The sequence below is a fragment of the Ulvibacter sp. 2305UL32-6 genome, from assembly GCF_058148545.1.
Window position 1 is genome coordinate 288,357 of record NZ_JBYVKA010000002.1, and the last position, 115,343, is coordinate 403,699.

Annotated in this window: 111 protein-coding genes and 1 pseudogene (2 of these 112 cut by a window edge); 58 read left to right on the plus strand and 54 right to left on the minus strand. The window is 38.1% G+C overall.

What is annotated here, in order from left to right; all coding sequences use genetic code 11:
• On the plus strand, positions 1–541 hold the 3' portion of the coding sequence (locus tag ACY2RU_RS07095; RefSeq protein WP_490137738.1) for a DUF5694 domain-containing protein. Its footprint begins 416 nt before the window's first position; 541 of the gene's 957 nt are visible here — the last part of the coding sequence; the start codon falls outside the window, past its left edge; it ends in the stop codon at positions 539–541.
• Between the two features lie 13 nt (positions 542–554).
• Here the strand turns inward: ACY2RU_RS07095 and hisIE are convergent, their stop codons facing one another.
• Genes hisIE through hisG form a run of 8 tightly spaced genes read right to left on the minus strand, consistent with a single transcriptional unit; the run spans position 555 to position 7,553 of the window.
• Positions 555–1,154, minus strand: coding sequence for a bifunctional phosphoribosyl-AMP cyclohydrolase/phosphoribosyl-ATP diphosphatase HisIE (gene hisIE / locus ACY2RU_RS07100; protein ID WP_490137739.1), 600 nt, complete (start codon positions 1,152–1,154; stop codon positions 555–557).
• A gap of 10 nt (positions 1,155–1,164) precedes the next feature.
• Positions 1,165–1,920 (minus strand): imidazole glycerol phosphate synthase subunit HisF, encoded by a 756-nt coding sequence (gene hisF / locus ACY2RU_RS07105; protein WP_490137740.1) that lies wholly within the window; start codon positions 1,918–1,920, stop codon positions 1,165–1,167.
• Positions 1,910–2,638 (minus strand): 1-(5-phosphoribosyl)-5-[(5-phosphoribosylamino)methylideneamino]imidazole-4-carboxamide isomerase, encoded by a 729-nt coding sequence (hisA, locus tag ACY2RU_RS07110; protein WP_490137741.1) that lies wholly within the window; start codon positions 2,636–2,638, stop codon positions 1,910–1,912. Before hisA ends, hisF begins: the two co-directional genes overlap by 11 nt.
• A gap of 1 nt (position 2,639) precedes the next feature.
• Complete coding sequence (gene hisH / locus ACY2RU_RS07115) at positions 2,640–3,221, minus strand: imidazole glycerol phosphate synthase subunit HisH (RefSeq protein WP_490137742.1); 582 nt, start codon at positions 3,219–3,221, stop codon at positions 2,640–2,642.
• Positions 3,221–4,354, minus strand: coding sequence for a bifunctional histidinol-phosphatase/imidazoleglycerol-phosphate dehydratase HisB (hisB, locus tag ACY2RU_RS07120; RefSeq protein ID WP_490137743.1), 1,134 nt, complete (start codon positions 4,352–4,354; stop codon positions 3,221–3,223). The genes hisH and hisB overlap by 1 nt, the downstream gene beginning before the upstream one ends.
• Positions 4,351–5,406 (minus strand): histidinol-phosphate transaminase, encoded by a 1,056-nt coding sequence (hisC, locus tag ACY2RU_RS07125; protein WP_490137744.1) that lies wholly within the window; start codon positions 5,404–5,406, stop codon positions 4,351–4,353. The genes hisB and hisC overlap by 4 nt, the downstream gene beginning before the upstream one ends.
• Complete coding sequence (gene hisD / locus ACY2RU_RS07130; RefSeq protein ID WP_490137745.1) at positions 5,387–6,688, minus strand: histidinol dehydrogenase; 1,302 nt, start codon at positions 6,686–6,688, stop codon at positions 5,387–5,389. The genes hisC and hisD overlap by 20 nt, the downstream gene beginning before the upstream one ends.
• 7 nt (positions 6,689–6,695) lie before the next feature.
• Entirely contained in the window at positions 6,696–7,553 is an 858-nt protein-coding gene (hisG, locus tag ACY2RU_RS07135; protein ID WP_490137746.1) for an ATP phosphoribosyltransferase, read from the minus strand.
• 282 nt (positions 7,554–7,835) lie between these two features.
• Between hisG and ACY2RU_RS07140 the strand changes: the two genes are divergently transcribed.
• The 3 genes from ACY2RU_RS07140 to ACY2RU_RS07150 are packed head-to-tail and all read left to right on the plus strand — an operon-like array spanning position 7,836 to position 11,191.
• The gene (locus tag ACY2RU_RS07140; protein WP_490137747.1) at positions 7,836–8,828 is read left to right on the plus strand and encodes an OmpA family protein; all 993 of its coding nucleotides are present in this window, start codon (positions 7,836–7,838) and stop codon (positions 8,826–8,828) included.
• Positions 8,829–8,830: 2 nt separating this feature from the next.
• Complete coding sequence (locus tag ACY2RU_RS07145; RefSeq protein WP_490137748.1) at positions 8,831–9,409, plus strand: helix-hairpin-helix domain-containing protein; 579 nt, start codon at positions 8,831–8,833, stop codon at positions 9,407–9,409.
• 15 nt (positions 9,410–9,424) lie between these two features.
• On the plus strand, positions 9,425–11,191 hold the full coding sequence (locus ACY2RU_RS07150; RefSeq protein WP_490137749.1) for a sodium:solute symporter family protein: 1,767 nt from the start codon (positions 9,425–9,427) through the stop codon (positions 11,189–11,191).
• A 75-nt stretch (positions 11,192–11,266) separates the two neighbouring features.
• Here ACY2RU_RS07150 and ACY2RU_RS07155 read toward each other — a convergent pair whose 3' ends face one another.
• The 11 genes from ACY2RU_RS07155 to ACY2RU_RS07205 form a co-directional block, all read right to left on the minus strand.
• Positions 11,267–12,082, minus strand: coding sequence for a prohibitin family protein (locus ACY2RU_RS07155; RefSeq protein WP_490137750.1), 816 nt, complete (start codon positions 12,080–12,082; stop codon positions 11,267–11,269).
• Between the two features lie 23 nt (positions 12,083–12,105).
• On the minus strand, positions 12,106–14,139 hold the full coding sequence (locus ACY2RU_RS07160) for a VWA domain-containing protein (protein ID WP_490137751.1): 2,034 nt from the start codon (positions 14,137–14,139) through the stop codon (positions 12,106–12,108).
• 79 nt (positions 14,140–14,218) lie between these two features.
• Positions 14,219–14,965: a 3-oxoacyl-[acyl-carrier-protein] reductase gene (gene fabG, locus ACY2RU_RS07165; protein WP_490137752.1), complete on the minus strand. Its 747-nt coding sequence runs from the start codon at positions 14,963–14,965 to the stop codon at positions 14,219–14,221.
• 85 nt (positions 14,966–15,050) lie between these two features.
• Entirely contained in the window at positions 15,051–15,923 is an 873-nt protein-coding gene (sucD, locus tag ACY2RU_RS07170; RefSeq protein ID WP_490137753.1) for a succinate--CoA ligase subunit alpha, read from the minus strand.
• Positions 15,924–16,015: 92 nt separating this feature from the next.
• Positions 16,016–16,423 carry a nuclear transport factor 2 family protein gene (locus ACY2RU_RS07175; protein WP_490137754.1) on the minus strand — a complete coding sequence of 136 codons (408 nt, stop codon included), beginning with the start codon at positions 16,421–16,423 and terminating at the stop codon, positions 16,016–16,018.
• 5 nt (positions 16,424–16,428) lie between these two features.
• Complete coding sequence (locus ACY2RU_RS07180; RefSeq protein WP_490137755.1) at positions 16,429–17,364, minus strand: UDP-3-O-(3-hydroxymyristoyl)glucosamine N-acyltransferase; 936 nt, start codon at positions 17,362–17,364, stop codon at positions 16,429–16,431.
• A 9-nt stretch (positions 17,365–17,373) separates the two neighbouring features.
• On the minus strand, positions 17,374–17,940 hold the full coding sequence (efp, locus tag ACY2RU_RS07185; protein WP_490137756.1) for an elongation factor P: 567 nt from the start codon (positions 17,938–17,940) through the stop codon (positions 17,374–17,376).
• A 39-nt stretch (positions 17,941–17,979) separates the two neighbouring features.
• Positions 17,980–18,765 (minus strand): acyl-ACP--UDP-N-acetylglucosamine O-acyltransferase, encoded by a 786-nt coding sequence (gene lpxA, locus ACY2RU_RS07190; protein WP_490137757.1) that lies wholly within the window; start codon positions 18,763–18,765, stop codon positions 17,980–17,982.
• On the minus strand, positions 18,766–20,172 hold the full coding sequence (locus ACY2RU_RS07195) for a bifunctional UDP-3-O-[3-hydroxymyristoyl] N-acetylglucosamine deacetylase/3-hydroxyacyl-ACP dehydratase (RefSeq protein WP_490137758.1): 1,407 nt from the start codon (positions 20,170–20,172) through the stop codon (positions 18,766–18,768).
• Positions 20,165–21,190: a UDP-3-O-(3-hydroxymyristoyl)glucosamine N-acyltransferase gene (lpxD, locus tag ACY2RU_RS07200; protein WP_490137759.1), complete on the minus strand. Its 1,026-nt coding sequence runs from the start codon at positions 21,188–21,190 to the stop codon at positions 20,165–20,167. The genes ACY2RU_RS07195 and lpxD overlap by 8 nt, the downstream gene beginning before the upstream one ends.
• Before the next feature lie 116 nt (positions 21,191–21,306).
• The gene (locus ACY2RU_RS07205) at positions 21,307–22,536 is read right to left on the minus strand and encodes an HD domain-containing protein (protein ID WP_490137760.1); all 1,230 of its coding nucleotides are present in this window, start codon (positions 22,534–22,536) and stop codon (positions 21,307–21,309) included.
• A gap of 113 nt (positions 22,537–22,649) precedes the next feature.
• Here ACY2RU_RS07205 and porX point away from each other — a divergent pair, with 113 nt between their 5' ends.
• The 5 genes from porX (at position 22,650) to ACY2RU_RS07230 (ending at position 27,135) form a co-directional block, all read left to right on the plus strand.
• The gene (porX, locus tag ACY2RU_RS07210) at positions 22,650–24,203 is read left to right on the plus strand and encodes a T9SS response regulator signal transducer PorX (protein WP_490137761.1); all 1,554 of its coding nucleotides are present in this window, start codon (positions 22,650–22,652) and stop codon (positions 24,201–24,203) included.
• A gap of 93 nt (positions 24,204–24,296) precedes the next feature.
• Positions 24,297–24,710 carry a tRNA (adenosine(37)-N6)-threonylcarbamoyltransferase complex ATPase subunit type 1 TsaE gene (gene tsaE / locus ACY2RU_RS07215; RefSeq protein ID WP_490137762.1) on the plus strand — a complete coding sequence of 138 codons (414 nt, stop codon included), beginning with the start codon at positions 24,297–24,299 and terminating at the stop codon, positions 24,708–24,710.
• A 261-nt stretch (positions 24,711–24,971) separates the two neighbouring features.
• A complete protein-coding gene (locus ACY2RU_RS07220) occupies positions 24,972–25,499 on the plus strand; it encodes a hypothetical protein (protein ID WP_490137763.1) in 528 nt (175 codons plus the stop codon).
• Positions 25,500–25,560: 61 nt separating this feature from the next.
• Complete coding sequence (locus tag ACY2RU_RS07225) at positions 25,561–26,760, plus strand: alanine dehydrogenase (protein ID WP_490137764.1); 1,200 nt, start codon at positions 25,561–25,563, stop codon at positions 26,758–26,760.
• Positions 26,761–27,135 (plus strand): hypothetical protein, encoded by a 375-nt coding sequence (locus ACY2RU_RS07230; RefSeq protein ID WP_490137765.1) that lies wholly within the window; start codon positions 26,761–26,763, stop codon positions 27,133–27,135.
• On the opposite strand, the gene ACY2RU_RS07235 is transcribed toward ACY2RU_RS07230, so the two are convergent.
• A complete protein-coding gene (locus tag ACY2RU_RS07235) occupies positions 27,128–28,873 on the minus strand; it encodes an AraC family transcriptional regulator (RefSeq protein ID WP_490137766.1) in 1,746 nt (581 codons plus the stop codon). The genes ACY2RU_RS07230 and ACY2RU_RS07235 overlap by 8 nt on opposite strands.
• Before the next feature lie 404 nt (positions 28,874–29,277).
• On the opposite strand from ACY2RU_RS07235, the gene ACY2RU_RS07240 reads away from it, so the two are divergent.
• Positions 29,278–31,434, plus strand: coding sequence for a DUF2135 domain-containing protein (locus ACY2RU_RS07240; RefSeq protein ID WP_490137767.1), 2,157 nt, complete (start codon positions 29,278–29,280; stop codon positions 31,432–31,434).
• A 1-nt stretch (position 31,435) separates the two neighbouring features.
• On the opposite strand, the gene ACY2RU_RS07245 is transcribed toward ACY2RU_RS07240, so the two are convergent.
• Entirely contained in the window at positions 31,436–32,608 is a 1,173-nt protein-coding gene (locus ACY2RU_RS07245; protein WP_490137768.1) for a proline dehydrogenase family protein, read from the minus strand.
• Positions 32,609–32,676: 68 nt separating this feature from the next.
• Between ACY2RU_RS07245 and aroB the strand changes: the two genes are divergently transcribed.
• Positions 32,677–33,747, plus strand: coding sequence for a 3-dehydroquinate synthase (aroB, locus tag ACY2RU_RS07250; protein WP_490137769.1), 1,071 nt, complete (start codon positions 32,677–32,679; stop codon positions 33,745–33,747).
• A 66-nt stretch (positions 33,748–33,813) separates the two neighbouring features.
• Positions 33,814–34,107, plus strand: coding sequence for a hypothetical protein (locus ACY2RU_RS07255; RefSeq protein WP_490137770.1), 294 nt, complete (start codon positions 33,814–33,816; stop codon positions 34,105–34,107).
• 44 nt (positions 34,108–34,151) lie between these two features.
• Here ACY2RU_RS07255 and ACY2RU_RS07260 read toward each other — a convergent pair whose 3' ends face one another.
• The 4 genes from ACY2RU_RS07260 to ACY2RU_RS07275 all read right to left on the minus strand — a co-directional run bounded on the left by ACY2RU_RS07260 (position 34,152) and on the right by ACY2RU_RS07275 (position 37,183).
• Complete coding sequence (locus ACY2RU_RS07260; protein WP_490137771.1) at positions 34,152–34,700, minus strand: type 1 glutamine amidotransferase domain-containing protein; 549 nt, start codon at positions 34,698–34,700, stop codon at positions 34,152–34,154.
• Between the two features lie 191 nt (positions 34,701–34,891).
• A complete protein-coding gene (locus tag ACY2RU_RS07265; protein WP_490137772.1) occupies positions 34,892–35,395 on the minus strand; it encodes a DinB family protein in 504 nt (167 codons plus the stop codon).
• A 71-nt stretch (positions 35,396–35,466) separates the two neighbouring features.
• Positions 35,467–35,949: an Lrp/AsnC family transcriptional regulator gene (locus ACY2RU_RS07270; protein WP_490137773.1), complete on the minus strand. Its 483-nt coding sequence runs from the start codon at positions 35,947–35,949 to the stop codon at positions 35,467–35,469.
• A 52-nt stretch (positions 35,950–36,001) separates the two neighbouring features.
• On the minus strand, positions 36,002–37,183 hold the full coding sequence (locus ACY2RU_RS07275; protein WP_490137774.1) for a M14 family zinc carboxypeptidase: 1,182 nt from the start codon (positions 37,181–37,183) through the stop codon (positions 36,002–36,004).
• Between the two features lie 292 nt (positions 37,184–37,475).
• Here ACY2RU_RS07275 and ACY2RU_RS07280 point away from each other — a divergent pair, with 292 nt between their 5' ends.
• The 6 genes from ACY2RU_RS07280 to ACY2RU_RS07305 are packed head-to-tail and all read left to right on the plus strand — an operon-like array spanning position 37,476 to position 40,845.
• Positions 37,476–37,883, plus strand: a complete 408-nt coding sequence (locus ACY2RU_RS07280) for a helix-turn-helix domain-containing protein (RefSeq protein WP_490137775.1) — start codon at positions 37,476–37,478, stop codon at positions 37,881–37,883.
• Positions 37,884–37,924: 41 nt separating this feature from the next.
• On the plus strand, positions 37,925–38,305 hold the full coding sequence (locus ACY2RU_RS07285) for a DNA topoisomerase IV (protein WP_490137776.1): 381 nt from the start codon (positions 37,925–37,927) through the stop codon (positions 38,303–38,305).
• Positions 38,306–38,340: 35 nt separating this feature from the next.
• Positions 38,341–39,180: a TerC family protein gene (locus ACY2RU_RS07290; protein WP_490137777.1), complete on the plus strand. Its 840-nt coding sequence runs from the start codon at positions 38,341–38,343 to the stop codon at positions 39,178–39,180.
• 13 nt (positions 39,181–39,193) lie between these two features.
• Positions 39,194–39,529, plus strand: coding sequence for a hypothetical protein (locus ACY2RU_RS07295; RefSeq protein WP_490137778.1), 336 nt, complete (start codon positions 39,194–39,196; stop codon positions 39,527–39,529).
• Between the two features lie 12 nt (positions 39,530–39,541).
• Positions 39,542–40,003, plus strand: coding sequence for a tRNA (cytidine(34)-2'-O)-methyltransferase (locus tag ACY2RU_RS07300; RefSeq protein WP_490137779.1), 462 nt, complete (start codon positions 39,542–39,544; stop codon positions 40,001–40,003).
• On the plus strand, positions 40,000–40,845 hold the full coding sequence (locus ACY2RU_RS07305; RefSeq protein WP_490137780.1) for a VF530 family DNA-binding protein: 846 nt from the start codon (positions 40,000–40,002) through the stop codon (positions 40,843–40,845). The genes ACY2RU_RS07300 and ACY2RU_RS07305 overlap by 4 nt, the downstream gene beginning before the upstream one ends.
• 40 nt (positions 40,846–40,885) lie before the next feature.
• Here ACY2RU_RS07305 and mscL read toward each other — a convergent pair.
• The 6 genes and pseudogenes from mscL to ACY2RU_RS07335 all read right to left on the minus strand — a co-directional run bounded on the left by mscL (position 40,886) and on the right by ACY2RU_RS07335 (position 48,140).
• Positions 40,886–41,316: pseudogene (gene mscL / locus ACY2RU_RS07310) on the minus strand (large-conductance mechanosensitive channel protein MscL).
• 42 nt (positions 41,317–41,358) lie between these two features.
• Positions 41,359–41,769 carry a hypothetical protein gene (locus tag ACY2RU_RS07315; protein WP_490137781.1) on the minus strand — a complete coding sequence of 137 codons (411 nt, stop codon included), beginning with the start codon at positions 41,767–41,769 and terminating at the stop codon, positions 41,359–41,361.
• A 59-nt stretch (positions 41,770–41,828) separates the two neighbouring features.
• Complete coding sequence (locus tag ACY2RU_RS07320) at positions 41,829–42,269, minus strand: hypothetical protein (protein WP_490137782.1); 441 nt, start codon at positions 42,267–42,269, stop codon at positions 41,829–41,831.
• Positions 42,270–42,278: 9 nt separating this feature from the next.
• Complete coding sequence (locus ACY2RU_RS07325) at positions 42,279–43,490, minus strand: tRNA modification GTPase (RefSeq protein WP_490137783.1); 1,212 nt, start codon at positions 43,488–43,490, stop codon at positions 42,279–42,281.
• 15 nt (positions 43,491–43,505) lie between these two features.
• Complete coding sequence (locus tag ACY2RU_RS07330) at positions 43,506–46,214, minus strand: DNA gyrase/topoisomerase IV subunit A (protein WP_490137784.1); 2,709 nt, start codon at positions 46,212–46,214, stop codon at positions 43,506–43,508.
• Between the two features lie 75 nt (positions 46,215–46,289).
• Complete coding sequence (locus ACY2RU_RS07335) at positions 46,290–48,140, minus strand: DNA topoisomerase IV subunit B (protein ID WP_490137785.1); 1,851 nt, start codon at positions 48,138–48,140, stop codon at positions 46,290–46,292.
• 242 nt (positions 48,141–48,382) lie between these two features.
• On the opposite strand from ACY2RU_RS07335, the gene ACY2RU_RS07340 reads away from it, so the two are divergent.
• Positions 48,383–49,204, plus strand: coding sequence for a phosphatase PAP2 family protein (locus ACY2RU_RS07340; RefSeq protein ID WP_490137786.1), 822 nt, complete (start codon positions 48,383–48,385; stop codon positions 49,202–49,204).
• A gap of 40 nt (positions 49,205–49,244) precedes the next feature.
• Positions 49,245–49,592: a hypothetical protein gene (locus ACY2RU_RS07345; protein WP_490137787.1), complete on the plus strand. Its 348-nt coding sequence runs from the start codon at positions 49,245–49,247 to the stop codon at positions 49,590–49,592.
• A gap of 6 nt (positions 49,593–49,598) precedes the next feature.
• Here the strand turns inward: ACY2RU_RS07345 and ychF are convergent, their stop codons facing one another.
• A complete protein-coding gene (gene ychF / locus ACY2RU_RS07350) occupies positions 49,599–50,693 on the minus strand; it encodes a redox-regulated ATPase YchF (protein ID WP_490137788.1) in 1,095 nt (364 codons plus the stop codon).
• A gap of 192 nt (positions 50,694–50,885) precedes the next feature.
• Here ychF and ACY2RU_RS07355 point away from each other — a divergent pair, with 192 nt between their 5' ends.
• Positions 50,886–51,362 carry a hypothetical protein gene (locus ACY2RU_RS07355; RefSeq protein WP_490137789.1) on the plus strand — a complete coding sequence of 159 codons (477 nt, stop codon included), beginning with the start codon at positions 50,886–50,888 and terminating at the stop codon, positions 51,360–51,362.
• A gap of 51 nt (positions 51,363–51,413) precedes the next feature.
• Here ACY2RU_RS07355 and ACY2RU_RS07360 read toward each other — a convergent pair whose 3' ends face one another.
• Complete coding sequence (locus tag ACY2RU_RS07360; RefSeq protein ID WP_490137790.1) at positions 51,414–52,211, minus strand: alpha/beta hydrolase; 798 nt, start codon at positions 52,209–52,211, stop codon at positions 51,414–51,416.
• 1 nt (position 52,212) lies between these two features.
• On the minus strand, positions 52,213–53,073 hold the full coding sequence (locus ACY2RU_RS07365; RefSeq protein WP_490137791.1) for an alpha/beta hydrolase: 861 nt from the start codon (positions 53,071–53,073) through the stop codon (positions 52,213–52,215).
• A gap of 207 nt (positions 53,074–53,280) precedes the next feature.
• Between ACY2RU_RS07365 and ACY2RU_RS07370 the strand changes: the two genes are divergently transcribed.
• Positions 53,281–53,841 carry a hypothetical protein gene (locus tag ACY2RU_RS07370; protein ID WP_490137792.1) on the plus strand — a complete coding sequence of 187 codons (561 nt, stop codon included), beginning with the start codon at positions 53,281–53,283 and terminating at the stop codon, positions 53,839–53,841.
• A 102-nt stretch (positions 53,842–53,943) separates the two neighbouring features.
• Here ACY2RU_RS07370 and ACY2RU_RS07375 read toward each other — a convergent pair whose 3' ends face one another.
• Positions 53,944–54,294, minus strand: a complete 351-nt coding sequence (locus ACY2RU_RS07375) for a 4Fe-4S dicluster domain-containing protein (protein WP_490137793.1) — start codon at positions 54,292–54,294, stop codon at positions 53,944–53,946.
• 63 nt (positions 54,295–54,357) lie between these two features.
• Between ACY2RU_RS07375 and ACY2RU_RS07380 the strand changes: the two genes are divergently transcribed.
• The 8 genes from ACY2RU_RS07380 (at position 54,358) to ACY2RU_RS07415 (ending at position 61,885) form a co-directional block, all read left to right on the plus strand.
• Entirely contained in the window at positions 54,358–55,419 is a 1,062-nt protein-coding gene (locus ACY2RU_RS07380; RefSeq protein WP_490137794.1) for an acyl-CoA reductase, read from the plus strand.
• Positions 55,420–55,557: 138 nt separating this feature from the next.
• Positions 55,558–56,625, plus strand: a complete 1,068-nt coding sequence (serC, locus tag ACY2RU_RS07385) for a 3-phosphoserine/phosphohydroxythreonine transaminase (protein ID WP_490137795.1) — start codon at positions 55,558–55,560, stop codon at positions 56,623–56,625.
• A 64-nt stretch (positions 56,626–56,689) separates the two neighbouring features.
• Positions 56,690–57,640 (plus strand): D-2-hydroxyacid dehydrogenase, encoded by a 951-nt coding sequence (locus ACY2RU_RS07390; protein ID WP_490137796.1) that lies wholly within the window; start codon positions 56,690–56,692, stop codon positions 57,638–57,640.
• Between the two features lie 134 nt (positions 57,641–57,774).
• Positions 57,775–58,425 (plus strand): DUF937 domain-containing protein, encoded by a 651-nt coding sequence (locus ACY2RU_RS07395; RefSeq protein ID WP_490137797.1) that lies wholly within the window; start codon positions 57,775–57,777, stop codon positions 58,423–58,425.
• A 122-nt stretch (positions 58,426–58,547) separates the two neighbouring features.
• The gene (locus ACY2RU_RS07400; RefSeq protein WP_490137798.1) at positions 58,548–58,955 is read left to right on the plus strand and encodes a DUF6146 family protein; all 408 of its coding nucleotides are present in this window, start codon (positions 58,548–58,550) and stop codon (positions 58,953–58,955) included.
• On the plus strand, positions 58,952–59,260 hold the full coding sequence (locus ACY2RU_RS07405) for a DUF6787 family protein (protein ID WP_490137799.1): 309 nt from the start codon (positions 58,952–58,954) through the stop codon (positions 59,258–59,260). Before ACY2RU_RS07400 ends, ACY2RU_RS07405 begins: the two co-directional genes overlap by 4 nt.
• Before the next feature lie 9 nt (positions 59,261–59,269).
• Complete coding sequence (locus ACY2RU_RS07410; RefSeq protein WP_490137800.1) at positions 59,270–59,596, plus strand: hypothetical protein; 327 nt, start codon at positions 59,270–59,272, stop codon at positions 59,594–59,596.
• A 48-nt stretch (positions 59,597–59,644) separates the two neighbouring features.
• Positions 59,645–61,885, plus strand: a complete 2,241-nt coding sequence (locus tag ACY2RU_RS07415) for a TonB-dependent receptor (protein WP_490137801.1) — start codon at positions 59,645–59,647, stop codon at positions 61,883–61,885.
• Between the two features lie 25 nt (positions 61,886–61,910).
• Here ACY2RU_RS07415 and ACY2RU_RS07420 read toward each other — a convergent pair whose 3' ends face one another.
• Positions 61,911–62,219 (minus strand): hypothetical protein, encoded by a 309-nt coding sequence (locus ACY2RU_RS07420; RefSeq protein WP_490137802.1) that lies wholly within the window; start codon positions 62,217–62,219, stop codon positions 61,911–61,913.
• A gap of 118 nt (positions 62,220–62,337) precedes the next feature.
• Positions 62,338–62,937 (minus strand): GTP cyclohydrolase I FolE, encoded by a 600-nt coding sequence (folE, locus tag ACY2RU_RS07425; RefSeq protein ID WP_490137803.1) that lies wholly within the window; start codon positions 62,935–62,937, stop codon positions 62,338–62,340.
• A 210-nt stretch (positions 62,938–63,147) separates the two neighbouring features.
• Between folE and ACY2RU_RS07430 the strand changes: the two genes are divergently transcribed.
• The 10 genes from ACY2RU_RS07430 to ACY2RU_RS07475 all read left to right on the plus strand — a co-directional run bounded on the left by ACY2RU_RS07430 (position 63,148) and on the right by ACY2RU_RS07475 (position 74,198).
• Positions 63,148–65,565, plus strand: coding sequence for a DUF5916 domain-containing protein (locus tag ACY2RU_RS07430; protein ID WP_490137804.1), 2,418 nt, complete (start codon positions 63,148–63,150; stop codon positions 65,563–65,565).
• A gap of 30 nt (positions 65,566–65,595) precedes the next feature.
• A complete protein-coding gene (locus tag ACY2RU_RS07435) occupies positions 65,596–66,249 on the plus strand; it encodes an ABC transporter ATP-binding protein (protein WP_490137805.1) in 654 nt (217 codons plus the stop codon).
• Positions 66,250–66,251: 2 nt separating this feature from the next.
• On the plus strand, positions 66,252–67,016 hold the full coding sequence (locus ACY2RU_RS07440; protein WP_490137806.1) for a TIGR02757 family protein: 765 nt from the start codon (positions 66,252–66,254) through the stop codon (positions 67,014–67,016).
• 112 nt (positions 67,017–67,128) lie between these two features.
• A complete protein-coding gene (locus ACY2RU_RS07445; protein ID WP_490137807.1) occupies positions 67,129–68,349 on the plus strand; it encodes a sensor histidine kinase in 1,221 nt (406 codons plus the stop codon).
• A gap of 24 nt (positions 68,350–68,373) precedes the next feature.
• On the plus strand, positions 68,374–69,570 hold the full coding sequence (locus ACY2RU_RS07450) for a sensor histidine kinase (protein ID WP_490137808.1): 1,197 nt from the start codon (positions 68,374–68,376) through the stop codon (positions 69,568–69,570).
• A gap of 45 nt (positions 69,571–69,615) precedes the next feature.
• A complete protein-coding gene (locus ACY2RU_RS07455) occupies positions 69,616–71,538 on the plus strand; it encodes a BatA domain-containing protein (protein ID WP_490137809.1) in 1,923 nt (640 codons plus the stop codon).
• A complete protein-coding gene (locus ACY2RU_RS07460; RefSeq protein ID WP_490137810.1) occupies positions 71,535–72,788 on the plus strand; it encodes a dihydroorotase in 1,254 nt (417 codons plus the stop codon). The genes ACY2RU_RS07455 and ACY2RU_RS07460 overlap by 4 nt, the downstream gene beginning before the upstream one ends.
• Entirely contained in the window at positions 72,788–73,108 is a 321-nt protein-coding gene (locus ACY2RU_RS07465) for a hypothetical protein (protein ID WP_490137811.1), read from the plus strand. Before ACY2RU_RS07460 ends, ACY2RU_RS07465 begins: the two co-directional genes overlap by 1 nt.
• Positions 73,109–73,148: 40 nt before the next feature.
• Positions 73,149–73,475, plus strand: a complete 327-nt coding sequence (locus ACY2RU_RS07470) for a hypothetical protein (protein ID WP_490137812.1) — start codon at positions 73,149–73,151, stop codon at positions 73,473–73,475.
• A gap of 63 nt (positions 73,476–73,538) precedes the next feature.
• A complete protein-coding gene (locus ACY2RU_RS07475; protein WP_490137813.1) occupies positions 73,539–74,198 on the plus strand; it encodes an alpha/beta hydrolase in 660 nt (219 codons plus the stop codon).
• On the opposite strand, the gene ACY2RU_RS07480 is transcribed toward ACY2RU_RS07475, so the two are convergent.
• Positions 74,195–74,692, minus strand: a complete 498-nt coding sequence (locus ACY2RU_RS07480; protein WP_490137814.1) for a hypothetical protein — start codon at positions 74,690–74,692, stop codon at positions 74,195–74,197. The genes ACY2RU_RS07475 and ACY2RU_RS07480 overlap by 4 nt on opposite strands.
• An 18-nt stretch (positions 74,693–74,710) precedes the next feature.
• Positions 74,711–75,487 (minus strand): MBL fold metallo-hydrolase, encoded by a 777-nt coding sequence (locus ACY2RU_RS07485; protein ID WP_490137815.1) that lies wholly within the window; start codon positions 75,485–75,487, stop codon positions 74,711–74,713.
• 83 nt (positions 75,488–75,570) lie between these two features.
• On the opposite strand from ACY2RU_RS07485, the gene ACY2RU_RS07490 reads away from it, so the two are divergent.
• A complete protein-coding gene (locus ACY2RU_RS07490; protein ID WP_490137816.1) occupies positions 75,571–77,001 on the plus strand; it encodes a TonB-dependent receptor in 1,431 nt (476 codons plus the stop codon).
• A gap of 75 nt (positions 77,002–77,076) precedes the next feature.
• Here ACY2RU_RS07490 and bcp read toward each other — a convergent pair whose 3' ends face one another.
• A complete protein-coding gene (gene bcp, locus ACY2RU_RS07495; protein WP_490137817.1) occupies positions 77,077–77,532 on the minus strand; it encodes a thioredoxin-dependent thiol peroxidase in 456 nt (151 codons plus the stop codon).
• A gap of 192 nt (positions 77,533–77,724) precedes the next feature.
• Between bcp and ACY2RU_RS07500 the strand changes: the two genes are divergently transcribed.
• Positions 77,725–78,384, plus strand: coding sequence for an endonuclease III domain-containing protein (locus tag ACY2RU_RS07500; protein WP_490137818.1), 660 nt, complete (start codon positions 77,725–77,727; stop codon positions 78,382–78,384).
• 74 nt (positions 78,385–78,458) lie between these two features.
• Here ACY2RU_RS07500 and ACY2RU_RS07505 read toward each other — a convergent pair whose 3' ends face one another.
• A complete protein-coding gene (locus ACY2RU_RS07505; protein ID WP_490137819.1) occupies positions 78,459–78,608 on the minus strand; it encodes a hypothetical protein in 150 nt (49 codons plus the stop codon).
• A gap of 69 nt (positions 78,609–78,677) precedes the next feature.
• Positions 78,678–79,262, minus strand: a complete 585-nt coding sequence (locus tag ACY2RU_RS07510) for an RNA polymerase sigma factor (protein WP_490137820.1) — start codon at positions 79,260–79,262, stop codon at positions 78,678–78,680.
• Between the two features lie 255 nt (positions 79,263–79,517).
• On the opposite strand from ACY2RU_RS07510, the gene uvrA reads away from it, so the two are divergent.
• The 4 genes from uvrA to ACY2RU_RS07530 all read left to right on the plus strand — a co-directional run bounded on the left by uvrA (position 79,518) and on the right by ACY2RU_RS07530 (position 85,946).
• Positions 79,518–82,295 carry an excinuclease ABC subunit UvrA gene (gene uvrA / locus ACY2RU_RS07515; protein ID WP_490137821.1) on the plus strand — a complete coding sequence of 926 codons (2,778 nt, stop codon included), beginning with the start codon at positions 79,518–79,520 and terminating at the stop codon, positions 82,293–82,295.
• Positions 82,296–82,743: 448 nt separating this feature from the next.
• Positions 82,744–83,592, plus strand: a complete 849-nt coding sequence (locus ACY2RU_RS07520; protein WP_490137822.1) for a T9SS type A sorting domain-containing protein — start codon at positions 82,744–82,746, stop codon at positions 83,590–83,592.
• Positions 83,593–83,738: 146 nt separating this feature from the next.
• The gene (locus ACY2RU_RS07525) at positions 83,739–84,350 is read left to right on the plus strand and encodes a hypothetical protein (RefSeq protein ID WP_490137823.1); all 612 of its coding nucleotides are present in this window, start codon (positions 83,739–83,741) and stop codon (positions 84,348–84,350) included.
• Between the two features lie 288 nt (positions 84,351–84,638).
• On the plus strand, positions 84,639–85,946 hold the full coding sequence (locus ACY2RU_RS07530) for a hypothetical protein (protein WP_490137824.1): 1,308 nt from the start codon (positions 84,639–84,641) through the stop codon (positions 85,944–85,946).
• 98 nt (positions 85,947–86,044) lie between these two features.
• Here the strand turns inward: ACY2RU_RS07530 and ACY2RU_RS07535 are convergent, their stop codons facing one another.
• From ACY2RU_RS07535 to ACY2RU_RS07545, 3 genes are all read right to left on the minus strand, one after another.
• The gene (locus ACY2RU_RS07535) at positions 86,045–87,334 is read right to left on the minus strand and encodes a glycosyltransferase family 4 protein (protein ID WP_490137825.1); all 1,290 of its coding nucleotides are present in this window, start codon (positions 87,332–87,334) and stop codon (positions 86,045–86,047) included.
• Positions 87,334–89,778, minus strand: coding sequence for a YfhO family protein (locus ACY2RU_RS07540; RefSeq protein WP_490137826.1), 2,445 nt, complete (start codon positions 89,776–89,778; stop codon positions 87,334–87,336). Before ACY2RU_RS07540 ends, ACY2RU_RS07535 begins: the two co-directional genes overlap by 1 nt.
• A 99-nt stretch (positions 89,779–89,877) precedes the next feature.
• Positions 89,878–90,141 carry a DUF4834 family protein gene (locus tag ACY2RU_RS07545; RefSeq protein ID WP_490137827.1) on the minus strand — a complete coding sequence of 88 codons (264 nt, stop codon included), beginning with the start codon at positions 90,139–90,141 and terminating at the stop codon, positions 89,878–89,880.
• Between the two features lie 106 nt (positions 90,142–90,247).
• On the opposite strand from ACY2RU_RS07545, the gene ACY2RU_RS07550 reads away from it, so the two are divergent.
• The gene (locus ACY2RU_RS07550) at positions 90,248–91,273 is read left to right on the plus strand and encodes a transporter (protein WP_490137828.1); all 1,026 of its coding nucleotides are present in this window, start codon (positions 90,248–90,250) and stop codon (positions 91,271–91,273) included.
• A 10-nt stretch (positions 91,274–91,283) separates the two neighbouring features.
• Positions 91,284–92,402, plus strand: coding sequence for a GTP cyclohydrolase (locus tag ACY2RU_RS07555; RefSeq protein WP_490137829.1), 1,119 nt, complete (start codon positions 91,284–91,286; stop codon positions 92,400–92,402).
• Between the two features lie 87 nt (positions 92,403–92,489).
• On the opposite strand, the gene capB is transcribed toward ACY2RU_RS07555, so the two are convergent.
• The 3 genes from capB to ACY2RU_RS07570 form a co-directional block, all read right to left on the minus strand.
• Positions 92,490–93,749, minus strand: a complete 1,260-nt coding sequence (gene capB / locus ACY2RU_RS07560; RefSeq protein WP_490137830.1) for a cysteate-C-fatty acyltransferase — start codon at positions 93,747–93,749, stop codon at positions 92,490–92,492.
• Positions 93,750–93,882: 133 nt separating this feature from the next.
• Entirely contained in the window at positions 93,883–94,920 is a 1,038-nt protein-coding gene (capA, locus tag ACY2RU_RS07565; protein WP_490137831.1) for a cysteate synthase, read from the minus strand.
• A 77-nt stretch (positions 94,921–94,997) separates the two neighbouring features.
• Entirely contained in the window at positions 94,998–97,133 is a 2,136-nt protein-coding gene (locus ACY2RU_RS07570) for a S9 family peptidase (RefSeq protein ID WP_490137832.1), read from the minus strand.
• Between the two features lie 65 nt (positions 97,134–97,198).
• Here ACY2RU_RS07570 and ACY2RU_RS07575 point away from each other — a divergent pair, with 65 nt between their 5' ends.
• The gene (locus ACY2RU_RS07575) at positions 97,199–97,525 is read left to right on the plus strand and encodes a YbaB/EbfC family nucleoid-associated protein (protein ID WP_490137833.1); all 327 of its coding nucleotides are present in this window, start codon (positions 97,199–97,201) and stop codon (positions 97,523–97,525) included.
• Position 97,526: 1 nt separating this feature from the next.
• On the opposite strand, the gene ACY2RU_RS07580 is transcribed toward ACY2RU_RS07575, so the two are convergent.
• Entirely contained in the window at positions 97,527–98,024 is a 498-nt protein-coding gene (locus tag ACY2RU_RS07580; protein WP_490137834.1) for a thioredoxin family protein, read from the minus strand.
• 117 nt (positions 98,025–98,141) lie between these two features.
• A complete protein-coding gene (locus ACY2RU_RS07585) occupies positions 98,142–99,827 on the minus strand; it encodes an OmpA family protein (protein ID WP_490137835.1) in 1,686 nt (561 codons plus the stop codon).
• Between the two features lie 226 nt (positions 99,828–100,053).
• Here ACY2RU_RS07585 and ACY2RU_RS07590 point away from each other — a divergent pair, with 226 nt between their 5' ends.
• Entirely contained in the window at positions 100,054–100,374 is a 321-nt protein-coding gene (locus ACY2RU_RS07590) for a YegP family protein (RefSeq protein ID WP_490137836.1), read from the plus strand.
• A 47-nt stretch (positions 100,375–100,421) separates the two neighbouring features.
• On the opposite strand, the gene ACY2RU_RS07595 is transcribed toward ACY2RU_RS07590, so the two are convergent.
• The gene (locus tag ACY2RU_RS07595) at positions 100,422–101,453 is read right to left on the minus strand and encodes a threonine aldolase family protein (RefSeq protein WP_490137837.1); all 1,032 of its coding nucleotides are present in this window, start codon (positions 101,451–101,453) and stop codon (positions 100,422–100,424) included.
• Positions 101,454–101,609: 156 nt separating this feature from the next.
• Positions 101,610–104,084: a zinc-dependent metalloprotease gene (locus ACY2RU_RS07600; RefSeq protein ID WP_490137838.1), complete on the minus strand. Its 2,475-nt coding sequence runs from the start codon at positions 104,082–104,084 to the stop codon at positions 101,610–101,612.
• 160 nt (positions 104,085–104,244) lie between these two features.
• On the opposite strand from ACY2RU_RS07600, the gene prfB reads away from it, so the two are divergent.
• The 6 genes from prfB (at position 104,245) to ACY2RU_RS07630 (ending at position 110,991) form a co-directional block, all read left to right on the plus strand.
• Positions 104,245–105,352, plus strand: a protein-coding gene (prfB, locus tag ACY2RU_RS07605; protein WP_490137839.1) for a peptide chain release factor 2 whose coding sequence is annotated in 2 segments (ribosomal slippage) — positions 104,245–104,307 and positions 104,309–105,352 — 1,107 coding nt in all. Because the reading frame shifts where the segments join, the coding sequence is not laid out codon by codon here.
• Positions 105,353–105,412: 60 nt separating this feature from the next.
• Complete coding sequence (locus tag ACY2RU_RS07610) at positions 105,413–105,886, plus strand: hypothetical protein (protein WP_490137840.1); 474 nt, start codon at positions 105,413–105,415, stop codon at positions 105,884–105,886.
• A gap of 82 nt (positions 105,887–105,968) precedes the next feature.
• On the plus strand, positions 105,969–107,285 hold the full coding sequence (locus ACY2RU_RS07615) for a gliding motility protein GldB-related protein (protein WP_490137841.1): 1,317 nt from the start codon (positions 105,969–105,971) through the stop codon (positions 107,283–107,285).
• Between the two features lie 105 nt (positions 107,286–107,390).
• Entirely contained in the window at positions 107,391–107,867 is a 477-nt protein-coding gene (locus ACY2RU_RS07620; RefSeq protein WP_490137842.1) for a hypothetical protein, read from the plus strand.
• Positions 107,868–107,938: 71 nt separating this feature from the next.
• On the plus strand, positions 107,939–108,280 hold the full coding sequence (gene arsC / locus ACY2RU_RS07625) for an arsenate reductase (glutaredoxin) (RefSeq protein WP_490137843.1): 342 nt from the start codon (positions 107,939–107,941) through the stop codon (positions 108,278–108,280).
• 209 nt (positions 108,281–108,489) lie between these two features.
• Positions 108,490–110,991: a TonB-dependent receptor gene (locus ACY2RU_RS07630; protein WP_490137844.1), complete on the plus strand. Its 2,502-nt coding sequence runs from the start codon at positions 108,490–108,492 to the stop codon at positions 110,989–110,991.
• Positions 110,992–111,071: 80 nt separating this feature from the next.
• Here the strand turns inward: ACY2RU_RS07630 and ACY2RU_RS07635 are convergent, their stop codons facing one another.
• Positions 111,072–111,242: a hypothetical protein gene (locus tag ACY2RU_RS07635; RefSeq protein ID WP_490137845.1), complete on the minus strand. Its 171-nt coding sequence runs from the start codon at positions 111,240–111,242 to the stop codon at positions 111,072–111,074.
• 171 nt (positions 111,243–111,413) lie between these two features.
• Between ACY2RU_RS07635 and fumC the strand changes: the two genes are divergently transcribed.
• Together fumC and ACY2RU_RS07645 are read left to right on the plus strand one after the other, a co-directional pair.
• On the plus strand, positions 111,414–112,808 hold the full coding sequence (gene fumC, locus ACY2RU_RS07640; protein ID WP_490137846.1) for a class II fumarate hydratase: 1,395 nt from the start codon (positions 111,414–111,416) through the stop codon (positions 112,806–112,808).
• Between the two features lie 165 nt (positions 112,809–112,973).
• Entirely contained in the window at positions 112,974–114,275 is a 1,302-nt protein-coding gene (locus ACY2RU_RS07645; RefSeq protein ID WP_490137847.1) for a 7TM-DISM domain-containing protein, read from the plus strand.
• Positions 114,276–114,377: 102 nt separating this feature from the next.
• Here ACY2RU_RS07645 and ACY2RU_RS07650 read toward each other — a convergent pair whose 3' ends face one another.
• Positions 114,378–115,343 carry the final stretch of a cytochrome c biogenesis protein gene (locus ACY2RU_RS07650; protein ID WP_490137848.1) on the minus strand. 2,208 nt of this gene lie beyond the right edge of the window, so 966 of the gene's 3,174 nt are visible here — the last part of the coding sequence; the start codon falls outside the window, past its right edge; it ends in the stop codon at positions 114,378–114,380.

The window sequence follows — 115,343 nt, forward strand, 5'->3', positions numbered from 1 at the left end:
CTATACCTACATCAAAAAATATGGTGTTGATGGTTCTAAAGTCCCTACACGCTATGAGGACGGCGATCTAACGGCAAAATTAGCCCTAGCACAAGGAATTAAACGACTCCAAGGGGTAGATGATCAGCAAACAAACAAAGAATTTCACGACGCATGGAATGCCTGTTTAAAAGTAGCACAGCCAACTGGTGATAATGCGATTAACCAAAAAATGAACAAAAAACAATACAACAAAGCAATACTACCGAGCATCTTAGGAAACCTAGGGAGCTATGTGAATTCTAAAAAATCATTAGAACGTCTACATAAAAGTGCTTCCTTTAGGTTTACGCAGAATGATCTGCCAGAATGCCTAGAAGGAACGCGTTATTTTGATGAGCGCAATGAACGCATCGCCAAAAATACGGCTCAAAAGATCATGAACAGCGATGCACAAAAGAGCGTCCTGATCATTGGTGCAGCTCACGTGATAGGGTTAGTGGAAGAATTCAGAAAGAATTATCCAAATATTCGTATCAAGTTAATGGACGACAGTATTTAGTCTTCGTACTAAATTATTTGTGTCTAGAACGCAAGGTTTTCTCTACATCACGTAGGTGAAAACCTTTTGCTTGTAGTAAGATCATAAAGTGGAATAAAAGATCGGCGCTCTCATTTAAAAAAGCGAGATCGTTGTTATCCTTGGCTTCTATGACAACTTCTACAGCCTCCTCTCCTACTTTTTGAGCAACTTTATTGATGCCTTTTCGAAATAATGATGCAACATACGAATCAGCATTTTCCTTATTATCCTTACGATCTTCGATCACATCTTCTAATTTAGATAAAAACCCGAATGACGGTGCATTTCGTTTCCCCCAGCAGGTATCGGTTCCTTTATGACAGGTGGGGCCTTGCGGATTTACACGAACGAGCAACGCATCTTGATCGCAATCTACTTCCAAAGAGACCAAATTCAGAACGTTGTCGCTCTCCTCTCCTTTGGTCCAAAGGCGCTCTTTTGACCGACTAAAAAATGTTACTTTTTCAGTCTCAAGTGTTTGTTTTACCGCCGCTTCGTTCATATAGCCCAGCATTAACACATTTTGGGTGATAGCATCTTGAACGATCGCAGGAACGAGTCCATCTTGGTATTTTTCAAAATTAATTTTCATAGTACTTGGTTTAAATTCGCACAGGAATTCCCTGTATTTTTAATTCATTTTTTAATGTAGCAATGGCTATTTCTTTAAAATGAAAAACACTGGCAGCCAAAGCCGCATCAGCCTTTCCATCAAGGAACACTGCTGTAAAATCTTCTATTTTGCCTGCACCTCCAGAGGCAATCACAGGAATATTTACTGTTTCCGTAAGTATTGCCAAAGCCTCATTTGCAAATCCATTTTTAGCGCCGTCATGATCCATTGAAGTGAATAAAATCTCGCCTGCACCCCGTTCTTCCACCTCTTTGGCCCATTCAAATAGCGTATAGGTACTACGAGTTTTTCCTCCTCTTACAAAAACTATCCACTCTCCGTTTATAAGTTTGGCATCAATAGCCACCACGATGCACTGTGACCCAAAAGCTTCTGCTAGTTCGTTGATCAATTTTGGCCTTTTTACTGCTGAAGAATTTACCGCTATTTTATCGGCGCCATTTTTTAGCAATATGGAAACATCTGATACAGAAGAAATTCCACCTCCAACAGTAAATGGAATATCGATAGCTTCAGAGACTTCCAAAACTAACTTAGACAAGGTTTTCCTACCTTCTTCCGTAGCAGAAATATCTAGAAAAACCAGCTCGTCGGCTCCATTTTTCGCATAAAAAGAGGCCAAGGCTACGGGATCGCCTGCATCTCGTAAATTTTCAAAATGAACCCCTTTTACGGTTCTACCGTCCTTGATATCGAGACAAGGAATAATTCGTTTAGCTAGCATTAAGAATAAATTTTTCAAGTTGTTTTAAAGAAATACGGTTTTCATAGATCGCCTTGCCAATAATTGTTCCTTCGCAGCCCAACGAAGCCAATTTTGGTAACTCAGCAAAAGTTGAAATCCCGCCCGAAGCAATCAATTTGATATTTTTTGTTTTAGAGAGAATTCGTTCGTAAAGGGTAAAAGATGGACCTTCTAGCATTCCATCTTTACTGATGTCGGTACAGATCACGTATTCAATTCCTTCGTGCACATATTGATTAATAAAGGGAATGAGATCTTCTTGACCTACTTCGGTCCAACCACTCACAGCAATTTTTTCGTTCAATGCATCGGCGCCTAGAATGATCTTTTTACTTCCGAAGCGATCCAACCAACGTAAAAACATTTCACGATCCTTAACGGCGATACTGCCGCCAGTTATCTGGCTCGCCCCGCTTTCAAAAGCAATACGAACATCTTCATCTTGTTTTAATCCGCCGCCGAAATCAACTTTTAGCTTAGTTTTTGATGCGATCTGCTCTAAGATAGCATGATTGACAATTTGCTTACTTTTTGCTCCATCTAGATCGACCACATGAACATATTTCATACCATGCGCCTCAAACATTTTGGCTACCTCTAACGGATTCTCATTGTAAACTTTCTTGGTGTTATAATCACCTTTTGAAAGTCGAACACATTTTCCATCGATAATATCAATTGCTGGTATTATTCTCATATTATAGCTTTAAAAAGTTTTGAAGTAGTATAGATCCTGCTGCACTACTTTTTTCGGGATGAAATTGAACGCCGTAGAAATTATTTTTTTGCAAAGCCGAACTGTAGCGCAACTGATAGTTTGTGCTTGCAATGGTATCTTCACAAAGCGGAGCATAGAAACTGTGCACGAAATACATAAATTCGCCTTCTTTGATTCCTTCAAACAGTTGTGAGCGTAATGGTTTTAAGGTATTCCAGCCCATTTGCGGTACTTTTACTTCCGAAGAAAACTTAATGACGTCAACATCAAAAATTCCTAAACCTTTGGTTTCGCCTTCTTCGGAATAATTACAGAGCAGATGCATCCCGAGACAAATGCCTAAAACAGGCTGTTTTAACTGCGGAATAAGCGTGTCGAGGTTGGTAGCTTTTAACTTCCGCATTGCACTAGCTGCTTCACCAACGCCCGGAAAAATAACCTTATCTGCCGAAGTAATTTCGTTAGCATTACTGCTCAACACGGCTTGAAAACCCAAGCGTTCAATAGCGAATTGAATGCTTTTAATATTTCCCGCACCATAATCAATAATTACGATCTTCATTATAACATTCCTTTGGTAGTTGGTAAAATCATTTTCTCAGTATCGCGCTTCACTGCAGCCTTTATCGCCTTAGCAAATGCTTTGAAAATTGACTCGATCTTGTGATGTTCATTAGTTCCTTCAGCTTTAATATTGAGATTGGCTTTGGCACCGTCGCTAAAGGATTTAAAAAAGTGAAAGAACATTTCAGTAGGCATTTTACCGATCATTTCACGATTGAATGTAGCGTCCCAAACAAGCCAGTTCCTGCCTCCAAAATCGATCGCAACCTGTGCTAGGCAGTCGTCCATGGGTAAACAGAAACCATAACGTTCAATACCTAGTTTATTTCCCAACGCTGCTGCAAACACTTCACCTAAGGCAATCGCAGTGTCTTCAATGGTGTGGTGTTCATCGACTTCTAAGTCGCCGGTAACATTTATGGTCAAGTCCATGTTACCATGACGTGCTAACTGATCTAACATATGATCAAAAAAGGCAATGCCCGTATCAATTTCACTTTGTCCGGTACCATCAAGATTTAGTTGAATTGAAATATCAGTTTCATTAGTTTTACGGACTAACGTGGCAACTCGACTTTTTAACTTTAGAAATTCATAGATCTGTTGCCAATCGTTTGTTTCCTTAACGATCACGGCATTGAGTTCTTCTCGCTTTACCGTAATTTCATTTGTTCCTAGGTGGGTTTCATCATTGATAAAAATGCCTTTAGCTCCCAAATTTTTGGCTAGTTCCATATCTGTGAGGCGATCGCCAATGACGAAAGAATTTTCCAGATCATAGGCTGGTTCAAAATACTTTTTCAGCAAGCCTGTCCCAGGTTTTCGTGTATCAGCATTTTCATGTGGGAACGTTTTATCTAAATAAACTTCAGAAAAAACAACCCCTTCATGTTCAAACGATTTCATGATAAAGTTATGCACCGGCCAAAAGGTGTCTTCTGGAAAGGCCTCGGTGCCTAGACCATCTTGATTGGTGATCATCACCAACTCATAATCTAGTTCATTTGCGATCTTTCCTAAGTAAGTAAAGGCTTTTGGATAAAAGATCATCTTTTCAAAAGCATCGATCTGCTCGTCGGCTGTTTCTTTGATAATGGTTCCATCGCGATCAATAAAAAGTACTTTTTTCATGAATTTAGATTTTTTAGTGTTTTAATGAGTTGGTTGTTTTCTTTGGAAGTTCCCACTGTGATCCGTAATGTATTTTGGCAAAGTGGTTGATTACTTCGGTTACGTACTACAATATGGTTTTTAATGAGTTGTTGATACCGTCTCTTTGCATCATCAACCCGAATGAGTAAAAAGTTGGTGTTGGAAGGATATATTTTTTTGACAAATCCCAAAGATTCAAGCGATACTATAAGGCGAGAACGTTCCGAAAGGATTTTTGAAACTTCATCGGCAACCCCTTCGAGTTTTTGCAATCTCGCTACGGCCTGTTGTTGTGTCAATTCGTTTACGTTATAAGGAGGTTTTATTTTGTTCAGTACTGCAATAATTTCTTCCGAAGCAAAACAAATTCCCATTCGTATTCCCGCCATACCATAGGCTTTAGAGAGTGTTTGTGTCACCACGAGATTTGGATATTGCGTGAGTTGATCAATCCAACTTCCGTTCGTGGCAAAGTCGATATACGCTTCATCTATGACTACCAAACCATTAAATTTATTGAGTAATTGTTTTATTTTTTCTTCGGAAAATAGATTTCCTGTAGGATTATTTGGTGAACAGAGAAACAGCAGCTTAGAATGCTCATCCTGGGCTTTAAGTATTTTATCGATATCGGGCTCAAATTCATTTGTAAGCTGTACTTCACGATTCTCTACATTATTGATGTCTGCTAAAACCTTGTACATTCCATAAGTAGGCGGTAATGTGATGCAATTATCGACTGCAGGCTCACAAAATGCGCGGAATAAAAGATCGAGTATTTCGTCACTCCCATTACCAAGCAATATTTGTTTCTCCTGTACCTTTTTTTGTATTGAAAGGAGCTGTTTTACGTTTTTCTGTTGCGGATCGGGATAGCGGTTTACGCTAGTTTCAAAAGGGTTTTCATTGGCATCCAAAAAGATCATATCAGACGAATTCCCTTGAAATTCGTCACGTGCCGAGCTATACGGTTTTAATTTGGCGACATTTTGCCGAACCAAAGAAATTAAATTAAAGTTGAGTTTTTCCATCTCTGATAGCTTTTAGGCGCAGGGTCACTGCATTTTTATGAGCATCTAAGCCTTCGGCGGCAGCCATAAGTTCAATGGCATTACCAATTTTTTCCAAACCGGGCTGTGTTACTTTTTGGAAGGTGATTGCTTTTAAAAAGCTATCTAAATTCACACCACTATATTGTTTGGCAAAACCATTTGTAGGCAGTGTATGATTGGTCCCTGAGGCATAATCCCCTGCGCTTTCAGGTGTATAATTACCGATAAACACGGAGCCCGCATTTTGAATATTATCTACAAAGTAATTTGTGTCTTTAGATACTACTATAAAATGTTCTGGCGCATATTGATTGATAAAATGTAAACTCCTTTCCTTGTCGGAAAATTTTATAAAACGTGCATTTTCAAGCGCTTTTTGAGCGATGGTTTTCCTTGATAAACCTCTTACTTGTGCTGTGATCTCGCCTTGTACCTGTGTTATGATTTCTTCGGAAGTTGAAACCAAAACCACCTGGCTATCGGCGCCGTGCTCTGCCTGACTCAAAAGATCGGCTGCAACGAATTGAGGAACCGCAGTTTCGTCTGCAAAAACAAGCAATTCACTAGGTCCTGCTGGCATATCGATCGCTAAACCGTAATCGAGAGCCTTTTGCTTGGCTGCCGTCACAAATTGATTTCCTGGACCGAATAATTTATATACCGATGGAATTGTTTCAGTTCCGAAGGTCATAGCAGCAATAGCTTGAATTCCGCCAACCTTATATAATTTGGTAACACCACATAACATTGCTGTATATAAGATCTCGGGCGCTATTTCTCCCTGTGTATTGGGTGGCGTGCAAAGAATAATTTCAGCACAACCTGCAATTTTGGCTGGTATTGCTAACATCAACACCGTTGAAAATAAAGGTGCAGTGCCGCCTGGAATATATAATCCAACTTTTGATATAGGTCGTTTTTCTTGCCAACAGAAGACACCTTCTGTGGTTTCTACTTCAATTTTAGGACGCTGCTGAGCGCTGTGAAATTTATAGATATTCTCTTTAGCAAGGGCAATAGCATCTTTTAAGTTTTGGGGTATTTTCTGAAATGCGAGATCTATTTCTGCTTGAGAAACCTTTAAATTATCGATTGAAACCCCATCAAACTCTTTAGTGTATTTTTTTAATGCACCGTCTCCTTGCTCTTGTACATTTCGGAACACATCATTGACAATGGAATTTAGCGTCGTGGTGTCCTGTGAAGGTCGTTTTGTAAGGCTAGGCCATTTCTTTGGTAATGGATTGAAGATTGTCTGCATAAGCTTATTATAAAACCATTTTTTCAATTGGACTTACCAAAATACCTTCGGCACCCGCTTGTTTTAATTTGTCGATCACATCCCAAAAAACGTCTTGATTCACAACTGAATGAACACTACTCCATCCCGCATCGGCCAGTGGAAGCACTGTTGGACTCCGCATTCCGGGAAGGAGTGAAAAAATCTCATCAAGCTTTTCATTAGGCGCGTTAAGCAGGACATAGCGAGAATTTCGACCTTTAAGAACAGATTGTATTCGGAATTGGAATTTGTCTAAAATGCTCTGAATTTCTTTGGAAATAGAAGGAGAAACGGCCAATACGGCTTCACTTTGCATAATTACTTCTACCTCTTTTAAATTATTCTTAAACAAGGTGCTTCCGCTACTAACAATATCGCAGATTGCATCTGCAAGTCCGATATTAGGTGCAATTTCAACACTTCCATTAATTATGTGTAAATCTGCTTTGAGTTTGTTTTGCATAAAATACCATTGCGTGGTATTTGGATATGAGGTGGCTATTCGTTTGTTTGCTAAATCTGAAATTCCTTTATAGGCTACATTTTTCGGAACAGCCAGAGAAACTCGACATTTAGAAAATCCAAGCTTTTGCATTATGGTTATGTCGCTTGCTTTTTCAAAAAGAATATTTTCACCTAGGATGGCACAATCAACTACCCCGTCTTGAAGGTATTGCGGAATATCACCATTCCGAAGATAGTATACCTCCATTGGAAAATTTGAAGCATTGGCCTTTAATTGATCTCTTCCGTTGTCAATAGAGATTCCGCAGTCTTTAAACAAACGCAATGATTCATCGTGTAACCGACCTGATTTTTGAATAGCAATTTTTAATTTTTTCATAATTTGATTTTTAGGCATAAAAAAAACCCGCTTGATTGCTCAAACGGGTTTTGATATAGTTTATAATATACAACTATCAAAGCACCTCGCTGGAGCGAAGGAGTTCAATGTGATGATGTACATTTTTTGTTCTCATGTCTTGGTACAAAGAAAGTGAAAAAAAATAATACATCTTAAAAAATCATGTTAATTTAACTCTTGTCTTACACGATAATTTTATTAGATTTGTCTACTATCCCCACATAAATCGTAACGTGTTAGTTTACAGCGGATTTTTGTTTAATGAAAAATTTTTTTACAGCATTAATGGTCTTTCTAGTCTGGTCTTTTTTTGGACTTTGGCTTTATTCTTGGTTAGACCCATCTACTAAAAATATAACTGCACAAATTGAAAGTACAAATTCTGATTCAACCAATTTGAGTAGTGAACCAGAGGTTCAGAGAAAGCAAGAAAAGGAAGCTACATTTAAAAACGAACTAATTATAGATAGTACCTTGGTTTCAGAAACGAAGCCTACCATAATAAATATTGAAGAGCACGGCTTAAAGGCGATCACAGAAGATGGAGATCTTGTTTTTCATTATAAAGATGGAATTGAAATTTCGAAAAACTCTAGGCGTTTAAATGTTTCAAGCAAATTATCTGGGTTTTCAGATGAAATATATAATCATCTAATTCGAAATCCAGATAAGGAAGTGCATGTAATTTCGTTATATAGTGTAAACGAAAATAACGAATCACCTAATTTGGGTATTCAAAGAGGAAAGGAAGTAAAAAGGCTATTGCAAAAAGCTGGAGTTCCTTCAGAAAAAATAGTTGTAAAATCGGTTATTCAAGATATTGATTTTGAACCTAATAACATAGCTAACAATACTTTTAGTTTTGCTTTTAGACGTCTTGACCAGTCTAGAATTGATTCAATTGTTCCCGAAATACCAGACGCTATTGTAGTTTATCCTGGTTTTCAAGGTGCTCGAATTATTGAAAATTCTAATCTAAAGAATCTTGTGGAGCAAATACAAGTTGCAATGAACCAGAATCCAAATATTTCTATTGAAATAATTGGTCATACCGATAATATTGGAGCTGCTTCAGAGAATTACAAATTAGGCTTAGATTTTGCACGTCAGGTTCGTTGGTATTTAATTTCGAAGGGAGTCATTGACGAAGAAAATATTAAGGCAATCTCAAAAGGAGAATCTGAAAGTATCGATACAAATAACACAAAACGTGGCCGTGAGGCAAATCAACGAATAGAAGTCGTTTTTTATTAAATATGCAGGAATTCACAGAGTTTATTAATCAGTTACCCAATATGGCCGGTATTTTTATGCTGATGCTAAGTACCTTCCTTATCGGTTATTTTTCGTCTTTGTGGATGCAAAAAGACGCCTCTCGCAAATTAATCAATCGATTAAAAGGCGAAGTAAACGCCTTGAAGACCAGACCACATGTGAACGATATCGAAACTATTTTTACTGAAATTAAACCGAAAATTGTCGCAGTTGTTAAAGAAACGCAAGAAGCTATTCAAGATAAGGCCGTAGTTGCTGAAAGAAACGCTGCAAAGGTTAGTAATAGCATTATTACATATAATAAGCAAAAACCAGCTTTAAATTATGACAGCTTCGGAATAGCTATAAGATCGGAACGCGATGATCTCACAAAGATCAATGGTATTGGCCCATATATTGAAGAAAAATTAAATGAGATCGACATTTATACTTTTAAACAATTAAGTAATTTAAAAGAATCTGATATACGTGTGGTAACCGAGCTGATCGACTTTTTCCCTGGTCGTATTGAACGCGATGATTGGGTGGGTCAAGCCAGAGCCCTTATTCAAGTGAATTAACCTTACAACTTCCATATGACACTTAAAACCCTTGATTGGATCCTAATTATTTCCTTTTTTGTTATTTTCTTAATCATTGGTTTGGTGGTTGCAAAAAAATCTGGAAAAGACACCAAAGAGTTTTTCCTTTCTGGACGCAATATGCCATGGTGGCTCCTAGGTATTTCTATGGTGGCTACCACTTTCTCTGCAGATACACCCAATCTTGTTACAGACATTGTGCGACAGGATGGCGTGTCGGGAAACTGGGTATGGTGGGCATTTTTAATTACAGGAATGCTTACAGTATTTGTATATGCAAAGCTTTGGCGTCGCTCTAAAGTCTTAACCGATCTCCAGTTTTACGAGTTGCGGTACAGCGGGAAGGAAGCTGCATTCCTACGAGGCTTTCGAGCCTTGTATTTAGGTGTTTTTTTTAATGTAATGATCATGGCCACCGTTTGTCTGGCCGCGATCAAGATTGGAGGAATCATGTTTGATCTAGCTCCTTGGGAATGCGTACTCTACGCCTCACTAGTGACAGTGGCTTATAGTTCGTTTGGCGGGCTGCGTGGTGTGATCTTTACAGATTTTTTACAGTTTATAGTTGCTATGGTTGGTTCTATATGGGCGGCCATTTACATCGTAAATATGAAAGAAATTGGAGGTCTTAATGCCCTTCTTACTCACCCAAACGTTGCCGATAAATTAAATTTTCTTCCCGATTTCAGCGACACAAAATCGCTCGTTGTTCTTTTAATAGTACCAATAGCCGTTCAATGGTGGAGTGTTTGGTACCCTGGGGCGGAACCTGGAGGAGGCGGATATATTGCTCAACGTATGCTTTCGGCTAAAGATGAAAAAAATGCCATTGGCGCAACCCTACTCTTTAATATAGCACATTACGCGCTTCGACCATGGCCATGGATTATTATAGCTTTAGCCTCTTTGGTTTTATATCCAAATTTATCAGATATTGGGGCTGAATTCCCAAATGCAGTTATAGGTCATGATCTCGGATATTCTGCCATGCTTACAAAATTACCTCCGGGACTATTAGGTATTGTGATTGCATCATTGATCGCTGCATTTATGAGTACTATTTCAACCCATTTAAATTGGGGATCTTCTTATATCGCCTTAGATTTCTATAAGCGTTTTTTAAAGCCAGCCGCGTCAGAAAAAGAACTCGTAGCCGTTGGACGTATATCTACGGTACTATTGATGGTATTTGCAGCTGTGATCGCACTCTTTCTCAGTAACGCCAAAAGTGCTTTTGAGATATTGTTACAAATTGGTGCCGGAACAGGTTCTATTTTTATTCTTCGATGGTTTTGGTGGCGTGTTAACGCCTATAGCGAAATTACCGGTATGATTGTCTCCTTTTTCTTAGCGCTCTTTTTTGAGTTTGTAGACTTAGGACTCGAGGGCCATGAAAAACTGATCTATGGTGTCTTAATTACCACAGCAAGCTGGATCATTGTGACTTTGGTCACTCGACCGACCGACACACAAACTTTAGCAAAATTCTATAATCAAGTTACTCCTTACGGTCGCGGCTGGTCTCCTTTTAAAAAGATTGCAAGAGATCAAAATATTCCGTTAGAAAAAACTAACGATGTATTTACAATTGATTTGGCGTCCATGCTCTTAGGGATTGTTTTTGTCTATACATCTCTTTTTGCAACTGGATATTTTATCTATGGAAATGTGCTAGGTGCTGTTATCTTAATATCGATTGCCATAATAAGCGCCTTAGTCATTTTTAAACTATGGAAGTATAAATCTAAGAAAGCCAATTAATTAATTGCTAATAGGTAAAAAAAAAGACCGTTTCGGGAAAATCCGAAACGGTCTTTTTTTATTACAATAAAACGTTTAATTATCTCCTAAGATCAGTGGCAAACCACTTTCACCGCCACCAATAACAATAACCTTTGTATTAGGTGATTCGGCTAATTTTAAAGTAGCATCGATTCCTTTATCTTGTAAAATCTTATCGGTTAAGGACGCGCTTAAAATTCTGTTCGATTCTGCTTTACCCTCGGCTTCAATTATTACTTTTTCTGCTTCTTTTGCAGCTGTAACTAATCTAAACTCATATTCTAATGATTCCTGCTCTTGTTTTAACTTACGCTCAATTGCGTCTTTGATCGTATTTGGAAGTGTTACATCACGTACTAATACTTCATTTAATTGTACATATTGGTTATCCAAGATCTTTTTAGTTTCCTCAAAGATCTCATCCTGAATAGCATCACGCTTACTCGAGTATAATTGCTCTGGAGTATATCGTCCTACCACACTACGCGCTGCACTGCGAATAGACGGCATAATAACACGTTCTAAATAATTTTCACCTAAAGATTGATGTAGATTTCCTAATTGATCATAAACTGGCTCGTACCAAGCCGAAGCATCGATCTGGATCTCCAAACCGTTAGAAGATAGCACCTTCATTTTTTCAAACAATTCTTGCTGACGAACTTCGTAGATGATGACCTTATTCCAAGGAGCAACTAGGTGAAATCCTTCGCCAAGTGGCGGTCCATCGGTGACAACACCATTATCAAATGTTTTATACAGTACGCCCGCTTCCCCTGATCCAATCGTTACAGCCGATTTTGCCACCACTATGATGAGCAAAATTGCTATGATGATTACGGGGATTCCAATTTTTGGTAATTTTTCCATGTGTTATTCTTTTTTATTTTAAATTAAATAAGTCCGTTATATTTTCTGATAAACCATTCCGAAGCTAATACGAGAACGATCAAGGCAAGCAAATACTGCCAATCGATTAAAGGTACCACTTTTTGTTCGCTTTTTTGAATTGATTGATAGCGTTGATCACTTACCAGCGAATCAATTAAATTCTGCAGCTCTGAAGTATAAAAAGCTTTCCCCTGTGTATTAGTCGCCAAACGATTCAATTTAGTTACGTTAGCATTTAAAAATTGTTGTTCAACATTAAAGTCGAGAATAGTAAAACTACCACTTCGTGCAACTGCTTCATTTTGAACAGATACCGTATAAGTATATTCACCAGCGGGAAGACTGTTTAGATCAACTTCATAAAAATTATTTTTCAGCAGCAATGGAAAAACGGTTTGAGAATCATCGGCCGAATTAACAACGTTGATATTCAATGAAGCTCTATTGTCAAAGACATAATTTTGATCAAAATACTGAGCAGAGATTTTTATGGGGTTGTTATTGTAATAAAATGTCTCATTACTTACCTCCAGCCTACTTCGACGCTTATTTGAAGCCAGATATTGCACAAGTTTTCCTATAAAATCATCGAATGCAATAAAGTCCTTATTCGCCACAAACGACTGTGCTCGCCATTTCCAAAGGCCTTCGCCATCCCATAATGCATCACGCTTCCCATTTAACTCCATGGTTGTAAGCATTGGACTGTCTGTAATAAAATTTTGGATCGATTGCTCTAATAATACCTCATGCGGAATGTTAACCGAAAGGTCACCGAACAGTGTTTTAAGCGGAGGAAGATCATCAAAACCTATATCTTCAATGGCAAACGTCCCGTAGTTTAGATTCAATGTTCCTGAAACCTCTTCAGATTGGCCCGAAGCTGTTTTTTGATAATTGGTCTGTACCCTATTCAAAAAGTTCCAATCAGTTTGAAGCCCCGTTAGTACCAACGTGTTTTTTTTAAGCTTTTCTACTTCGGAAAATATTGCGGAAAAACTTCGGTCTGGTTGATACAAAATCACTAATTGACTTTCGTTCAATTCTGAAATTGCTTCGCTTGATTTTTTCACCGAAAAACGTCGCTGCTCGTTACTAGTGATCGCCTTTTTTAAAGCTCCTAAGTCTGGATGAATGATCTTGCTTACCACAAGAACATTTGTCGCTTGGTCAATAACCTCAACAGCAAATCGCTTGGTATTATTTACTTTATTTTTTTCACGCTCTAAAGGTGTTAATTGTGCTGTATAACGCTGTAAGCCTACACTTGACGCTGGGAGAGTAAATGCTAGTGTTTTTGTATTTTCCTTTTCTGAAAAAGATACATTTTGTCTAAATATGACAGCGCTGCCTTGAGTCACCACAAATTGCGAGTCAGCCTCACCAACGCCGCTATATACGAGAATTACTTCAACAGGAAATTGATTCTTTAAAAAAGCGTACCTATTAGTATTAAGTTGTTCTATTTTTAGGTCGGTATAGTGAATAGAATCGCCTAAAATTAATGGATATATCTGGTTTTTAAGGATAGATCCTGTAAATTCATAATCACTCCCTAAAGTTTGATTTCCATCTGAAATTAGCAATGTAGGTGCGGTTTGATCTTTGTAAAGATCATGTACCGAGGTCAAAGCTTTAGTGATATTGGTGTTTTTTTCTAAAAAGGATAAACTATCTAGCTGATCGAAATCACTTCCGAAGCGAAAAAAGGAAATATCAAACTTGTTATTCAAAACTTCATTGGTTTGAAGCTCGTCTATCATACTTAAGACAGTTGCCGTTTGATCCAATTCTTTGATAGAACTGCTATTATCAACTAAAACTGGTAATTTAGGTTTTACAATCGTATAACTTTCACTTTTAAATTTCGGATTGATCAGGAGCAATAAAATAGCAAACAAACTTATAAATCGCAGTGCACCAAAAAGCCAGCGAAGATTGCCTTTATACTTTGGCTTATAACCATACATAAAGACAGCCAACCCAAGCGAAACACAGGCGGCAATGACAATATATAAAATGGTTTCTGGAGACATTAAAAATACGATTTACAATGTACGAGTTTGAATGGGGTGTATAAAAACGCCTTCGACATTCTAAAATCGTCTGGCTTAATTACGTAAGCATTCCGCCGTCTACATTTAGTACCTGACCCGTTACATATGAAGACAACTCCGATCCTAAAAATACACACATATTTGCGATATCTTCAGGAGATCCTCCACGTTTTAACGGGATGGCATCACGCCATGACTGCACGGTTTGTTCATCTAATTTGCCTGTCATTTCAGTTTCAATAAAACCAGGAGCAACGGCATTACAGCGAATATTTCGTGAGCCCAATTCTAAGGCAACCGATTTAGTAAAGCCTAAAATACCTGCTTTTGAAGCCGCATAATTTGTTTGGCCAGCATTTCCTTTGATTCCAACCACAGAGCTCATATTTATAATAGAGCCTTTGCGTTGCTTTAACATGGCGCGTTGAACCGCTTTAGTCATATTAAAAACCGATTTAAGATTGACCTCAATAACCGTATCAAAATCGGCTTCAGAAATACGCATCAAAAGGTTGTCTTTAGTGATTCCTGCGTTATTGATTAGAATATCAATACTGCCAAATTCTTTTAGTACGTCTTCGGCTAGTTGTTGTGCCTGATCATAACTCGCTGCATCACTTTTATAAGCTTTTACTTTAATGCCATCTTTGGAAAGTTCGTTAGCTAGTGCTTCGGCGGCTTCGGCAGAAGAATTGTAAGTAAAGGCAACATTTGCGCCGTGTTTCACATACGTTTCAACAATACCTTTTCCAATACCGCGGCTTCCTCCGGTGATAATTGCAGTTTTTCCTTCGAGTAATTTCATATAATTTGTTTTTGATGCGTTTATCAAATATAAAAAAAGCCCTGCTAAATAAACAGGGCTTTTGTCTTAATATTTCCTTCTGAAGTTATCCAAGAACCTCAGCTACTTTCTTTCCTATTTCAGCGGGTGAATTCACAACATGAATACCACATTCGCGCATGATCTTTTTCTTAGCTTGGGCAGTATCGTCACTTCCGCCAACGATAGCTCCTGCATGACCCATTGTGCGACCTGCTGGTGCGGTTTCACCTGCTATAAAACCAATGACTGGTTTCTTGCTACCACTATTTTTGTACCATAACGCAGCGTCGGCTTCTAGTTGTCCACCAATCTCACCGATCATCACTACTGCCTCTGTTTCACTGTCATTGATCAACATTTCAACAGCTTCTTTGGTTGTAGTTCCAATGATGGGATCTCCACCAATACCAATAGCTGTGGTAATTCCAAGACCTTGTTTCACCACCTGATCTGCCGCTTCATAAGTAAGTGTACCAGATTTTGAAACGATTCCAACAGTTCCTTTTTTAAATACAAATCCGGGCATGATCCCAACTTTTGCTTCACCTGGCGTAATTACACCTGGGCAGTTAGGGCCTACCAAACGACAATCTCTATCTTTAATATAATCGGCTGCTTTGATCATATCTGCAACAGGAATCCCTTCTGTGATCGTTATAATAACTTTAATACCTGCATCTGCAGCTTCCATGATCGCATCTGCAGCAAAAGCTGGTGGCACAAAAATAATGGTAGTATCAGCACCAACTTGTTTTACAGCTTCTTCTACTGTATTAAAAACAGGTCTATCTAAGTGAGTTTGTCCGCCCTTACCTGGAGTAACACCTCCAACAACATTGGTTCCATACTCGATCATTTGACCGGCGTGAAAGGTACCTTCACTTCCTGTAAAACCCTGTACAATTATTTTTGAATCTTTATTGACTAATACGCTCATGTGTATTGCTTATTTATTTTGAATGATTTCTGAAATGTTTGCCTTTAAAAGCCATGCAAAGATACTTTTTTAGACTTGTTTACAAAAAGAATTTAGACTTTAACCCTGTGATAGGATTTTTGTGTGTCATCCTTGTCTGTAGCAGGCTGGCTTATTTGATATCCACGGTATAATTTTCCGTCCTTTACCTCCCATATCACAATAAAATGGGCAATTCCGAGCTCTTCATCAGGATTTTCGATGGTTTTTACGTAATACTTATAACGCATGGTAACGTGGCCATCATCTTCTAAAAGATGACTTACTTCAATTCGTGTATCGGCATACGTTCGTCTAATTTCAGTAAAGAAATTTGCAATGTCATCAAAATGCATGATCGTTAACCCATCAGCACTATTCCATATAAGAACCAAATCTTTATGAAAATATTGATCCAAGGCAAGATCATCCCCTAAAAGGTCTGTCTTATAAAAGTTTTTAACGATCTCTTTAGCGGTCATACTCATTATAGTTTGTCTAGTTTGTCAATTATATCAGGGATAAGGCGAATAGATGCCAATTCTTTATATTTTTTTCTGAAATCATCTGCCGGAGTGCCAAAATATGATTTATGTCCGTCGAGCGACTTGCTCACACCACTTTGCGCAGAAATTACGGCTTTTTCACCAATGGTTACTCCACTAGTAATGCCAACCTGCCCCCAGATAGTTACAAAATCTTCAATAACCACGCATCCTGCAATGCCCACTTGGGAAGCTATTAAACAACGCTTACCTATCACAGTATCGTGCCCTACATGTACCTGATTATCTAGTTTAGTGCCTTCTCCTATAGTTGTGGCTGCCGAAACACCCTTATCGATTGTACACAAGGCGCCTATGTCAACGTTATCTTCAATTATCACCTGGCCTCCACTAAGCAATTTGTCGAATTTTTCAGGACGGTTTTTATAATAGAAAGCATCGCTTCCCAGTACACTGCCTGAATGGATCGTTACATTGTTACCTATAACTGTATTATCATAGATACATACATTAGAATGTATCACACAATCATCACCGATAATCACATTATTACCAATAAAAGTATTGGGTTGAATGACCGTATGTGTACCAATTTTGGCGGAGTCGGCAATAACGGCGCGCGCAGGTTCAAACGGACGGAAATGCTGTGTTAATTTATTAAAATCGCGAAAGGGGTCATCTGAAATCAAAAGGGCTTTCCCTATAGGACAAACAACTTCCTTATTTATAAGGATGATAGTTGCCGCCGACTGCAACGCCTTATCGTAATATTTGGGATGATCAACAAAGACAATGTCTCCAGCGGTCACCACATGAATCTCGTTCATACCCAATACCTGAAAATGCGCATCACCAATATAATCGCAATTAATGATACGTGCAACATCTTCTAAATTTTGAGGTATTTGAAATTTCATTTGATCTATTTATTCTTTGATACGTTCTTGATACTGACCTTTCTCCGTATCGATCTTTATTTTGTCTCCTTCATTAATAAATAAAGGTACATTAACCTCAGCTCCGGTTTCAACTTTTGCTGGTTTCGTTGCATTGGTTGCTGTGTTTCCTTTAACCCCAGGTTCGGTTGAAGTAACTTCCAAAATCACATGAGCCGGCATTTCAACAGATAAAGGTGCATTGTCTTCGGTGTTGATGATAACCGTTACAACTTCGCCTTCTTTCATAAGTTCTGGAGTATCTAATGCTTCTTTTAACAAACGGATCTGTGAGTAGTCTTCAGTATTCATAAAGTGATAAAATTCACCTTCGTTGTACAAATATTGAAACTTATGGGTTTCAACACGAACGTCGTCTATTTTATGGCCTGCAGAAAATGTATTGTCGATCACCTTTCCACTGGTAACACTCTTTAATTTTGTTCTTACAAATGCAGGTCCTTTCCCTGGTTTTACATGCAAAAACTCTATGATTTTATATATATCGTTATTGTACTTGATGCACAATCCTTTTCTAATATCTGAACTTGTAGCCATATGATTGTCCGCTATAGCGGGTAATTAATTAGTATTAAATTAGTTGGAACTGAAATATCCTTTCATGATACCACGTTTCGAATTTTTTATAAACTGAAGGATCTCATCACGCTCTGGTGTTGCTTCCATCTCGGCTTCGATGATTTCGGCCGCCTGACTATTATTATAATTTTTTTGATAAAGAATTCTGTATATGTTCTGAATTTCTCTGATTTTTTCGGGAGAGAACCCTCTACGACGTAAACCAATAGAATTTATTCCTACATATGAAAGAGGCTCTCTTGCTGCTTTTACAAAAGGCGGAACATCTTTTCGAACTAACGAACCTCCTGTTACAAAAGCGTGATTTCCGATCATACAAAACTGATGTACGGCAGTCATTCCTGCTAAGATAACGTAATCTCCAATGGTGATGTGTCCTGCCAAGGTGCTATTATTTGAAAATATACAATAGTCTCCAACAAAGCAATCATGTGCAATATGACAATACGCCATAATAAGGCAGTTTTTACCGATCACAGTCTTACCGCGATCTACCGTTCCGCGGTTAACAGTTACATATTCACGTATCGTTGTATTATCGCCTATCTCGGCTGTTGTTTCTTCGTCTTGAAATTTTAGATCTTGAGGTATAGCTGAAATTACTGCCCCTGGAAAAATATTACAATTCTTCCCAATGCGTGCACCTTCCATGATGGTAACGTTTGAGCCAATCCATGTGCCCTCACCTATCACCACATTATTATGTATGGTTGTAAACGGTTCTATAACAACATTTTTAGCAATTTTTGCGCCCGGGTGGACGTAAGCAAGTGGTTGGTTCATTTATACGTTTTTAGTTTTAACAATTTGCGCCATTAACTCGGCTTCCGTGACCAATTTGTTCCCAACATACGCATTTCCCTGCATATGTACAATGCCACGACGTATAGGTGTAATCAATTCTAGATTAAAAATTAAGGTGTCACCTGGATTTACTTGTTTTTTAAATTTTACATTATTGATCTTCATAAAGAAGGTCAGGTAGTTTTCTGGATCTGGAACCGTGCTTAAGGCAAGTATTCCTCCTGTTTGCGCCATTGCCTCTACTATAAGCACTCCCGGCATTACCGGAGCTCCTGGAAAATGTCCTACAAAGAAAGGTTCGTTCATGGTAACATTCTTTAAACCAACCACATGCGAATCACTTAATTCTAAAATCTTATCAACCAAAAGAAAAGGTGGCCTATGTGGCAACATTTCCATGATGGCATTAACGTCTTTTACAGGTTCTTTATTTAAATCGAACGTAGGAACTTTGTTCCTATTCTCTATTTTTATCAACTTAGACAGCTTTTTTGCAAACTGGGTGTTAATATAATGTCCCGGTTTATTAGCTATGACCTTTCCGCGAATACGTGTACCTATAAGCGCAAGATCACCTATTACATCTAAAAGCTTATGGCGGGCTGCTTCATTAGGATGATGCAACGTAAGGTTATCTAAAATTCCATTTGGTTTTACCGAAATTTTATCCTTTCCAAAGGCATCACGAAGTTTTTCCATGGTTTTAGGCGACAACTCCTTATCTACATAAACTATAGCGTTGTTAAGATCACCTCCTTTAATAAGGCCGTGTTCCAAAAGCATTTCTATCTCATGTAGAAAGCTAAACGTACGTGCTGCTGAAATTTCATTTTTAAAGTCTGATATATGCTTTAAGGTCGCATTTTGCGTGCCCAAAACTTTTGTTCCGAAGTCAACCATAGTAGTAACTTGGTATTCGTCGGAAGGAATAATAGTAATTTCACTTCCAGACTCTTCGTCTATATAGTTTATGACCTCCTTTACAATATATTCTTCCCGCGCAGCGTCTTGTTCTACAATTCCGGCTTTTTCTATAGCTTCCACAAAAAACTTTGAAGACCCGTCCATGATAGGCGGTTCGGAAGCATTGAGTTCCATGATACAATTATCGATCTCCATACCTACTAAAGCTGCTAAAACATGTTCGGAAGTCTGTATTCTAACCCCTAATTTTTCTAGATTGGTACCTCGTTGTGTATTAACAACATAATTGGCATCTGCCTCTATCACAGGTTGGCCTTCTAGATCAACGCGAACAAATGTGTAGCCGTGATTTTCTGGGGCTGGTTTAAAAGTAAGGGTGACTTCCTTTCCTGTATGCAATCCCACACCCGTTAACGAAACTTCATTCTTGATGGTGCGTTGTTTTGTTGGTTGATCACTCATGGTTTGCATTTTTTTCTAAGGTGTTAAATCGTTTCATAATATCTGGAAGATTTTTAAAATGAACATAGCTCTTATTATAGTCGCCATAATTGAATGCTGGAGAACCTTGTAAGGTTTCATTGTCTTTTAAATTGCGTCCAATACCACTTTGGGCTTGTATACGCACATTGTCTCCTATGATAAGATGCCCAACGATTCCTACTTGCCCGCCAATCATACAGTTCTTCCCTATCTTGGTCGAACCTGCAATTCCGGTTTGAGCGGCAATAACAGTATTTTCGCCAATCTCGACATTATGTGCGATTTGAATCTGATTATCTAGTTTCACTCCTCGACGAATTACAGTTGACCCAAGGGTTGCTCTATCAATGGTGGTTCCTGCTCCTATATCAACATAATCTTCGATGATCACATTACCAATTTGCGGAACTTTTTTGTATTCTCCTTTTTCATTTGGTGTAAAACCAAAACCATCTGCGCCCACAATACAACCGCTATGAATTACACAGTGATTGCCAATTACAGATTCAGAATAGATCTTTGCTCCTGCAAAAACAACACTGTGATCACCAATTGTAACATTATCTCCTATATATGCATTTGGAAAAATTTTGACATTCGCTCCTATAGTAACATTATCCCCAACGTACGAAAATGCACCCAAATAAATATTCTCACCATAGGTTGCGCTCTCTGAAATAAAATTGGGTTGTTCAATGCCTGTTTTATTCATCTTCACTTGATTGTAATATTCAAGCAATTTTGAAAAAGCCTTATATGCATTCTCAACGCGTATTAAGGTCGTTTTTATAGAATGTTCTGGCACAAAGTCTTGGTCCACAATCGTTATGGACGCGTTGGTGTCATAAATATAGTGAGTGTATTTAGGATTTGCTAAGAAGGTAAGGCTTCCAGCGGTACCTTCTTCAATTTTTGAAAGTTTTGAGACTTCAACAGATTCGTCTCCATCTACTTCTCCTTCGAGTATACCTGCGATTTGGGCTGCCGTAAATTTCATTATATAGGTTTGTTATTTAACACCAAGCGCCTTCTTCCGCAGTGGGAGACCGAATAATGACACATTAAAAAATTCTGGTGCTTAGCTTGCATTCTTGCAAAAATAAAAAAAAAGGATTAGTAATTCGGTTTCGGATAGCAGAGATAATGTTTTACTACTTTTTTTGACAGCGCTTTTAGATTTAACTGGTCGCTCGCCTTAGCTACATCAACAACTTTTCCATTTTTCATTAATAAATTTATCGTATCACTATCCATTCGATATGCCTGGTTGGATATTTCACCATGGAATACAAAATAAGATGCTTCATGTGCGGTAAGGTTGTGTTGATCTCCAAACTTTTCAAGTAATGTGGCCATATAATCTGCCTTGGGTGCTTTTTTCTTCAATTTTACTTTTAAAAGATCCCTATTCAAAATCATTAGAGATAACTTCCGAAGTACAAAATCTGAATGCTCTACCCAGGTTTTCATTCCCGCCAAAACGTCGGCATCATCGAGTCTGGCAAAGGTGTTTAATTCAGAAGAACCAAAATTCTCAACAGTCACTGGTGTTTTCAGAAAAAAAGACAAAGCAGGTGGCGCAGGCACGACTTTCCCTTCGTGAACGAGTTCTTTCGCTCTTTTTAACACGCGAAGTAAAAGTTGTTCGGCCACAATACCTGTTTTATGTAAATATACCTGCCAATACATGAGTCTACGTGCAATAATGAATTTTTCAACGCTATAGATCCCTTTTTCCTCAACCACCAACCCATCGTCATAGACGTTGAGCATTGCTATTAATCTTTCTGAATTTACAGCACCTTCACTTACACCTGTATAGAAGCTATCTCGTCTTAGATAGTCCAGTCGATCCATGTCTAACTGACTTGAAATAAGCTGATGAAGGAATTTTCGGTCATATTGATCCTTAAAGATTGTGATCGCAAGCGTTAATCTGTTGTTAAATTCTTCGTTTAAAGCTTCCATAAACAGCAAGGAAATGTGCTCGTGAGACACATTGTCTATGATACTATTTTCAAGGGCATGTGAGAATGGACCATGTCCTATATCGTGCAGCAGAATTGCAACTTGAAGTGCTTCAGATTCTTCTTCGGAAATATCAACACCTTTAAAACTAAGCGTTTGAATAGCTTTTTGCATCAAAAACAGGGCTCCTAACGCGTGATGAAAACGCGTATGATGTGCTCCTGGATATACGAGATACGACATCCCCATTTGCGATATTCGTCGAAGGCGCTGAAAGTATTCATGTTCGATTAACTCGAAGATGAGCGTACTTTTAATGGTAATAAAACCATAGATTGGGTCGTTTATAATCTTGAGCTTATTTCTCAATTTCAAAGTTTAACTTTTAATTAGTACTTAAAAAAGTGTTTTGAAGTGCTTCGGAATTAATTTTGAGGTAAGTCTATTAAAAAATTAATTATAAATACTTACAGAACAAATATACATATATGAGCGAGATAAAAGTACTTTGGGTCGATGACGAGATTGATTTACTGAAACCACACATTATATTTCTTGAAAACAAAAATTACCAAGTAACTACTGCTCAGAGTGGTACCGAAGCTTTGGAGGAGCTTAAGGTGCAGAATTTCGACATTGTTTTTCTAGATGAGAACATGCCTGGACTTACTGGCTTGGAAACCTTAGCTGAAATAAAAGAAAAAGATGCAAGTCTTCCGGTGGTTATGATCACCAAAAGTGAAGAGGAATATATAATGGAGGAAGCTATTGGTTCAAAGATAGCCGACTATCTTATAAAGCCTGTCAATCCGAATCAAATCTTGCTCAGTTTAAAAAAGAACTTAGACCACAGCCGTTTGATCTCAGAAAAAACCACATCAAATTATCAGCAAGAGTTCAGAAAGATCGCCATGGACATGTCTATGATCAATACGTATGAGGGCTGGGCTGATCTTTATCAAAAATTGGTTTATTGGGAATTAGAACTAGAAAATATTGAAGATACGGGTATGTTTGATATTCTAGAATCTCAAAAAACCGAAGCGAATACACAGTTTTGTAAATTTATTGACAAAAATTATCCTAGTTGGTTTGATAGTAATCGCGATGATGCGCCTACTATGTCGCACACCTTATTTCGCGACAAGATTGCTCCTGAGATCGGCAAAGATCAACCTACTTTACTAGTGGTGGTCGATAATTTGCGGTACGACCAATGGAAAGCTTTTGAACCATTCGTCCTGAATACCTATAAGAAAGTAAAAGAAGAAATGTTTTGCAGTATTTTACCCACTGCAACCCAATATGCTAGAAATGCTATCTTTTCTGGACTTATGCCTAGTGATATGGAAAAATTACATCCTGATTATTGGCTTAATGATACTGAAGAAGGTGGAAAGAACATGTATGAAGACAAATTCTTAGAAGCTCAGTTAAAGCGTTTAGGAATAGATGTCAATTGGAGTTATCATAAAATTTCTAGTTTAAAACAAGGGAAACGCTTAGCAGAAAGCTTTAAAAGCCACAAAGACGAAGATCTAACAGTCGTTGTTTATAATTTCGTGGATATGTTATCACATTCAAAAACCGAGATGGAGGTGATCAAAGAGCTTGCTTCGAATGATAAGAGCTATCGAAGTTTAACTCAGAGCTGGTTTAAAAATTCACCTTTGATGGATGTGATCCAACAAGCAGCACAGTTAGGTTTTAAATTAATTATAACTACAGATCACGGAACAATAAACGTAAAGAACCCATCTAAAGTCATAGGTGATAAAAACACAAGCTTAAACCTGCGATATAAGACAGGGAGAAGTTTGACTTATGAGGAACGAGACGTGTTAGCCGCAAAAGATCCAAAGACGATTCATCTACCTTCTATTAATATGAGTAGCTCCTTTATATTTGCAAAAGGCGACTTATTCTTTGCTTATCCAAACAATTACAACCATTATGTAGGCTATTACAGAAACACCTACCAGCATGGCGGAGTCTCTTTAGAAGAAATGATCATTCCTTTTGCAATACTTAATCCTAAGTAGAAGTTTTTTGTAAGTTTTTTCTGTATATTGCGCACTTAATCGAATATATTGGTTTATTAACTATGCCTTTTTATATATTCGCTCGACTCGATTATGAAGGTAACATATACTTTATCTGATTTAAACACTGTTGCAGGCTCTATTTTATCTGAGGCTAAGACAAAGACGCTCCTTTTTTATGGAGATATGGGTATTGGAAAAACTACCTTGATAAAGGAATTAGCAAAAACATTAGGAGTTCAAGATACTATTAGCAGTCCAACATTCTCGATTGTAAACGAGTATGATTTAAAAAATGATAAATTATATCATTTTGATTTTTATAGACTAGATCATGAAGATGAGGCTATGGATTTTGGAGTTGAGGAATATTTTTATTCTGGACATTGGAATTTTGTAGAATGGCCAGAGAAAATTAAAAATTTATTACCGAAAGAATCGACTACGATAAAATTAACAAAAAACAAAGATGGAAGTAGAACTTTAAATATAACGCCAGTGAATTAAATTGCTCGATAAACATACCTAATCCCTTGTACTTATTAGTGTTTGCCCCAAATTGCACATATTCTTAGGACAGTTTTTTATTGTGAAAAATAAAACTAACTAAGATACGTATAACATAGTTTTCATACTTGTGTTTTTTTGGTCTAGTATTGTAATATAAACCTCACAAAACATATATTATGAAACTAAAAAAGTACTTATTTATCGCAGCAATTTTCGGAGCAACCCTATTTGTATCGTGTACCCCAGAAAGCATCGAAGATGAACAAACCGAACAACAAGTGGACAAGACCCTCAAACCACTACAAAACGGGTAGTAAACCCCTATTTGTAGGCGGTGTAATTGTTCTATTAATAGCGCTTACACCTATTTTATTTTATTTATATGAGAGTTTCCCGAATACACAAATTTGGGAAACTTCTCTATTTACATTAGAAACTAGTTTTCCAGACTGGTATTCTTTTGCCTGGTACTTCACCGGCAAAGCTATTCCATTAATGCTTTTGTTGATTTGGTTTTTTACTTGTAAACATTGGTGGCACTGGATCATTCTAGTCCCAATAGCGATGTATTCGTTTCAACTATGGGGAGTTTTAAATGAAAGTAACAACTTAGATTCGTTAGAATTATATTATGTTTTACCTCTTATGCTTATACTAGTTCCTTTTGTGTATTTAATTAGAGCTAAACTTTTTGCTCAAGTACGAGGAGGAGACTTGAAATCGTTCGAAGAAGAATTAACCACAAAACGAAGCATTTGGCAACAACTTAAAGATTTATTTCGATAGCTAATTCACAAACATTAAATTAAAATTATTTATGTAACTTGGTTGTATCAACTCAACCATCATGTCTCAACCCAAATCCCCGTTTACAGCTGCTCAACTTCTTCCTCAAGAAGAAATGCTAGAAATCACTAAGCAAAGAGGTGAACTTTTTATTGGGATTCCTAAGGAAATCTACTTTCAAGAAAAACGTATCTGCCTTACCCCCGATGCTGTAGCCGCTATAATTGCAAACGGGCATAGAGTACTTCTTGAACATGGTGCAGGAATTGAAGCTGGTTTTTCAGATAAAGATTATAGTGAAGCTGGAGCAGAACTGACCTCAAACACCAAAAAAGTTTTTGAATGTCCTATGATTTTAAAAGTAGAACCCCCTACTCTTGATGAATTAGAGATGATCAAACCCAAAACAGTGGTAATCTCTGCTTTACAACTAAAAACACGACAGAAATCTTATTTTCAAGCGCTATATAAAAAAAAGATTACTGCCTTAGCTTTTGAATTCATTAAAGATGAAGATCACAGCTATCCTGCCGTAAAAGCACTAAGTGAAATTGCAGGAACGGCTTCTGTTCTGATTGCTGCGGAACTGATGGTTAACGCTAAAAAAGGCAACGGTTTACTTTTTGGCAACATTAGTGGCGTGCCACCTGTAGAAGTAGTGGTGATAGGGGCAGGTACTGTAGGTCAGTTTGCGGTACGCTCTGCATTGGGTCTAGGCGCCAATGTTAAGGTCTTTGATAGCTCCATAACCAAATTAAGGAAGCTTCAAACAAATGTTGGGAGAACGCTATACACATCTACCATTCAACCTAAAAACTTATTAAAAGCGCTCAGAAGATGTGATGTTGCCATAGGTGCAGTTCGGGGAGGTAATCGATCTCCTGTACTGATCACGGAAGACATGGTATGCAAAATGAAAAAAGGCGCTGTTATTATAGATGTAAGTGTAGACATGGGTGGATGTTTTGAAACTACAGAAACAACGAGTCATGATCACCCTACACAGATTAAGCACGATGTAATTCATTATGGTGTGCCAAATATTCCAGCGCGCTATCCTAAAACTGCCTCAATTTCAATCAGCAATATTTTTACGCCATATTTACTTCAAATAGCAGAATCTGGAGGTTTAGAACAAGCCATTCGTTTTGATGCTGGTTTAAAAAATGGGTTGTATTTTTACCGTGGAATACTGACAAACAAATCGGTTGCAGATTGGTTTGATTTGTCTTATAGTGATATAAACCTTTTGATTTTTTAGATGAAATTAGCATATCGTTTTGCCTATTATTTAGGCGGATTTACCATTGGACTAATCATATTATTCTTTTTCCTTGGAGGAAAGAAAACTAGCTGTGACTATGGGCCTAATGCAAGAGTTTTGAAAAACATACGTGTAAAAAAGCGTAATTTTTCTCCTGAAACCTTAGCTTTCCTCAGAGAAAACTCAATGGATACTTCCGTAATTTCTAAAGCATTGCGACATGGAGACGTCGACTTTTCAAAAAGTGACCCAGGATTAGATTCATGTAAACAATACACAATCAACACACAAACTGGAGATCAACATATGCAAATGCTGATCGAAAATTGCGATTCAATTGCTACCATTCTTAAATTAACGCATTCTAATTAGTCCTTCCCTGTTCTCTTTCTAACTGCTTAAGATAATAAGTAGGCTTAATCCCATGTCTTTTATAAAAAGCTCGAGTAAAGGATTCTGCCGTTTTAAAACCACATTCTTGAGCTATCGCTTTTAAGGAGTATTTCCGTAATTGCCTCTGTTCTTTTAAGGCTGTTGCCGCATACTCTGCCCTTAGATTATTTAAATATTGGGGGAAATTCGTGTCTTTTTTTAAATTCACTACGCGTGAAAGATATTTTGGATTGGTGCCAAAAGATTTTGCTAAATTGTGCAAATTGATATCGTTTCTTAAAAATCTTTCTTTGTTTTCAAATTTCTCTAAATTTTTTAAAATATCACGTATGGTACTGTCCGGTATACTACTCCTCTGGAAACTATAGCCAAGCGATTTCGTTTTTGACAATTTTTTTTTAGTGTCAAAGAGAGCTAAATACCTCTTTTTATACACTCTTTGCATGATAATAAAATAAAATAATCCAATAGTGAGTATACCCCCAATTATCAAATACATAAGAATTTTTAAATCAGACTTGTCGTTTTGAGCTTTAAGTTTATGGATTAAATTTTCTTTCTCTTTTATTAAAAGAGGTGTTTCAAACTGGGAAATTATATTAGATTCAAAATACTGATAGTTTGTTTTAAAAATACTATCAGCATTAATCATTTTTGCTAAAATATCAATTTGTTTTTGCTCGCTTCCTTGTTGACTCTGATAATAGGATAATAGCTTTTCATACACCTCTCTATCTGAGGGAATGATCGATGGTTTTTTCAAATCAATTAGTGAATCTGTTTTCTCTAAAATCTTTACACCTTCAATCAATCGTTGTTTTTCTATCAAGGACGATCCTTCAATTCGATATATGATTATTTGATTATTCATATTAAAATTCGAAAAACGAGTCTTTAGCGACTTAATAAGTTTGAGTACCTCTGAAAATTTTTTTTCTTCATAAGCGATTTCCACCTCTAATGTTGAAGAGATGGTTTTATAATACTCCTTTTCTTGACCATCATAAGCTTCTATCGCATTCTTCATCTTTTTTAAATAATACTGTGCGGAATCAATTTTCTTCAATTCAAGATAACAAGATGCAAATGTTTGATAAGATGATATTAATACTTCTTTATAAAATACATCAACCCTAGGTGTGGCCTCATTTCTCATCGAAAACAGCAGATTTTTCTTAAATTCCGATGTGGTAACTAATTCGTGTCTTTGAACCTGTAAATTGAGGGCTCTCTTAGGATTCCCCCAAATCCTGTAATTATTTGTCAAGTGATGCAACAAATATTCTTGCTGAATAAGATTATTGTTTTCCTGCGCAAATTTATATGCCTTAAAGTCATATTGAGTCGATTCAACTAGATTACCAATCTTTTCGTAAATATGTGCTTTCATAAGATACCCTAACCCAGGATAGGTTACATGCTCTAGGTCTTTTGTCAAGGCAATGATACTATCAGCATACACCAAGTTCTTTTTTGGGTGAAAAATACGAGCCAAACGGTCATAGCCTCGAGCCATTTTAATTGTATCACGCTGTGTCTTGGCTCGTTCTAGATAAACCATTGCAACTCTTTCTGCTTTGGTTGAGTCTTCGCTTACTTCATTAAAGTATTCCAACAATGATTCATCCTCCATTTGTTGGAGATCGATTAATGATTTTTCCTGTCCAAAGCTAATATGCAGAAAGCCTAGAAAAAATAAAAGAAGGGCCCTTTTCATGATAATCCGTTTCTAATCTAAAGTTATAAAAAAAGGAAACGCAAACATGATTTTAGCAGTGAGTAGACTAAAAAAGACAACAATACCTTATAATTTTATGAAAATGAACTAGTTACCAATAACTTGATATGCCACTATTCATGAATTAAGACTTATAAAACATGAATGGCTAGTACCTTCACTTGCAATATGCTGAAATTATTAAAACATTTGTGAAATAGAATTCCTCAGAATCAACTTCATGCTTTTCATATTTATTAACGTGGGGAGTTAAGCAGAAAAGTCTTGGAGTTGATTCTTTTTTATTAGCTATTATTATTCCTTATCTAAATAAATTCCTCCACTATCCGCTTCAAGGAATATCCCGTATCTTTATAAGTGTCATATTCTAAATTAATTCAATTATGCGCACAAAAATCATATTTACACTATTAATAGCCTCTATTTCATTATGTTTTTCACAGACCACCACTATTTTATGGGACTGCTCTCTTTCTATGAAAAAAAGAGATATTAATAAAGATTTTCAATTCCTAGAACGTTATTTTCAGCAAAACAAAAATACCTCCGTCACTATCGTTAAATTTCAAACTGGGATTATTAATAAATCTTCAATCCCAGTTACGGACGGAAATTGGATCGGACTCAAATCTGAACTGGAAAATACAATATACGACGGCGCAACCTCTTACAAAGGTCTGCCTGCGGTTGCACAAGGAAACATATTATTATTTACTGACGGTAATGATCAGTGTAGTAGTGATGATCCATATTTTAATGGCGACCTAACGGTTATAAATAGTTCTACAGATTATGACACAAAAAAATTACTTGTATTATCAACACTTAATAAGGGGCGACTTTTAAATATCGCTCCATTGACCAATAACTTATCACTTGAATACACCGGTCAGATTGTTAATAAAAGTAATTATAGAGGTGACGCTCAAATATCCCTTAATGGTAAAAAAATAGCATCTATTTCAAATAATGATGGGCGTTTTAAGATTAATGCCAAGGCCGGAGACACGCTAGCTATTCAGGCAAAAGGGACCAAATCTGTCGTTATGGAACTTGGGGAAGATCGCTTGCTTAACATTGTTCTGGATAGCGATGGGGAACGGCTAAATGAGGTTCTGATAGAAACAAAAAAGGAAGCTCCTATTCTTAAAAACGATAAAATGACTGCATACGGTCCAACAAATCCTGATGCATTAGGTTATAGTGTGGCTTCCATAGACGATGAAGAAATTTCCGAAATTACAACAACGCTCTCTCAAGCTGCCCGTGGCAAACTTGTAAGCCTTGAATATGGATCTGGACAAGATATAAGTCAATCGGTAATTAGAGGGCTCACAACGTTTCAAGGCAACAATTATGCTCTGGTTGTGGTTGATGGAGTTGCCTTAAAACAATCTAATTCAAGTAGACCTTCTAGTAGTTTTAACAATAACATTCAATCAACAGATTTTATTGACCCAAATAATATTGCCGACATCACAGTACTTAAAGGGCTTGCCGCGACAAATCTATACGGGGCTCAAGGATCGAACGGAGTGATTCTTATCACAACAAAATTAGCTGAGCAAAATTTAAATGCTAAAAAAGATACTTCCAAAGAAAACACTGCGCTTCTTAAAAATAATATCTACGAAGGCACAGCAAAGCTAAACCGAGTTTCTATAAAGAAAGCGTATATACAAGCAATGACCCAAACTAATAACAGTAACGAGGCCTATAAAAAGTATTTAAGCTTAAGAGAATTTAATGCCTCGCCCGCTTTCTATCTGGATACTGCCGAATTCTTTTCAAATAGCAATCCCAAACTTGCTTCGCAAATTGCTTCTAATATTCTTGAAGTATATAGCGACAGCCACGAAGCATTACAGGCCCTTTTAATGTTGTCGAACGACTGGAATGACACTTCCCTCGCTCTGGATACCGCCAACCTCCTCTTAGAGCGATTTCCAAATCAAATTCAATCCTATTTAGACGTGGCGATTGCGAATAGGAAATCGGGGAATTACCAGATTGCTTTAGATATGCTTTATAAGATGAGTTCAGGCACTATTAATACACAACTCGATTTTTCTGGTTTAAGCAAAATCATCGATAATGAACTGAAATTTATGATTCTAAAACATCGCGATCAAGTTAAATCACATCGTATAGGGACTAAATACTTTAAGGAAACAAAATACGACGCACGCTTAACATTTACCTGGAACGATACCGACGCTAATTTTGATCTAAAGTTTATTAATCCGAAGAAACGTTTTTTTAACTGGGAACATTCTCTTCATACTGATCCTGAACGAATTAATTCAGAAAAAACAAATGGATATAGTAAAGAAGAATTTTTATTGATTGATGCCGAAAAAGGCCCTTGGCTCATAAATGTGATCTATAATGGAAATACTCGTGCCAAAGATTTACCTGTTTATATAAGCTGTACCGTAGATTATAACTTCGGAAAACCTGAACAACGTACTGAAGAACACCTACTCAAACTAGAACAAATTGGTGAAGAAACAACGATGCTGAACGTTCTTATTAAGTAACCTAAATTTTTCTTCGTTCTTTTTCCTTTTTTAATAGGGTAAGTTCTCTACTTGTTTGTCCGGCTACCGAAGTGTTTTCTTCGGCTCTTCTTATCAAATAAGGCATCACATCTTTTACAGGACCAAAGGGTATATACTTCGCAACATTATATCCCTCTGCAGCTAGATTGTAACTAATATGATCACTCATTCCATATAACTGACCAAACCAAACTCGAGAATCATTGCGCATAATCCCTTTAGCATCCATAATTTCCATGCCCAAATAACTACTCGATTCGTTATGAGTTCCTAAGAAAAGTGAAATATCATCTAAGTTATCCAAAATATATTTCATCACCGTGTTGAAATTATCATCGGTTTCTTGTTTGCTTTTACAAATGGGAGAAGTATATCCTTTATCTTCTGCTCGGTCATTCTCTTTCTCCATATATGCACCCCGAACTACCTTAAATCCAAGCTTATACCCCTTTTCTTTTGCTATACGATGCTGATCCTTTAAATAGTCTAAACGATCCCAGCGATAGCATTGCAGTGTATTAAATACTATTGGTTTTTCTTTATTGTATTTTTCCATCATTTCTTGACAGAGATCATCAGCCGCTCCTTGTATCCAACTCTCTTCCCCATCAACTAATAAAGAAATATCACAGTCGGAAGCAACTTTACAAACCGCATCATATCGTTTTACAATACGCTCCCACTCTGCTTCTTCCGTTTCTGATAAGGTAATCTTCTCATTAACCTTTTGCCAAATTTTAAAACGTCCAAATCCGGTAGGTTTAAAAACCGAAAAAGGCATCGCATCTTTATGTTCTGCAAAACGAGTGAGCTCAATAACTTTTTCAGAAGTAAAGTCGAATTGCCGCTCATCCTCCTTCCCCTCCACCGAATAATCTAAAACTGAATACACCGAAGCGCCCCTTAGACTATCTACGGTTTGCATGCAGTCTTTTTCATTAACCCCGCCACAAAAATGATCAAACACGGTAGATCTAATTAATCCTTCTACCGGTAAATGCAAATTCAAAGCAAATTTCGTCGCAGCCGTCCCAATGCGAACCAGCGGTTCTTTCGAGATCATTTTAAATAGAAAATAGGCCCGTTCCAGTTCTGAATCCGTTTTTAGTTTAAATGCGGTTTCGGTATTATCAAAAAGCGAATTGTTTATCATAGTGGGTAAATAGTGTGACAAATATAGTTAGATTTGACTTTCAAACGGAAAAATAAAAAGAAGTCTACATGAAAAGTATTATCAAGGATAGTGGATCGGTTTTTGGCAGCAGCCTAGGCTGGCAAGCTCTAAAAAATACCATTGATAAGCTAAAGCCTTCATCAATATTTATTTTAACTGATGAAAACACGCGAAAACATTGTCTCTCGGTTTTTATTGAAAAAAGCGAAATTTCAAATGCTTATTCTATATTAGAAATGCCCGCTGGCGAGGCATTTAAGACAATAGAAAGCTGTGTCTCTCTATGGAATCAGCTTTCGGAACTTGGCGCAGATCGTGCCAGTATTCTTATTAATCTTGGTGGTGGAGTTGTGACTGATCTTGGTGGTTTTGTTGCAGCTACATTTAGACGAGGCATCTCTTTTATTAATATCCCAACATCTTTATTAGCGATGGTTGATGCTTCTGTTGGGGGAAAGAACGGTGTAGATCTAGGAGTCCTGAAAAATCAAATTGGGACTATTCGTTCTGCGGAATGCGTGATCGTAGATACTGAATTTCTAAAAACACTTCCCGAACAAGAAATAAAATCGGGTATGGCCGAAATGTTTAAGCACGGTCTTATTGCTTCGGAAGACTACTGGAACCGTATGCAGCTCTTTTCAGCAGAGAAAACAGCTGAAGCTTTTGAACTCATCTGGGAATCTATTAGTATTAAAAACGATATTGTCACCAAAGACCCTTTGGAAAAAAACCTTCGGAAGAGCTTAAACTACGGACATACACTAGGGCACGCTATTGAATCTTACTGTTTAGAAAATTTCAATAAGCCTTCCCTATTGCACGGTGAAGCTATCGCAATAGGCATGATCTTAGCAACCTATATTTCTTCAGAAATGCTCAATTTTCCGAAGACGAAACGCAACAATATTACAGAAGTCTTACTACGCTATTTTATAAAACGGTCATTTTCCGAAGCCGATATAAAAGAGATTATTGCACTCCTTGCTTTTGATAAAAAAAATAGTCATGGGGTGATCTACTTTGTATTACTTGAGGAAATTGGTCACATCAAAACAAATCAGGAAGTTTCTGACAACCTTATATACAGCGCATTTGCCTACTACCAAAATTTTTAATTTTTTCTTGAGACTGTTATTCTTTTTTTAGTAGTTTAGTTTCAGAAACCATCAACCCCAAACCCAATGAAACGTGTTATTGTAGATTTTAAAAAACTAACTCCCGAAATTTTATCGATGTTGGTTGAAAAGTATCCAGACGGTTATGATGACGACGCAGTGATTTCCTTTAGAAATGCTGCAAATGAATTAGTTGAAGCGGTTGAAGTACGCACCGATGAAACAATCTATTTAGTCAAAGTAAGTTCAAAATTAGAAAATTCCATGGCCAATTTTGACGAAGACGATTACGACGATGTAAACTATTCGGAGCCCATAAGTGAAATGCCGGACAAAAAAAGTCTTGAAGAAGAAGAATAAAAAAAGAGGCCAATTGGCCTCTTTTTTTAACGGAAAAAATCATTTTATGCATGTTGTAACTCATGCTTACCTTCCTTAATCTCCTCAATCAATTTAGCATTAAATGCCGGTAGATCATTAGGATTTCTACTTGTAACGAAACCTTCATCAACAACAACTTCGCTATCCTCCCATTCTGCTCCAGCATTTACCAGATCGTCTTTAATAGAGGCAAATGAGGTCATTTTTCTACCTTTTACAACATCCGCAGAAATTAATGTCCATGGTGCATGACAAATAGCTGCAACGGGTTTCTTTTCTTTAAAGAAATCGCGAACAAACATTAAGGCCTCTTCATTCCTTCTTAACTTATCTGGGTTAATGACACCACCTGGTAGCATTAAGGCATTATATTGTTTTGAATTTACTTGATCCAAGGTTTTATCAACCTCGTATTCTTTGCTCCAATTTCCATCAGACCATGATTTAATTGTCCCAGCCGATTCACTTACGATGTCAACTATAAAACCTTCCTTTTCCATCGCCTCTTTTGGTGATTTCAATTCTGATTCTTCAAATCCGTTTGTAGCTAAAATGGCTATTCTCTTTTTCATTTTTTATAGTTTTTAATTAATACTTGTTTTACCCAAAGATAACTACAAACCCTTGCAGACACAAGGATAGCATGCTAAGGTTATATTAAAGTATGTTAAGAATATGAAAAGTAATAGGTCACATTTCAATAGTGTAAAGAAGCAAAACACTATTAAAAAAAACCGCGAAGATTTATAAAAGGATACTAAAATTAAAAATACCGTTCATTTAATATATTGATATGATGAATTTCATGACCACCACAAATGTAGAGTGCTGCGCGCACCGACAACGGGCTCTCATTTGCAAAACCCATCTTAGAGAAAACAGAAGGCGAACACCCAGCTACAAAGGCAAGCGTAGCAAGTCTAACTGCGCTATATTCCTCAACAAGATTCTCCATTGATCGTTCATTCGCAAATCCGTTTGATACAAACTCATCCTGATCAAAACCCTCTAGTACTACTCCATCTGCACGTGAAAATTGCAGGGCTCGATACACAAATACGCGCTCTGTATCAATAATGTGAAGCAAAACTTCTTTCGGGGTCCATTTTCCTGCGGCATAACGATACTCATGGATTTCCGCAGGAATCCCGCTAAAGTATGCCTTTGTCTTCCGTAAGCCCTGCTCCAAGACATCCAGGATAGGCTTTTCTTGAACCGAATCAATGTATCGTTTGTAATAAGAATTGTATTCGTTTGCCGGAACCATAATATCTTTCAAATAAAAATATAAAAAAACCCCTCGTTACACACGAAGGGCTTAACAAATTTTCAATTATTTTATTGAATATTTTTAAAGATAGAGTGCATTAACCTCTTTTTATCATTAATACTCTCTTCCAAAGAGATCATGGTTTCAGTTCTCGTAACTCCCTCAATATCATCAATTCTATAAATGATGTCCTTAGCATGGCTGGTATTCTTTGCACGAATCTTGCAAAAAATATTAAATTTTCCTGTGGTCACGTGGGCTACAGTTACATACGGGATTTCATTAATTCGCTCTAGAACGAATTGCGTTTGTGAAGTCTTATTGAGGAAAATACCCACATAGGCTATAAAAGAATACCCAAGTTTTTTGTAATCTAATCGTAAAGAGGATCCAGTAATTATACCCGCCTCTTCCATCTTCTTAACACGTACATGAACCGTTCCCGCCGATATGCCTAATTTCTTAGCAATATCAGTAAAAGGAGTCCGGGTATTCTCAATTAACATATCGAGAATTTTGTGATCAGTATCGTCTATTTTAAATTTTGCCATGGGATTTTAATTGAAGGCACAAATGTAAGGAGTTTGTCAGCAAAAAGAAATCTTAAAATGGAAAAATTGTAAGTGAATTATCTGATTCCCTAGTAATTGTTGTAATTTCTTCACCAACTTGGACAATTTGCTGAGAATTTATCAAAACTTTATGACCGTCAAGCTGGCGCTCTTGATGACCAAAATAAGCGCTATAATCGCCTATCCCCTCCAATACAGGAATAAATTTAATAGTGTCATTCTCTAATTTTTCCTCATACTGAATGGCAATATCGCAAGCTTCATCTTCACAATCTGATAGCGTGCCAGATGACGAATATGAAGGTGATACTCTCACATTACGTATAATGAGATCTTTAAAATTAACTTTGTTTTGCGGGATGCTTTTATAATCATCAACATTAAATTTCTTTTTCAAAGCAGTAGAAAAGCCAAATAACTGCAACAATGCATAAAAGATATATTCTCGCGTTTTTTCTCGTTGATAATCGCCTTGCGCATGCCCTGCTTCAAATAAAATAGTTGGAACACCAGCCATTTGAAAGGTATCCCCAACACAATTAGCATTAAAGCTATCATCATATCGCCCCACTTGCCCTGGTATAAACATTTGCAAAATACTATTCATATTAAGAATGTGCTTCATGGCCGCTACCCGACTGCTAGTAAGGCTTCGTTGGCTATCTGCCGCAGGTGCAAGAAATGAAACCGTCGCAGGTAATCCCGAGTCAAATCCATAAATTGTGCGTTGATCGTGCAAATTAAGGCACAACTGTGGTTGTAGGTTTTTAAAAACATCGTGTAGAACCCTACTTTCACTTTGCGTCAATGCTTGAGCATCCCTATTTAGATCAACACCATTACTATTAACACGTGTATATGCTTCGGCTCCGTCTGGATTCAACATAGGAATGACGTAAAAAGAATATGAAGAGAGAAAATGGTCTATTTCTCTTCGGAAATAATCTTTCTGTACACAAAACTTTAAAAAATCAAAAATTGCTTTGGTGGTGGTCGATTCATTTCCGTGCATTTGTGACCAAGCTAAAACAACTTTTTTACCTGTACCTAATCGGAACATTGGGATCTGTTTTCCCAATTCTGAACCTCCAACAATTGAAAATTCAACATCTATATTTTCGTCTTTTAACAGAGGAAGAAGCATCTCTAAGGTGATGTAACGCCCCGTCAAACGAGCTTCAAAAAAGTGTGAATATTGCTGAAATATCTGCATAGTGAATCTAGTAAAAAAACAAAGATAAACAATGCTTTGTTTACAAAAGTAAACACTAAAAAACACTCGAAACACTTAATTTTTCCAAAAAATGTTACTTGTGTAACCAAATAATGGTCGAATTTTTACTAAAACTAATTATATGTAATTAACTATTTTTATTTCAGCAGTTTAGATATATTTAAGTGTAGTTTTAGTTTACAGTATCAAAACATTTATAGCTATAAATTTGCGGTATATACAGCAATAAATTACATTTGTAACGCGTTATCTTCAAAATTGCAACGTTACAATGGTAAACAGCTTAGATTTTACAAAAAGACTTGAAAAAATCATGGATTTCTACGGTCTTTCTGCAACTGCTTTTTCAGAAGCGATCAGCTTTAACCGCTCCACTATTTCACATCTTTTATCGGGAAGAAATAAACCGAGTTTGGAGTTTGTCATGAAAGTCGTTCAGCATTTTCCTGAGGTAGAATTATATTGGCTACTCAACGGCAAGGGCTCCTTCCCTGTTCAAAAGGAAGCTAACATATCAACACCCGCTTCACCAAATAGCATTACCGAAGAAAAATCGAAGGCCATCCATCCAAAGAATACCCATTCAATAGCTACTTCCGAAGATAAACCAGCAGCCAAATCCATTGACCGCATCGTCATTTTTTATACAGACGGCACTTTTAAGGAATATCGCCCGTAGGTTTCAGTAAAAATTCAGAAATTCGCATAAATTATACACGAATGCGATTTACCTTACTATTTCTTTTATCTCTCCTGTGCTCATCTTGCTACAATGCCGAACGCAATTGTTCCAATTTTAAAACAGGAACCTTTGAATTTGAAGCACTTGTGGGAACCGAAATCACCAAAACTACCTTTGTTAGAAATGATTCGGTAGAAATTGACTATTTTAGAGGAAGAGCAGATACGTCAAGTATACGCTGGATCAACGATTGCGAGTATATTGTAAAAAAACAAAATCCAAAAAATCGCGCAGAAGAGAAAGCTATTCACATGAAAATATTAACCACAAACGGCGACACTTACTTGTTTGAATACAATGTTGTTGGACAAACCCGCAAGGAAAGAGGTACCGCAATAAAAGTGAGTGGAGATAAATAAATGAAACCAATAAAAAGAACCAATTAACCGTACCAATGTTTGAAATCTTAACCTCTCCAGATGCCCTTGTAGCACTACTAACGCTTACATTTCTTGAAATTGTACTTGGTGTTGATAACATCATATTTATTTCCCTTGCAGCGAGTAAACTTCCAAAAGAACACCAAAAAAAAGCTACCAATATCGGTCTTTTCTTGGCAATGATCATACGAATCATCTTATTGTTCGGGATCTCATGGCTCGTCGCTATGGAAGCTCCTTTTTGGCACATTAACCTTCCATGGATAAAAGCAGGGATTAGCGGACAAGGCCTTATTCTCATTGCTGGAGGACTCTTTTTACTCTACAAAAGCACCAGTGAAATTCACGAAAAAGTAGAAGATCACGGTCATGATGAACGCGAAGTGAAGAAAGCAAGAAAGACAACACTTACTAAGGCTATTATCCAAATTTGCCTTATTAACATTGTATTTTCATTCGATTCTATATTAACAGCCGTGGGAATGACCAATGGTATTAGCGACAACCCAACCGATGCTCTTATCATTATGGTCATTGCTGTTGTTGTTTCTGTTATTATCATGATGATTTTCGCCAATCCCGTTGGGAAATTTGTAACTAAGCACCCCACAGTGCAGCTACTCGGACTCTCATTTTTGATTCTTATTGGTTTTATGCTTATTGCAGAAGGCGCCCACTTGTCTCACCTTGAGATCTTTGGCGCAGGTGTAGGCGTGATTCCTAAAGGCTACTTATACTTTACCATCGCATTTTCACTTTTTATTGAATTTGTCAATATGAAGTATCGCAAACGCACATCCAGCATCGTCTCCGACATTCCTGAAGAAGATGAAGACGAAACCACCGAACTTTAAAAAAATAAAACAAATGAGCAACTCAAGCACACATTGGTCAAAGAACGAATTACAAGCATATATTCTTTTGTATTGCGCAAATGCCAATTTTACTGAAAGCCCTGAAGAAATAGCATTGATCAAATCTAAAGTTGACGCCAAAAACTATAAAGAAATTCACAAGGAATTTGACAATGACAATGATTATCAGAGCATTGAAAAAATTATTGATGCTGTAGACCGATTAAATCTTTCAGATAAGCAAATCGATAAGATGATCATGGAAATCAAGGAACTCTTTATGGCCGATGGTGATTTTGATGCTGCCGAAAAAGCCCTATTCTCAGGTCTTAAGCACATTTTAAAGTAAAAAACGCCCTAAATGCCCTATCATATCGTTCTTATGGAACCTGAAATACCCAACAATACGGGCAATATTGGACGCCTTAGTCTCGCTTCTGGTTGTCACCTACATCTCGTAAAGCCATTCGGTTTCGAGCTGAACGATAGCCGCGTAAAGCGTGCAGGGCTAGACTACTGGAAGCACGTCTCGCTTACCGTTTATGAAAATAGCTCCGAGTTTTTTCAGAAACACAGCGAAAAGAACCTAATTTTCTTATCGAGCCATGGCACAAAAACCTATTGGGACATCCCATTTGAGGATGAACAGTTTTTTATCTTCGGAAAAGAATCTATCGGACTTCCAACAGAACTACTTGAGACACACAAAGAAAACGTTTACCATATTCCAATAGCTAGTGATCATATAAGAAGCCTGAATCTCGCCAATGCCGTAAGCGTTGTGGTTTACGAAGGCATGCGAAATAACGCAATACAAAAATGAAGCAGAAAGACACCCTTAGCGAAGAAGAGTATTGGACACAGCGATATCAAGATTCAAAAACAGGATGGGACATCGGAGAGGCCTCTACGCCTCTTTTAACCTATTTTGAGCAACTTTCAGATAAGTCAATAGCAATTCTTATTCCAGGGGCTGGAAATGCCTACGAAGCGGCTTATTTGCATAAAAATGGATTTACAAATGTGCATATTCTTGATATTTCCGAAGTACCACTAAGTGAATTTGAAGCACGCTATCCGGATTTTCCGAAGGAACACATACATCATCAAGATTTTTTTAAACACAAAGGCTCTTATGACCTGATCATCGAGCAAACGTTCTTTTGTTCATTTGTTCCTACAACTATGAACCGGGTTAAATACGCTACAAAAATTGCATCCCTATTATCGGCCAAAGGAAAATTAGTAGGTGTATGGTTTGATATCCCGCTTACGGACGATATGGAAAAGCGTCCGTTTGGCGGAACAAAGAAGGAATACGAAGGATATTTGAGTCCGTATTTTGAAACAAAAAGCTTCGAGCCTTGCTTTAATTCAATTGCGTCACGTCAAGGAAATGAGCTGTTTGGAATATTTCAAAAGAAAGAGACCGCAAAACATATAGCCAATGATCCACTACACGGAATAACACTAAAAATGATGGTTGAGCAATTAGTAGCAACTTACGGCTGGTCTGGTCTTGGTCAAATGATTAGTATTCGATCATTTCAGGAAAATCCATCGATAAAATCAAGTCTTACTTTTCTTCGGAAGACACCCTGGGCGAGAGAAAAAGTTGAAGGTCTTTACGCAAAAACGCTAAGAAAAGGCTTATTGAAGAAGTAGTTCTCTAAAATAGTCGCGCCTTACAGTCACTGTGATTTGGCTATTTTTGCTTCCGAAGCATTTCATTCTGTTCTTCCATTAATTTTTCAATATTTGAAAGAAGCTCAATATTTTTGGGTGTTTCCACCTCCTTATTTTTAGGATCTTCCGATTTTCGTTTAAATCGGTTGATAAACTTGATGACAACAAAAATGGTAAGTGCGATGATCAGAAAGTCGATCAGGGCCTCTATAAGTTCACCATACCCAATTGCGACCTCCTCCACACCTTCTTTGGCGTCGCGTAAAATATATTTTCTATTAGCTAAATTAACATCATCGGTAAGCAAGGATAAAGGCGGCACATAACCACCTTTTTAACCAAAACATTAACCACTGCATTAAATGCTGTACCAATGATAATACCAACGGCCATGTCGATCATGTTGCCTTTAACAGCAAAATCCTTAAATTCTTGGATAAAACTTTTCATGAGAGAAAAGGAATTAGAAGTAACACTTTCAATGAAATTGGCCTATAAAGGCATTCCGAATTGATTAAGTGTTTGTAGACAGCGAGCACCTGTACAACTGTAGGTCAACTCTTCCCATTTGGTGCCTTCAATTCCATGCAACACTATATTTGCTGCATTCTTTTTAATCGTAAAAAGGAAGCCTTTTTCTGCGTTAGACTCACTATTATGCTTACTGATAGTTGTTTTCCCTGTTGCATCAATGGCTTGATCAACTCCAAAGTCTTTCTTTTTTATAGTAAGTTCTTCCCAGGCGCATCCTTCTTTACAGCTAAGTTTAACTTCTTTATCTGAAGTCTCAATAACAACCACAAAATCCTGCAGCTCAGTATCTATGCTGTTTTGCGCAATAGAAGTCGAAAAAACGAGGAATGCGATTGCAATTCCGAAGTAACTAAAAACAGTATTTTTCATTCTTGCAGTATTTGATTTTTAATGTTTTAAATCTACTAAAAATTCGACAAATAAAGTCATCACGACTCTAAATTGTCTTGATTATTAACCAATGGCGAAAGACTGAGTGTTTTTTTCTTATACTGAAACACAACTTCTTTAAAATTATTTGCCCGAATTTTCTCTATTTCCTCTTCGGAAATATCAAAGCTAATTCTACTCATATAACGCTGATAAACCTTTGAGTATTCAGACTCTACTTCTTGTGTATCTGAAGGCAATTTAATCTCTGAATCACCTTTAAACTCTAATCTAACCCCGCTTTTGGTCTTTAAGTTCATCGTGCTTAAAATAAGCGTTTCGAGAAATAGGTATCCATTGAGCTCCTCCACTCCTCCAAAAATGATACATTCTGGCGACTCAGCGATCTTATCTGCCTGTATCTGATCGATCATGGCAAGGGCCTCCTCGCTGTTCGCTGTTGGCGCTGCATTTCCAAATAACTTTTTAATAAAACTCATCTCTCTTCTTTAAAACAGTGTATATCCAAACTTCACAGACAGATTTGAATAATCTGATGAATAGTTGACGAAGTTACTTAGGATATTCCGATCTGTTGCATATTGCAATTCAATACTGTACTTGTCAGCATATTTATATCCAAAACCAAATAATAGATTTGTCCGTGATTCAATTTCCAGGATGCTACTCAAAACGGTATTGTTAAATTCTTCATAGTTTAAAGATGAGTCAAAACTTAGGTCATAGACCACGTATGACACATTTACAAATAATTTTGAACGATCCCCTAAGAACATATAATGTCTTAACCCTACAGGAAACTCTATGGATTTATACTCAACACTCACCGGTCCCCGCCCAGAAATACCCTCAGACTTAAAGGCCTGATATGTAGGCTCTATAATTACCGACCATTTGTTTTTATTAAAGCCCATGATAAACTCAGCCTCAACCCCAAAAGTAAAAGAAGTTTGGTCATCAAATGATACGTCAAGCCAAGAACGTAGGTCATTTTCAACAGTCAAGGACGAAAATCTCACACCCGGACGTAGCGTCAAATTGAACAAATCTTGTTTTCCTTTATCTGTATAATCCTTATAATCATTGTTAACACAGGTGTTATACTTTATAAAGAATTTCACTAAGTCACTCGTTTGATATGACACGTCTTCGATATTCTTCATGTTTATAGCTTTGCACGGAAACGCATTGTACAATTGCTGCCTAAAACGATTATTTTCAGCTATCAGCCCGTCTTTATTTAAATAACGCTTAAATATAAGTGGTTCAACGTCTTCCAGTTTATTTTGGTAAAAAAACCGGTTCAAATTTCCGTCTTCATAACCATAGAGAATAGCCTCCCCTGAAACTAACACCTTTAAAAAAACTGTTTCCTCTTGAAATTGAGCAACTCGGGTATTGCTTAAATTTTGCACATTACCACTTGAACGCTCCATTTGAACAGTTTCACGCACATATTTTAACACACTCCCAATGCTAAATTCCTTTACACTTTTAATAGTGCCAATTTTTACTTCTGAATCCTCACTGAGTTTATATTCAAATTGTGACGGATTGTTTTTCCAGTCCATATTAAGAATAAGACATGGCACCTTTTCATTCGCGTTGGTTATAAAAAAACCAGACTCGTAATTGATTTGTGCATTTGCCGCTAGCGTAAAGGCCACAAAAAGGCAGCTAAATAGAATTTTTTTGATCATTTTTTTAGTGTAAAATTAAAATAGAGAAGCTTGCCCATCTTCACCAACTGGCGGTTCCTCTTCATCGCCTGATGATGTTTTAGTTGATTTTTCTTTTTCTTCGGAAGATTTTTTTTCTTCGGAATCTTCTTTGGTTGTTGCAAGCTGTTCTTCGTCAACAACATCTATTTGTTCAGCTGGAACGGGTTCGGGTGCTTCATATGGCAAGGGTGAAAGCGCATTGATCTCCAGCACCTTGTCTTTGGTCAACTGATTTCCCATGGCCGAAATTCCTTTGATCGAGATAAATTCTTCAAGATCAACTTCCCAATTCTCCTGCCGGTCTTGTCCGCGTTTTTTTCCGAAGACAACCTCAGCTACAGGTCGATAGTCTGTAAATACCTGTTCTAAATGCGATTTAGGATGATCTGTGATGATCAGTTCGTCTTTCTCAGGGTTATCAACAAGGAATCTCTTTACGTAAAACAATTCCTTTTCACCTTCCCAATAAATTGCCGAAATAGGCTTTTTAGGCTCCCATTTTTCCATGACGATAAGATCTTCATCAAAATGCATGGTAATTTCCGGAATCACGGTTTTAATAAGTCCGCGCTGATTAATAAGTAGCAATCTGTCATCTGGTCGAAATTCGCCAATCAACTCACCCCTATTATCTAAATTAAGACGCTGCACAGTATCATCAAACCAAATTTTTCGAGGTTTTAAAGTAGAAAGCCCTTTTTCTTTTAGTTCGATACGTTTTACAGCATACTTGGTTACGATATTTCCTTTGGAAGCACGCCCTTTGACCAAAATATCTGAAAAATCTAGATCGAACTTCAGCTTTTTAATACTTCCGCTTTGACGAAGTAAAACAGTCACTACCTCGGCTTCCCCATTTGGATTGGCCGTAAAATACAACACGCTAGATCCTTTACTTCCATTGGTAAGGTCATATTCTCGATCGCGAGTCATAGAGGTCACAGCAAAACGCTTTACATACGTGGCTCCACGCGCTCCGTCTTTGTAGATCATGTTATAGATCGTTCGCTTATCTTTTTTCTTAAAGACTGCCACGTACAAAATATTCTTACCGATAAAGGTTTTAGAGTCGACTTTAGTCACCATCATTTTTCCTTCCGCAGTAAAAACAATGATATCATCAATATCACTACAATCGGTTACATATTCATCGCGTCGTAAACTGGTTCCTACAAAACCTTCTTCTCTGTTGACATAAAGTTTGGTGTTTCGAATCACAACTTTAGTCGCTTCAATATCATCAAATACTTTGATCTCTGCTTTCCGCTCTTTTCCAGCTCCGTATTCTTTTTTCAATCGCTGAAAATAAGCGATAGAATAATCGATCAAGGTATTCAAGTGATGCTTTATCTCAGCAATACTATCTTCCAATGAATCAATCTTTTGTTGTGCTTTGTCAATATCAAATTTTGAAATACGCTTGATCCGAATTTCAGTAAGTCTCACAATATCATCTTCTGTAACCGCGCGCTTTAAATGTGCCGTATGCGGCTTCAATCCTTTATCGATCGCAGCGATCACACCTTCCCAAGTTTCTTCCTCTTCGATGTCGCGATAGATACGGTTTTCAATAAAAATTCGCTCTAACGACAAGTAATGCCATTGATTTTCGAGTTCTTCTAATTGAATTTCGAGTTCGCTCTTTAAAAGTTCCACTGTACGATCTGTTGAACGACGTAACATTTCGGTAACACCCACAAAAAGCGGCTTGTTATCCTCAATTACACAACCGAGGGGCGAAATCGAGCTTTCACAGTTCGTAAAGGCGTATAGCGCATCAATTGTCTTATCTGGAGAGATTCCGGCAGGTAGATGAATCATAATCTCCACATCGGCAGCGGTATTATCTTCTATCTTCTTGATCTTGATCTTTCCTTTGTCATTTGCTTTGAGGATAGAATCAATAAGCGATGATGTGTTTGTTCCGAAGGGAATCTCACGAATCACCAAGGTGTTTTTATCATGCTGCAGGATCCTTGCTCTACTTCGAATCTTCCCGCCTCGTAAACCATCATTATAATCTGTTACATCTACCATTCCGCCTGTCGGAAAATCTGGATATATGGTAAATCGTTTGCCTTGTAGGTGTTTTATAGAAGCATCGATAAGCTCTATAAAATTATGCGGCATTATTTTAGTTGAAAGTCCAACCGCGATCCCCTCTGCCCCTTGCGCGAGCAGCATAGGAAACATTACAGGAAGGTTAATGGGTTCCTTCCGACGACCGTCATAAGAAGCCTGCCACTCAGTGATCTTAGGGTTATAAACAACATCTAAAGCGAATTTAGACAAGCGAGCTTCAATATATCGCGAAGCTGCTGCGCGGTCACCTGTAAGAATATTTCCCCAGTTTCCTTGAGTATCAATAAGAAGATCTTTCTGCCCAATTTGAACCATGGCATCAGCGATACTTGCATCTCCGTGCGGATGGTACTGCATGGTATGCCCAACAATGTTTGCTACTTTGTTGTAGCGCCCATCGTCTAGATCCTTCATGGAGTGCATGATACGACGCTGTACAGGCTTAAAGCCATCTTCGATGGCGGGAACCGCACGTTCTAAAATTACGTAGCTAGCATAGTCTAAAAACCAGTCGCGATACATCCCCGTGACTTTGGTGATGGTATCTCCCGAGGTATCTTCGTTCTCCCCTAGATAGTCTGGTGTTACGTTTTCTTCTTCGTTAGTTTGTTCCTCGTTCATGTTAAATTATACTGTCTTTGATGTCATGATTATGAAAATGAATCATTAAAAAATCGATCCAACGGTGCCTCACAATCATACCTCCACCTTATCTAGCTCTACTTTCAAATTATTGATAATAAATTGTTGTCTGTCGGGTGTATTTTTGCCCATATAAAAAGACAACAACTCTTCTATGCTCATCGCCTTGTCTAGCATAACTGGATCAAGACGAATATCTTCTCCTATAAAATGCACAAACTCATCGGGTGAGATCTCCCCAAGCCCCTTAAATCGTGTGATCTCGGGTTTTGGTTTTAATTTCTCCAGCGCTTCTTTTCGTTCATCTTCGGAATAGCAATAGATCGTTTCTTTTTTATTCCGAACACGAAACAAAGGCGTTTGCAAAATATACAGATGCCCTTCCTTGATCAATTCAGGAAAAAATTGAAGAAAAAAGGTAATTAACAGCAACCGAATGTGCATTCCATCAACATCAGCATCGGTAGCGATCACGATGTTGTTGTATCGCAAGTCTTCCATCGATTCTTCAATATTCAAAGCCGCTTGCAAGAGATTGAATTCTTCATTCTCGTATACGATCTTTTTTGAGAGTCCGTAGCTATTTAAAGGCTTTCCTTTTAAACTAAAAACGGCTTGCGTATTAACATCACGACTCTTGGTAATACTTCCACTTGCCGAATCTCCCTCCGTAATAAACAGTGTCGATTCTAAATTGCGCTCTTTTTTGGTGTCGCCTAAGTGAATCCGGCAATCACGTAGTTTTTTGTTGTGCAGATTGGCTTTCTTCGCCCGGTCTTTTGCCAGCTTACGAATACCACTCAATTCTTTCCGTTCCCGCTCTGCCTGCATGATCTTACGTTGCATGGCTTCAGCGACATTCGGATTTTTATGTAAATAGTTATCTAATTGTGTTTTTACAAAGTCATTGATATAGGTTCGCACCGTAGGCAATTCGCCGCCCATATCGGTTGAACCGAGCTTGGTTTTCGTCTGGCTCTCAAATACGGGCTCCATCACTTTGATACTGATGGCCGCAACGATCGACTTACGTACGTCACTGGCTTCGTAATTTTTTCCGTAGAATTCGCGAATCGTTTTTACCAAACTCTCTCGGAAAGCCGCTAAATGCGTTCCTCCTTGGGTTGTATTTTGACCGTTTACAAAGCTGTGATATTCTTCGCTGTACTGGGTTTTGCTGTGTGTAATGGCAACTTCAATATCCTCGCCACGCATGTGGATCACGGGATAAACCATATCTTCTTGTGACATGGTATCTTCGAGCAGATCTTTAAGTCCGTTTTCAGAAACAAACTTCTCTCCGTTAAAATCGATCGTCAATCCCGGATTGAGATAGACATAATTCCGAAGCATCTTTTCAACATACTCGTTGCGATACTTATAATTTTTAAAAATACTTTCGTCTGGAATAAAAGAAACCTTGGTTCCTTTGCGCCTTGTAGTTTCCTCGATAGCAGCATCATCAACCAGCTCCCCGAGTTGAAATTCGGCACGCTTAGTTTGTCCATCGCGAACCGACTCTACTTTAAAATGCGCAGATAGAGCATTTACCGCCTTGGTTCCAACACCGTTGAGTCCAACAGACTTTTTAAAAGCACGACTATCGTACTTTCCTCCAGTGTTCATTTTAGAAACCACGTCAACAACCTTCCCTAAGGGAATGCCCCGACCGTAATCTCGCACTTTAACCTCTTTGTCTTTAATACGGATCTCAATGGTCTTACCCGCACCCATAACAAATTCATCGATACAGTTGTCGATCACTTCTTTTAACAAAATATAGATACCATCATCAGGCGACGACCCATCACCTAATTTTCCAATATACATACCAGGACGCATACGAATATGCTCCTTCCAATCGAGCGATCGTATATTATCTTCGGTATATTTAGTTTCACTCATAAATCACGCGGAATAAGCGTTAAATATAGGGTTTCACCATAAAATGCGAAACCGCTTTGACGGAAAGTAATTAACAATTCAAGTATTAAATTGTTAGTAATTTTAATAGTTTTCGCATTTCACTTTTAGGTTATTCTGAAGTACTTCGGAAATAGCTAGGTTTAGCCAAAGATTTCTCAAAACTCAACTAACGAAACGTTAAAACCTATGTTGTTGATCAAAGAGCCAAGTATATTCGATTTATGAAAAAAATACTCCTATCATCTCTCATACTAGCAATAACCATGCTAACACACGCGCAAAAAAGTGAATCTCCCTATGTCTGGGATTGGACTGCCGATGGGATTTGGACAGGCGCGGCATTGGCCACCACAACTGGCGGATTTATACTTATTCAAAATAAAAAAAGAATTTCTGAAGCAGAACTCACTACCATTCTTGCAGATCAAGAAAATATTAATGCTTTAGATAAATGGGGTGCCGGAAATTATTCTGAAAGCGCAAATAAGTTGAGTGACATTCCTTTTTTCCTTTCTTTTATAACGCCAGGAGTTCTATTTTTTGATGACGAAACCAATGATCATACAGGCCAAATTTTGGGTCTATACCTAGAAAGTCTTGCTACAACAGCAAGTATGTATACGCTCTCGGCTGGTTTAATTAATCGCAGCAGACCGTATGTATACAGTGACGAGGCCGATATGAGTCGTCGCCTTAGCAGCAGTGGACAACGGTCTTTCTACTCCGGACATGTAGCTGCAACAGCGACTGCAACCTTTTTCGTAGCAAAGGTGTACAACGATTTTAATCCTGATTCGCCTGCACTTCCTTATATTTGGGTTGGCGCGGCAGTATTACCCGCAGGTGTGGCTTATTTTAGATTGGAGGCCGGCCAGCATTTTCTAACAGATGTTATATTGGGTTATGGCCTCGGGGCAGCGGTAGGATATTTTGTTCCCGAACTTCACAAAAGAAAGAATAGCAAACTTTCAATAGCACCTGCTAGCGGCACCAGCTTTACAGGAGATATTTATAATGGTATGGCCTTCCGACTTACCTTTTAAAATATCTTCGGAATAATAACTGCCTTTATTAAGCGGAAACATGGAAGAAGAACGAAAAATACGGATCGCTGCATCTTTTCCTGAAAATTTTGCAACTGCCATATTAGACATAACACTAGCAAAATCTGAGTTTGCTCCATTTTTTGCAGGTGTCTATGCGAAAAGTACAGACGAAAAGTGGAATATCTTTGTGATCGAAGAATATATGTATTGGGCCCGAAGTTGGACAGACCACTGTATTTATAAAGTTCGTTATGAGAAGAACGGCTCCGACTTTAAATTGAGTACACTTCAGGTTTCACGAAAATCTTCAGAATACAAAAGTCAAAATTTAGATCATGACGTAATGATCTTTAAACGGATGCTCACGTTTTACTTAAAAAATTAAATCGATTTAAACATTAAAACGGAAATGCATCACGTCGCCATCTTGAACAACATACTCTTTACCTTCTACAGCTAGCTTCCCAGCTTCACGTACTTTAGCTTCACTTCCGTATTGAACAAAGTCTTCATATTTAATCACTTCAGCACGAATAAAACCTTTTTCAAAGTCGGTATGAATCACACCTGCCGCTTGTGGTCCGGTTGCTCCTACTGGAATGGTCCATGCACGAACTTCCTTTACTCCCGCAGTAAAATAAGTTTGTAAATTCAGTAATTTATAAGCGCCGCGAATTAATTTTGCAGAGCCGGGCTCTTGTAATCCGATATCTTCAAGAAACATCTGACGTTCTTCAAAACTTTCTAATTCTGTGATATCAGCTTCTGTACCTACTGCTAAAATGATCACTTCTGCATTTTCATCTTTTACCGCCTCTTTTATCTTATCAACATAAGCATTCCCCGAAGCAGCTGCACCTTCATCTACATTACAGACGTACATCACTGGTTTATCGGTAATAAACTGCATCTGGTTTATAAACTCTTCTCGTTCTGAAGCGGTAAGTTCGATGGCACGAACAGAAATTCCAGCTTCTAAACCTGCTTTTACTTTTAATAAGGCCGCTTCTTCTTTTTGAGCCTCTTTGTTCCCGGTTCTCGCTGCGCGCTTTACCTTTTCCAGTTTTTTGTCGGCTGTTTCAAGGTCTTTTAATTGTAGTTCAATATCGATCGTTTCTTTATCGCGAACCGGATCAACACTACCATCAACATGTACAATATTGTCATTATCAAAACAACGCAATACGTGTAATATGGCGTCAGTCTCTCTGATATTTCCTAAAAATTGATTTCCTAAACCTTCGCCTTTACTCGCGCCTTTTACCAAACCTGCGATATCTACAATTTCAACCGTAGCTGGCAATACTCTTTCCGGATTTACCAATTCCTCCAACTTCACCAAACGGCTATCGGGAACATTTACAACACCAATATTAGGTTCTATAGTACAGAATGGAAAATTCGCACTTTGAGCCTTGGCGTTAGACAAACAATTAAATAAAGTTGATTTCCCCACATTTGGCAATCCTACAATACCTGCTTTCATACTTCAGAAGTTTAGAAACTATGACGCGTACACGTCTATTTTTAAAGTTGCAAATATACGTATCGAACTAACATAGATGTATACTTACACCCTTGTTTTTTATAGAAAACATTGTGAAAAGTTTTTGTCGGTTTTCACAGATACTTAACAGCTTGTGTTGTAGGTTTACGTACAAATCTAAAAACACCAAATATGAAACCATTCGCATTAATGTTTGCAGTACTTTTTGCTTTTACCGGTATTGCTAACGCCCAAGAAAACACGGGAATTAAAAAAGAAACTGTTACCAAAAGAGTAACCACTAGAGATACTAAAGTTGAAACTAAAGTGATCAATGAAATCGATGAGGAAAAATCGGTGCTTGTGATTGAAGGAAATGACAAAAAAGAGCAAAATTCAACCATGGTCACTAAAAAAGAAGACAAAGTTGAGGTTGTATCAGATGTTGTTGACGTAGATGCTAAAAATGCTGCTTTACAGGCAGAGATCGCCGCTAAGAAAAAAGCTGAACTAGAAGCTTCTATTGCAGCAGAAAAAGCGAAAGCAGAAAAAGAACGTATGATTTTGGAGCAAAATAAAGCCAAAATGCAGAAAGAACTTGAAGCGCGCCGCGCCGCTTTAGAGAGTCGTCCAAAAGGCATGTCGAAGTTGAGTAAGAAAGACAACTAGAAAAAGAAAATGCTATAAATTGAAAATCCTACCAGAAATGGTGGGATTTTTTTATTCTAAAACTTCGGAAACTGCTTGACGGTATTCCTTAAATTCGATCAAGTTGTTGTGCCCGCCTCCTTCGATAGTTATCAATTGACATTGATTCTTTGGAAGCACCTCTGAAAGGCTTACTCCAGAGTCATAAGAAACTACACCATCACTTGTTCCGTGGAAAATGGTAACCGGACATTTTACCTCTTTTAAATACAGGTAACTTTCAAATTTATATTTCAGCAAATAACGAACGGGAAGTATTGGAAAACGGCGTTTTGCAATGTCCAAAATGCTGTAATAAGGTGTTTCAAGCAGAAGTTGCTTTGGTTTGTTTATTGATGCCAAATACGTTGCCACTCCTGTTCCCAAGGATCTTCCGTAGAGTGTTATTCTATCGTCGCTATATTGTTTCTGAAGGTATTGATAACACAATTGCGCATCGTCGTAAAACGCTTGTTCCGAAAGGGCTCCAGTACTTTTACCGTAGGTTCTATAATCTAATACAAACACATCGTATTGAAACTGGGTGAAATCCCCTGCTATTTCTCCCCAACGAGACAAATCGCCAGCATTTCCGTGGAAATACAAGATGACCCCTTTAGGATCGTCTACTTTAAAATGAAGCGCGTTGAGTTTCGCGCCATCTTCCGAGGTTAAAAAAACTTCCTTAAAGGGCTGCGCAAAGCTGTATTCGAAATCCTGAGGTAATTCCGTAGGTAAAAAAAGTAGCTTCTCTTGTAATAAATAGGCCATACCTGTAATAAATATATAGATAAACGCTACAAATAGCGCAGTTTTCTTAAGGTTCCACATGTTATTTTCGGTAAGAATGTTTTACGCCTATGCTAGTTGTGGAAAGATCGATCGTTTTTTTCTCGCGATCAATAATATCTGTCAATACCTCATGATATGAAGCAAATGTATTCATATTTTTATGTCCGCCTCCTATAATAGGATGCAACTTGGTTTGTTCAGCACGGATCTGCGCCAACTTTACACTACTTTTAAAGGGGATTAATGTATCTTTTGTTCCATGAATAATATGGATGGGGCAATTCACATATTTAAGCCATTTAAAGGTAGGCATAGGATACCGTAGAATAATAGACAAGGGCATAAATGGCATATAGCGACCCGTTACATGTTTGAGACTATAATATGGAGCGTCGAGAATAAGCATTTTCGGATTGTTCATTGAGGCGAGTTTAGTGGCAAAGCCTGAGCCTAGTGATCTTCCGTAAAGAATGATGTATTTTTCTGAAACTTGCTCTCGAATTTTATTATAGATATACTGTATATCGTGTTTGATAGCTTTCTGCGAGCGTTTTCCAGTACTTTTTCCGAAGCCACGATAATCGACCATGATCACATCGTACTGATTCCGTGTAAAATCGACCGCAAACTTACCCCAACCTTTAATACTTTTACTATTTCCTTTTAGATATAACACCACCCCTAACGGATTTTCAGTCCTAAAATGGAGTCCGTTGATAATCGCGCCATCTCTAGTTTCGAGATTGTATTCTTCAACCACCTGATTTTCATATTCAAACTGAAATTCCTTCGGAAGCTTTTCGGGCTTAAATAAAAAGAATTCCTGCAGGTAATACAATAGTATACTAATAACGATATAGATCGCTATCAACCAGATTGCTATATGTAACCAGTATGGCATTCCTCTAAAGTACAAAATATAAAGATTGTAAAAACTATGATGAATTTACCTCTACGACTTCCCAAATTGTTCCGAATTAAGAAAATTTATGATAAATGTTGTTAAACAGACCAAACTTTAAGTCATTAATAACAAGCTGTTTAGATTGATTAACAAGCAGTCTAGGTATCTTTGAATTGAATAATGATAACTCTTAAAATCAATATTATGAAAATGATGAAAAATGCACTTGTCGTTTTTGCACTAGCCGCAATGACCACAGGATTCGCACAGAAAAATGTAAATGAAAAAGAAGAAAAAGTTATTACAAAAACTTCTGTAACCGACAACACAGGTAAAACTACTTCTATTAAAGAGGTAACAAAGGAAGAAAAAAATGCTATTGCGGTAAATAAGCGTATAGATGCAACAAATTTTACCACCTATACTACCCCAACGCAGGTAGATACGAATGTTTCATACACTAATGAAGGAAAAACGTATCGTTTTGCGGAAGAGCCGAATGGTTACGGACTTATGACGTCAACAGAAGATAATAAGGCAATGAAATATGCAACACTTCGCCCGATGTCGCAAAAAGGATATTATTTCTTCAATGTAGACGGCGTGAGTTCAATCAGTTATTACAACGACAATGGCGATTTCGTTGTGGAAACATATAATGACGAAACTGATGAAGTAACAGTAACAACCTATTTTCTCGATAAAGAAGATCGAAAGAAAATGGTTAAAAAAATGAAGGCCAATAAAATGACACCTAAGAAATAACCATTTGTCTGCTACTTAGTAGCCCTCGGATACTGAGACACCCTCCAGAGAGGTCGTTTAACCGACTTAGGAGGGTGTTTTCTTTTTATAAATTTGTGATCGTTATTTATGGTGCATAAAAGCTTGCTTACCAAGAAGCACCTCTTCGCTTTCAACGTGATCTTCATCAGGAACACAGCAGTCAACCGGACAAACCGCTGCACATTGTGGCTCATCATGGAATCCCTTGCACTCAGTACATTTATCTGCAACTATATAGTAAATCTCATCACTTACAGGCTCCTGAGTCTCACTAGCATCAACCGCTTTCCCATTAGGTAAAACTACCTGTCCTTCTAGATCAGTTCCGTCTGCATATCGCCAGTCGTCTGCTCCTTCGTAAATTGCAGTATTTGGACATTCTGGTTCACATGCACCACAGTTAATACATTCGTCGGTTATAATTATTGCCATCGGGGTTTTCTTTTTCTAACTTTGCACAAATTTAATGCCTAGAAGGGGTAACTCCAAAAAATTATGCATTTAGAGGAAAGAATTAACGCTTTTGTCAGTTTAGGAGAGTTTTTAGGGCAGTTTGCTTCGGAAACGCCAACAAAAAATGACCATGTGTCTTATAATGACACCTTTTATGAACCATTTTTAAATGTGTTGTCGCAAGCAAAACATCATAACAGTTGGTTTATAGATGACAATCTCGCTTTTGCTTGTAAAAGCTGGGCTGAGGCACTTTCCGAAGAAAACATCAAACAATGGATTTCAAATTATGAAATTCCCGAAAATCAAACCCCTAAAACAATAGCTGTCATTATGGCTGGAAACGTACCCTTGGTTGGTTTTCACGACTTTATTTCAGTGTTGCTTTCTGGACATATCGTAAAGGCAAAATTATCGTCCAATGACAATCTACTACTTCCCTTTCTTGCGAAATACCTTATTGCTGTTGCACCCGCTTTTGAAGATCGAATTTCCTTTAGCAAAGATCAACTGAAAGATTTTGACGCTGTTATTGCTACCGGAAGCAACAATACCGCTCGGTACTTCGATTATTACTTCGGAAAATACCCACACATCATTCGTAAGAACAGAAATTCAGTGGCTGTGATCACTGGAAAGGAAACGCCCGAGCAAATGGAAGCTTTGGCAGATGATGTTTTTAGGTACTTCGGACTCGGTTGTAGAAATGTGTCAAAAGTATACCTTCCGAAGGAATACGATTTAGATCACTTTTTTAACGGAATATTCTCGTGGAAGCACGTCATTAACAATCATAAATACATCAATAATTACGACTATAACAAAGCGGTTTATCTAATGAGCAACGTTAAACTCTTAGATAATGAATTCCTTTTATTAAAAGAAGACGAAGGTTTTTCGTCGCCAATTTCGGTTGTCTTTTACGAGAACTACGACTCTATTGAGAGCCTTGCTACGACCCTTTCCGAAGAAAAAGAAAATATACAATGTATCGTTTCTGAAGCTGGTATTGATGGTCAAATTCCCTTCGGAACAGCCCAATCCCCAGCACTTTGGGATTACGCAGATGGCGTAGACACCCTAACGTTCTTGCTTAACCTTTAACTCGTTAGCCATATAAAGCAGGTTTTCCGTTTCAATTGAAAGGTGAATAAGCTGTTGACATCCTCTGAATAAATTATAGTGAACTTAACAAGATTTGCTCGGATATTTTACATCTTTGCTCTTTGAAACTTCCGAAACATGAAAAAACACAATTTTAGCGCAGGACCTTGCGTTTTACCGCAATCCGTTTTACAAAAGGCAGCCGATGCAGTCATCAATTTTGACAATCTCGACTTATCACTAATTGAGATCTCCCACCGAAGCAAAAACTTTGTTGATGTGATGGACAATGCTCGGGCGTTGGCTTTAGAGCACTTAGGACTTCAGAATAAAGGCTATACCGCTCTTTTCCTGCAAGGAGGCGCAAGTCTCGAATTTTTAATGGTCGCTTATAATCTACTCGAAAAGAAAGCTGCATACCTAAATACAGGAACCTGGAGTGATAAGGCCATTAAAGAAGCAAAGCATTTTGGTGAGATCGTTGAGGTGGCATCTTCCAAAGAAAGCAATTTTAACTATATACCGAAGGGATACACAGTACCAAACGATGTAGATTATTTTCATTGTACTAGTAACAATACCATCTTCGGAACACAAATGCAAACATTCCCAGAAGTCAATGTGCCACTCATCTGCGACATGAGTAGTGATATTTTTTCACGGGTATTAGATTTTTCAAAATTTGATCTAATTTATGCAGGTGCTCAAAAAAACATGGGCCCAGCTGGAACGACATTAATTGTGATCAAAGAAGAAATTTTAGGAAAGGTTTCCAGACAAATACCTTCAATGCTAGATTACAAGGTGCATATATCAAAAGACAGTATGTTTAATACGCCCGCTGTATTTCCTGTTTATGTTTCTATGCTTACCCTCGAATGGTTAAAAGACCTTGGAGGCGTTGCTGCTATTGAAAAAATTAATTCTGAAAAAGCTAATTTATTGTATACAGAAATTGATCGAAATCCGCTTTTTAAAGGCTTTGTCGCCCAGGCTGAGGATCGATCTAAGATGAACGCTACGTTTACTTTAGAGCAAGCCGATCTAAAGGACACTTTTGATTCACTATGGAAGGATGCTGGTGTTAACGGGCTCAATGGTCATCGTAGTGTTGGCGGGTACCGTGCTTCTATGTACAATGCTCTTTCAGTTGAAAGTGTACAAGTTTTGGTTGATGTTATGAAAGAATTAGAGCGAAAAGCTTAGTAAGATTTAAATTTTAAAAGGAGTAATTAATAAAAATAGATTCTCGCCAGTGCGGGAAATGCATATGAAAGTATTAGCAAACGACGGAATTTCTCAAATGGGTATTGACGCACTTAAAGCCGCTGGCTTTGAAGTGATCACTGTAAAAGTAGCCCAAGAACAACTCATTAATTATATCAACGAAAATAATATTGACGTTTTGTTGGTTCGTAGTGCAACCACAGCTCGAAAAGAACTTATTGATGCTTGCCCTAATCTTAAGATCATTGGCCGAGGTGGCGTAGGCATGGACAATATAGATGTTGAATATGCGCGAAAAAAAGGATTACACGTCATCAACACCCCTGCTGCTTCGTCGGCTTCAGTAGCAGAATTAGTTTTCGCCCATCTATTTGGAGGGGTACGCTATTTACATGACGCCAATAGAAATATGCCACTAGACGGAGATTCTAAATTTAAAGATCTTAAAAAGAACTACGCAAAAGGCTCTGAATTACGAGGAAAAACGATTGGTATAATTGGCTTTGGAAGAATTGGTCGTGAAGTTGCAAAGATCGCCTTAGGAATTGGCATGAAGGTCGTTGCTAGTGATAAATTTGTTGGTGAGGCAGATATTACACTCGATTTTTACGATGGACAAACAGTAACGCTTAAAATAAAGACCGAGCCAGTTTCAGAATTAATTAAACACAGCGATTTCATCACCTTACATGTTCCAGCTCAAAAAGAATACGTGATTGGTAAAGAGCAAATCGCTCAAATGAAAGACGGAGTTGCCATTATTAACGCCGCTCGTGGTGGTGTTATCGATGAAGTAGCCCTAGTTGAGGCGCTAGACAAAGGAAAAATATCTTTTGCTGGTCTCGATACGTTTGAGCAAGAACCAAGTCCTGCAATTAAGGTCTTAATGAACGAACGCATTTCTTTGAGCCCACACATTGGTGCAGCAACTAATGAAGCGCAAGACCGAATTGGCTCAGAGTTGGCGGAACAAATTATTACCCTCCTTGGGTAAATCCATTTAGATTCGTCTAAGGAACTAAGTCGTTAAACGAAAACCATAGTTCAGATCACACTATTACTGCGCTAAGCGCGCTTCGTATGGAGTAATTTGCGTATCTTGGAGTATAATTATTAAAACAAACAAAAATGTCAGGAATTTTAGACTTATTAAACAGTGATTTAGGACGCCAAATGATCGGCGGTATTAGTCAGGAAACACATCAACCAGCAGATAAAACAGCTTCTGTAGTTGCCATGGCTATGCCTATACTGTTAGGAGCTATGAAACGTAATGCAGCTTCAGAAAGCGGCGCATCTGGTCTTATGGGCGCTTTAGACAATAAGCACGATGGTAGTATTTTAGATAATCTTGGAGGTCTTTTTGGCGGTGGCGTGACTGAAGATGTAAAACAAGATGGTCTTGGAATCTTAGGACATGTCTTAGGTGGATCACAAGATAATGCAGTTCGTGCATTATCAAACAAGTCTGGTGTTGACACTAACGGCGTGATGCAGATCTTACAAGTGGCGGCTCCTATTCTACTTGGTTATTTAGGAAAACAAAAGAAGCAACAAAATGTATCAACAAGCAGCGGAATTGGTGATCTTCTCGGTGGCCTTATGGGCGGAGGAGACGCACAGCCAAAGCAACAAACCCTAATTGAATCACTATTAGATGGTGACAATGATGGAAGTATTGTTGATGATATCGCAGGAATGGTACTTGGTGGAGGAAATTCACAAAGCAACAGTGGTGGTGGTATTGGAGGACTTCTTGGAGGTCTCTTCGGAAAATAACAGTTCCCTACAATTAAGATGCAAAACCGTTTCCAATCTTTTGGAAGCGGTTTTCTTTTAAATAGATGTTAAAACGGGCGTATCTGGCTCAATTTTTGGTATTTTTATAGCAAAGAACCGTTATGAAATATCTTCTAAGCATCTGTGTCCTTTTATTATTGCTGTATAGCTGTGATTCTAGCAAGTCTTCCATGCGTGGAACTTCAGAAAATATGGGCGTTAGCAGCGATACGGTACGTATTGCAAATGATAGTTTAGAATACGAAATATTGGTTATTGAACCTGGCTTTAACGCCTGGCTTATTACACAACCGCCAAAAGGATACTACGGACTCCCCTTTTTGGAAGTTCGAAATCGATTGTATGTAGTTAACTACAATCAGCGCGTTCTAAGTCCGAATTTCGACAGAAACCTCTACCCACAGACCATTGATTACGACCCCAATATTCACTACGGTTTAGAGGTAAATTATATGCTGTACAATTATTTTCAATATTTCGAAAAGAAATACAATCAGCGTTTGCGATGAAGAAATTAAAAGAACGCTGGAATGTTCAAACCAATTGGCAACTTACCGTAATTTTTATCGTTTTTGCCATGACAGGTAGTACCGCAGCAAAATTTGCAGCACCGATTACAGAAGCATTTGGTATTACAAAAGCAATGAGCGGCTGGATCTATTGGCCGTTTCGTATCTTGATCATCTTTCCTGTATATCAAGTTTTACTTGTATTTTTTGGATGGCTTTATGGAGAGTTTCAATTCTTTTGGGCCTTTGAAAAAAAGATGCTACGCCATTTAGGACTAGGATTTTTAGTACCTTCGCAAAAATAAAATCATTAAATGATCGCTAACAAAATCATAACAAATCGCATTCTCAGTCTCGTTTTCGGGCTTGCTATTTTGTTTCCTACAGCGATTCAGCTTGAACACGTTTTTGAAGATCATCAACACGTTGTTTGTAAAGAGGTAAAAACACACCTGCACGAAAGTAAAACCGACTGCTCTCTTTGTGATTTTCATTTTAGCAGTTTTCATTATACGGCGGTTGCACCTATAGAATTTTTGGTAACAGAAGTGATCTTCACTTTTGAACCACAGTCAATTTCTTCTGAAAAGAGCAGCCATCCCACCACAAATCATCTTCGAGGGCCTCCTATTATTTCTTAATTATTCCGTTTACATAGATTATTTTAAAACACTGTAAATCAAATTTTTATGAAATATTTATTTACATGTATCGTCGCGATGTTTCTTATTGCGAACGTACATGCACAGTATCAGTTTTCGGGAAGTGTTATATCCGAAACAAATGAACCTATTATTGCGACTATTTATTTTCCTCAGTTGGAAAAAGGCGCACAAACCGATCTTGATGGAAATTTTAGCGTGGAGAACATTCCGCAAGGAACCTATAAAGTTGTGGTCTCTGCTCTGGGATTTGCAACCGTTTCCGAGAAGCTATCCTTTTCCGAAGAAAAATCAATTACAAGACAATTTACCATGGCCGAAAGTGCCGTAGAAATGGAGGCTATCATAATTTCAACGCCTTTCCATAAACTACAAAGCGACAACGTAATGCGTGTGGAGCGTGTATCAACAGATGAACTTTCGTCTCACGGGGCGGTAACGCTTGCCGATGGTATTACAAATATTCCGGGAGTTTCGTCTGTGAGTACGGGAAGCGGCATTGGAAAGCCTGTAATTAGAGGCTTAAGCTCAAATCGAGTTCTTACATATACGCAAGGTATTCGTCTTGAAAATCAACAATTTGGTGATGAGCACGGATTAGGAGTCAATGAAGCTGGAATTGAAAGTGTTGAAGTTATTAAAGGACCGGCATCGTTGCTCTACGGAAGTGATGCCTTGGGCGGTGTACTCTATTTAAATCCTGAAAAATTTGCGCCTGCGGGAGAAAAGCATGTTGACGCAAGCTCATCATATATATCTAACACCTACGGATTTAAAGGTAACACTGGTGTGCAAATTTCAACTAACAAACTTAAGTTTTTAGGCCGATTTGCCTATGTTACCCACAGTGATTACCAAACTGGAGACGATATTGGAGTTACTAATTCGCGTTTTAATGAAACCGATTTTAAAGCTGGTGTACAATATCAAACTATTAAATTTAAATCGACACTGCGTTACAACTTCAATGTTGCTAATCTGGGCATTCCGGAAGAGATCGGAGCACAAACAAGTACTAAAAGCCTGAGTTCCCCCTATCAGGCGATCGACAATCATATTCTTAGCCTGGACAATACTCTGTATTTTGGAGATTCGAGTATGGACATTAAACTTGGATATTTGTTTAACGATAGGCGAGAGTTTGAAGAAGAGGAACATGAAGAGGCCACACGAGCCGCCAACGAACCTTTAGCAGCCTTACAACTAAAGCTGAATACATATAGTTATGACATCAAATATAACTTACCAGATTATGGAAAGTTTGAAACGATAGTAGGGGTTCAAGGTATGTATCAAACCAATGAAAATTTTGGGGAAGAATTTCTTATCCCCGATGCAACTACAGCAGATATTGGGGTTTTAGCAACTACCCATTATCACTTAGAAAAAGTTGACCTTCAAGCCGGTTTGCGCTTTGATCGAAGAAATATTCAAGGTGAAGCTGAAGGAGCCTTAGGTGAAGAAGTTTATTTTTCTGAATTTGACAGATCGTTCAACAGTTTTAATGCGGCCTTAGGTGCTAAGGTGGATGTCACCGATAAGTTACTCGCAAGGATCAATCTTGCCAGTGGTTTTCGTGCTCCCAATTTAGCTGAACTTGCGTCCAATGGCGTACACGAAGGCACCAATCGTTTTGAAATAGGAAATGTTGATCTAAAAAATGAACAAAACCTGCAAACCGATGTTTCTTTGTCGTTTGCAAACGAACATATTGAGATTTTTGCTAATGGTTTCTATAACGCGATTTCCGATTATATCTTTATTACACCAACCGGAGAAGTAATGGATGAAAATTTAGTTTTTGAATACGTACAGGATGATGCTAATCTCTACGGAGGCGAATTCGGGATGCATTTACATCCTCATCCATTGGATTGGTTGCACCTCGAAAGTAGTTTTGAAACCGTAACTGGAAAACAGAGCAACGATAATTATCTGCCATTAATTCCTGCTAACAGTCTTACAAATACCGTTCGTGTTGAATTTAAGGATGGTAAGCGGTTGCAACGATCAAACGCTTTTATACGACTGCAAAATACATTTGCGCAAAAAAACGTAAGTGATTTTGAAACAACAACCAACGCATACAACTTGTTGAGCATCGGCGGTGATACATCAATAGCGCTAAATAAGTTAGAAATGAAACTCGGACTCAATGTCACGAATCTTACTAACGAAGTGTATATTTCTCATCTTTCGCGATTAAAAGAAGATGGAATTCCAAATATGGGTAGGAGTATTAATATAAATTTAAAAGTAGCACTATAAAAAAAGCCCCAAATGGGGCTTTTTTTTATTCGTTTATTTCTACTTCAATAGTTTGCGGCATGGGTTGTTTCTCTTGTCCAAAGACAAAAGTAAATAACCACATTAATGTAAACGTTGGGATAAAATCGGTGCCTGGAATGATCTCTTCAATAAAAACGATCACAGAGGCTATTTTGCCCTTTTCCCCCGGAAACATCTCACGCATTTTTTTTGCAGCAAATGGCGCCCATAAAATATCGAATATCTCACCTACACCAGGTATAAAGCTTGTGGCTACACCTACCGCATCTAAAAAGATACTATTTCTAAGTAGTTTGAATTTGGATTTTCTCATGTTGTGTTGTGTTATAAATTACTATTATATACAACGCAATAAGCTTGCCAAAAATTATTTTACTAGTGAACGCCTAGACCCTCTTACTTAACTACGCAACTAAGACATTTAAAGCAAACTAAGAAAGATCATTACTAATAAGTTTTAAAAACTCGTTACGGGTCTCAATGTGTTTAAACTCACCGCGAAAACCTGAAGTTGTTGTTACGCTGTTTTGCTTTTGAACACCACGCATCATCATACACATATGAGCAGCCTCAATAACCACCGCCACTCCTTTTGGCTGTAGCGTGTCATTAATGCATTCTAAGATCTCATGCGTCAAACGCTCTTGTACTTGCAGTCGGCGTGCAAAAACATCCACAACCCGCGGTATTTTGCTAAGTCCGACGATATGCCCATTTGGAATATATGCGATATGAGCCTTTCCGAAGAAAGGTAAAATATGATGTTCACATAAAGAGTATAGTTCTATATCTTTAATAACCACCATATCATTATAGTCTTCAGCAAACATGGCACTTCTTAAGATCTCGGCAGCGTCCTGACAATGACCCGAGGTTAGAAACTGCATCGCTTTGGCAGCACGTTCGGGTGTTTTTTCTATTCCTTCGCGCGTAACATCTTCTCCTATGCCCTTTAAAATTTCTGAAAAATTAGATTTCAGATCGTTGGTGATTTTTTCGTCATATGACTCTGATACCTTGTATGATCCCATGTAAACTTTTTAATATTGGTTGTTTTGCTTCGGAAAAAAACAAAAAAAGGCTCTCTTTTGATGCCTTTAAACGAAATTACGATTAAAATATTTAGTGTAATACGATTGCTGCATTTTAACTTTTTGTTAATAAAACCAGCAGCAGATAACAGTAGTTTTGTGAAATCAACTATCTTCGATGCTCATTGTGTCTGAAAGAACAACCAATAAATGACAGTCCGTTTTTCTTTGCTACTACTCTTTACAACCTACTGTTGTATAAGCTTTTCTCAACAAACTAAACAACTCGCTGCTACCCGTATTTCCGAGGCACCCAAAATTGATGGGATCTTAGATGATTCCGTTTGGCAAAATATCCCTGTCTATGGCAATTTTAATATGTATGAGCCAGGAACTGGCGGAAAGATTGATCCAAATTATAATACAGAGGTAAAATTAGCTTACGACGACAAAGCTGTTTATGTCGCTGGTTATATGTACGACCCAGATCCTCAAAAAATTGCAAGTCAGTTTTCACAACGCGATGATGTTTTTGTTCAAGCCGATCATTTTTCTGTAGCCTTAAATACTTACAATGACGGAATAAACGAAACCCACTTTTTTATTACAAGCGCGGGCACAATTGGCGATGCGAAAGCTGTAAGCAGCAATTTTGACTTCGGATATAATGTAGTATTTGAAGGGAAAGTCTCTAAAGACGACAAGGGTTGGTATGCCGAGTTTAAAATTCCGTATAACGCATTGCGCTTTCCTGAAACGGAAGTTCAAAACTGGAGTGTAAACTTTTACCGCAGATTGATAAATAAAAATGAAACACATACTTGGAACCCAATCAATATCACTAAAGGCACCGAATCTCAATATAGCGGGATTATCACTGGCGTAACAAATATTGATCCGCCCGTTCGTTTAACATTATTTCCTTTCGCGCAAGGCGTGGTTAGTCATTTTGATGGGCAAACAGATACAGATTTTAGTGCGGGCATGGATATAAAATATGGCCTCAGTGATAGTTTTACATTAGATGCAACGCTTATCCCCGACTTTGGGCAAGCTGCCTTTGATGAAGTTACATTAAATTTAGGTCCGTTTGAGCAAACTTTCGCCGAGCAGCGTCAATTTTTTACGGAAGGGATCGATCTTTTTAACAAAGGAGGCATCTTCTTTTCCAGACGTGTTGGAGGGCGTCCTTCGGGAAATGTCACCGATTTAGGCGAGAATGAGATTGCTGAAATACCCAATCGTGTCAACCTATTGAACGCCTTAAAAATATCTGGACGAACCGAAGGTCAGTTGGGCGTAGGATTTTTTAATGCTATTACAGAAAAAACGTATGCTACCGTTAAAGATACCATCACAGGTGACGTACGCGATGTTTTAGTAGAACCGCTTAGCAACTATAATATCTTTGTACTTGACCAACAATTTAACGGAAACTCTTCAATATCGATCATCAATACCAATGTGACACGAGAGGGCGACGGACGTGACGCTAATACATCGGCTTTTGTTTTTAATGTAGCTGATAAAAAAAACACTTGGGCAGCATCTGGTCGTGCTATTATGAGTACTGTAAGTGACGACGGACGAACAACAGGTTTGCTTTCTGAATTGGATGTTTCTCGTATTAAAGGGAAATTTCGGTACAGAATAGGACATGATTTCGCAAATCAAACGTTAGATATAAACGATCTAGGTGTAAACTTTAGAAACAATTTTAACAATTTTGTTGCTGGCGCATCATACCAAATATTTGAACCAACAACACTCTTTAACACCTACCGATTCACACTTACTGCAAGACACAATCGATTGTATAAGCCAGATGTTTTAACCGATAATTACCTTGAATTAGATACCTTTTTTGTGCTGAAATCGCGATTTGCCTTTGGTGGTTATATGATTTATACCTCAGATTTTGACGATTATTTTGAGCCGCGTGTACCGGGTAGGTTTGTTACTTTTCCATCAAATCTAGGAGGCCGTGTTTGGGTTTCTTCAGACTATCGAAAGAAATTTGCCTATGATGTGGGCTATGGCTGGCGAAACACCTTTGATGATGAATACAAACAGTATTTTGTTGACATATCGCCACGTTTTCGCTTTTCAGACAAACTTTTGGTTATTTGGTCAACCGATATATCAATTAGAGATAACCAGTTTGGTTTTATAGACAACGACGATACCGACATATATTTTGGACAGCGTGACATCAAAAGCCTTGAAAATTCGGTGTCAGCAAGCTACAATTTTGATCCGTTTAAAGCAATTGATCTTCGCTTCCGGAACTTTTGGAGTAGCGTTGACTATGCCGACAACGTTTTTTACACCCTCAATGATGATGGCAGTAGAACAGAAACGGTTTATGACACTTCCGAAAATAACCCCAACCGAAACTTTAATATCTGGAATTTAGATCTTAGTTTCCGTTGGCGATTTGCTCCTGGAAGTGAAGCTACACTTCTCTATCGAAATCAAATTTTTAATCAGGACAACTTTTCTACATTAGGATATACCGAAAGTTTAGAAAACCTATTTAAACAATCACAGCAGAATACACTATCGCTGCGCATCACCTATTTTATTGATTATAACAATGTTGCCCATTTGTTTAATAAGAATTCTTAGGGTCTGTTAATTTTATAGTATTTTCACCATATGATCACCGCTAGTAACATCCATAAATATTACGACAAACTTCACGTTTTAAAGGGAGTTGACCTTCATATTTCAAAAAGTGAAATTGTTTCCATTGTGGGTGCCTCAGGTGCCGGAAAAACTACTTTATTACAAATTTTAGGAACTTTAGATTGGGCTTCGGAAGGAACTCTCAATATCAACAATACGGAAATTTCAAGCTTAAACAGGAAACAACTGGCTAAATTCAGAAATGAAAACCTCGGATTTATTTTCCAGTTTCATCAACTACTTCCCGAGTTTACAGCTCTCGAGAATGTTTGTATTCCAGCTTTTATAAAAAAAACTAACAAGTCGCAAGCCGAAAAACGCGCCCAGGAACTTCTAGACTTTTTAGGCTTATCGCATCGAACACATCACAAACCTAATGAACTCTCTGGAGGCGAGCAACAACGTGTAGCAGTAGCGCGCGCTTTGATCAATAATCCGGCGATCATTCTGGCCGATGAGCCCAGTGGAAATTTAGATTCTGAAAGCGCTGAGAACCTTCACAATTTGTTTTTTCAGTTACGGGATGAGTTTAAACAAACCTTCGTTATTGTTACGCATAACGAAGAATTAGCCGAAATGGCCGATAGAAAACTTGTTATGCAGGACGGTAAAATTCTACTCTAAGCATGCGCAAAGATGAACTGAAAGCTTTCTTAGACGAAAAAGCCACATTTTATAATACTCCTCGCTTTATTGAAAGTGATCCAATTCAAATTCCACATCAATTTCAACACAAAGAAGATATAGAGATCATGGCATTTTTGGTCGCTACTATTGCATGGGGCAACCGAAAAAGTATTATTACTAATGGCAATCGTTTGGTTAATATCATGGGAAATTCGCCCTATGATTTTATTCTGAATTATAATGAAACCGACTCAAGTGCTTTGTCGCATTTTGTGCACCGTACTTTTAATCATGACGATCTGCATTACTTTTTTAGATCACTTCGGAATGTGTATAAAAATCACAACGGACTAGAAGCTGTGTTTGCAAAGCACGCCACAAATCAATCGATGCAGCCAGCCATTCATGAATTTAAGAAAGTTTTCTTTTCGATGCCCCATCTTCCAAGAACACAGAAACACGTAAGCGACCCCTTAAAGAATTCCGCAGCAAAAAGAATTAATATGTTTTTGCGCTGGATGGTGCGAAATGACAAGACGGGGGTAGACTTCGGAATATGGAAAAGTATAAAGCCAGCAGTGCTTTCCTGCCCTTTAGACGTTCACAGTGGTAACGTAGCGCGAAAATTGAAATTGCTAAGTAGAAAGCAAAATGACGGTAAGGCGTTGTTAGAACTCGATACACAATTGCGTAAACTAGATCCTGTTGATCCAGTAAAATATGATTTTGCATTATTCGGACTTGGAGCCTTCGAAAAATTCTAGTGTTTTGTGTTAAAAAAAATATGAATTCAATTAAGAGAGCGCCAATTTTGCAGTACATTTACATTAATACCTAGGACTCATTTAGGTTGTAATAAAAACGATAGCTGCTGTTTTGATAGTACCTCCTATTCCATCCAATGAGCCTAAACGACTTCAGGCATTAAAAAATTACGGTATTCTTTATACCGACAAGGATCAAACCTACGATCAGATCACCGACTTGGCCAGTTATTTAACCAACACCCCTATCTCCTTAATTTCATTAGTATCAAAGGAAGAGGTATGGTTTAAATCGGCTAAAGGAATGGATATCTGTGCGAGCAGTCGTGATTTATCTTTTTGCAGCTATGCTGTGGGTAATTCAGGCAATAGTCTTGTGATCAATGATACCCGACTCGATCCGCGTTTTGAAGAACATCCCTATGTAACTAATGAAAGTGACCCGATAATTTTTTATGCAGGCGTATGTCTTATTGATCGTGACGGCTATAAGTTAGGAACCCTTTGTGTGATCGACAATAAACCGAACACCATTTCAGAAAAAAACCTAACAGTCTTAAAAACCTTGGCGAAACAGGTAGTCAAACTAATAGAGCTTCATCATTCAAACAATTCGCTAAAAAAGTCAAAAACAGATCTTGAAACAAAAAATTCTGAATTGAGAAGTTTTGCGGGTATTGTTTCTCATGATATGAAAATGCCTTTGGCGAATATCATCGTAACAACAGATATTTTAAAGGCGAAATACGCTTCGCAGCTTGACACTAGAGCCATAGAGTATTTAGCTTATTTAAAACAGTCTTCTTTTACCTTAAGCGACTATATAACGGGTTTATTGGCACATTATGAAAGTGACAATATCCAAACAGAAGTTAATTCATACTTTCACATTCACGATCTGTTGGAAGAGATCATTGATGTCTTCGGAATTCAATCTGATTGCGAGATCAATTTTCCGGAAACAAATTTTGAGATTTACAGTAACCGCACAGCACTGGAGCAAATACTTGTCAATATTATAGGCAATGGACTAAAATATAATGATAAAGAAAGAATCATTATTGATATTGACTGCTCTTATGACAAAAATTACTACCTATTTAAGATCTCAGATAATGGTTTAGGTATTCCTGAAGATAAATTAAAAACAATTTTTGACCTATTTGCCACCATTGGCACACTAGATCGAGACGGAAAAAGAGGTCACGGCATTGGTTTGTCTACAGCTAAAAAGCTCATTACTGCATTAAATGGAGAAATCTCAGCTTCTTCGGTTGTGGGAAAAGGCACTACATTTCAATTTTCAATTCATCAAGAAAATGAGACCAAATAATTAGTTTATTCGTACACATATACTATGATCGCTCCCAAATTACCCGCTAACGAACAAGAACGACTTAAGGCTGTACGTTCTTATGGACTCTTGGATACACTTCCTGAGGAAGAGTACGACGATCTTACGTGTTTAATTGCGAGCGTCTGTGAAACCCCAATTTCATTGATCACACTCCTTGATGCCGATCGAAATTTCTTAAAATCGCACCACGGAATTCCTATTAATGAATCGCCAAGAGATGTATCATTTTGTGGTCACGCTATATTAGAACCTTTAGACCTTTTTATTGTTGAAGATGCTCGAATTGATAAGCGCTTTGAAGATAATCCCTTAGTAAAAGAAAGCAACGCGATCTTTTATGCTGGAGCTCCTTTATATGATTCACGTGGGCTCGCATTAGGAACCCTTTGTATTTTTGATCACAAGCCTCGAAAACTTACGGATGTTCAAAAAAATACTATCATCTCGGTTGCTAGACAAGTTATTAAGCTTTTTGAATTAAACCGAAATAATTTACGGCTTAAACATATCGAACAAGAACTTATCAATCGAAACGAAGAGTTAAAGAATTTCGCCGGTCTCGTCTCTCATGATCTAAAATCACCCTTGGCAAATATTACATCCTTGGCACGTTTATTCAAAGAAGATTACGGAAAAAATATTGATGTAGCCGGAAATCAGTATCTCAATTATATTGAAGAATCCTCTGAAACACTAAAAAGTTATATCGATGGTATGCTCACGCATTATAAAAGTGATGAGATATTAACCGCTCCCAAAGAAAAGGTTCCACTGCAAACGATCTATGAAGAAATAGAAGACATGTTATTTGTTGATAATGCTGAATTCAACCATAGCACCAATGAAGCTATTTTAAACATCAACAAACCGGCACTACTACAGATTCTATTGAATTTAGTGGGAAATGCCCTCAAATACAACCATAAAGACATTCCCTTTGTTTCAACACGTTTTACGGAAGACGAATTCTATTACTACTTTGAAGTAGAAGACAATGGCATGGGTATCGATAAAGAAAAACAAAAAGTCATTTTTGACCTATTTACCACTGGAACAGACAAGGATCGTAATGGAACAAAAGGAAATGGTATTGGCTTAGCCACCGTTAAAACCCTAGTTACCAAACTAGGCGGAACCATTCAAGTGGCCTCCACCCTTGGGCACGGAACAACTTTTAGCTTTACCGTAAAGAAATAGCAGTATTTACATTCCATTTTTTATCTTTGAAAAATATTTCAAAGAATGCAGTTTAAACACCCCGAACTTCTTTACGCACTTTTTTTACTGCTCATCCCTATCATTATTCACCTTTTTCAACTACGAAGGTTTCAAAAAGTTGATTTTACAAATGTTGCTTTTCTCAAAAAAGTTACTATCCAAACAAGAAAAAGTTCACAGCTAAAAAAATGGCTTACGCTACTTATGAGGCTTCTCGCCTTTGCTTGCGTTATTTTTGCTTTTGCGCAACCTTTTACAGCATCAAAGACCGCCTTAAACTCCAAAAAGGAAACTGTACTTTATATTGACAATTCCTTTAGCATGGAAGCCAAAGGAGCTAAAGGTCCCATGCTTCAGCGCACGCTACAAGAAGTCTACGAACAGGTAGATGGCACCGATAAAATAAATTGGTTTACTAACTCGAGTACACACAAAGCTGTCCTCCTACAAGATTTTAAAGCAGAAGTTTTAAAGACTCCCTTTACTCAAACACAGCTTACCCCTGCACAGATTTTATTAAAAGCAAATCAGTTGTTTTCAAATGATCCGGAAGCAACCAAAAGATTGGTGATCATATCAGACTTTCAACAAAAGGAGGGTTTCCCAGAAAAGGAAGTAAATATCGAGATAGATGCCGTACACTTAAAACCCTTGGCAACCGCCAACATAAGTATCGATTCAGTTTTTATCGCTTCAAAGAATACAACAGGTATTCAGCTAAAAGCCAAAATATCGGCACAGGGCGATATATCTGGCGCTGTTCCGGTTTCATTGTATCAAGGTACCGATCTTATCGCCAAAACAGCAGCCGACCTCTCTAAAAATAAGCAAACGACCATCACTTTTGACGTAGAGAACACCGGCGATTTTAACGGGGTTTTACAGATCAACGATGCTTATCTTAGTTATGACAACTTACTGCATTTTAGCCTTAATGCTTCAGAAAAGATCAAGGTGCTCTCTATAAATGAAGCCAATGCTAATTTTCTGGAGCGTATTTTTGGTCAAGACGAATTTGATTACGTGCAGCAAACCTTCGGAAATCTTAATTACAATATTATTCCAACGCAGAATTTCATTGTTTTAAACGAATTAAAAGAAATACCAGCTTCCCTTAACACGGCATTGCAATCTTTTGTCTCAAACGGAGGAAGCCTATTTGTAATTCCTTCCGAAGCCAGTAACCTAACAAGTTACAATCGCCTCCTCAACAGTCTTGGAATGGGTAGTTTTTCTGAAAGAAAATCGCAAGAAAAGCAGATCACACAGATCGTTTTTGATCATCCCCTTTATCGCGATGTATTTGAAAAAAGAGTTGTTAATTTTCAGTACCCGAAGGTCAACAGCTACTTTACAACTTCGAGCAATGCGGCCACCGCACTAAAATTTGAAGATGGAAGTCCGTTTCTACTCCAACATCAAACGATCTATGTAAGTACGGCGGCATACAATGATGTAAATAGTAATTTTAAAAATTCTCCGCTCATTGTGCCTACGCTCTATAATATGGCACAACAGAGTTTGCCGCTTCCCAAATTGTATTATCAAATAGGAAAGCAGAACACATTTTCGGTGCCTGTTACCTTATCTCAGGATGCCATCCTTACCCTTCGAGATAGCACCAATCGATTTATCCCATTACAGCACACAAAGGCGAATCAAGTTAATATAACTACTTCCAACTTACCCGATCAAGCTGCTACTTATGCCATTGAAAAAGAAAACGATTTTCTGCAATGGGTTAGCTATAATTACGATCGATCAGAAAGTGTCTTACAATATGCAGACCCTACTAATTGGGAAGGTGTTACAGTTTACGATGGTGTTGAAGAACTCTTTGATACCATCAGGAAAGACAACAATATCAACAGTTTCTGGAAATGGTTTGTTATTTTAGCACTACTATTTTTGCTTTTAGAAATGCTCATTTTAAAATTCTACCGATGAAGATCCTCTTGAAATCAGCCACCATCATTGATGAACACAGTAAGCATCATCTTAAAAAACGAGATGTCCTTATTGAAAGTGGCGTTATCACAAAGATCGCAGCGACCATTTCTTCGGAAAAGGAAGTCAAAGAGATCTCATTAAAAAACCTCCACATATCACAAGGTTGGTTTGATAGCAGCGTATCTTTTGGAGAACCGGGGTTTGAAGAGAGAGAAACGATTGCCAACGGATTACTAACTGCTGCATCTTCTGGCTTTACAGCCGTGGCGGTCAACGCCAACACCTACCCAGTAACAGATACCAAATCGGGGATCCAATTTCTTAAAGCACAAGCTGCAAAAAATGCAGTTACCCTCTATCCGGTTGGCGCGCTTACAGTAGGTAGCAACGGTATTGACATGGCCGAGTTATTCGATATGAAAAGTGAAGGAGCCATCTCTTTTTACGACTATAAAAAACCTATCGCAAATGCCAACCTACTAAAGATCGCCCTGCAATACGCTCAAAATTTTAGCGGACATGTACAAAGTTTTCCTCTGGATCAAAGCGTTGCCCGCAATGGAATGGTCAATGAAGAAATTAATAGCACCAAACTCGGACTTAAAGGCATTCCTGCGCTTTCAGAAGAATTGCAAATAACACGTGATCTTTATCTTTTAGAATATACCGGCGGTCGTTTACATATTCCAACTATTTCAACAACGAAAGCGGTTGATCTGTTGCGAGATGCTAAGAAAAAAGGACTCGAAGTTACCTGTAGCGTAGCTATTTCAAACTTAGTCCTTACCGATGCGGTTTTAGAAACCTTTGATACAAATTACAAAGTGCTTCCGCCCTTGCGCACCCAGACAGACGTTAAAGCTTTGTTGAAAGGCTTAAAAGACGGTACTATTGATGGCGTAACGAGTGATCACGACCCTATCGACATTGAACATAAAAAAACTGAATTTGATCATGCTTTCTTCGGAAGTATAGGTTTAGAGAGTTGTTTTGGCGCATTGAACGCCGTGACAAATACTGAAATAGCGGTTAAAGCACTTACCGGCCTCAAAAAGAGTTTTGGAATTCCTTCCGAAGTGATTTCAGAAGGTGCAAAAGCCGATCTAACCTTATTTGATCCTGATCATTCGTGGATCTTTACCGAAGCCTATATTATTTCAAAATCGAAGAATGCTGCGCTTTTAGGACAAAAATTAAAAGGTAAAGCCTACGGAATTATTGCTAACAAAAAAATGATCCTTTCGTAATGGAAATATCGCCAGCCGCAAAGAAAAAGGCCATTATTGCTTATATCACAATTGTGGGTTTATTTATTGCGATCTCAATGAATAGTGATAAAAAAGATGAATTTACGGTAAAGCATATTAAAAATATGACAGGCATTACCATTTTGTGGGTCATTTCTCAAATATGCACTTTTTATGTAAATCCGTATTTTGGAGACTCGCTTTTCCTGCTTTCACTAGTGGCCACGATCTATTCACTGATACTAGCAACACAGAGCAAAGAACCGAATATTCCTTTTTTCAGTAGAAAATTTCAAGAATGGTTTACATTTTTAGATTAGATAAAGTATCTTTAAAAGATAAACCTAACAAAACGTTATTATGACAGAAACAACCGGAGACAACTCAAAACTTATTGCCATCCTTTCTTACTTTGGAATTGGTTGGATAATAGCATATATTCTGCACAGCAGCAATAAGACAGATCTAGGTGCTTTTCACCTAAGACAATCCTTGGGTATTATCATTATTGCCGTCTTACTAAGCATTGTAGTGGGTTTTATAGGCATTTATATTCTTAGCATCATTACACAATTGGCAATCTTAGTTTTTTGGATCTTAGGCCTAATAGGCGCTATTCAAGGAGAAAAGAAACTCGTTCCAGTATTGGGTGCTCAATTCCAAGAGTGGTTTAAGGGTATAGCATAAAAAAGTATGTAAATAAATTGAAAAGATGTTTTCGTACTGAAAGCATCTTTTTATTTTTGACCTATGAATAAACAAACATTACCGCTATCCCACAATTACAAAGCACCGAAAAACCCAACACCGCAATCTCCAGCAATCATTATGCTTCATGGCTACGGTAGTGACGAAAATGACCTCTTTTCATTTGCGGGTGAGTTACCAGACCATTACCATATAATCGCGTTAAAGGCGCCTTTGCCCTTGCAACCCTATGGAAACGCCTGGTATAATATTCATTTTGATGCTAGTGATGGTAAATTCAATGATATTCCGCAAGCTATAGCCTCTCGTGATCTAATTGCGAATTGTATTGATGAAGTAGTTTCGGTTTATAAAGTTTCCGCAGAAAACATTACGCTTCTAGGCTTTAGCCAAGGCACCATTTTAAGTTTTGCGGTGGCACTAAGCTATCCGGAAAAAGTGAGGAATGTGATTGGTTTAAGTGGCTATATCGCTAAAGAGATGCTAAAAGAAGGTTATGAGAAAAATGATTTTAGCAAGCTTGAGGTGTACAGTTCGCACGGAAGTGTTGATCAAGTTATTCCTGTCGCCTGGGCGCAAAAAACCAAACCCTTTCTGGATCAGTTAAATATCCCTTGTAAATATTCCGAATTCCCCGTCGGTCATGGCGTTTCACCCCAAAATTTTAGTGAATTAAAACAATGGCTTGAAAAGCGATCTTAAGGTTGCGGATAGATAAAAGAACCAAGGGTATTAAATTCTACATCTTGACCATTTATATAATTGTATTCCAAAAGCATCTCTCCCCAATTTTTACCATCAGTAAAATCGGCCAGGATCCATTTATGATTTAAGAAACGTACTTTATTGACATGCATTGGCCCCGCCATCCCGTCAAACGGAACCATTGGGTTTCCTGTGGTCACAAAGTTATTTTCGTAAATAACATCGCCTATCAATCCTTCAATTTTTACAGGGTCAATTCCACTATTTTCAAAATAGGTCATCGCGTTCTCATTGCCTTGTAAGGTAAAATAATTTAGATCAGCCACTCGGTCATTAGCGGCCTCTAAGGCAAGGTCTGCCTCTTCAACTTGCTTTGAAAGACTAGCTATTTTCTTTTCTTGATCTTCAAATATCTTTTTCTCGTTCATATATTGAAAAATAATAAAGAGTACCGAAAAGAAGAATAAGTACATAAAAAGACTGCGTTTCATATCACAAGATTTTAAAAATTAAATAGTAATGGTTAAGGTATCATATGCCAAATGCACATGATCAGGAAGCTTGGCTTCCACTTCGTCATGAAAGCCCATAACATGACTAATATGTGTTAAATAGGCTGTTTTTGGTTGTACTTCGGAAATAAATTCGAGCGCTTCACGCAAGCTAAAATGTGCATGATGTTCTTCCTCGCGCAGGGCATTAATAACGAGTACTTCTGAATATTTGATCTTTTCTATTTCGCTTGCTGTTATAGTTTTAACATCTGTTAGGTAGGTAAATCCGTCTATTCTAAACCCTAGAACGGGGAGTTTATTGTGAAATGCCTGAACAGGAATGATCTTTTTTCCGAAGATCGTAAAAGGAGTGTCACTACTAATTGCTATCTCGTCTATAGTTGGTGCCCCAGGATATTTGTTGGCTGTTTCAAAAATATATGCAAATCGCTGATGTAAGGCATCAAAAACATGTTGCTCGGCATAAAAAGGAATGTCTCCCTGCCGAAAGTAAAACGGCCTAATGTCATCAATGCCCGCCGTGTGATCGCTATGCTCATGTGTAAGCAAAACACCATCTAGTTTTTTTACATTTTCACGCAACATTTGCTGCCTGAAATCTGGTCCGCAATCTATGACCACAGTATGATCATCCCACCGTATCAAGACGGAAACACGCAAGCGTTTGTCTTTTAAATTTTTACTTTTACACACGGGATGATCACTCCCAATCACAGGGATTCCCTGCGAGGTTCCTGTCCCCAAAAATGTGATTGTAAGCGGTGATTTCATAAGAACAAAAATAGCAGTATTTTTTTTGTTTGCCTATTGTATTTAGTACCTTTGTTAGGATCGCAACAACATAATAATTTGCTATGCCAGAACACTTAAAAGGAGATAAGGAATTTGAAAATATCCCCTCCATACGCAGCAAGGCGCTTCGTATTAACTTGAATGAAAATATCTACGGAACGTTTGCAGAAATTGGCGCAGGTCAAGAAACGGTTCGTAATTTTTTTAGAGCTGGCGGAGCATCTGGAACTATCGCAAAAACAATGTCGGCTTACGACAAAGATTTTAGTGATGCGATCTACGGAGTTGAACGCGACGGGCGTTATGTTACCGAAGCACGACTTAAAAAAATGCTCAATCACGAAATGGAGCTGATCGAAGAACGCATTGTTCGTGAAAAGCACCCCAATAAGATATTTTTCGCCTATGCAAATACTGTGGCAACCATAGATTTCGCTAAGAAATACAAAGGCCACGGTTGGGTAGGTATTCGCTTTCACACCGATCCCGATGAAGAATACAGTGAGATCATTTTACATATTCGATTCCATGAGAACGATGCTGTTCAGCAACAAATAACCTTAGGAATCTTAGGAGTAAATTTAATCTACGGAGCGTATTACAAACACGATCAACCTAGAAAATTACTACGCTACCTATACGATCATATTGATAAGGATAAAATAGAGATTGACACCATTAATTTTTCAGGACCTAAATTTGCAAACGTAGATAACCGTTTGATGAGTTTACAACTTATTAAAAATGGAATGACCGATGCAGTCATGTTTGGTGCTGATGGAAACAATATTTTACCTGCCCGTATCCTATATAAAAAGAACATTTTAGCACTTCGCGGGAGCTTTAGACCTGTAACCAAGGTAAATATTGATATGTATGAGAAATCATATGAGATGTTTTTAAAGGAGAACAAGGTTGAAAAAGACAGAACTGAAGTCATTTTTGAAATCACCCTTTCTAATCTTCGCGCAGAAGGAGAAATCGATGAAGAAGATTTTATGGATCGCGCTCGATTGCTTTGTTCATTAGGACACACGGTAATGATTTCCAATTTTCAGGAATACTACAAATTGGTTGAATATTTCTCTCGATACACCAAAATGCGCTTAGGGCTTGCCATGGGCGTTAATAACTTGGTCGATATTTTTGACGAAAAATATTATCGTCATTTAAGTGGTGGTATTTTGGAAGCCTTTGGAAAACTTTTCTTTAAAGATCTAAAAGTCTACCTCTACCCTATGCGTGACTCAGAAACCGGAGAGTATACCACAAGTGAAAACTTAAAGGTGCACCCACGTATGAAAGAGTTGTATAAATTCTTTAAATACAATGGAAAGGTAGTAGATATTGAGGACTATAATCCTGATGTTATGGATATCTTCTCTCGTGAAGTACTCCAAAAGATAGAATCAGGCGAAAAAGGCTGGGAAGATATGCTTCCATCAGGCGTTTCAGAATTAATTCGTGAAAAACACCTTTTTAGTCATCATTAAAATAATGTATTATATAAAAAAAGCCTCAGATAATCTGAGGCTTTTTTTATTCCTTTTGTTCTTAGCTGCAAAAAATTAAGCTTCAAGAATCTGAGCTGCGTGATCTTTGGTTTTTACCTTATCGATCACACGCTCAACCATACCTTCTTCATTTATTATAAAGGTCTTACGATGAATTCCATCATATTCGCGACCCATAAACTTTTTATTTCCCCAAACTCCAAAGGCTTCGATCACTTCTTTTTCTGTATCGGCCAACAATGGAAAGGGAAAATTATATTTATCTCTAAAATTACTTTGTCTTTTTTCTGAATCGGCGCTAACTCCCAATATCTCATAGCCTGCATCTTGTAGAGCCTTATAATTGTCGGTTAGATTACAAGCTTCAGCTGTACAGCCTGGTGTACTTGCCTTTGGATAGAAAAAAACGATCCATTTTTTTCCTATATAATCAGACGGTGACACTGGGTTACCATCCTGATCATTTACGGTAAAGTTTGGCACTTTATTTCCAGGTTTTAATGTATTCATATGCTTATTTTTGTTGAAGTTCTATTCAGTTTTTATTTGTTATCGAAAACTTCGGCTTTTGTGCCATAATGAAGTATTTTTAATAGAGCATAGTGTTTGCTACGCGTTTTTAAAAATACAAAATTTGGGTGCAAAATGTTATGTTTGCAGTTAAAAGAAAGACTTAATAGGAGTTCTAAAAAAGCGCACAAAATGAACAAGCAAGAAAAGGTCGATTTTGTTATGGATACGTTAAAAGAACTATATCCGCAGATCCCAATCCCATTAGATCATAAAGACCCGTATACCTTGTTGATCGCTGTCTTGCTTTCTGCACAAAGTACAGATGTGCGCGTAAACAAGATCACACCCTTACTTTTTGAAATTGCCGACAATCCCTATGATATGATCAAATTATCTGTGGAAGAGATTCGGGAAATTATCAAACCCGTGGGGCTGTCTCCTATGAAATCAAAAGGCATTCATGGCTTATCACACATTTTAATTGATAAACACGGTGGAAAAGTACCTCAAGATCTAGCTTCTTTGGAAGAACTTCCTGCAGTTGGGCATAAAACAGCTAGTGTCGTGGTATCACAAGCCTTCGGAATCCCAGCATTTCCTGTTGACACCCACATTCATCGTCTGATGTATCGCTGGGGATTTAGTAATGGTAAAAATGTGGTTCAGACCGAAAAAGACGCGAAACGCCTATTTCCGAAGCATGTATGGAACGATCTACATTTGCAGATCATTTGGTATGGCCGACAATATTCACCTGCTCGAGGCTGGGATCTTGAAAAAGATATCATCACAAAAACGATTGGTAGGAAGACAGTGATCAATGAATATTACAAAAAGAAGAATAAATAAACACGTACGTGCGCTGCAACCAATGACAATAATCTAAAAAAAAACCCGAAACAAATGTTTCGGGTTTCCAAAGTTTAGTTTAGAAGTGCTTCAAACTTCAATTTATTATAATCTATAACACTTAAAGCCTTAGAATAATCCAGAAGAAACCGAATAGTTTCTTCTTTTGGAGCCAATTTTTTATTCACGCGGTCCGCACGTGATTCAGAGTACATTTTTTGCATAGAACGTGTTTTTGAGGTTAATTCAAAATAGTAACGCCCTAAAATATACTTTATTGTATTATTGTTTCATCAATTAGTCAAAACAATATTGTGTTTATCAATCACTTTACGCAAATTAATTAAGGCGTAACGCATTCTACCTAAGGCAGTATTGATACTTACACCTGTCTGTTCACTAATTTCTTTAAAGCTCATATCCTTGTAAATACGCATTACCAGTACTTCCTTTTGATCATCTGGTAGCTCTTGAATTAATTTACGAACATCCTCTTCTATCTGTCCTTTAATCAGACTTTTCTCTGCATTAAGGCTATTATCTGAGAGTACAGAAAAAATATTAAAATCGTCCTTGTTTTCAAATTTTGGCATACGATTATTCTTTCTGAAATGATCGATGACCAAATTATGAGCAATTCGCATTACCCAAGGGAGAAATTTTCCTTCCTCATTGTAAGCGCCTCTTTTTAAGGTTCTAATGACCTTAATAAAGGTGTCCTGAAAAATATCTTCAGAAACATCGCGATCAAATACTTTGGAGTAAATGAAACTGTAAATTCTTTGTTTGTGTCGTGTGATGAGTTCACTAAGTGCAGATTCATCGCCTTTCATATAAGCGCTAACAAGTAACGCATCCGAGTTTGGGGTATACTTCATATCAAAACTTTTTAAATAATAAACAACTAGATATTCTTGGTTGTTTAGCTGCTATGTTTATTTATAAAAAAGTAATAATATGCTATAGGCAATAATTTTAGTTATTCTCGTTGTGAATGGTAAATATAACAACATTAGTTTCAGAAATGCAAAAAAATGTTAGTTTTTTCCTAAAAAAAATATAATTCTATCGCTTATGTAATTGGAAACTGTATATACTATCTTTGCAAAATTCCATAAAAGAAAGGCTCAAAATTGAATACCAAAACCGTAGACACAAAAAAAAATATTGTCATTCAGGGTGCAAGACTGCACAACCTTAAAAACATAGATGTTACTATTCCGCGTAATAAATTGATCGTTATTACAGGTCTCTCTGGAAGCGGAAAGTCTAGCCTTGCCTTTGACACCTTATACGCCGAAGGACAACGCCGTTATGTTGAAAGTCTATCCTCCTATGCGCGTCAGTTCTTAGGAAGACTCAACAAACCCAAAGTAGATTCTATCAAAGGGATCGCGCCCGCCATTGCTATCGAGCAAAAAGTAAACGCAACCAACCCCCGTTCTACCGTTGGTACTTCTACCGAGATCTATGATTATTTAAAACTTCTTTATACCAGAATTGGTAGGACCTTCTCCCCCATTAGTGGTGTAGAAGTTAAAAAAGACACCGTTAGCGATGTGATGGAATTCATCAAAAAGTTTCCAGAAGGCGAAAAACTGTTGCTTCTTTCAAATATCCATCTTGAAGAAGGCCGAAGCATGGAGAACAAACTCCAAGCCCTGGCTCAGCAAGGCTATGCTCGTGTTAAACTGAAGGAGAAAGTGATGCGTATTGACGAACTTGACAATGCAAAGCTTCCTAATGATCTCTTATTAGTGATCGATCGTGTTATTACAAAAGATGATGAAGATTTTTACAATCGTCTGGCAGATGCGGCTCAAATTGCTTTTTACGAAGGAAAAGGCGAACTTTTTATTGAAAACCTAAATACAGGTAAAACAAGAGCATTCAACAATCGTTTTGAAGCCGATGGCATGCTTTTTACCGAGCCTAATGTTCATCTTTTTAGCTTTAACAACCCTTTTGGTGCTTGTCCGACTTGCGAAGGCTACGGAGACGTTATTGGCATAGACCAAGAACTGGTGATTCCAAATACGGCACTTTCTGTTTATGAAAACGCCATATTCCCGTGGCGCGGTGACAGTATGGGGTGGTATCGCGATCAATTGGTTAACAATGCTTATAAATTCGACTTCCCAATTCACAAACCTTGGTTTGAACTTTCCGAAGAGCAAAAACAGCTTGTTTGGGACGGAAACAATCATTTTGACGGACTCAACACCTTCTTTAAATTTTTAGAATCGAAGAGTTATAAAATTCAGAATCGTGTGATGTTGTCGCGCTACCGCGGAAAAACACGTTGTAGTACCTGCCATGGCAAGCGCCTTCGACCAGAAACCGCTTATGTAAAAGTAGGTGGCAAAGCGATTCAGGAATTGGTAGAACTTCCCTTAGATGAAGTTGCCGTATTCTTTTCCGAATTAAAACTAAATAAATACGATGCGCATGTAGCGAAACGACTTTTACTAGAAATTAACAACCGACTCCAATTCTTGATGGATGTTGGTTTAAGTTATCTCACACTCAACCGAAAGTCAAATACCCTATCTGGTGGCGAATCACAACGAATCAATCTGGCTACTTCACTGGGAAGTAGTCTAGTTGGCTCTATGTACATTCTTGATGAGCCAAGCATCGGACTCCATCCAAAAGACACAGAACGGCTTATTGAGGTTTTAAAATCGTTGCGCGATCTTGGGAATACCGTGATTGTAGTGGAACACGATGAAGATATTATGAAGGCTTCCGATGAGATCATTGATATTGGTCCCGAAGCTGGAACTTTTGGCGGTGAGGTGGTTGCCCACGGAACCTATAAAGAGATCTTAAAGAGTGATTCGTTAACTGCTGGATATCTCAATGGATCCTTAGTGATCGAAGTTCCGAAGAAAAGACGCACCCATAAAAGTAGTATTAAAGTAATTGGAGCACGACATAACAACCTAAAGAACATCGATGCCGAATTTCCAGTAGGTGCCTTTACAGCAGTTACAGGCGTTTCCGGAAGTGGGAAAAGTACACTCGTAAAAAAGATCCTTTATCCTGCCATGCTGCGTGAAATTAACGGTTATGGCGAAAAACCTGGTCAGTTTACGGGTTTAGAAGGTAATTATAGCACCATCAAAAATGTAGAATTTGTAGATCAAAATCCTATTGGTCGGTCAAGCCGATCGAATCCAGTGACCTATATCAAGGCGTATGACGATATTCGGAATCTATTTGCAAAGCAAAAGTTGAGCGATATTCGGGGATACAAAGCCAAGCACTTTAGTTTTAATGTAGATGGTGGGCGTTGCGAAACCTGTAAAGGGGAAGGTGAAGTTACCATTGAGATGCAATTTATGGCCGATGTCCACCTAGAATGTGAGACCTGCGATGGAAAGCGATTCAAAAAAGAAATTCTAGAGGTAAAATTTGCTGACAAGAACATTCATGATGTATTAACGATGACCGTTGATGATGCTATCACGTTCTTTTCAGAAAACAACGAAACAAAGATCATCAATAAAATACAACCCTTACAAGATGTTGGCTTGGGTTATGTACAATTAGGGCAAAGCTCTTCTACGCTTTCTGGTGGTGAGGCACAACGAATCAAATTAGCTTCCTTTTTAGTAAAAGGAAACACTAAAGACAAAGCGCTCTTTATCTTCGACGAACCTACTACGGGCTTACATTTCCATGATATTAAAAAGCTGCTTGCTTCATTCTACGCCTTGTTAGATAAAGGTCATACTGTTGTGGTTGTAGAGCATAATTTGGATCTTATTAAATGTGCAGATCATATTATTGATCTTGGTTTGGATGGAGGAATTCACGGTGGAAATGTCATCGCGCAAGGAACTCCTGAAGAAGTTGCTAAGAGTAAGAAATCGTACACCGCACACTATCTGAGAGAAAAAATTTAGTAGTTTTAAGAGTTCTTCATAATTTAGTTTACGATTATGAAAGCTTTGTACACCGCAGCGATTCTGTTGTTTTTTTACCAATTCTTATGCCCAGGATTATATACCTATGCTAGCGAGTGATCACGTTTGGAAAATTGATTTTAAACTTGAAGTTGGCGATGTCTATAATGTTGATTGATTTTATCCAGACGGTGTAACTGCAGGCATGTATTTGTATTGGGTTTCTAGTGCTTCGGAAAGCATAATAACAGTACGCTTTGTCGTTGAATAGCTTCTGGGGCAATATCTAATTACTTCTAATCAACTTCTCATGTTTTTATAATGCACCTTGACTTAAACGAACCCATAAGAGGTTGCTAAGAGTAAAAAATTGAATACGGCTCCGTATTTATACAAGAAAATATCAGTTTACAATTAATTTTGTAACTTTAGTTAAAACTAAGAAACTATGAAAGCTGCATTACTTCTTTTCACAGGGCTCATTTTTAGCATAAGCCAATCTCAATCCTATCTTCCGATGTTGGAAAATGGTAATGTTTGGAATGTTATGACACAGGCCGGACCAAAGCCTTTGAGTTATTCCAATCATGTTTATGAGATAGAAGGCGATGAAATTATAAATGGGGTGACCTATACTTCGCTCTCTGGTTGTCTATTACGTGAAGAGAATGGTAAAGTATTTAGATATAACACGAACACCGGTGATGAAATACTTTTTATAGATTTTACATTGGAGGTTGGAGACTCTTTTACTTTTATAGAGAGTTGTATTGTTCCAAGTGAGCCAATTTCTAACCCTATGTTTGTTATTGACAAAAGTACTCAGTTTATCGCTGGAGCAGATCGAATTGTTCTAGATATGGATTATTCGCCTCCGAATGGAGGAAGTGGCTATGTTGAACGCTGGGTGGAAGGAATTGGCTCACTGGCAGGCATAGAACCTAACACACAGAGGTTTGATATTGGATTAACCGTATTGTGTTTTACCAACAATGGAATTACCTACTTTCTAAATGGTGCGAATGCTTGTGAAGTACTAAGTGTGAATTCATTTGATTTAAGTTTAATTGAGCTTACTCCAAATCCGATTACTGAAACTTCGGTATTAAGCCTTCCTTTTAGAGCTAATATCGACCAGATTAGAGTTTTTGATATGGCTGGAAGATTACTTTTAGATAGACCTATTTCTGGAGAAAACTTCACGATAAAAAATGGCGACTACAAATCTGGCATGTACTTCTATCAGGTTTTTAGTGCTTCGGAAATCATAAAAACAGCACGCTTCGTCGTTGAATAGCTTCTCAAGCAGCGTTTAATTACTCATTTTCAGATACTTACATTTTTGGCACGCGCTTTGGTTTAACTGAACCACAGAGCGCAAGCAACTCCGCCTTTATGAGTTGCATCATCTACCTGTTGAAAACAGGCCAAAACAAATGTCGTATGAAAAATGTATGGATCCTTGTAGCAGCCTTCCTCGTTGGAAGCACTACGCAGAGTATTGCTCAAAATCGTCATAATGATGATCAGATGGTTCTGAGAAACGGCAACCACCAAAAAAATGAAGTACGTTTCGTAGAGAATGGTGTACTATATGAAGTGGCGACCAATGGCTCGTTCAATTTTAAGACGAAGCGCATACCTCCTAATAATCACTACGGAAGACGAAACCACAATGTAACCTACTACCCTACAAGTCCCGGGGCAGTTCAATATGTTGGAAGTCGGGAATACGCTCCACGAGTTGTAACTGATCGTTTTGGAAATATTCGAAGCATTGGTTCTACCAACATTACTTATAAAAACAATGGAAAAGTAAAAACCATTGGAGACGTAAAACTACAATACTATCGTGGAAAACTGATCCAGGTTGGTGCTATGAAGCTAGTTTATAATAGGTTTGGAGAGATTCGAGACACTTTTGGAACAATAGATCATTGCGATAATCAAGTTTGGCACGATGATTGGATATATGATTATGAAAACGACAATGATTGGAAACAACAAAACCGTCGTTCTCAAAAAGACATTAGAAAAAGAAAAGTTAAGTTATAGTTTTTGGTTGGTTAGTTAGAAGCCCGTCGGTCCCCTTAAAAGGTCGGCGGGTTTCTCGTTGGAAGAAGTTTAATGAAGGAATGATTTAATGAGTGAATGATTTAATGGTTCGTAGTCCAATCAATGCTATTGCTCACTGGTCGCCGTTCGCTAAAAAATATTCCGAAGAGAACCTTACAAAAACCCTTTAAAATCAATGCTTTCCGATTTTGGCACGGTCGTTGTATTATAGTAAATGTACCAAGCTGACCAAAAAATTAAAGCAAGTACAACTTAAAAATCTCAATTATGAAAAATTTTGCAACCCTTATGTTTAGCCTCCTATTAGTAGTAGGATATTCAGCTCAGGCAGCTTCTCCAGCAGAAGATGTCATCAACTCTCAATATGACGGAAACGCATACATCTTTGTAGAAGGTGGTGTAGAATTTTCAGTGTTTCCCGACGGTCAGTTTGACTTTGTATATATTGGCCCACAACAGGGCGGAAATGTACAAGTAAACATTAATACTTCAAATGTAAATGTAAGTTATAACTCAGGTTATGATTATGAAGCTTATGTTCAGTACGATGACTATGGTGCTGTGATACAAGTAGAAGAAGTTCCTGTCTATTATGATGACTACGGAAGGATCATTCAAGCGGGATCGGTAGATATTCGCTATCGCGAAAGACGTTTGATCACTGTAGGTGGCCTTTTTATACACTACAATAACTATGGATACTATTCGCATAGTACAGGTTATATCAACTTCTATAACAGACGTTATGTATATCGTCCATGGCACGTGTATTACGCCAGACCATTTTACAGTCATTGTGTAGTTTATGACTATGCGTACAGAACCTACTATCGCCCTATTCGTTATAACTACGCAACCCACTGTGGATATTACAGAAACAGAGGTCGGGTGGCATATCACAACGGTCGTAGAGACTTTTACCGTCCTGGGAGTAGAACACATTATAAAAATGGAAGATCGGCTGTAAACCGAAATTACAACCCCAATAGACGTGTGGCTGCTGCTTCAATGAACAGTCGTCGTGATTCGGGAACGATCTCAAACCGCAATAGCAACACTTCGGTTTCTAAGCGAGGTACTGTAAATAACTCACGAGGTACTTCAGTTAAAGGAAGACCAAATAGCACTGTGTCAAATAGAGGGACAGGAACAGTAAGCAAGCCATCGAGTCGAGGAACGATCTCAAATTCGAGAGGAACTGCAGTACAAAGTAAACCAGCAAGTCGCGGTACTGGGTCAATTGCTAACTCAAGGGGTATTTCATCAAAAGGAAGACCATCGAGCAATGGAACCGTATCAAATTCGAGAGGGATTGCTACACAGACTAAATCATCAAGTCGGGGAACCGTATCGAAGTCTAGAGGTACTGTGGCAAAGAGTAAGCCATCGAGCCGTGGAACGGTTTCTCAGAAACGCAGCACTGTTTCGAAAAGTACAAGCAGTAGCTCTAAACGAAATACATCAACCGCTCGCACATCGCGAAGTACTTCTAAAAAGAGCAGCACGGTAAGTAGATCTACTGGAAGTTCTAGTAAATCATCACGCAGCAGTTCAAAAAGAGGTCGCGGATTATAAAAATTTTTGGTTGGTTAGTTAGAAACCCTCGCTCAAGCTTTATGCTTGGCGAGGGTTTCGCATTTAATATGTTTATGAATGTTCTTTCCGAACCATATCTATTGGGCTACATCTTTAAGGAGCCGCGCCATAGATTCGGTTAGTGACCGACGGGCATATTTTTCTATACCTTCGGAAGCCACCTCCAAATCGTCATTTTTAAACGCATTATACAGCCTAATAAGATGGTTCTTCAGCAATTCTTTTTCAGTATAATTAAAATAGGCTCCACTCTTTGTTTCTCCAATTATTTCAGCAATATCGCTCCCCTCAGGCCCTAATGCTAAAATGGGACGCTTGGCGCGCAAATACTCAAAGAGCTTACCCGGAATAATCGCTCGGGTTTCGGGTGTGTCTATTTCAACCAACAACAATACTCGAGCGTTGTGTTGCATTTGCAAAGCACGATCATGGGAAACATAACCCACATAATCTAAATTTTCTTGTAAACCAGCACTAACAATGCTTTGAACTACGTCATCACTTACCGCTCCCGCGAGGGTAATAGTAAGATCATCAAAGAATCCCTTTGCTTCAATTGAAAGTTCTGATAAAACATCCCATAAGATCTGCGGATTTCGCTCGCTAAGCAAAGAACCTATATGTGCAATAGAAAAGGATTCGTCTACAACCGGCTGTATTTCCTGCTTAATATCATACCCGTTAGTGATCACACTAATCGGTTTTTTTGTCTTTTGCTTAAACTCAGAAAGTGTACTCGGACTCGTAACTACAATATGATCTGCCGTTTGTAATACCTCTTGCTCAAGTTTTTTGTGTTTTTCTTCGGAAGATTTAGACAACCGAAGCGATTTATGATAATGAATGGTAGTCCATGGATCTCTGAAATCGGCTACCCAAGGCAACGACGTAATCGCTTTAAGTTGCATCCCAATAAGATGTAGACTATGTGGTGGTCCTGTGGTAATAATTACATCCACCGGATTTGCCTTTATATATTCTTGTAAAAGCGTCACCGAAGGCTTTACCCAACCAATTCGTGCATCAGGGATAAAGAAATTCCCGCGTATAAAAAGCATTAACTTTTCAAGTGGCGACGGATTCGTTGCGGGAATAATACCGCTACTTATTTTTTTTGTCTTCTTTTTGGAAAGTATTCCCGCGATACGATACGGCTCTTTGATAGGACCTTGTATGATCTCGATTTCTTTAGGAACATCAGCTAAAAAACTCTTGTCCAATAAAGGATAATGTGGATTCTCAGGAATATAAACAACAGGTTCAATTCCGTATTCAGAAAAATATTTTACGAAGTTTAACCAACGTTGTACCCCTGGACCCCCGGCTGGTGGCCAATAATATGTAACTATTAGAGCGCGTAATGCCATTATGATTGGGTCGACGCCTCTGACGGTTTTTTAAATTTCCAAAACAACCCCGCAAGTAAAAGCAATACGAAAACAATACTCGTCGCCAGAGTCACTGTACTTCCGGTTTTTACCACGGCCGGTTCAAACTTAAATTCAATTTTATTATTTCCGGCAGGTAAACGCATGGCGCGTAACGCATAATTCGCTCTAAAATATTCGGCAGGCTCGTTATTGATATAGGCGTTCCAACCTTTTGGATAATACACTTCAGAAAAAATAGCTAGTTGCGGCGATTTAGACGTGGATTCATACACCAAATGCTGTGGATCATGACTCACCAATTCAATAACCGCTGTAGAGTCACGTGTAATCTTTTCAAGCGGAATCATATCTTTAAACTCTGCATGAATAATGGCCGTTTTCTTAGTATTTAAACTATCTAGAAGTCGTATTTCCTCATCTGCATTTTCGGCAAGAATCGCGCTTTCCACAAACCAGGCGGGGCCATTTGCAAACGGATTTCGTTGCGCTACCGGTCCGCCATTCTCTCTTTGGGTAATTATATATTTTACATTGAACATATTGAGCATGCCAACATCACCTTTGCCAATATAAAACTCGTTCAATTCTTGGACACGACCTGGCTTAGCTGCATGATAACCTCCTAAAGCGTTGTGATAATAACTCGCTTGTGCACTATTAAATGCATTATTGGTTGCATCATATACCCGATAATAGCCCTCGTCTTCAAGAATTTGAACATCGGCACCATTCTTTTGAAAAGGCTGCTCCATTACTTTGCTGTTTACAAAGTCATCATTATTAACATAACGTCTATCAACCATTACAAGATCGGCGCAAATAAGTACGGCGACGAGAATGATCAATAGTGTTTCCTTTAGCTTTCCTTTTAAATAAAACCATAATACTGAAGCCGTAATTAGCACAAAAAGCAACGATCTAATAGCATCACTTGTAAAAACACTCATTCGATCTTCGCGAATCGCATCCACAAATTGAATTCCGAGATCTTCAATAAAATATTTGTCGTACGGACTCTCAAAGCCAAAAAGAGTTGATTTAAACAATAAAAAGAGGATGGTGATTCCGCCAACAATTCCGGCGCTATACAGCAATGCCTTTTGTTTCTTTTCGATCTTGACAAAATTATTTAACAATTGATGTAAACCAACAATTGCAAGGACAGGTAGAATAAGCTCTATAATAACTTGTATAGATGATACCGCCCGAAACTTATTATATAAGGGTACATTATTAATAAAGAATTCGGTTAAAAATTCAAAATTACGCCCCCATGACAATAACAGACTTAAAAAGAAAGCACTTACCACCCACCATTTGAGTCGGCCGCGCACTAAAAACAAAGCTAATACTGCTAAAAAGATGACTACAGCCCCAACGTATGCAGGTGCTGAAACATAGGTTTGATCTCCCCAATATAAAGGAACCTGACGCATAATACCATTAACGTCTTGTGGTGAGGCACCCATGCGCAATAAGGTTTCGGCAGCTTCGGAGTCGGCTGGAAAACTGTCACCGCTTCCACCCCCCATAAAATTAGGGATAAACAGGTTTAAGGTTTCGGCTCTTCCGTAGCTATATTCAGTAATATACTCATAATCTAAACCATTCTTGCTTTCCTTTGGTGAACCATCGGCGTTGATAGTAAGTTCGCTTTTACCTCGGGTGGAGGTATCGGCATATTCTTTTGTGGCTAAGATATTAGTTGCATTTAAGCCCAATGCAAATACAACAGCCACAACCATTACACCAAGCGCTTTAAAGTAGTGTGGAAGCATTTTTTTGCGATAGGCATCGATCAAATAAGCTATTCCCACGCAAACTACAAGTAATAACAAATAGTAGGTCATTTGGAAATGATTTGCTACCAATTCCAATGCCATTGCAATGGTAAGCAAAATAAAACCATACAAATATTTACTTCGGAAGGTCAATATGATCCCGCTTAGCACCAAAGGCATATACGCGATAGCATGTGCTTTGGCATTATGACCGACGCCTAAAATTATGATAAGATAGGTGGAGAAACCAAAAGCAAGTGCGCCTACAAATGCCAGTTTATAATTAACTTTTAAGGTAAGAAACAAAATGTACATTCCTATAAAGTATAAAAACAGGTAGTCGGCCGGACGCGGCAGAAAACGCAGTGTCAAGTCTAATTTTTTAATAAAATTATAGGGATATTTTGCACCTAACTGATAGGTGGGCATTCCTCCGAAGGCACTGTTGGTCCAATAGGTTTCCTCTCCGGTAGCTTGTCTGTAGTCTTTTAATTCTTTAGCCATTCCTTGATATTGTACAATATCACTCTGAAAAATAGCTTTTCCTTGCAAGGCAGGACTAAAGTACGCTAGTGCAACGATGACAAATAAAACAATAACAACGATGTGCGGAAGTAATTTCTTGAAAGTTTGTTGCATGATGAAAGTCTGGAATACGAAAGGGGAAAATTAACAAAAATATGGTAGAAAGCGCAGGAAATTTAGGAAAGCCTTTCAGAAGAAAAAAATAGAGGCTCCTTAGTCGATCTCTTCAAAGTCGACATACTCCCCTACTGTTTTGGTAGATTTTCTAGAAGTTTTAGGTTTTTTATCGATAGTAGTCTTACCTTCTGCCTGTGATGGATCATTCCCTTGAGCCGCTTGATTAAAAAACTGCTCAAACTTTGAGTTCGCTTTTTTCGTAATATAACGCATAAAATAGGGCGTCAATAGCCGAAACAAAAACTTTAGTCCAAAATATACCAGAAGAACAATTAAAACCGTTTTTAAGAATGTCATCATAATACATCAAATCTTTTTCAAAAATAGGAATTGCCACATAAAAAGACGAAAATGCTTTATTAAATAAATGATAAAATCTTATATCTTTGAACTAAACCCACAAACAATGCAAATACGCATCATCCTCTTTGGTCTATTGGGCCTTTTTATTTTTGCTGACGTTTCAGCCCAGTATACCGAATCTATAAACAACAATCGCCCAGGTAGCTCTCAAGGTGCCTTTGCCGTTGGAAAAAATGTATTGCAATTTGAAGGTGGGTTTGGCTACGGAAAAGAAAAACACCGACTTCTTTTTACAGATACAGACGCCATTTTAATGGATTATTCATTACGTTATGGCTTTCTTAAAGAAGAACTTGAGGTAAGTTGGATAGGGACTTTCCAGTCGAATTCATTTATCGATACGAGATTAGCTAATGCAGACAAGCAACGTGTTAGCAACTTTAAGTCGAATACCCTCGGAATAAAATATCTCTTTTACGATCCTTACAGAAAGCGTGAGCTCGAAGGACCTAATTTGCACAGTTGGAAGGCCAATCATAAGATACAATGGGCCGATCTAATTCCTGCCATCTCTATTTACGCGGGTGCTAATTTTGAATTTGCCGATAATCCGTTTACACCAAATCCAGACAGCTCGATTAACCCAAAGTTAGTACTAAGCACACAGAACAATTTTGTTGGCGGCTTTGTTCTTGTAACAAATATCGTGGCAGACCGCATTACAGAAGACGTACCCACTTATGGGTATATCATTACACTCACTCATACCCCAACAGATTGGTTTTCGATCTTTATTGAAAATCAAGGTTTAAAAAGTGATTTCTATGCCGATCAATTATTTCGTGGAGGGGCATCTGTATTGATCAATCCAGATTTTCAGGTAGATGCTTCTATATTACTTAATAATAAAGACACGCCTTCTAGACTCTTCGGAAGGATCGGTTTTGCCTACCGATTTGATATGCACGACGAAGATGAGTATATTGAAGAAAAAGGAAAACTAGGACGTGAAAAGCGTCGTGAGGAGAAGGGTAAAAAGAAGAAGACGAAAAAAGACAATAAGAAAAAAAGAAAAGACGGTTTTGAAGACGACGGCACGGAAGATGACGGCGACGGCGGACTAAACTAGCATTATTTTTATGATTGATATTTCTGAAGTAACCACCAAAGCAGAATTAAAGCAATTTGTTACGTTTCCGTTTCAATTGTATAAAGACCATCCTTACTGGGTTCCTCCATTGATAAAGGATGAAATGGAAACCTTAGATAAGGATAAAAACCCCGTTTTTAAAAATGCGGAGGCCACTTATTATTTGGCTAAAAGGGACGGAAAATTTGTTGGTCGAATTGCTGTGATCATTAACCATCTTGAGATCAACGAAATTGGAAAGAAAAAGATCCGATTCGGTTGGTTTGATGTTATCGATGATATTGAAGTCACCAAAGCATTATTAGAAAAAGTTTACGAAGCAGGGCGAGCGCATAAATTAGAATATGCCGAAGGTCCTGTAGGCTTTTCAAATATGGAGAAAGCAGGGATTCTCACCAAGGGATTCGACGAAATGAATACTATGATCACTTGGTATCACTTTCCGTATTATGCGACGCATTTTGAGAAGTTAGGCTTCGAAAAACAAGCTACATGGGTAGAATATCGCTTATCTATTCCAGATAAAGTTTATGAGAAAGTGGCTAAATTCTCAAGAATTATACGCGAACGTTACGGTTTGTCGGTAATTCGTTTTAAAAATAAAAAGGAGATCCTTCCGTATGTTGATGAAATGTTTGGATTGCTAAACAACACCTATAATGCACTGCAGACCTTCGTTCCTATTCAACAATACCAAATAGACTACTACAAGGAAAAATACTTTAGTTTTATTCACCCAGATTATATTACTTGTATTAAAGACAAAGAAGGCAAACTGATTGCTTTTTCAGTAGTCATGCCCTCCTTTTCTAAGGCTTTAAAGAAAGCAAATGGTAAGTTGATACCCTTTGGGTGGTATCATATCCTAAAAGCTCAAAAAAAGAGCGAAACGGCAGCATTTTATTTAATAGGAATTGATCCTGAATATCAAGGCAAAGGTGTCACCGCTATCATTTTTGAAGAAATGCAAGCCCTTTTTAATGCCAAGGGCATTAGTATAGTTGAAACTAATCCCGAATTAAAAGAAAATACAGCCGTACAGGTATTGTGGAAAGACTATAGTCCAGTACAGCACAAAGAACGTAGTACGTTTAAAATTAGCCTTTAAACAGCTTCTGTTTAAATTTACTTCAGCAATAAAAAAACCGCTAAAACGTAATGTTTTAGCGGTTTTTACAGTATCAAATCTAAAAAATTATTCTCCAAAGGCTGCAGCAACAGCAGCAGATAATCTTTTGTAAGTTCCATTTTCAAGGCGTTCACGGATCGCAGAGAATGCATTCAATGTTTCCTCAATATCTTCCATGGTATGTGAAGCTGTTGGAATCATTCGTAAAAGAATAAGTCCTTTAGGAATTACTGGATATACTACAATTGATGTGAATACTCCATAATTCTCGCGTAAATCTTTTACCAAAGCCATAGCTTCTGGTACCGATCCTTTTAAATATACAGGAGTTACACAACTTTGTGTTGTTCCCAGATCGAAACCACGCTCACGTAACCCACCTTGTAATGCATTTACATTCTCCCACAGCTTGTCTTTAAAAACTGTACTAGAACGTATCATATCTAAACGTTTCAGCGCACCCACCACCAATTGCATCTGCAACGATTTTGCGAACATCTGAGAACGTAAATTATATTTCAAATAGTTGATAATTTCTTCGTCGGCTGCAATAAAAGCGCCTGTACTGGCCATAGATTTCGCAAAGGTTGCGAAATACACGTCAATACCATCTTGAACTCCTTGTTCCTCACCTGCTCCTGCTCCTGTTTTTCCAAGAGTTCCAAAGCCATGTGCATCATCTACAAAAAAGCGGAAGTTATATTTCTTTTTTAATGCAATGATCTCTCGCAGTCTTCCTTGCTCCCCGCGCATTCCGAAGACCCCTTCAGAGATCAACAAGATACCACCACCTGTCTTTTCAGCAACCTTTTCAGCACGTTTTAAGTTCTTTTCGATACTTTCCATATCGTTGTGCTTATACGTAAAGCGCTGTCCTAAGTGTAAACGCACTCCATCAATGATACAGGCATGTGCATCAACGTCATAAACAATAACGTCATCTTTTGATACTAAGGCATCAATGGTCGAAACCATCCCTTGATAACCAAAATTAAGTAGATATGCTGCCTCTTTGTTGACAAACGCGGCCAATTCGTTTTGTAATTGTTCGTGCAGATCGGTATGTCCACTCATCATACGAGCGCCCATAGGATATGCTGAACCATACTGCGCAGCTGCTTCCGCATCTACCTTACGTACTTCAGGGTGATTTGCTAAGCCAAGATAATCGTTCACACTCCAGGTGATCACTTTCTTGCCATTAAAGCCCATACGATTAGAAATAGGTCCTTCCAACTTTGGAAAAACGAAATAACCTTCTGCTACCTCGGCCCACTTTCCTAATGGTCCTTTATCTTTGTAAATTTTATCAAATAAGTCCTTCATTCAAATAGAGTGTTTCTTTGCAAGCCACAAAATTAAACATTTTAATTATCATGACAATACGCTTTTTGTGAAGTCGCGATAACAAAAAAGCCGCTACATACGTAACGGCTCTTAAGAGTCTGATAATCAGATATTATTTTACATATTCAACTTCCTCGATGGGAGTTGATTTTGAATCGAAGAATCCTTGTTGTTCCATCCATTCATCGCTATATAATTTACTCATATAACGAGATCCATGATCGGGAAAGATAATAACTACTTTGCTATCTTTTCCGAAGAAACCTTCTTCATCCAATTGTTTTACACCTTGCATCGCAGCTCCGCTGGTATAACCACAGAAGAGACCTTCTGTTTTAGCAAGCTCGCGTGCTGTATGTGCGCTATTTTCATCGGTTACCTTTACAAAACGATCGATCGCATCAAAATCGGTTGCCGATGGAATTAAATTTTTTCCAAGCCCTTCTATACGGTATGGATAGATCTCATTTTTATCGAATTCTTTTGTTTCGTGGTATTTCTGAAGTACAGAACCATAAGCGTCAATTCCTATGATCTGAATATTTGGGTTTTGTTCTTTAAGAAAACGAGCCGTTCCTGAAATAGTTCCACCTGTACCACTACAAGCAACCAAATGCGTGATTTCACCCTGCATCTGATTCCAGATCTCTGGTCCCGTAGAGTAATAGTGTGCGTCTATATTAAGCTGGTTGAAATATTGATTTATATAAATAGAACCAGGTGTTTCTTCGTGAATTCGCTTTGCTACCTCGTAATAAGAGCGCGGATCATCTGCAGGTACGTGTGCCGGACAAACATATACCTTAGCACCCATAGAGCGCAGCATATTGATCTTATCTTTAGATGATTTTGAACTTACGGCTAAAATACACTTATAACCTTTTAATGCGCTCACCATAGCTATACTAAAACCTGTGTTACCACTCGTTGTTTCAACGATGGTGTCTCCTGGTTTCAAAATACCTTGCTGTTCGGCTTGTTCTAGAATATAAAGGGCAATTCGGTCTTTAGAAGAATGTCCTGGATTAAAGGATTCTACTTTGGCAAAAAATTCACCTTGCATATCCTTTGTCATCCTATTCAGTTTGATAATAGGTGTATTACCTATGTAGTCAAGTACTGTTTTGTGAGGTAGTTTAGATTCGCTCATATAGGGTTTTCATATTACAAAAATGAAGCCAAAAGGTTCAAATGTAAAATCGGTCAAAGGTACATAATTATTTTTTATTACTCCTTTATGTGTTCCAAATCAAGTATAAAAGCATAATCCATTGCCACTTCTTTTAAAGCTTCAAATCGGCCTGAAGCACCGCCATGTCCAGCATCCATATTGGTTTGCAACAATAGAACATTATCATCAGTCTTTAATTCACGAAGCTTGGCAACCCATTTTGCCGGCTCCCAATACTGCACTTGAGAATCATGTAAACCCGTAGTTACCAGTAGGTTTGGATAGGCTTGTGCGGTTACATTATCATAAGGTGAATACGATTTCATATAAGCGTAATATTCGGGCTCATTCGGATTTCCCGATTCGTCATATTCTCCCGTAGTTAAAGGAATACTATCATCAAGCATGGTTGTAACAACATCCACAAAAGGTACCGATGCGATCACTCCATTATACAAATTAGGCGCCATATTGACGATCGCCCCCATGAGGAGCCCTCCTGCAGAGCCACCCGAAGCATACAAATGATCTTTCGAAGTGTATCCCTCTGCAATTAGATATTTCGACACATCTATAAAATCAGTAAATGTGTTCTTCTTTTTAAGCAGTTTTCCATCTTCATACCACTGACGTCCAAGGTATTCTCCACCACGTACGTGCGCGATCGCATAAATAAATCCGCGATCTAGCAAGCTTAATCGCACCGTTGAAAAGTAAGGATCTATCGTTGCTCCGTATGAACCATATGCGTACTGTAATAACGGATTGGTTCCATCCATTTTAAGTCCCTTTCTATACACCATCGAAACCGGTATTTTGGTTCCATCGGCTGCCGTTGCCCAGACACGTTTAGATTCATAATTATTTTTGTCAAAATTGCCTCCCAACACCTCATTCTCTTTCATGACCGTCTTTTCCTTGGTAGCCATATTGAAATCGATCGTTGATGACGGCGTTGTTAACGAATTATAACCATATCGAAGAATATCAGTATCAAACTCTGGGTTTGTTGATGTATACGCCGTATAGGTCTCACTTTCAAACGGCAAATAATATGAATCACTATTATCCCATCGTTGAATTTTTATTCTATTAAGCCCGTTATCGCGTTCACTGATCACAAGATAATCTTTAAAAATATCGATATCTTCCAGCAGTACATCTTTTCTGTGAGGAATAACATCGACCCAATTTTCCATGGTCGTTTTTTCTTCGGAAGTTTTCATCAACTTGAAATTGGTTGCGCCATCCTTATTTGTTACAATATAAAAGCTATCACCATAATGCGAAATATTGTATTCGAGTCCGCGTATACGTGGCTGAAAAACCTTGAAATCATCATTAGGCTTATTGGCATCTAAAATTCTATATTCCGAAGTCAATGTGCTATAACAGCCAATTACAAGAAACTTATTCGATTTTGTTTTGTAAACATAGGTTCCGAAGGTTTCATCATCTTCCGTAAAAATTAATTTGTCATCATCGGGATTAGAACCCAGCGTGTGTTTGTAAATTTCATTAGAACGTAAGGTTTGATCGTCTTTACGCGTATAGAAAAGTGTTTTATTGTCGTTTGCCCAAGTAGAACCGCCCGTTGTTAGCGAAATAGCGGTTTCCTTTAGTTTTCCTGTAGTTAGATCCTTGATATAAATAGTATATTTTCTACGGCTTAGGGTATCTACGCCAAAGGCGACCAAAGTGTTATCCGGACTTACATTAATTCCATTTAAGTTATAATACGAATGACCTTCAGCCATCGAATTTACGTCGAACATCACCTCTTCTTCTGCATCTAAGCTCCCTTTTTTACGTGTGTACACGGGATAATCCTTTCCTGTTTCAAAACGAGTGATATAATAATATCCGTTATAAAAATACGGCACTGAAGCATCATCCTCTTTGATACGCGCCTTCATTTCCTCAAAAAGATCTTTTTGAAAATCTTTGGTATGCGCAGTAACCTTTTCGTAATAATCATTTTCTCGCTCTAAATAATCGATCACCTCAGCATTTTCTTTATCATTAAGCCAATAGTAGTTGTCTTCACGAACATCACCGTGGATTTCTAGTGATTTCAAAATTTTATCGGCTTTTGGAGGGGTAATTTTCATAGCAGTTTCAGTAGATTCCTTCGTTTGGCATGAAATCGCAAAAATTAAACTTGTTAAAGAAAGTACAAGTACGTTTTTCATAATAAAAAGGTTGATATTTAGTGCTGCAAAGTAGTAAATTTGCACTGAATAAAAAACACAAGATTATGTTTGGAGACTTAATGGGAATGATGGGTAAATTAAAGGAAACCCAAGAAAAAGTTGAAGCTACAAAAAAGCGATTAGACACAGTACTTATTGATGAAACGAGCAGTGATAAGTTACTAGAGATAACTTTAACGGCAAACCGTGAGATAAAGAATATTCGTATTGATGCTTCTCTTTTAGAAGACAAAGAGCAATTGGAGGATTATCTGATACTTACATTGAACAAGGCCATTCAAAAAGCAACTTCTATAAATGAGGCAGAGCTAGCAGCCGTGGCGAAGGAAGGTATGCCCAATATTCCAGGCATGGATAATATGTTTAAGTGATTTAGTTACTTTTCGCTACGTATTTATCTACAAACGAAAAATGATAACTCGTATCTTGGTAGGTGTTAAATGAACTATAACCAGATAGTTTACCCAATTCATGTCCTTTTTTATTGACCATTACAATCTTCGGAAAAGACTTATTGCTATTATACTTGGCGATGATCGTTTTGTTATAAGCGCGTTGCTCATCTGAAATGATATCCATTCTTCTAGGATAATCGATCATAACTAATACAAGCCCCTTAGCGCGTTGAGCAAAATCTGGAGTTTCAAAGAAATCCTTTTTTAACGCTTTACACGGTGGGCACCAATCACTTCCTGTAAAGTAAATAAGGATGGGTAGGTTTTTTTCTTCGGAAATCTTTTCGGCTTCTTCTAGGTTTGTTAACCAATCAAGTGTGCTGTTTTCTTCAGTTGTTTCACCAACTTCTGTGACATCTTGGGCGAAAGAAATATTAACGAGCAGTAGGCATGCAAGGATCAATAATTTGTTCATCTGGAAAAGATTTAAGATATGGGATTTGTGCACTTTCCATGCCAAAGATGGTAAAAAAAAAAGAATTCCCAAAAAATTGGGAATTCTTTCATTACTAGTTAAGAATGTATTTCTCGATTAGTTATTGTTAATCAATCGGAATTCAGTTCTTCTATTTGCAGCATGCTCACGTTCTGTACATGAAACACCGTCTTTACATCTGTTTCTCAATTTACGCTCACCAAAACCATTAGCAACCAATAGGCTACTGTTGATTCCTTTTTGTTGAAGGTAAGTAACTACAGCCTGTGCTCTTCTTTCAGAAAGGTCTTGGTTTGCAGTACTTCCACCACGTGAATCTGTGTGAGAAGCGATCTCTAACTTAATTCCAGGGTTCTGAGCTAATACTGGCATTAAGCGAGTATCAATAATGTTCTTCGCCTGTGGGGTTAATGTTGCAGAACCTAAGTTCCAGTTAATAGGAAGTGCTTGGTACTCAACTAGAGCACATTCAACTTCTTTCCAAGTAGTTAAACCACCTTTTGTTTGAAGTACTTCTTTAGTAACTGTTTTAAACTGTGCAGGCATAGTAACTTCTTCAACACGTGCATCAGAAACTAATTTTGTTACTTCCAACGTTTTAGTTTGTCCTTTTAGCTCAACTGCTCTTGTAGTTGGAGGTGTAGACATAACTGTTTTAGTGAACGTTTTAGACTCAGCAGGAATGGTTTCCATTCGTGTTGACTCGTTTGTAATAACAGTTCTCTTAACAGTTTTAGTTACTGCAGGAATTTCGATACGCTCAGTTGTTGGAGGTGTTACCATAACACGCTTGCTCATCGTTTTTCTTACTTCAGGAATATCAACTACACGAGTAGTTGGAGGTGTAACCATTACAGTTGTTTTGATGGTCTTGCTCTCACCAGGAATATCAATTACTCTTGTTGTAGCAGGCTTCACTAAAATTGTTCTTGTGTAAGTTCCTGTTCCACAATCTTTACCATTGTTGTTGTTAGGATCACAATCTGAAACACGTACAAAAGATGCATCAGCAGCTAAACGCTGAACTGAAACTGTTGTAAATTCAGCTGGAATTCCTTTGTAACACCAGTATCTACAGTCATTAGGATCACTAGAAGCACAATCGGCTGCTGGAGTATCACTCATTTCCCAACGAGCAGTAGCTGGCTTTACTTCGATCGTTTCGTAATCTGAAGTAAAACTTGCAGGCGTTGTTCTAATTGTAGAACCATATTCTCTTTTGTTGTAAGTTAACGTTTCTGTACCCCATTCTGCTGGCATAACTTCTAAACGTTGTGATGGCTCTTTTGTAGTAATTACTACATCTCTGGTTTCGTAAACTGCAGGAACAGTCTCTACCTTTTGATAGGCTGGCTGAACTACAACTTCGAAATCTCTGTTCTCATAAACAGCAGGTACTACACGAAGGCTATAACTAGCATCGCTTACTACAACTGTTTCAGTTTCAGTACTAGAAGAAGATGGTATTCTAACTAGACGCTGACCAGCTTCTTTAGTTACCATTGTAAAAGATTCTTTTGTGTACTGTGCTGGAATTACTTCCAAATTTTGTCCGGCTGCCTTTGAATCAACAGTGATAGTTTCCTTCTTGTATTGTGCAGGAACTACACTTAGTTTTTTGTAGGCTGGTGCTGTTTGAACAGTTACTTCTTGATTAACCCACACATCTGGGGTTACACAACGAACGTAACATTTACCTGGTTCGGGATTTGTTGGTAGGTCTTGCGCAAAAGTCACAGAAGCGACTAATAACGATAAACCCAATAAAATAATTTTTTTCATGTTTGTTGATGTTTTGATTATTACTAACTAATTGTTTCAGCTACAAATTACTGAAAATTATCTCGTTACGGCTATAATCAGAAGTTTGTTTTCGACCACACAACGTTAAAAAACGATGAAGTACACAACTATTTCGCAAATAAAAAAATTATAAATTTCCTGCCGTACGAATGGTTTTTTTTTGCGATATTTAACCTACAATAATTCTAATTTTAAATTAAAAAGTATGTTCGAACTAAAGAAAAGCGGAGAGAAATACCACTTTGTTCTTAAAGCTGGTAATGGTCAGGTTATTTTGTCCAGCCAAATGTATGCATCAAAATCTGGTGCTATGAATGGTATTGAATCTGTAAAGAAAAACTGTGGTGATGAAAAATGCTGGGAACGCAAAACTGCCGCCAATGGAAAATTCCACTTCAATATTAAATCTACTAACGGTCAGATCATAGGTTCAAGTCAGATGTATGCAGCAGAGTCTGGAATGAACAACGGTATTGAATCTATAATGAAAAATGCTCCAGGAGCAGAAGTGAAAGAGGTCGAGTAGATCTTAGAAACTAAAATATTAAAAGGTCTTCACTATGAAGGCCTTTTTTATTTGTATAAATTCAAAACATCAAGAAATCTTTGATGCATAAGCTCGGTATAATCCAAATGAGTCACAATTCGAAGCTTTCCTTGCCCCATATTGCTAATACGGATTCCCATTTGTTCCAAATCATTCATAAACTTTTCTTCGGAAATCGTCTCCCTTAAATAAAAGATTACAATATTGGTCTCTGTAGGCTCAACGGCTTTGATATAAGCCATTTTCCGAAGTAATTCGGCTATTTCCATCGCTCTCCTATGATCTTCCGCTAAACGCTCCACATTGTTCTCCAAAGCGTAAATTGCCGCCGCTGCCATAAAGCCGATCTGCCGCATTCCACCTCCTAAAACCTTACGCACCCTAATGGCGTTCTTCATAACTTCGGAATTGCCCGCTAAAACCGTCCCAATAGGAGTACCCAAACCTTTGCTAAAACACAATGAGATCGTATCAAATACCTTTCCGTAGGCTTTTGCATCCTCTCCTTTGGCTACCAACGCATTCATTAAACGAGCGCCATCCAAATGCAAAGCGAGTCCGTTTGCATCACAAACGTTCTTGATACGTTCTATTTCAGCAAAATCATAACACGCACCTCCGCCTTTGTTGGTTGTGTTTTCCAGACAGACCAACGATGTTAACGGACTGTGGTAAAAATCGGGTGGATTAATGCTGTCAGTCACTTGTTCAGCGCTGATCATTCCTCTATCACCATCTACGAGCTTACAGCTCACACCACTATTGAACGAAACGCCACCGCCTTCGTAATTATAAACATGTGCCCATTTATCGCAAATAAGTTGTTCCCCCGGCTGTGTATGAAGCTTTATAGCAGCTTGATTTGCCATACTTCCTGTGGGAAAAAACAAGGCATTATCCATTCCGAAGAATTCACACACCATTTGCTCTAAACGATTTACCGTAGGATCCTCTTTATAGACATCATCGCCCGTTTTAGCATTCATAATTGCCTCCATCATTCCCAGAGTAGGCTTTGTAACGGTGTCACTTCGTAGGTCAATAACTGGATATTTCATTTATGCTATAGGTGTTGGGTGTTGGGTGTTGGGTGTTGGGTGTTGGGTGTTGGGTGTTGGGTGTTGGGTGTTGGGTGTTGGGTGTTGGGTGTTGGGTGTAAAAATACAAATTATGCTAGATTTCCTATAGATTTACTGTTCCCTATTCTCGAATCACTATTCACCATCAAAAAAACACTCAAAACTGCCAATCGGACTCCCATCTGGGATCTTTGGAGCTTTTGGCAATACAAAACGCTCTGGGTGTTCTTCCGCCTCTTCTATCACCTTTTTCAGATACTTTTTATAGGCCGTGTCATTATACGGCTTCTGCATCTCACCCGAATGAGAATTGGCTGATATTCCCTCGGAAGCGGTATAAGATCTAATGTAGTCTATAGCAGTCATCGTTGCCGCTTTTACCTGCGGAATAGCTTTATCACTGGTTTGAATTTGAAGCAAATGCAAAAGCACTCTATACTGAATAGTTCGTGCCACCTCATGCTCGTAGCTCGCAGTGCCAGCTTCTCCCGACTTAAAAGCTGTTCGAACCAATTGTAAAAACATTTCTTCTAATGGTATAGCCGCTTCTGGATTTGAAGCGCGTTGTGCTACCATTCTATTTAAACGTTCCGGATTCAGCAAAAGGCTTAAAGTCATATCGCCTGCCGTTGCGGCCGCTCCTAATGGATCAAAAGCAACTCCTGCATTACTTTTAAATGATTCTCTATTTCTTCCATAACCGAAAGCTCTTGGCGGAAATAACGCCAAAACATCGTTTGGTATCATCAAATTCTTATAATCTAAAGTTTGTAACACAGCTTCCAATGCATCTTGTTGTTCTTGCTTAGAAAGAGCCTTATGAATCAACTGCTCATCACCCTTTACAGCGTAGTTATAATCCATCCCTCCTATTTTTTTTACTGCAGCTTCGGTTTGAAAACGATGATAAAAATACAGGGGTACAAAAACGTCTTCTAACATCGTATAAAGGTCTCCGGTTCTAATATTATCGTGCGAAAACTGCGCAATGGCTTTCTCCCGAAGCGCTAAAACAGCCGTCAATTCTTCCGAAGCATCATTGCCATTGTCCCATAAATGGGCCTTTGCATGTGCTCCTCCAGGCGCGCGCGCGTCACTATCCGTAATAAATAGCATGCCTTGTGCTTGCGCTCGCGTTAATATTCCAGTTAAATAGGCCTTTTCGGTCATATTCGGGGGTTTGTCGCTGTAACTATAAGCCACGGTTACCTTGTCCCAATCGCCAATTCCTGTCGCGTAGGCATCGCTAAAATCAATGATGCCGTTCACCAAACGTAAAGTAGGATGCGGATAATCCATGACGCTCGATCTATTATTTGTGCTTGCCGCATAATTATGAGCAAAACCTAATGTATGTCCAACTTCGTGGGCTGAGAGCTGTCTTATTCTTGCCAAAGCCATTTCTAACATAGGCTGATAGTTGCTATCGCTCTCCGCAAAAGGCTTGTTCATAAGTGCTTGTGCGATCATAAAATCTTGACGAATACGAAGACTGCCTAAACTTACGTGGCCCTTAATGATCTCGCCCGTACGAGGATCAGTAATACTTGCGCCATAACTCCACCCTCGAGTAGAACGGTGTACCCACTGAATCACATTGTATCGAACATCCATTGGATCTGCATCTTCGGGTAGCAATTGAACCTGAAAGGCATTTTTGTAGCCAATCGACTCAAAAGCTTGGTTCCACCAACTTGCCCCCTCTAATAATGCCGAACGCACAGGCTCTGGTGTTCCTGGGTCTAAATAATAGATAATTGGCTCTTTAGCTTCACTTACTGCCAACAGGGGATCTTTCTTTTCCAAACGGTGTCTTGTGATAATGCGCTTCTTTATAGGCTCCCAAATTGGTGTGCTATAATCTAAATAATCCATCGGGTAGGAACCACTTCTCGGATCGAAACTACGCGGTTGATAACCGTCATCTGGTAATTCCACAAAACTATGATGCTGAATAACCGATAGCGAATTTGGGTCGGGTGCTACACTTCTAATATTTTTTCCAGTTGGTTCGCCAACAAAAGTAAGCATGGCCTCAAATTCTACGTTCTTCGGAAAAGCCTTGGTACGCTCCATCCAAAGTGTGTTGCGTGTTTTATCTTGCTTATAAACGCCTTCTTTGCTTCGTTTTAATCTAGCAGCAACACCGTGGGCATCTAAGAACAAAAAGGGAGTTAGGTCAATAATATAATTACTGCCCTTGGTTTCTTTAATATCAAAAGCAAAGAGCACGCTTTTAGCGAAGGCCTCATCGATCGATTTGCTTTCTAACTTATTATCGGTAATTGCGCGAAACTTTAAATTGGGTTGTAAAAGAAGTAATTTGTTACCACTTTTTATAAACTTAACCACTACCCCATCGCCTAACTGTCCGCGATCCAAACCTATATCATTCGATCCTAAACCTGTACGAAGTGAATGCACATAAAGAAATTCATTGCCTATTCGTTTTTTAGGAACCTCAAGATAATGCTCGCCATCTTTTTCTGAATAGTAAAAATTATAATATCCTTTAAAGGTTTCAAGATCTTTCTTTTTCTCCAAAAATTGAGCGTTTGCTAGGCTACTTCCAAAGAAAACACAAAGCATTAATACATATAATTTATTCATAGCTACGAGATTATTGATGGGGAGAGTTTAAAACTACAAAAAAAAGTGAACACTAATTGTTCAGTGCTTAAAACAGAGACTTTCTTACTAATTACAAAATCATCCCTTAAAATTTCAGCAAGCAAAACATAAATAGTAATTTTACATAAAAATAAGCACCTTGATCACACAAGACCAACTCCAAGACCTCAGTAACCGCCTTGACGCGCTGAGGCAGTATCTTTGACCTAGCCAGAAAACGTATAGAGATCACCAACGACGAAGAGAAAACCTTTGACCCAGATTTTTGGAACAAACCCCAAGAAGCTGAAGCTTTTATGAAACAGCTTCGGAACAAAAAAAGATGGGTAACCGACTTTGAAAAGGCTGTCGAGTTATATGAGGATGCCGAAGTTATTTACGAATTTTTTAAAGAAGGAGAAGGACTCGCCGAGAATGTGGAGATCCGCTTCGGAAATGCGCTGGAAGCAATAGAAGCCCTCGAATTCAAAAATATGTTAAGTGAAGAGGGAGACGACTTAAGTGCCGTTCTTCAAATTACAGCTGGTGCTGGTGGTACCGAAAGCTGCGATTGGGCCGAAATGCTTATGCGTATGTATTTGATGTGGGCCGAAAAGAACGGTTATAAAGTAAAAGAACTCAACTTTCAGGCGGGTGACGTTGCGGGAATTAAAACCGTTACGCTTGAGATTGATGGCGATTATGCTTTTGGTTGGTTAAAGAGTGAAAATGGTGTACATCGCTTGGTGCGTATCTCTCCTTTCGACAGCAATGCAAAGCGTCATACGAGTTTTGCGAGTGTCTATGTTTATCCACTTGTGGATGATTCAATCGAAATTGATATTAATCCGTCTGATATTTCTTGGGATTTCGCCCGAAGTGGCGGTGCTGGAGGACAAAACGTGAACAAAGTGGAAACCAAAGCCATTTTAACGCACCATCCCAGTGGTATTGTAATTCACAACAGTGAAACCCGTTCACAATTGGAAAACCGTGAAAAAGCGATGCAAATGCTCAAGAGTCAGTTATACGAAATCGAACTCCGAAAACAACAGGCACAACGCGCCGAGATAGAAGCAGGAAAGATGGCTATTGAGTGGGGCTCTCAGATCAGAAACTACGTGCTTCACCCATACAAATTGGTGAAAGATGTACGTACGGGTCACGAAAGCGGTAACACCGACGCCATCCTCGATGGTCAGATTGATGAATTTTTAAAGGCTTATTTAATGATGACGGGGCAAAAAGCGGCAAGTGACGATTTATAAAAGTTTTGATCCGCCTTCCTGATCATTTCTTATATTTGTTTGAACCCAAATCAAAACATCATGAAACTTCTCCTTATAAGCTGTGCCATTATGTTTGGTGCTTTTTTTTCTTCGGAAGCACAAACGATAGCGTCAAAAAAAGTTTTTACTGGTTATAAATTCTATCAAAATGGGAACAAAATGACTACAGGCGAATTATACCGAGCTATGGTACCTGAAAGTCAATCGGCTGCTATCATGCAAAAATCTAAAAGCAACAACGGAATAGCTCAAATTTTAGCTGGAGTTGGTGCGTTTGGTGTAGGTTTACCAATAGGAAGCTCAATCGCTGGGGGTGATCCAAATTGGACCTTTGCCATTGCAGGAGGGGCGTTAATTGTTGTATCTATTCCTATTTCCGCTAAAGCAGGCAAACAAGCTAAAGAAGCTGTAGATCTTCACAACGCGAGCTTAGGAAATAGCAGTGCTCATTTTAAACCAGACTTTTTTATTGTTTCAAACAAAAACGGTGTGGGTCTTTCTATGAATTTCTAGTATTTTTTTCTTTGGAAATAAGCACAAAGTGTAACAATAACTGAATCTTCAAATCTTTAGGTTACTAACCTAAACCACCACTATGAGATCAGTACTTGTTGTTATGCTATTTGGCGCGCTTATTTTAAGCTGCAATACACCTTCGGAAAAGAAAATTTCAGAAAATGTTGTTACCTCAGACATTGATCTATTTTGGAATGCTTATGATAAAATTGTCAAAACAACCGACAGCCTTCAGCAATACCAACTGCTAGACTCTCTTTACTTTCAATTGGGAAGCCCCGGGCTCGATTCTATACGTGTAGCGCGTCGCTACTCTGCACAAGATTATATCGACGGTATCAATAAACATCCTAAATTCTGGGCATCTATTCGTCCAAATATGAATAAAGCGAAAGATCTGAGCGAAGTACTGGCAGCGGGAACACAAAAACTGCAAGCCTTATATCCTGATTTGAAACCGGCAAAGATCTATTTTACTGTAGGTGCTTTTAGAACCCCAGGCACGACTATGGACAGTCTTGTACTTATTGGCAGTGAATTAGCAATGGCCGATGAAAATACCGTAATTAGTGAATTTTCAGATCAACAATCGCATCTTCCCGCATTTTTTAGTACCAATCCGAGTAAAAACATCGTATTTCTAAATACCCACGAGTTTGTTCATACTCAACAGATCACAACCATCGGTCATAACCTCTTAGCTCAAAGTCTCTATGAAGGTGTAGCCGAATTTGTGGCCGAAAAGGCACTAGATCAAAGCTCCCCTAACATTTGTATTAACTACGGAAAACAAAATGATGCAACCGTTAAGAATGCTTTTTCTAAGGTGATGTTCAGCAATTTTATATATAATTGGATCATGAATTCAACCGAAAATGAATTCAATACTCGAGATCTGGGATATTATATTGGGTATGCGATTGCAGATAAACACTATGAGGGTAGTAAAAACAAGCAACAAGCCATCAAAGAATTGATTGAGCTTGATTATACAAATGCTGCTGCAGTTGAATCTTTTGTAGAACAGACCCAGTATTTTGACAAGCCCATTTCAGTTTATAAAAAGGAATACCAAGCACAGCGACCACGGGTCATCAGGCTTTCACCGTTTAACAATGGAGCAAAAGAAATAGCCTCGGGAAAGACTGAGATCACTATTACATTTTCTCAGCCTATGGATAAGAACACGCGTGGCTTTGAACTAGGCACCTTAGGAATTGATAATTTACTTCGGGTAGAGAATGTCATTGGATATTCGGAAGATGGCACAAATTTTACGTTTGAAGCCACACTGAAACCTAAGCTGCGTCATCAGGTTGAAGTTTCAAGCAATTTTAGATCTGAAGAGGGCCTAGATCTCATTCCCTATACCATTGACATAGAAACTACAGATTAAGGTTTTGGTATCTTTCCGAAGAAAACTGTTTTATACATATCGGCAACGGGTGTAAAAACTCAAGGAGAATCCCTACTTTTGAGGAGTAAAAATTTATAAAACTCCATGAAACCAGCTACCGTAGCACAGCTTAAAAAGGAATTGACCTACCGCTCTACTGAAGAACTGCAATCGCTTTGCCTTCGGTTGGCTCGGTTTAAGATGGAAAACAAAGAATTACTCACATATTTACTTTTTGAAAGTGAAGATGAAGCTTCGTATATACGTGCAATTAAAACTGAAATAGACGAAGAATTTGAAGCCATCAACCGAAGTCGCTTTCAATTTATTAAAAAGAGTGTCCGAAAAATTCTAAGATCGGTTAAAAAGTATATTCGCTATACGCAAAATAAGGAAACAGAAGTGGAACTCCTCCTCTATTTCTGTGAGCAGCTTAAAGCATTTTCTCCTTCGATCAAGCGTAATGTTACTTTAATGAATTTATTCGACAGACAACTTGCTCTTATTGAAAAGAAAATTACAGGCTTACATGAAGACTTGCAATACGACTATACCGAAGAATTACAGGAACTTAGATATTAGAGAATGATTTAATGATTTAATGATTTAAGAAAATACAACAATTACCTGAAGAACCACTTTATCAATATACTATGATCACCATTTACCACAATCCGCGTTGCAGCAAATCCCGTCAAGGCTTACAGATCTTGGAAAACGCTACAAAAGATTTTCAAATCGTTAAATATCTCGACGCGCCCCTTTCCGAAGAAAAACTAAAAGAGATCATTGATCTGCTTAAGATCAAACCCATAGATCTGGTACGAACTAACGAAGCTATTTGGAAAGAAAACTATAAAGGAAAAGATCTAAGTGATGCTCAAATTATTACCGCCATGGCTCAAAATCCTAAATTAATAGAACGCCCCATTGTTGTTAACGGCAATAAAGCAGTTGTAGGCAGACCACCAGAAGCGATTCTGGATATTCTTTAGAATGAAAGAATGATTTAATGATTGAATGATTTAATGGGGGTGTAATCTAATTCAAGCATCTAACTTCTCGCCTCGCACTTTCAGCTTCATGGTCTTATTTCCCTCTTTTTTCAAACTTTCACGTTTCCATACTTTCTTTTAACACAACTTTATAAACTAACCGCGAAGGACGGAGTTATTTTCGTAGTCAAAATTGCTAAAGAGAATTTATGCGAACTATACTTACCTCGATCCTATTGTGTGCGTCTGCGCTCCTTATGGCTCAAAGACCAACTCAATCGGAAGCTGCCGATGTTATTATTAAAGGAAAAATCCTAGAAACAGGTACCAATATACCTTTAGAATACGCCACCGTTTCATTTACCGACCAACAAGGAAAAATTGTTACTGGAGGAATAACCGACATGGATGGAGTTTATAGCATTGAAGTCCCAAGTGGAGTTTACGATGTAAAATTTGAATTTATATCTTATGAGTCGAAAGTACTTTCAAAGCAACGACTGACCAAGGATACAACACTCCCTAATATAATGTTAGCACTTGATTCAGAGAGTTTAGACGAGGTGGTTATTCGTGCAGAAACCACAGAGGTTCAAATTCGTTTGGACAAAAAGATCTACAATATTGGTAAAGATCTTACCACAAGTGGCGCCACAGTTAGCGATGCATTAAACAACGTGCCTTCGGTAACTGTAGATGTTGATGGTGCCATTGCGCTACGCGGAAATGAGAACGTTCGTATTTTGATCAATGGAAAACCAAGTGCTATCGCCGGCTTTGGTTCTACCGATGCGCTAAGACAACTGCCTGCAGATGCTATTGAGCGCGTAGAAGTAATTACGAGTCCGTCGGCGCGTTATGATGCCGAAGGGACCGCAGGTATTCTAAATATTATCCTTCGGAAAGAAAAAACATTAGGTCTCAACGGGTCTATTAATGTCAACATTGGTGTACCTATAAATAGCAATGTCTCAACAAACATCAACCTTAGAACAGATAAGTTTAATATTTTTAATACAACTGGGTACCGTTATAGTGACGCCCCAGGAAATGCATCTTTTGACAACCGTTATTTCGACCGAACCGTAATTGATGAAGATACAGGCGAAGTCACTGTGGTTTCACCAACATTTGATAGAACTACAGAAGATCGTGATTATAATAGGCTTCGGAAGGGATTCAACACCAATCTTGGGATGGAGTACTTCTTAACAGACAAATCGTCTATCACAGGTAGCGCATTTCTTCGATTAGGAGACAATGCAACTGAAACCACAAATATCACAGACAATTTTAACCCGGTCGATACGCGCGTTTCCTCCATAACACGTATTGAAGATGAAACGGAAGAAGACACGAGTTATCAGTTTTCCTTGAATTATGTGAATGATTTAAATGACGACGGCCAAAAGCTGACAATAGATTTGCAATATGAAAAGGATGATGAAACGGAGATCTCTAATATTATTGAAAGCACAACTTTTCCAGATACAGAAAGACTTCCAAGTGAATACATTACAGCTATCGAAGATCAAACCGAATATTTAGTGCAGGCAGATTATGTATTACCTATTGGCGAAAACGCACAATTTGAAGCAGGTATACGTGGAAACTATAAAGAGTCTATTACAGATTATGAACTATTAGAAGAAGGAGGAACTTCTAACCAATTCTATCTAAATGAGGATATTTCAAACGTTTTTACCTATGATGAAAATATCAGTGCGGTATATACGCAATACGGAAATAAGTTTGGTAAATTTTCCTTTCTGGCAGGTTTACGCTTAGAAAATACGCAACTCAAGGGAAATGTAGCTGCTGAAGTAGAGGCTACCGATGATGTTGATCTTAACTTTGACAAAAATTATTTAGGTTTATTTCCTACTGTAAACCTAACCTATGAACTTAATGAGACCTCAAGTTTTACTTTAGGGTATAACCGCCGTATTAACCGTCCGCGTGGTTATTTTATCAATCCATTTCCTTCCCGTTCTTCTGAAGCGAATGTATTTCAAGGGAATCCAGATCTTGATCCCGCCTATGCTAGTGCCTTTGATCTAGGGTATTTAAAGCGCTTCGGAAGAAAACTAACGCTAACATCTTCTGTATACTATCAATATGAAACTGACGCTTTTGAGCGTGTTCAGGAAGAGACCGGAATGTTTACCTCTAATGGTGTTGCTATTATCCGTACCATTCCTATCAACCTTGCCACCAACAAACGCATTGGTGCAGAAGCAGGTGTTCTTTACAATCCGCTTAAATGGTTACGATTAAATAGTAGTTTTAACTTTTTTCAGTTTGAAACCGAAGGATTTTTTAACGACGTAGATTATGGCGCAAAAAATACAAGCTGGTTTGCTCGTTTTAGTTCGAAAGTTACCTTGCCATCAAAGATCGATTGGCAAACTACTGCATTTTACCGCGGACCAAGTAATAATGCACAAACTGAGAGCGAAGGTATTTTCTCTCTGAATTTAGCATTTAGTAAGGACATTATGAATGATAATGGTACCATTGGACTTAATGTTAGTGACCTATTGAACTCAAGAAAGCGGCAGTCGTTTACACAAACTGAATCATTCACTAGTGATAGTGAATTTCAGTGGAGACAGCGTCAAATCACCTTGGCCCTTACCTACCGAATCAATGAAAAGAAACAACGTCAGCGTCCGCAGCGAGATGGTGACGACAGTGAGTTTGAAGGATAATATCTTCGGAAACATAACATAAAAAAGAAAGCCCCGAAAATAAATTTCGGGGCTTTCAATTATATAACGTGGGAAGTTATTTACAATTCTCTTTCAGCTTTTTTAGCCGCACGTTTCATCTTCATATTCTCTAATAATTGTCCGCCGATCCAATAAGGAATTATCCCTACTAAAAAGATCATCAACCAAAAACCGATGGTCAAGATGGTTAAAAACGCAAGAAATCCTAAATATTGGTTAAAATCGAACATAGTAAACGTGTTTTATGCATGCAAAGATAAAAATGTTTTTTCGGAAAAAACAACACTATTTAAAATTCTTCACGGAAATTCTTTTCAACGGGAACCTCAGAAATATCACCAGCCAAAAACTTCCGTAGAAGTTCATAAAAAAGTACCTTTGTACTACTGAAATTTTATACCATGAACTACCGAATTGAAAAAGATACCATGGGCGAGGTTCAAGTACCTGCCGATAAACTTTGGGGCGCACAAACAGAGCGTTCCCGAAACAATTTTAAAATTGGAGCTCCGGCTTCCATGCCACTAGAAGTGGTGTATGGCTTCGCTTATTTAAAGAAAGCGGCAGCTTATACTAATTGTGAACTTGGCGTTCTTTCCGAAGAAAAAAGAGACCTTATTGCTAAAGTATGTGATGAGATCTTAGATGGGAAACACGATGATCAGTTTCCATTGGTCATTTGGCAAACCGGAAGTGGTACACAAAGTAATATGAATGTGAACGAGGTCATCGCAAATAGAGCGCATCAATTAGCGGGACGTGTGGTTGGCGAAGGTGAAAAAACCTTACAACCTAATGACGATGTAAACAAATCACAATCTTCAAATGATACATTTCCTACAGGTATGCATATTGCAGCCTATAAGAAGGTAATAGAAAATACCATTCCTGGAGTTTCTCAACTACATAAAACGCTGGTCAATAAGTCTAACGAGTTTTCTAATGTGGTAAAAATTGGACGAACACACCTTATGGACGCTACACCGTTGACACTCGGACAAGAATTTAGTGGGTATGCTTCTCAATTAGAACATGGAATTAAGGCATTAAAAAATACACTTCCACACCTTTCTGAGCTTGCCTTAGGTGGAACTGCTGTTGGTACAGGAATTAATACACCTAAGGGATATTCAGTAAAAGTAGCGGCTTACATCGCAGATTTTACTGGCTTACCTTTTATTACCGCAAAAAATAAATTTGAAGCTCTTGCTGCGCACGATGCCATTGTTGAATCACATGGGGCATTGAAGCAATTGGCGGTTTCTCTAAATAAGATCGCGAATGATATTCGTATGCTTGCTAGCGGACCGCGGAGTGGTATTGGCGAAATTACGCTTCCTGCAAATGAGCCTGGTTCTTCTATCATGCCAGGAAAGGTGAATCCTACCCAGTGTGAAGCAATGACCATGGTTTGCGCCCAAGTTATTGGAAACGATATGGCTATTACCGTTGGTGGAATGCAAGGACATTTTGAATTGAACGTCTTTAAACCTGTTATGGCAGCTAATTTTTTACAATCTGCTCAACTCATAGGAGACGCATGCGTATCTTTTGATATACATTGTGCTCAGGGAATTGAAGCGAACGAAGCCGTGATCAAAACACAATTGAACAATTCACTTATGTTAGTGACTGCATTAAACACAAAAATAGGTTACTATAAAGCAGCCGAAATTGCAAATACAGCTCATAAAAATGGAACTACTTTAAAGGAAGAAGCGGTTCGTTTAGGGTATCTTTCTGCGGAAGAATTTGACGCTTGGGTAAAACCTGAAGATATGGTAGGCGAAAAGTAAGTTAAATCAACTACGAAGATAGCCTTCTTAAAATGTAATACCATTCCTACAAGAGTGGTATTTTTTTTTATTTTTTCTTCTTTTTTTATCGATAAAGTGCAAATAAACTAGTTTAAATACATAAGTTTTGTATATTGCCCATCCCAAATGTGTAAAACTTATTTAATGAGACTATCAATTTTGCCCCACGTATTGAGTCTTTTTATTGTACTGTCGGCATCGGCAAATACAATAGATTTTAGTAGCTATTCTAAGGTGTCTTCCTATGATGCCTTATCCTTAAAATTATCACTAAAAAAGGATGTTACAACTGCTCTAAGAGAAAAAAAGAAAGATTCTTCTATCACTCAAGATCAAAATGCATCCCAGCTAACAAATAGTGAGACGCATAATGCAGTGTTTGATGGTCAAAAACAAGATAAATCTTTTTCTAAAAAGACCACACTTACTGCTTCAACTAGCAACCATGCGATTAACAGAAATTCTTCTGTGGTCATCGCTAGTAAGGCTGGGACAAACTTATTTCAAAAAGGATTCTTTTATGGCCTTGCGCTAACCATCGTAATGCTCAATTTTATATGCTACTTCCTGTTTGAAGAAAAAGTATTTTTATTGTATGCGTTTGCTTTGGCTAGTGTAAGTATTGTTTTATTCAACAACGATGGTCTTTTGGCACTTTTCGGAATTGAATCGATCAACAAAGGGCATCTACTCGATGGTCTTTTTCTAATAATAGCAGTAGGTACTAGCTCTTTATTTGCTCAAAAATATTTGAATATCTCCGAGTTTTTTCCAAAGTTAAAGCGGATAACATCCTTACTTTTTATCGCTGGAAGCGTGCTGGTTTTTTCAGCTTGGCTAGTGCAAAGCGAGCAGATCTTTTCGGCTGCTAATTTTATACTGTTTAGTGTACTAGTGATCTATTTTGGAGCGGGTATAGCGCTTTTCAGCAAAAAAAATTACGCCAAATTCTATGTGATCGCAGCAAGCATTCCTCTGTTGTTTACAATCGATTTCTATGTATTGAAACCAGCGGAAATTCATTTTCTCTTTACCGAAAGCGTACACTTAAAAGTGGCTCTCTTAGTTGAAATGGTCATTCTGACCTATGCTATCATGTTCCGTATGAAAGCTATAAAAGAAGAAAACATCTTACGCCAAACAGAGATGCGAATCTTTCTAAAGCGTCAGGAATCGATGATGAATAGGCACAATGTAGAACGTCTCATGGAAGATATGTATTTGGAGAACCTGATCATGCATTACGATCTAGACGGACTCGAAATTAAACTTTTACAATATATTTCCGAAGGAAAAGAAAACGTAAAGATCGCTCGTAAATTAAAAATGTCTGAAGAGGACGTAGAGGATCTAACCAAAGACTTATACACCAAACTTGAGATCAGCGAGCAAATTAAAGAAGATCACCGTATGGTAGACTCACAGCCTGATTATATCTATAACTAACCAACCTCAAATTATTTAGAGGCATATTATTTAATACCCCCGATAGGTCTATCGACCTAATCAACTTGTTTTGTTTTTATGGCGAAAAGGATAGGCGAAAGCTTATCCTTTTTTTACATAGTATTTTGAGTATCGGAAATAAGAGAACACACTCAAACCAATAAAGAATGCAACCAACCAATAAACAAAAACAGGTGTTACAGGTGCATCACCACTGGCATACGAGTGTAATCCGGTGAGATAAAAATTCACTCCAAAGTAGGTCATCATAATAGAAGCATACGCAAAAATACACATCACATTAAAGAACCAACGCCCTCTAAGGCCAGGAACTAAACGCATGTGCAATACAAACGCATACACCATAATACTAATTAAGGCCCAGGTTTCCTTTGGGTCCCATCCCCAATAACGGCCCCAACTTTCATTAGCCCATTGTCCGCCTAAAAAGTTACCAATCGTGAGCATGACCAAACCAACCGTAAGTGCCAATTCAGCAATGATGGTTAGTTCCTTTATATTCAAGTCCATTTTTGTACGATTCTCTTCCGTGGTAAGCAACATAAGTAACAACGACGTTGCTCCTAAGATCATCCCTAACGTAAACGGGCCATAACTCGCTACAATCACTGCTACGTGAATCATAAGCCAATAACTGTCTAAAACAGGCTGTAAATTAGCAATACTTGGATCTAGCCAGTTCTGATTGGCGACCCAGAGGATGATAGCCGCTACAAACGCAGTAGAAGCAATCGTGAGATCACTTTTTCTTCCGAAGGCGAGTCCGAAGAAAACCGTCGCCCATGCCACATAGATGATCGACTCATACGCATCACTCCACGGCGCATGTCCGCTCACATACCATCGTGCTGCGAGTCCCAGTGTCATCGCAATAAACATAAACCAGATGGCGTATTTACAGATCTTAATGATGATATCGATAACCTTTCGTTCCTTAAAGATCTGAAAGATGATAAAAAGGAACATCACCACTCCAAAGACTGTAAAGTAGCGAAAAAGTTGATTAAAAATATCTACCTTATTGTATAGAATTTCGGCTTTGATCCT

What these genes read in the sequence shown, in the direction of transcription:
- ACY2RU_RS07615 (WP_490137841.1), top strand. Translation starts at nt 105,969, where the DNA reads ATGAGATCAGTACTTGTTGTTATGCTATTTGGCGCGCTTATTTTAAGC.
- ACY2RU_RS07240 (WP_490137767.1), top strand. Translation starts at nt 29,278, where the DNA reads ATGCGCACAAAAATCATATTTACACTATTAATAGCCTCTATTTCATTA.
- ACY2RU_RS07140 (WP_490137747.1), top strand. Translation starts at nt 7,836, where the DNA reads ATGAAAAATTTTTTTACAGCATTAATGGTCTTTCTAGTCTGGTCTTTT.
- ACY2RU_RS07595 (WP_490137837.1), bottom strand. Translation starts at nt 101,453, where the DNA reads ATGAAATATCCAGTTATTGACCTACGAAGTGACACCGTTACAAAGCCT.
- ACY2RU_RS07475 (WP_490137813.1), top strand. Translation starts at nt 73,539, where the DNA reads ATGAATAAACAAACATTACCGCTATCCCACAATTACAAAGCACCGAAA.
- ACY2RU_RS07265 (WP_490137772.1), bottom strand. Translation starts at nt 35,395, where the DNA reads ATGGTTCCGGCAAACGAATACAATTCTTATTACAAACGATACATTGAT.
- capA (WP_490137831.1), bottom strand. Translation starts at nt 94,920, where the DNA reads ATGAGCGAATCTAAACTACCTCACAAAACAGTACTTGACTACATAGGT.
- ACY2RU_RS07285 (WP_490137776.1), top strand. Translation starts at nt 37,925, where the DNA reads ATGCGATTTACCTTACTATTTCTTTTATCTCTCCTGTGCTCATCTTGC.
- ACY2RU_RS07550 (WP_490137828.1), top strand. Translation starts at nt 90,248, where the DNA reads ATGCAAATACGCATCATCCTCTTTGGTCTATTGGGCCTTTTTATTTTT.
- aroB (WP_490137769.1), top strand. Translation starts at nt 32,677, where the DNA reads ATGAAAAGTATTATCAAGGATAGTGGATCGGTTTTTGGCAGCAGCCTA.
- ACY2RU_RS07405 (WP_490137799.1), top strand. Translation starts at nt 58,952, where the DNA reads ATGAAGAAATTAAAAGAACGCTGGAATGTTCAAACCAATTGGCAACTT.
- ACY2RU_RS07555 (WP_490137829.1), top strand. Translation starts at nt 91,284, where the DNA reads ATGATTGATATTTCTGAAGTAACCACCAAAGCAGAATTAAAGCAATTT.
- ACY2RU_RS07470 (WP_490137812.1), top strand. Translation starts at nt 73,149, where the DNA reads ATGACAGAAACAACCGGAGACAACTCAAAACTTATTGCCATCCTTTCT.
- hisA (WP_490137741.1), bottom strand. Translation starts at nt 2,638, where the DNA reads ATGAGAATAATACCAGCAATTGATATTATCGATGGAAAATGTGTTCGA.
- hisG (WP_490137746.1), bottom strand. Translation starts at nt 7,553, where the DNA reads ATGAAAAAATTAAAAATTGCTATTCAAAAATCAGGTCGGTTACACGAT.
- ACY2RU_RS07600 (WP_490137838.1), bottom strand. Translation starts at nt 104,084, where the DNA reads ATGAATAAATTATATGTATTAATGCTTTGTGTTTTCTTTGGAAGTAGC.
- lpxA (WP_490137757.1), bottom strand. Translation starts at nt 18,765, where the DNA reads ATGAACCAACCACTTGCTTACGTCCACCCGGGCGCAAAAATTGCTAAA.
- ACY2RU_RS07395 (WP_490137797.1), top strand. Translation starts at nt 57,775, where the DNA reads ATGTCAGGAATTTTAGACTTATTAAACAGTGATTTAGGACGCCAAATG.
- sucD (WP_490137753.1), bottom strand. Translation starts at nt 15,923, where the DNA reads ATGAGCGTATTAGTCAATAAAGATTCAAAAATAATTGTACAGGGTTTT.
- ACY2RU_RS07325 (WP_490137783.1), bottom strand. Translation starts at nt 43,490, where the DNA reads ATGATCAAAAAAATTCTATTTAGCTGCCTTTTTGTGGCCTTTACGCTA.
- bcp (WP_490137817.1), bottom strand. Translation starts at nt 77,532, where the DNA reads ATGAATACATTAAAACCTGGAAATAAAGTGCCAAACTTTACCGTAAAT.
- ACY2RU_RS07540 (WP_490137826.1), bottom strand. Translation starts at nt 89,778, where the DNA reads ATGCAACAAACTTTCAAGAAATTACTTCCGCACATCGTTGTTATTGTT.
- ACY2RU_RS07375 (WP_490137793.1), bottom strand. Translation starts at nt 54,294, where the DNA reads ATGGCAATAATTATAACCGACGAATGTATTAACTGTGGTGCATGTGAA.
- ACY2RU_RS07440 (WP_490137806.1), top strand. Translation starts at nt 66,252, where the DNA reads ATGCGCAAAGATGAACTGAAAGCTTTCTTAGACGAAAAAGCCACATTT.
- hisIE (WP_490137739.1), bottom strand. Translation starts at nt 1,154, where the DNA reads ATGAAAATTAATTTTGAAAAATACCAAGATGGACTCGTTCCTGCGATC.
- ACY2RU_RS07235 (WP_490137766.1), bottom strand. Translation starts at nt 28,873, where the DNA reads ATGAAAAGGGCCCTTCTTTTATTTTTTCTAGGCTTTCTGCATATTAGC.
- ACY2RU_RS07545 (WP_490137827.1), bottom strand. Translation starts at nt 90,141, where the DNA reads ATGATGACATTCTTAAAAACGGTTTTAATTGTTCTTCTGGTATATTTT.
- lpxD (WP_490137759.1), bottom strand. Translation starts at nt 21,190, where the DNA reads ATGAAATTTACGGCAGCCCAAATCGCAGGTATACTCGAAGGAGAAGTA.
- ACY2RU_RS07635 (WP_490137845.1), bottom strand. Translation starts at nt 111,242, where the DNA reads ATGTTCGATTTTAACCAATATTTAGGATTTCTTGCGTTTTTAACCATC.
- ACY2RU_RS07585 (WP_490137835.1), bottom strand. Translation starts at nt 99,827, where the DNA reads ATGAAAAAAATTATTTTATTGGGTTTATCGTTATTAGTCGCTTCTGTG.
- folE (WP_490137803.1), bottom strand. Translation starts at nt 62,937, where the DNA reads ATGGGATCATACAAGGTATCAGAGTCATATGACGAAAAAATCACCAAC.
- hisF (WP_490137740.1), bottom strand. Translation starts at nt 1,920, where the DNA reads ATGCTAGCTAAACGAATTATTCCTTGTCTCGATATCAAGGACGGTAGA.
- ACY2RU_RS07155 (WP_490137750.1), bottom strand. Translation starts at nt 12,082, where the DNA reads ATGGAAAAATTACCAAAAATTGGAATCCCCGTAATCATCATAGCAATT.
- ACY2RU_RS07150 (WP_490137749.1), top strand. Translation starts at nt 9,425, where the DNA reads ATGACACTTAAAACCCTTGATTGGATCCTAATTATTTCCTTTTTTGTT.
- ACY2RU_RS07450 (WP_490137808.1), top strand. Translation starts at nt 68,374, where the DNA reads ATGATCGCTCCCAAATTACCCGCTAACGAACAAGAACGACTTAAGGCT.
- tsaE (WP_490137762.1), top strand. Translation starts at nt 24,297, where the DNA reads ATGAAGGTAACATATACTTTATCTGATTTAAACACTGTTGCAGGCTCT.
- ACY2RU_RS07490 (WP_490137816.1), top strand. Translation starts at nt 75,571, where the DNA reads ATGCCAGAACACTTAAAAGGAGATAAGGAATTTGAAAATATCCCCTCC.
- hisD (WP_490137745.1), bottom strand. Translation starts at nt 6,688, where the DNA reads ATGCAGACAATCTTCAATCCATTACCAAAGAAATGGCCTAGCCTTACA.
- ACY2RU_RS07255 (WP_490137770.1), top strand. Translation starts at nt 33,814, where the DNA reads ATGAAACGTGTTATTGTAGATTTTAAAAAACTAACTCCCGAAATTTTA.
- ACY2RU_RS07305 (WP_490137780.1), top strand. Translation starts at nt 40,000, where the DNA reads ATGAAGCAGAAAGACACCCTTAGCGAAGAAGAGTATTGGACACAGCGA.
- ACY2RU_RS07485 (WP_490137815.1), bottom strand. Translation starts at nt 75,487, where the DNA reads ATGAAATCACCGCTTACAATCACATTTTTGGGGACAGGAACCTCGCAG.
- ACY2RU_RS07620 (WP_490137842.1), top strand. Translation starts at nt 107,391, where the DNA reads ATGAAACCAGCTACCGTAGCACAGCTTAAAAAGGAATTGACCTACCGC.
- capB (WP_490137830.1), bottom strand. Translation starts at nt 93,749, where the DNA reads ATGAAGGACTTATTTGATAAAATTTACAAAGATAAAGGACCATTAGGA.
- efp (WP_490137756.1), bottom strand. Translation starts at nt 17,940, where the DNA reads ATGGCTACAAGTTCAGATATTAGAAAAGGATTGTGCATCAAGTACAAT.
- ACY2RU_RS07460 (WP_490137810.1), top strand. Translation starts at nt 71,535, where the DNA reads ATGAAGATCCTCTTGAAATCAGCCACCATCATTGATGAACACAGTAAG.
- ACY2RU_RS07535 (WP_490137825.1), bottom strand. Translation starts at nt 87,334, where the DNA reads ATGGCATTACGCGCTCTAATAGTTACATATTATTGGCCACCAGCCGGG.
- ACY2RU_RS07290 (WP_490137777.1), top strand. Translation starts at nt 38,341, where the DNA reads ATGTTTGAAATCTTAACCTCTCCAGATGCCCTTGTAGCACTACTAACG.
- ACY2RU_RS07435 (WP_490137805.1), top strand. Translation starts at nt 65,596, where the DNA reads ATGATCACCGCTAGTAACATCCATAAATATTACGACAAACTTCACGTT.
- ACY2RU_RS07295 (WP_490137778.1), top strand. Translation starts at nt 39,194, where the DNA reads ATGAGCAACTCAAGCACACATTGGTCAAAGAACGAATTACAAGCATAT.
- ACY2RU_RS07365 (WP_490137791.1), bottom strand. Translation starts at nt 53,073, where the DNA reads ATGCCATACTGGTTACATATAGCAATCTGGTTGATAGCGATCTATATC.
- ACY2RU_RS07340 (WP_490137786.1), top strand. Translation starts at nt 48,383, where the DNA reads ATGAAAAAAATACTCCTATCATCTCTCATACTAGCAATAACCATGCTA.
- ACY2RU_RS07380 (WP_490137794.1), top strand. Translation starts at nt 54,358, where the DNA reads ATGCATTTAGAGGAAAGAATTAACGCTTTTGTCAGTTTAGGAGAGTTT.
- ACY2RU_RS07510 (WP_490137820.1), bottom strand. Translation starts at nt 79,262, where the DNA reads ATGAAGTATACCCCAAACTCGGATGCGTTACTTGTTAGCGCTTATATG.
- ACY2RU_RS07245 (WP_490137768.1), bottom strand. Translation starts at nt 32,608, where the DNA reads ATGATAAACAATTCGCTTTTTGATAATACCGAAACCGCATTTAAACTA.
- ACY2RU_RS07390 (WP_490137796.1), top strand. Translation starts at nt 56,690, where the DNA reads ATGAAAGTATTAGCAAACGACGGAATTTCTCAAATGGGTATTGACGCA.
- ACY2RU_RS07505 (WP_490137819.1), bottom strand. Translation starts at nt 78,608, where the DNA reads ATGCAAAAAATGTACTCTGAATCACGTGCGGACCGCGTGAATAAAAAA.
- ACY2RU_RS07355 (WP_490137789.1), top strand. Translation starts at nt 50,886, where the DNA reads ATGAAACCATTCGCATTAATGTTTGCAGTACTTTTTGCTTTTACCGGT.
- ACY2RU_RS07500 (WP_490137818.1), top strand. Translation starts at nt 77,725, where the DNA reads ATGAACAAGCAAGAAAAGGTCGATTTTGTTATGGATACGTTAAAAGAA.
- ACY2RU_RS07320 (WP_490137782.1), bottom strand. Translation starts at nt 42,269, where the DNA reads ATGAGTTTTATTAAAAAGTTATTTGGAAATGCAGCGCCAACAGCGAAC.
- ACY2RU_RS07400 (WP_490137798.1), top strand. Translation starts at nt 58,548, where the DNA reads ATGAAATATCTTCTAAGCATCTGTGTCCTTTTATTATTGCTGTATAGC.
- ACY2RU_RS07220 (WP_490137763.1), top strand. Translation starts at nt 24,972, where the DNA reads ATGAACAAACCGAACAACAAGTGGACAAGACCCTCAAACCACTACAAA.
- ACY2RU_RS07260 (WP_490137771.1), bottom strand. Translation starts at nt 34,700, where the DNA reads ATGAAAAAGAGAATAGCCATTTTAGCTACAAACGGATTTGAAGAATCA.
- ACY2RU_RS07590 (WP_490137836.1), top strand. Translation starts at nt 100,054, where the DNA reads ATGTTCGAACTAAAGAAAAGCGGAGAGAAATACCACTTTGTTCTTAAA.
- ACY2RU_RS07230 (WP_490137765.1), top strand. Translation starts at nt 26,761, where the DNA reads ATGAAATTAGCATATCGTTTTGCCTATTATTTAGGCGGATTTACCATT.
- ACY2RU_RS07570 (WP_490137832.1), bottom strand. Translation starts at nt 97,133, where the DNA reads ATGAAAAACGTACTTGTACTTTCTTTAACAAGTTTAATTTTTGCGATT.
- ACY2RU_RS07455 (WP_490137809.1), top strand. Translation starts at nt 69,616, where the DNA reads ATGCAGTTTAAACACCCCGAACTTCTTTACGCACTTTTTTTACTGCTC.
- ACY2RU_RS07195 (WP_490137758.1), bottom strand. Translation starts at nt 20,172, where the DNA reads ATGAGTGATCAACCAACAAAACAACGCACCATCAAGAATGAAGTTTCG.
- ACY2RU_RS07370 (WP_490137792.1), top strand. Translation starts at nt 53,281, where the DNA reads ATGAAAATGATGAAAAATGCACTTGTCGTTTTTGCACTAGCCGCAATG.
- serC (WP_490137795.1), top strand. Translation starts at nt 55,558, where the DNA reads ATGAAAAAACACAATTTTAGCGCAGGACCTTGCGTTTTACCGCAATCC.
- ACY2RU_RS07580 (WP_490137834.1), bottom strand. Translation starts at nt 98,024, where the DNA reads ATGAACAAATTATTGATCCTTGCATGCCTACTGCTCGTTAATATTTCT.
- ACY2RU_RS07430 (WP_490137804.1), top strand. Translation starts at nt 63,148, where the DNA reads ATGACAGTCCGTTTTTCTTTGCTACTACTCTTTACAACCTACTGTTGT.
- ACY2RU_RS07360 (WP_490137790.1), bottom strand. Translation starts at nt 52,211, where the DNA reads ATGTGGAACCTTAAGAAAACTGCGCTATTTGTAGCGTTTATCTATATA.
- ACY2RU_RS07300 (WP_490137779.1), top strand. Translation starts at nt 39,542, where the DNA reads ATGCCCTATCATATCGTTCTTATGGAACCTGAAATACCCAACAATACG.
- arsC (WP_490137843.1), top strand. Translation starts at nt 107,939, where the DNA reads ATGATCACCATTTACCACAATCCGCGTTGCAGCAAATCCCGTCAAGGC.
- ACY2RU_RS07180 (WP_490137755.1), bottom strand. Translation starts at nt 17,364, where the DNA reads ATGAAATTTCAAATACCTCAAAATTTAGAAGATGTTGCACGTATCATT.
- ACY2RU_RS07410 (WP_490137800.1), top strand. Translation starts at nt 59,270, where the DNA reads ATGATCGCTAACAAAATCATAACAAATCGCATTCTCAGTCTCGTTTTC.
- hisH (WP_490137742.1), bottom strand. Translation starts at nt 3,221, where the DNA reads ATGAAGATCGTAATTATTGATTATGGTGCGGGAAATATTAAAAGCATT.
- ACY2RU_RS07275 (WP_490137774.1), bottom strand. Translation starts at nt 37,183, where the DNA reads ATGCAGATATTTCAGCAATATTCACACTTTTTTGAAGCTCGTTTGACG.
- ACY2RU_RS07160 (WP_490137751.1), bottom strand. Translation starts at nt 14,139, where the DNA reads ATGTCTCCAGAAACCATTTTATATATTGTCATTGCCGCCTGTGTTTCG.
- ACY2RU_RS07530 (WP_490137824.1), top strand. Translation starts at nt 84,639, where the DNA reads ATGAAAAATTTTGCAACCCTTATGTTTAGCCTCCTATTAGTAGTAGGA.
- porX (WP_490137761.1), top strand. Translation starts at nt 22,650, where the DNA reads ATGAGCGAGATAAAAGTACTTTGGGTCGATGACGAGATTGATTTACTG.
- ychF (WP_490137788.1), bottom strand. Translation starts at nt 50,693, where the DNA reads ATGAAAGCAGGTATTGTAGGATTGCCAAATGTGGGGAAATCAACTTTA.
- ACY2RU_RS07415 (WP_490137801.1), top strand. Translation starts at nt 59,645, where the DNA reads ATGAAATATTTATTTACATGTATCGTCGCGATGTTTCTTATTGCGAAC.
- ACY2RU_RS07575 (WP_490137833.1), top strand. Translation starts at nt 97,199, where the DNA reads ATGTTTGGAGACTTAATGGGAATGATGGGTAAATTAAAGGAAACCCAA.
- ACY2RU_RS07225 (WP_490137764.1), top strand. Translation starts at nt 25,561, where the DNA reads ATGTCTCAACCCAAATCCCCGTTTACAGCTGCTCAACTTCTTCCTCAA.
- ACY2RU_RS07630 (WP_490137844.1), top strand. Translation starts at nt 108,490, where the DNA reads ATGCGAACTATACTTACCTCGATCCTATTGTGTGCGTCTGCGCTCCTT.
- ACY2RU_RS07645 (WP_490137847.1), top strand. Translation starts at nt 112,974, where the DNA reads ATGAGACTATCAATTTTGCCCCACGTATTGAGTCTTTTTATTGTACTG.
- fabG (WP_490137752.1), bottom strand. Translation starts at nt 14,965, where the DNA reads ATGAAATTACTCGAAGGAAAAACTGCAATTATCACCGGAGGAAGCCGC.
- ACY2RU_RS07330 (WP_490137784.1), bottom strand. Translation starts at nt 46,214, where the DNA reads ATGAACGAGGAACAAACTAACGAAGAAGAAAACGTAACACCAGACTAT.
- ACY2RU_RS07335 (WP_490137785.1), bottom strand. Translation starts at nt 48,140, where the DNA reads ATGAGTGAAACTAAATATACCGAAGATAATATACGATCGCTCGATTGG.
- ACY2RU_RS07315 (WP_490137781.1), bottom strand. Translation starts at nt 41,769, where the DNA reads ATGAAAAATACTGTTTTTAGTTACTTCGGAATTGCAATCGCATTCCTC.
- ACY2RU_RS07345 (WP_490137787.1), top strand. Translation starts at nt 49,245, where the DNA reads ATGGAAGAAGAACGAAAAATACGGATCGCTGCATCTTTTCCTGAAAAT.
- ACY2RU_RS07270 (WP_490137773.1), bottom strand. Translation starts at nt 35,949, where the DNA reads ATGGCAAAATTTAAAATAGACGATACTGATCACAAAATTCTCGATATG.
- hisC (WP_490137744.1), bottom strand. Translation starts at nt 5,406, where the DNA reads ATGGAAAAACTCAACTTTAATTTAATTTCTTTGGTTCGGCAAAATGTC.
- ACY2RU_RS07525 (WP_490137823.1), top strand. Translation starts at nt 83,739, where the DNA reads ATGAAAAATGTATGGATCCTTGTAGCAGCCTTCCTCGTTGGAAGCACT.
- ACY2RU_RS07145 (WP_490137748.1), top strand. Translation starts at nt 8,831, where the DNA reads ATGCAGGAATTCACAGAGTTTATTAATCAGTTACCCAATATGGCCGGT.
- fumC (WP_490137846.1), top strand. Translation starts at nt 111,414, where the DNA reads ATGAACTACCGAATTGAAAAAGATACCATGGGCGAGGTTCAAGTACCT.
- ACY2RU_RS07480 (WP_490137814.1), bottom strand. Translation starts at nt 74,692, where the DNA reads ATGAAACGCAGTCTTTTTATGTACTTATTCTTCTTTTCGGTACTCTTT.
- ACY2RU_RS07610 (WP_490137840.1), top strand. Translation starts at nt 105,413, where the DNA reads ATGAAACTTCTCCTTATAAGCTGTGCCATTATGTTTGGTGCTTTTTTT.
- ACY2RU_RS07175 (WP_490137754.1), bottom strand. Translation starts at nt 16,423, where the DNA reads ATGACCGCTAAAGAGATCGTTAAAAACTTTTATAAGACAGACCTTTTA.
- ACY2RU_RS07420 (WP_490137802.1), bottom strand. Translation starts at nt 62,219, where the DNA reads ATGAGAAAATCCAAATTCAAACTACTTAGAAATAGTATCTTTTTAGAT.
- ACY2RU_RS07465 (WP_490137811.1), top strand. Translation starts at nt 72,788, where the DNA reads ATGGAAATATCGCCAGCCGCAAAGAAAAAGGCCATTATTGCTTATATC.
- ACY2RU_RS07520 (WP_490137822.1), top strand. Translation starts at nt 82,744, where the DNA reads ATGAAAGCTGCATTACTTCTTTTCACAGGGCTCATTTTTAGCATAAGC.
- ACY2RU_RS07280 (WP_490137775.1), top strand. Translation starts at nt 37,476, where the DNA reads ATGGTAAACAGCTTAGATTTTACAAAAAGACTTGAAAAAATCATGGAT.
- hisB (WP_490137743.1), bottom strand. Translation starts at nt 4,354, where the DNA reads ATGAAAAAAGTACTTTTTATTGATCGCGATGGAACCATTATCAAAGAA.